Raw genomic sequence first — 112,567 nt, forward strand, 5'->3', positions numbered from 1 at the left:
GGCTACGGCGAGACCGAGCTGCTCGAGAAGTGGGCGCGCGACTCGAAGATCCTCGACATCTTCGAGGGCACCCAGCAGATCCAGCTGCTCATCGTGGCGCGCAACCTGCTGGGCCTGAAGTCCACCGAGCTGCGCTGAAGATGCGGTGGGTGAGGCTGCGCGTGTGGTCTCAGACTGCGCCCTTCTCTGCCGAAGGCCTCCAATTCAGGTGCAGCTTCTTTCGCGAAGTAGCGCAGTCCCGGAGGTAGAGGTTGATGAGAGTCTGGTAGGGGATACCCGACTCTTCGGCCAACGACTGGAAGTATGCGAGCGACTCCTGATCCAGGCGGATCGTGACGGACTTCTTGAGTCGCTTCGCATACGGGTTGGGCCTTGCGTTAGAGAAATCGTACTGCTTCTTCATACTCACCACCTTGCCTTGTACGCCCGGCGCTCGGTTGCGTCGGCCTTGCGCGCCGAGATCACGCGGATGACGTCACCGTGCTCTCGGATGCAGTGACACACGACGAGGAGACGGAGTGGCGCGCTCATCCCGAGGAGGACAAAGCGCTCTTCCGAACTCGAGTGCGCGGGGTCGTCGATGACTAGGCCAAGCTCATCGGCGAACGCGGTCTGAGCTTCCTCGAACGAGACACCATGCTTGCGGCGGTTCGAAGCGTTCTTGCGCTCATCCCACTCGAAGCGGAGGCTGACCATCCGCACATTGTACGTACGTTGTACGCGGATGCAATCCGCTGGCTTCAGGCGTCGTGGATCTGGGTCGACATCTTCGAGCGCGCTCAGCAGATCCAGCTGCTCATCGTGGCGCGCAACCTGCTGGGCCTGAAGTCGACCGAGCTGCGCTGACCCCGCTGCAGGTGAGGTACCCTCTGCGGGTGCCTCACCTTCACGCGACTCATCTCTTCGGTGCCTCCCGTCGTGCCTTCGCAGTGCTCGTGCTGCTGCTCGCGCTCGGCTGTGGGGGGGCGCCTGCGCCCGCTACCGAGGACCCGTCTGCGACAGAGCCCGGCGAGACGGCCCCCGCGGAGACCCCGCCCGACCCGGACTCGGATGGACTGGCCAGCGACGTGGACGCCTGCCCCTGCATGGCCGAAGACGTGGACGGCTTCGACGACGCGGACGGCTGCCCCGAGCTCGACAACGACCAGGACGGCATGCACGACGCCTGCGACGCGTGCCCCAACGAGGCCGAGACGTACCTCCATGCGGACACGCGCGAGGGCTGCCCCGACACGGCAGGCGTGGTGGCGGAGAGCGCCACGCTCGCGCCGGACCACACCATCTACTTCACGGCACAGAGCAGCCGCATCTCCGCGCAGGCGCTGCCCGTGGTGGACGCCGTGGCGCTCGTGCTGGCGGAGAATCCGCGGTTCGTGCGCGTGGCCGTGCAAGGCAACGCAGCCACCAACGAGCGCGGGGCCGAAGCGCTGGCCGTCGCGCGCGCCACCGCCGTGCATGCCGCTCTCGTGGAGCGCGGAGTGGACCCCGGCCGGCTGCTGATCGTGGGGCAGGGCAGCGACCAGCCCCTCGACCCGGGCACCACGCGCGAAGCGCACGCCCGCAACCGGCGCGTCACGTTCGTGGTGGACCAGGTGACCCCCGAGGAGCCTGACCCGAACGCGCGCGCGAGCGTGAGTGACTGCGATGTGCCCGCGCCGGTGGACCACTGCGCTGCCGGAGGGAGCGCTGGCGGCGGCTGACGTGCGCACGCGGCTGGGAACGATGGTAGCTTCGACGTCGTCACGTGACGGTTGTCACACACCGAGGAGGAAGCCAGTGCCCACGCCCCAGCAGTTGAAGGAACTCAGAGGCAGTCCCCGCATGACGGCGTTGGACGTCCCGAACCTGTCGGATGTCGTCGCGGACCTCGTGGAGGCGGCCGGCATCCCCGTGCCCGCATCCACGGGCGCCGTCACCGCTCCAGTCAGCTTGCTCGTCTTCTCTCAGGACGGGGCCACCACGCGGACGTGGCTCATCCCCGACGAGAACCTGGACGCCGTCAACCGGGCTTGGCTCGAACAGCTCCACGGCTCCTATTTCGAGGCCATGTTCGTCAACGACCTGCTGCCGGAGAAGTTCCAGGCCGCGGTGGTCCTCTTGGCGCGCGTCGGCGTCTTCGCGCTGGGTGGTCCCGGGGATGGCCTATACGACGACATCGCCGAGGGCTTGGCTGTCGACGGCATCACCATGCCCGCCGTGGACTTCCCGAGCATCACCGGAAATGTGTGGGGCGCGCACGACGCTTCTATCGTGGGGCTCCGAGGCGTACCGCTCACGCACTTCTACTTCGTTCAGCTCGCCATGTGAGCCCCTGTCGACGCCAGGCCGGGCTCACGGATCGCTGATCGTGCCCGCCTCGTCGAACAGCCGGTGGATGACCTCGTAGTTGGGCTTCGGCCGCGGGAGGCCCCGGCGCTCGAGGTACTTCGCCGCCGACACGCGCGTGCCGCGCAGGAAGTCCATGGGGCTCGCGGGGCGGTAGCTGCTGGCCACGAAGACCCACTGGCCCGCGCGCTGCTCCACGCTGCCCTTGATGCTCATGGTGCGCATGTTCCAGAGCTTCTCGTCGTGGAAGTGGGCCAGCAGCGTGGCGGGGCCGGGCACTGCCCCGAGCGCGCTGGGGATGGCGACAGGCATGGTCCCGGTGGCCACGTCGAGCGCAGGCTTCAGCTGGCGCACGCTCACGCCGCGACCCTCCGCGTCCTTCACGTTGATGACGGCCTCTTGGTAGGTGCCGAGGTCCTTCTTTGCACGCTTCCACATGTCAGAGCTCCAGCTTCTGCGGCTCGGCCGCGAAGTCGCGTGTGGGCCAGTAGAACATGCGCTCGGGCGTCACGTAGATGAGCAGGCGCATGTAGTACCAGTCCATCCACCGCCGCCCGAGCCACGAGCTCATCATCTTCCCGGAGGGCTGGCGCGCGAAGATGGTCTCGCGGAAGTAGAGCGTGAGCTCTGGCATGCTGGACATGTCGGTGACGATGCGGTCCTCACACACCGCGCGCCCCTGCACGAGCACGGCGCCGGGCTTGCTGACGCCGCTGCCGGTGGGCTCCGAGAACGACAGGCTCACCTGCGGGTTGCGCCGAATGTTGAACGCCTTCTGCGGCAAGCCGATGGACGTGGTGAGCAGGAAGCGCCCGTCCGGGAGCCAGCGCGCGCAGAGGGGCCACGTGCTGGGCGCGCCGTCCTTGCCGAAGGTGGTGAACTCGCAGGTGCGGTAGCGCCGCAGGATCGCCTCGGCGTCTGCCGGGATCGAAGTCATGCGCGGACGCTACGCTTCGCCGTCCAGCGGCGTCAACGCTGGCCGAGGCGCCTCCGCCGGGTAGCATGAGCGGGATGGCACCGCCTCAGCGTCGACTCGCGACCTACGCCGACCTCGTGGCGCTTCCCGAGGGCACGCGCGCCGAGGTGCTGGCCGGGGAGGTGCTTGTGTCACCGGCGCCGCTGCCGCGTCACTCGAAGGTGCTGGGGTCGGCCCGTCGCTTCTTGGGTGGTCCCTTCGATGACGACGACGGGCACGGAGGCCCTGGCGGCTGGTGGATCTTCGTCGAGGTGGACGTTGCTCTCGCACCGCACGACATCCTCCGGCCGGACCTTGCGGGCTGGCGACGCGAGCGGCTCCCTCGCCCCGGTGCGGCGCGTCCCATCGAGGTGGTGCCGGACTGGGTCTGCGAGGTGCTCTCGCCTTCCACGGCGGCGCGCGATCGCGTGCAGAAGCGCCACCTCTACGCCCAAGCGGGTGTTGCGCACTACTGGCTGATCGATCCGGACGCCCGTGTACTGGAGGCGCTCGTGCTCAGCAACGGTGCTTGGGTAGAGTTCGGGGTCTACGACGACTCGGCCACGGCGCGCATCGCTCCCTTCGAGGCCATCGAGTTCCCCGTAGGCCGCCTGTTCCTGCCGCGCGAAGCCGACGGGGAGTGATCCGCGCTCTAGCGTGACGTAAGGCTGCTGGCGCTCTGCTGCGCCTCGCGCTCGGCGGCCAGGCGCGCGTCGCGGCGCCAGATGAGGCTGAGCGCGGTTCCGCCCAGGAACACGGCGCTCCCCTGCCACTCGAGCGTGTGAGCGGGGTCGAAGAAGCTGATGAGCGAGAGCGGCGCGAGCGCCACGGTGACCCAAGCGAGTCGGCGCTCCATGGCCATGGTCACGGCCACGAAGAAGAACATGTAGACGCCCGAGCTGAGCGTGATGGCGTGCAGGGGCGCGACGCCCATCACCCAGCAGAGCGTCCACAGCACGGTCACGCCGCCCAGCGAAGCCGCGAGCAAGAGGACCGCGCGGCGGTCGATCTGCGTGGCCAGCAGCGTGTCGCGCACCTTCCACAGCACCCCGGCGTAGAGCGTGAGCGTGACGGCGGAGTTCAGCGCCAAGAGCGAGTGGCTCAGCACCAGTTGACCGCTCCGCACGGCCCACGCCACCGCGGAGAACCAGATGACCCAGCCCGCGCTGATGCCCGCCGCCAGCGGGGCACGGACGCGGGCGTTCCGCAGGATGTCCTGGTTGCTGCCCAGGTCCTGCAGCACCTGACGCTCGCGCTCGCGGTCCTTCGCCTCGTTGCGCAGCGCGCGGATGCGCTGCCACAGCGCGTCGTCTCCACCGGAGAGCCGCGTCATGGTGGCGGCTGCGGCGCGCCAGTCGCCCGCCCGCAGCGCGCGCTCCACCACCAGCCGAGCCAGGTCGGTGAGGGCGGCCTTCGCGCGGCGACTGTCGGGCCATGTGTGCAGCGCCTCCTCGATGCCGAAGCGGCACTCGTTCTCGATGCGCTGCGCTATGCCCGGATCGAGCATGCGCGTCTCGCCTTCGCCGCTCAGGCTGGCGCGCAGCCGCTCGAGGCGCGCGAGCGCCGCGTCCAGGATGGCGCTCGAGTCGCGGTGCTGGAGGAAGCCGGCGAGGGCCACACGCACCTCCTCGGCGCTGCCGTAGCGCTCGTCGGGCGCGCGCGCCATGGCCTTCTGGATCACGGCAGCGAGCTCCGCCGGGACTTCGTCGCCGTACTCGGGCGGGTTCCACAGGTAGGCCGACGCCATGACCACGTCCATGGTCTCGCCGCGGTGCGGAGGGCGACCCATGACGATGCGGTGGATCAGCGCGCCCAGCAGGAACACGTCGGTGCGCGGCCCGATCAACCCGCCGAGGGCCGCCGCTTGCTCGGGCGAGAGGTAGGCCGGCGTACCCATCACGGTGCGGATGTCGACCGTGCGCGGCACCCACGGATCGGCGTCCTCGTGGAAGCTCGCGGCCACGCCCCAGTCCAGCAGGTAGACCTCCCCGTGACGGCCCACCATCACGTTGTCGGGCTTCAGGTCCAGGTGCACGATGCCGCGCGAGTGCGCGAAGTGCACGGCACGGCACACGCGCCCCAGGATTGCCAGGTGGAACGCGAGGCGGTCGCGCATGCCGTGCTCGCTGGCCAGCGCGTCGTCGTCGAGCAGGGCGCGCCAGGCCACGCCCTCCACGCGCTTCATGACCAGCTGCGGATCGCCGCGGTCGCTGCACAGCGCGTGCACGGGGATGATGTTGGGGTGCTCGAGCTTGGCGCTGATCCACGCCTCCCGCAGGAACGCCAAGAAGGCCTCGTCGCCTGCGCCCGCTTCACGGTGCAGCGTGCGCTTCACGGCCACCTGGCGCTGGAGCGCGGTCTGGATGCCGGCGTGCACCACGCCCATCCCGCCCGCGCCCAGCACGTCGCCCGAGATGACGCCGCCTTCGTCGGGGTCACCCAGCCCCGCGAACGGGTCCTCCTGCGAGAGCTCGAACTCGCGCTCGAACACGCTGCGCGTAGCGCCCACGGTGCGCAGCGGCGCTGGCAGTTCGTCCTTCACGCCTTGGCCTCCGCAGCTTCTTCGGCGGTGGCCGGGCGCCACCACAGGTACGCGAGGCCCACGCCGCCGATGGGGCCCAGGCACGCGGTGTAGTAGAAGACGTGCTCGGGGGTGTGCGCCGCGCCGAACGCCGGCAGCAGCATGAGCGCGGCGCCCCACCACGTGCGCGGGTCCAGCACGGCGGCCACGGCCAGCCCCGCCAGCACGTACACCGCAAACGCCAGCACGGCGGTCTGGTGGGCCTCGATGCCCAGCACGGCCCCGCCCAGCCACAAGATGAAGGTCTCGGCGAACGCGGCGAACACGATGGTGAGCGCGCGTCGGTTGACTGCCGTGGAGGTCAAGGCGCGGCGCCCCACCGACGCGAGCACGGCCAGGAACATGGCGAAGGCCATGGTCACGTGCGTGAGCAGCGCGTTGGTGGTGATGGGCAGCGCCCCCGATTGATCGAGGTAGCCCGTGACCGCGTTCCACACCGACCAGCAGCCGCCGCCGGTCAGCGCCAGGCGGATGCGTAGCGCGCGGTCGGTGTCCAGGCTCTCGTCGGCCGAGAGGGCGCGCAGCGCCTCCACGTGCGCCGCGTCGTCGGCTGCCGCCTGCTCGAGCGCGCGCAGCCTCTCGAGGAGCTCCTCGGGCGGCGCCGGGTGGTCGTCCAGCGCCGAGCGCCCCGCCGCGACGTCCAGCGTGGCCTCGGCCTGAGCCATGCGCAGCTCGGCCAGCGCGCCCAGGCCCTTCTGCGCCTCCTCGCACTCCGGCCACGAGCGCAGCGCCTGCTGGTAGGCGAAGCGGCACGCGTCCAGCTGCGCCTCCGTGCTGGCCTCGTCATTGAGCGCCTGCATGGACGAGCGCTCGCTCATGCTGGCGCGCGCGAACGCGATCTCCTCGCGCAGCGCGTCGGCCTTGGTGGTCAGCAGAAGCGCTGGCCGGTGCTCGAGGAACAGCTCGAGCGCATGACGGAACGCGTCCACGTCCGGAAAGCGGTCGGCCGGGGCACGCAAAGCGCACGGCGCGCGATGGCGCGCAGCTCCTCCGGCACGCTCGCGTCGAATACCGGCGGCTCGGCCCGATGCGAGCTGACCAGCGACGCCACCAGCGACGTGTGCGGGCTCAGGTGCGGCGGGTGGCCCGTGATGATCTCGTGCAGGATCGCGCCCAGCAGGTACACGTCGGTCGTGGGGCCGAAGCTCGCGCCGTGCGCGGTGGCCTGCTCGGGCGAGAGGTAGCCGAGCGTGCCGCACACGTGCGTGATGCTGTCCGTCTTCGTGATGAAGTCGGGCGCCAGGCTCGTGTCGAACGCGGCGGCCACGCCCCAGTCCAGCAACACCACCTCGCCGTGCTCGCCCACCATCACGTTGTCGGGCTTGAGGTCCAGGTGCAGCACGCCGCGGCTGTGGGCGAAGTGCACCGCGCGGCAGACCTCCACCAGCACCCCGATGGGCTCCACCCAGCGTGCGTCTCCGGGGGCGAGGCGTTGGTCGCGCAGGAGCTCGGTCCACACGCGGCCGTACACGCGCTTCATCACGATCAGCGGCTCGCTGCCGTCGCGCGAGAGCGTGTGGATGGGCAGGATGTTGGGGTGCTCGAGGGACCCCGCGATCCACGCCTCGCGCAGCATGGCCTGGTGCGTCTCTTCGCTGGCGTCCCCGCGCGCGCGCTTCACGGCCACCTCGCGGCGCAGACGGTGCTGCACGGCGCTGCGCACCTCGCCCATGCCGCCGGTGGCGATCAGGTCGCCGAGCGCCACCAGCCCCTCGGCGGCGTTGGCGATGTCCAGCACCGCGCGGCCCCCGAGCGCGCGCCCCAGCGTCACGCCGGCCCGGCAGTTGATGGTGGCCAGGCCCAGGGTCTGGTAGCGCGCGCCGAGCGGCGCGTCGGCCTGCGCGATCTCGGTCACGGGCACGGGCGTGAGGTCGTCCACCTCGGTGGTCCGGTCGTGCGCGGGGCGGAGCCTCTGGGTCGGGGGGGAGTCCATCGGGCAGCCCGGAGGGTACGCCAAACGGCAGCGCGCGGGGCTGTGCTAGCGTCGCGCCCCGTGAGCATCCCGAAGCGACGCGGCCGGCCGGCCGGCACCGAGGCCCCCGCGCCGAGCGACGAGCACATGCTGCGCGCGGCGCTCGACGAGTTCGCCGAGAACGGCTTCGCGGGCACCAGCGTGCGCAAGCTCGCGCGCGATCTGGGCGTCAGCCACAACCTCATCCCGCAGCGCTTCGGCTCGAAAGAGCGGCTGTGGTACGCGGCCGTGGATCAGGGCTTCGGCGCGCTGGCCACCGACCTCTTCGCCAACCTCGAGGCGCTGCCCACGGACGACGTGGCGCGCCTGCGCGCCATGGTGGTGCGCTTCGTTACGCTGAACGCCAAGCGCCCCGCGCTGCTGCAGATCATCAGCCAGGAGGCCACCACGCCAGGGCCACGCCTCGACTACCTGTACGACCGCTACATCGACCCGGTGCGCGCGCTCAGCCAGACGGCACTCGACGCGCTGCACCGCAAGGGGCTCATCCGCACGCGCTCGGTCTCCCTCATGTACTTCCTCATGACGCACGGCGCGGGAGGGCCGCTGGCGCTGCCGGCGTTGGCGGCACGCTTCGGCGCGCGCGTGGACCCGAGCGACCCGGAGGCGGTGCACCGGCACGCGCTCGAGGCGGCTGACATCATCTTCGACGGCGTGGGCATCCCGCCTCCGAGCCCACCGACGTCGGCGCGCAAGACCAAGACACGCGCGCCTCGGGGTTAAATTGACAACTGTCATGTCAGTTGTCACCATGGGGCCATGAACCGCCGTGAACGCATCGTCGCCGAGGTCCGCACCGCTGTGGGCGTCCACGACCAGCCCGAGATCTACGGCGGGCCCGCCGGCGACCCTGGCCTGATTGGCCCGGGCAGCGTCTCGTGGGAGCTGCACGCCGACGTGGGCAGCGTGGCGGTGGCGGGGCTGGCGGCCATCGTGATGGAGATCCTGCACCCACTGGTCATGGCCGGCGTGCACGACCAGTCCGACTACGCGGTCAACACGGGCCGGCGCGCGCGCAACACGTTCGGCTACGTGATGATCACCACGTTCGGCAGCACGGCCGCGGCCACCCGCACCATCGAGCACGTGCGCCGCATGCACGAGCGCGTGAGCGGCACCGCTCCCGACGGGCGGCCGTATCGCGCCATGGATCCAGAGCTCATCGGGTGGGTCCACACCGCCATCCCGTGGGCCATCATGGAGGCCTTCCACCGCTACCACCGGCCGCTCACGCTCGCCGAGCGCAACCGCTACCTGCGCGAGCAGTCCCTCATCGGGAAGCTGGGGGGCGCGGGCGACATCCCGGTGACCATGGACGAGCTCGACGCGTACGTGACGCGCATGCGCCCGAAGCTGGCCGTCAACGAGCAGACCGTGGCGTTCATCGAGTTCCTCACCTCCTCGGGCAAGCGCCCGGGGGAGGCGGCCCCCGCAACCGAGCAGCTCTTCCGCCGGCTCTCGCTGCGCGGCTCGCTCGGGCTGTTTCCCACCTGGGCGCGCGAGCTGGTGGGCATGCGCCACGACGCCTGGGCGCAGCGCACGTTCTACGACCCGTTCATGCACGCGCAGTCGAAGCAGGTGCGCTGGGCGATGGGCAAGCCGGCCTACGCGCAGCTGGCCGAGGCCCGAGTGCGCGGCGTGAGCACGGAGAGCCCAGTCGCGCTCCACGCGCTGCCCTGAGCGCTACGGCAGCAGCGCTGCCAGCTGCGCCAACGTGACCCCCGTCACGCGCAGCCGCTTGCTGCGGCTGGTGTCGCCCTGCTCGATGACCACGTCGCGCTTCGCCACCCCCAGCGCCTTGGCCAAGAACGCCACCAGCGCCGCGTTGGCAGCGCCATCCACCGGAGGTGCGGTGAGCGCCACCTTGAGCGCGCCCTCGTGTACGCCCAGCACGGCGCTGCGGCTGGCGCGCGGGGCCACGCGCACGCTGAACACCACGGCGCCAGCGTCTTCGCGCGCGTCGAGCCCGCTCATGCGAGCGACGCTTCAAGCGCTGCGCGCATCACGTCTACCGGGGCCTCGCGGCCGGTCCAGCGCGTGAAGGCCAGCGCGCCCTGGTGCACCAGCATGCCCAGCCCGTCCACGCACACCAGGCCCCGTGCCTGCGCGCGCGCCATCACGCTGGTGATGCGCGGCTGATAGACAAGGTCCACCACGCGCGCGTGGTCGGGCAGCAGCTCGAGCGGCAGCGAGTCGGCAAAGGCTTGTGCGTCGGGCCGACCGTGCAGGGTGGCGCTCGTGGCTTGCACCAAGAGCGTGGTGCCGCGGTAGGCGTCGCGCAGAGCAGCCGTGTCGTCGTCCCCCAGCGCACGCAGGTGCCCGCCCACCACGGGGTTCAGCTCGCGCACCAGCACGTCGCACTGCTCCCGGCGGCGGGCCACCACCACCACCTCGGCAGCGCCCCGGCGGCACAGCCCCACGGCGGCTGCCCGCGCCGCGCCACCAGCACCCAACAGCAGCACGCGCGCGTGGTCGAGCGGCACGTTGGCTTCTTCGAGCGAGCGCACCAGCCCGGGGGCATCCGTGTTCTCGCCCAGCAGCGTTCCGTCGGGCTCGTGCACCAGCGTGTTCACCGCGCCGATGGCGCGCGCGTCCGGGTGCACCTGGTCCAGGAACGCCATGACGTGTTCTTTGTGCGGCAGGGTGACGTTCACGCCGCGCAGGCCCAGAGCCCGCACGCCGCGCACCGCGTCGCCCAGCCGCGCTGGGTCCACGGGGAAGGGGATGTAGGCCACGTTCAGGCCCAGCGCCCGCGCCGCCGCGTGGTGCATGACGGGCGAGCGCGAGTGCCGCACGGGCCAGCCGAAGATGCCCAGCAGCGTGGTGTCCGCGTCGATCATGAGTGCTCCTCTGGGCCCACGGGGGGCGCTCCGGCGGCCGCGTCGGAGGTGACCGCGCGCACCTCGGCCGAGATGCGGGCCTGCGCCACGCGCACCTCGATGGCATCCCCCACGCGCACGTCGCTGGCGGCACGCACGGCGCGGCCATCGGCCCGCAGCGCAATGGCGTATCCGCGCCCCAGCACCCGCAGCGGTGACAGCGCGTCCAGCGCGGCCACGTGTTGCCCGAGGGTGGCGCGCGCGTCGCGCAGCGCCCGCTCGGCGGCGGGGGCGAGCGTGTCCGTCACCCGCGCGAGGCTGCGGGTCTCGCTGGCCAAGCGCGCCTGCATGGCTCGCTGCAGCCCGGCCTCGAGCGCCTCGAACCCGCCTCGCTGCCGCGCCAGCATGCGCCGTGGGTCGTGCGGCAGCACGCGCGCTTCGAGCGCCGTGAGCTCGCGGCGCTGCTGCACGAGGGGCCGGCGCATGGCCTCTTCCAGCCGGCGCGTCAGCAGCCGCAGCGCGCGCTCGGCGCTCCCGAGGGCGCTGCGCGGGTCCCGCAGCCGCCGCTCGGCGCGCTCCAGCTTCAGCCGCTCACGGTCGAGCCGCATCTCGAGCGCGCGCGCCAGGCGGCGCTGCCAGGCGTCCACCTCGGCGCGCAGGGCGTCGCGCGCGGGCACCACGATCTCGGCGGCGTTCGAGGGCGTGGCCGCGCGCACGTCGGCCACCAACTCGGCCAGCGTGATGTCCGTCTCGTGCCCCACGCCCACCACGATGGGCACGCGGCACGCGGCCACGGCGCGCACCACCTGCTCGTCGTTGAAGGCCCACAGGTCTTCGGCCGAGCCACCCCCGCGCGTCAGGATGACCACGTCCAGCTCGGGCAGCGCCTGCACCCGCGCCAGCGCCTTGATGATGGAGGCCGGCGCCTCGGCTCCCTGCACGCGGCAGTCGGACAGCACGATGCGCACGGGGCAGCGCTCGCCCGACACGCGCAGCACGTCTTGGTACGCCGCGCTGCTGCCGCTGGTGACCACGCCCACCGTGCGCGGCAGGCGTGGCAGCGCACGCTTGCGGGCCGGGTCCATCAGCCCCTCGGCGGTCAGCTTGCGGCGCAGCAGCTCGAAGCGCGCGCGCAGGTCGCCGTCGCCTGCGGGCACCGCGGCACGCACGGTGAGCTGAAACGTCCCGCGCGGCTCGTAGAGCGTGAGCTGCCCCCGCACCCGCACGCGCTCGCCGTCGCGCAGGGTGGCCCGCGTGCGCTGCGCGTCGCTGCGGAACATCACGCACGCCACCTGCGCTGGGTCACGCTCGTCGCTCAGGTTGAAGTAGAGGTGCCCGGAGGGGGCCCGCTTGGCCTGCGTGATCTCGCCCTCTACCCACACGTCGCGGAAGCCGTCTTCGAGCGCGCCGCGCACCACGCGGTTCAGCTCGCTGACGCGCAGCACGCGAGGCTGTGTTGGGGAGCGGAGCGGCTCGACTGACATGCGCCCGGACTATCGCACGACGCGCCGCCTCGGGTAGCCCGCGCGTGCGTTCGCCCTTACGCTTGCGGAATGGAGTCCCCGACGAGCTGGGCGTTTCTGGCACTGAGCCTGGTGGCTGCCTGGTTCACCTACAACGCGCACCGCCCACCGCGCTGGCCCGCCACCTGGGCCACCATCTGCTTCTTCGCAGGGTGGATCACGGTGGAGCTCGCGGCGCACCACCTGCTCTGGCAGTTCGCGGCGGCCTGTGGGTTCGCGTACGCGGGGGCCCTCGACGCATGGCCCGGCTGGCTCGCGCTCTTGATCTGCATGGCGTCTTGGGCTTCGCTCCTGAGGCTGCACACGCGCGGACAGCTCGCGGCCGACGCCGCGCATGGCGCCGTGCAGGGCACGCTCTCCAAGTACGAGCAGGGGGGCGAGGCGCTGGCCCTCACGCTGGACCCCGAGGCGGGCCTGCCCACGCTCAAGCCGGTGCATCTTCGCCACTACGCGCTGCCGTTCCGCATGAAGCAGCGCCGCGTCACCGTGGTGCGCAACCAGCCCTTCGCCGAGGTGGGTGGGCGCACGCTGCGCGCGGACATCTATCACCGCGAGGACAAGCCCAGCAACGCGCCCGTGCTGGTGTTCGTTCACGGCGGCGGCTGGATCCTGGGCTTCAAGGAGTTCCAGGCGCTGCCCATGCTCAACCGCATGGCGGCCGAGGGCTGGGTCTGCATCAGCATCGACTACCGGCTGAGCCCGAAGGCCACCTTCCCCGACCACATCGCGGACGTGAACCGCGGCATCGTGTGGGCCAAGGCGCACGCGCACCAATGGGGGGGCGACCCCTCGTTCGTGGCCATCAGCGGCAACTCGGCGGGCGGCCACCTGGCCGCGCTGGCTGCCCTCACCTGGGACGAGCCCGGCTTCAAGCCCGGCTTCGAGGGCGCCGACACGCGGGTGCAGGCGGCGGTCACCTTCTACGGTGTCTACGACCTCACCAACCGATACGGGCATTGGCCACACCGCGGTATCGAGGGCCTGGTGGAGCAGCTGGTGATGAAGGTCCGCCGCGTGGACGACCCCGAGCGCTTCGAGGCCGCGTCGCCCATCGCTCGGGTGCGGCGTGACGCCCCGCCCTGGCTGGTGGTGCATGGCACCCACGACTCGCTGGTGCCCGTGGAGGAGGGCCGCCGCTTCAGCACGGCACTGCGTGACGTGTCGTCTCAGCCGGTCTGCTACGCCGAGATCCCGGACGCACAGCACGCCTTCGAGATCTTCCGCTCGGTGCGGGGCCACCACACGCTGCGCGCCGTGCGGGACTTCCTCAACACCATCTACCAGCGGGAGCGCGGCGGGGCGCCCACGGGGGAAGGCGCTCAGCGCACCTTGGGAGAAACGCCGCTCTCGCCGGGCCTGAACGTGGCTTCCATGGTGTCGGCGCGGGCGCGCACCATGGCCGCCGACTCCGCGCTCTGAGACGCCATGCGGCGGATGCGGTCGTAGATGTTGCGCGCGCGCTCGGCGTGCGCCTCCGGGGCTGCCGCAGCATCCAGGTGGGCAAACAGCAACTGCGCGGTCTCGAGCCCGAGGTCCGTCTGAGGGTCCTCGCGCCGGGCGTGCTTGATCTGCGTCGTGTCCTCACGTGACATGCAGTGACAGAGATAGCCCCATCCGGTCGGCCTGTCCAGCTACATTGGAATGTGGACCGGGTTTTGTCCCCAAATACGGATAGTGAGGGCTGCGGCATGCCAGGGAGTCGTCGCGTAGACTCGCCTCCATGGCTCTCCGGACGCTCGTCTGGTTCCGCGGAAAAGACCTCCGCCTCAGTGACCACCTGCCGCTGGCGCGCGCGCTGCAGGGCGACGAGGTAATCCCGCTGTTCGTGCTGGACCCCTTCTTCTTCTCACCCGCGCGCGCGCGGGAGCTGCCTCACCGCATGCAGTTCCTGCTGGAGTCCATCGCCGTGCTGCAGGACGAGCTCGCCGCGCGCGGGTCGCAGCTGCTCGTGGTGCCGGGGAAGAGCGTGGAGGTCATCCCCGAGCTGGTGGCGCGCCTGCGGGTGGACCGCGTGGTGGCGCAGCGCTGGGTGGAGCCCTTCGCCCGCGAGCGTGACCGCCGCGTGCAGCAGGCGCTCGGCGACCGCTTCGAGCTGCTCCCGGGCGAGACGCTGCTGCCGCCCGGCACGCTGCGCACCGGGGCCGGCAAGCCCTACTCGGTGTTCAGCCAGTTCGCGCGGTCGTTCCGCCGCGAGGTGGAGGTGAGCGCACCACTCCGGGCTCCGAAGCAGCTGCCGCCCCTGCCGGACAAAGTATTGACCCAGGTGACTTGCGTGCAGGTGCCCACCCTCGAGCAGTTGGGCATCCGGTACAACGGCGCACTCCAGCCCGGTGGTGAGCGCGCAGCCAACCAGCGTTTGCGCGCGTTTCGACTCGGTGCAGCCCCCAGTTACCACCAGCAACGCGACCGTATGGACATCCCAGGCACCAGCCGACTCTCGGCCGACCTCCCAAGTTCGGCACGCTCTCGCCTCGCCAGGTCTGGTACGAGATCGAGCGCGCTCACCGCGGCACCGAAGCGTGCGACAAGTTCCTCAACGAGCTGATCTGGCGTGAGTTCTCACACAGCACGCTGTGGGACCGCCCGGCGCTCCTGAGCGAGCCCTTCCGCGCAGACTTCGTCGGCTTCCCGTGGCGCGCGCCCGAGCAAGCGCCGGATCTCTGGGAAACGTGGGTGAATGGGAAGACGGGGTACCCCATCGTGGACGCGGCGGCACGACAGCTGTTGCACGAGGGCTTCGTCCACAACCGCGCGCGCATGATCGCAGCGAGCTTCCTGACGAAGCATCTCTTGATCTCGTACCGTGCCGGCGAAGCGCACTACATGAAGTACCTCACGGACGGTGACTGGGCGCAGAACAACGCCGGCTGGCAGTGGTCGGCGGGCTGTGGCTGCGATGCGCAGCCCTACTTCCGTGTGTTCAACCCCACGCTGCAGGGCGAGCGCTTCGACCCCGAGGGCGACTACGTGCGGCGCTACGTGCCCGAGCTGGCCACGCTGCCCGCGCGCTTCATCCACGAGCCCGCAAAGGCGCCAGAGGCCGTGCTGCGCGCAGCGGGCGTGACGCTGGGTGAGACGTACCCGCTGCCCATCGTGGACCACGCGCTGGCGCGGGAGCGCTTCCTCGCGCTCGCCAAGCAGCACATGGCCAGAACGAAGGCGGGCACGCCCGGTGCCGAGGTGAAGGCGTGAGCACGATCGACTCCATGTCCCCCGATGGGCGCAAGCGCGTGCTGAGCGCGCGCGGCGTCACCAAGGTCTACCGCATGGGCGAGGTGGACGTGCACGCGCTCCGTGGCGTGGACTGGGACCTCCACGAGGGCGAGATGACCGTGCTGGTGGGCGCCAGTGGCTCCGGCAAGAGCACGCTGCTCAACATCATGGGCGGGCTCGACACCCCGACGGAGGGCGAGGTGCGCTATCGCGATCAGGACCTCAGCCGCGCCAACGCCAACGAGCTCACCCGCTTTCGCCGCCAGCACGTGGGCTTCGTCTTCCAGTTCTACAACCTGGTGGCCAGCCTGACCGCGCGCGAGAACGTGGAGCTGGTCACCGACTTGGTGGACGGCGCCATGAGCCCCGACGAGGCGCTCGAGCGCGTGGGCCTCAAGGGCCGCTCGGACCACTTCCCCGCGCAGCTCTCCGGCGGCGAGCAGCAGCGCGTGGCCATCGCGCGCGCCATCGCCAAGCGCCCCGACGTGCTGCTGTGCGACGAGCCCACGGGGGCGCTCGACTTTCACACGGGCGTCATGGTTCTCGAGGTGCTCACGCAGATCAACCGCGAGCTCGGCACCACCACCGCCATCATCACGCACAACGCGCCCGTGGCGAGCATCGCGGATCGCCGCATCGTGGTGGCCGACGGTCTGGTGGTGGCCAACGAGACGGGCTTCGAGAAGATGAAGCCGCAGGACCTCACATGGTGAGCGGCCGGTGCTGATCGGACCCCTGCACCGCAAGCTGCTGCGCGACCTGCGTGAGCTCAGCGGGCCCATCACCACCATCGCGGTCGTGGTCGCCTGCGGCGTCAGCGCGTTCCTGAGCCTGTCCGGGACGCATCGCGCTCTGGTGGACGCCCGTGCTCGCTACTACACCGCGCAGCGCATGGGCGACGTGTTCGCCACCGCCGAGCGCGCGCCCGAGAGCCTGGCCGCGCGCATCGCGGCGCTGCCGGGTGTGAGCCGTGTCCAGACCCGTGTGGTCACGGGCGTGCGCATCCCGATGCCCAGCTTGGAGAGCCCTGCCGACGGGCTCTTGGTGTCCATCCCGCGAGATGGCGTGGAGCGCCTGAGCGCCATCCGCATGGTCAGCGGGCGACGTCCGCTCTCGGGCCACGACGACGAGGTGGTGGTGCTGGAGGCGTTCGCCCTCGTTCATGGGCTCGAGCTGGGTGATCCGCTGCGCGTCGTGATCGAGGGCCAGGAGCGCACGCTGCGGGTGGTGGGCTTGGCCATGTCGCCCGAGTGGGTCTTCCCCGTGCAGCCGGGCAGCTTCGCGCCCGACAACGCGCGCTTCGCGGTGGTCTGGATGTCGCGGCCGGCGCTGGCAGCGCTGACGGACCAAGAGGGGGCCTTCAACGAGGTGGTGCTGGAGCTCCAGGCGCACGCGCAGGCGCCGGTGGTGATCGAGGCGCTCGACCAGATGCTCGAGCCCTATGGGGGCTGGGTGCCTACGGCCTCGACCGGCAGATCTCGGACTACTTCCTGTCCCAAGACCTCCAGCAGCTCGAGGGCATCGCCACCTTCGCGCCCGTGCTCTTCCTGGCGGTCGCCGCCTTCCTGCTCAACGTGGTGCTCGCGCGCATCGTGTCGTTGCAGCGCGGCGTGGTGGCCACGCTGAAGGCGCTGGGCTACACGGACGTCAGCATCGCGCTCCACTATCTCGAGCTGGTGGTGGTGATCGTCACGCTCGGCGCGACGCTCGGCCTGATCCTCGGCAAGTGGCTCGGGAACATGGTCACCAGCCTCTACCTCGGCTTCTATCACCTGCCCCACGTGGTCTTCAGTGTGCCCCTCGACACGGCCGCCGCGGCCATCGTCACCGCGCTGATCGCCGGTGTGGTGGGCGGCCTCGGCGCCGTGCGCAGCATCCTGAGCATGACCCCGGCCGAGGCGATGCGGCCGCCCACCCCCCCCGCGTACCATGGCGGGCGGCAGATGCCCCAGTGGCTGCGTCTGGTCATTTCCCCGTCGTTCCGCATGGTGACGCGCGAGCTCGTGCGGCAGCCCATCCGCACGCTATTGAGCGTCGTCGGCATCGCGATGTCCGTGGGGCTGCTGGTGCTCGGAGCGTCCATCACCGACTCGATGGAGGTCCTCATGGGCCAGCTGCTCCCCTCCACGCAGCGCGACGACCTCTCGGTCTCGCTGCGGTCGCCCGTGCCGCTCGCGTCGCTCTCGACCTTTCGCGCCATGGAAGGTGTCCAACGCGCCGAGGGGCTACGCGTCGTGCCTGCGCGCTTCGAGATGGGGGCGCGTCAGCGTACGGCGACGATCACCGGGTATGCCGAGGATCACGACCTGCGCGCGCTGCGCGACCTCACGGGACATCGCGAGTCCATCCCGGCGCAGGGCATGGTGCTGACCCAGATCCTGGGCGAGCGCCTGGGTGTCCGCGTGGGGGAGCACGTGCGCGTCGTCGTCCTCGACGGCGAGCGGCGCACCCTCTCCATCCCCGTCGCTGGCTTCGTCAATGAGCCCATGGGCATGGCGGGGCACATGGAGCTCTCTGCGCTGCATCGCCTGCTCGCGGAGCCGGAGAGCATCAATACGGTGTTGCTGGCAGTGGACCCGTTGGCTGCTGGCGAGGTGCAGGCGCGTGTGGACGACATGCCGATGGTGGGGTCGTCAGGCAACGTCAAGCGCTCCATCGCGCAGTTCGCCGAGCAGAGCGGGAAGTCGATGGACATCTTCGCTACCGTCATCTCGCTCTTCGCGGCGGCCATCACCATCGGCGTCGTCTACAACAACGCGCGCATCGCGCTGAACACCCGCCAGCGGGACCTCGCCTCCATGCGCATCCTGGGCTTCACGCAGCCCGAGATCAGCGCCGTGCTGCTGAGCGAGCTGACGTTGCAGGTGGTGCTCGCGCTGCCCTTCGGACTCTGGCTAGGGCGCCAGATGCTGCGCGGTATGATGGCGGGCATCGACCCCGAGGTGTACCGCATGCCCATCGTCATCCACTCGTCCAGCTACACCACGGCCGCGGTGGTCACGGTGCTCGCCTCGCTGGTGGCCGGATACATCGTTCGTCGCCGGCTCGACTCGCTCGATCTGATCGGCACGCTCAAGACAAGGGACTGAAGTATGAGTGAACGCGCAACGCTTCGACGCACCCTGCGCAACGGTGCTTACGTACTCCTGGTGGTGGTCGCCGGCGGCGCGCTCTATCTGGGCTCCCAGCCGAAACCCGAGCCCGTGGACACGGTGCGGATCGCGCGCGGGAGGTTGGCGGTGACCGTGGAGGACGACGGCCGCACGCGCGTCAGCGACCGCTACTCGCTCTCGGCGCCCATCTCCGGTTCGCTCGCGCGCATCACGCTCGAGCCCGGAGATCCCGTCACGGTGGAGACCGTGGTGGCCCACATCGGCGCCATGGAGGTGATGCTGATGGACCCGCGCACGCGGGCGCAGGCCGAAGCGAGCTTGGCAGCGGCGGTGGCCAGCCAGTCGCGCGTCCACGCCGAGGTCACGCGGGCCGAGACCGCGGCACAGTTCGCGCAGCAAGAGCAAGCGCGCCAAGAGGGACTGGCCACTGGCGGAGGGGCCCCGCGAGCGGTCGCCGATCGTGCGCGCTACGAGGCGCAGAGCGCGGCCGAGGCTCTTGCGAGCGCGCGCTTCGCCGCTCGCGTGGCCGATCACGAGGTGCGCGTGGTGCGCGCGTCGCTGAGCCGCGAGGGGAGCGAGACCGAGGTGCTGCCGCTGCTCGCGCCGGTGGATGGCGTGGTGCTGCGCGTCTTCGCGGAGAGCGCTGGCGTGGTGCAAGCCGGTCAGCCGCTCCTCGAGATCGGCGACCCGGCCAGCCTCGAGGTGGTGGTGGAGGTGTTGACGACCGAAGCCGTGGCCATCGAGGTGGGCGACCCGGTGGAGCTGGTGCGCTGGGGTGGCGGCGAGAGCCTGCACGGGCGCGTGCGCGTGAAGGAGCCCTCGGCGTTCACCACGCGCAGCGCGCTCGGCGTGGAAGAGCAGCGCGTCCGTGTGGTCATCGAGCTGCAGGACCCGCCCGAAGAGCGCGCGGGCCTGGCCGATGGCTATCGCGTGGAGGCGCGCATCGAGGTGGACGCCGTGGACGACGTGCTGCTCGTGCCGTCCAGTGCGCTGTTCCGTGATGGCGATGGCTGGGCCGTGTACGTCATGCGCGAGGGCGCCGCTCACAAGGTGGCGGTCGAGCTGGGCCTAGAGAACCCCGACCACGCCGAGGTACGCTCGGGCCTCAGCGAGGGCGACGACGTCATCGTGCATCCCGGCGACACCATTCGGGAGGGCGTGCTGGTGACGCCCCGCGAGTGAGTGGGTGAGCCCACGGGCCGCCGCACCTCAGGCGAAGAGCGCGTCGTAGCGCCGTTGCATCTCGGCCGGCGTCACCTCTTCGATGGAGTGGCCAATCATCCACTCGTGTCCGAAGGGGCACCGCACCGTGCCGGAGCGCTCGCCGTAGAACGCGTCCGTGGGCTCGCGCAGGAGCGTGGCACCGGCTTCCACGGCCTTCGCGATCATGGCGTCCGCGTCGTCCACGTGGAGGTGGATGGAGACCGTGGCACGCGCTGCGCCCGGGCTCTGGTCCGGGGCCAGATAGCCCATCTCCGGGAATGGGTCGCACAGCATCAGCACGGTGCCGCCGAAGTTCAGCTCGGCGTGGCCCACGCGGCCGCTGGGCTCCACCAGGCGGAAGTCCTCGCGGGCGGCGAAGACGCGGGTGTAGAAGGAGATCGCGTCGCTCGCGTTGCTGACGCGCATGTAGGGGTAGAGCGCTTGAGTGGACATGACGACCACTCTGCCGCGCCTGCGCTCAGGCGTCTTGAAGGAAATTGAACTCGGTGCGGCACGGTCATTGCTCCACACCGACGACATGCCCACCAACACGCATGGCCCCGTGCCACTCTGTGCCAGAGGTCGCTCGTGAACGCTTTTCGCTTTCCCTCCCGTACGTATGCCGCCCTGCTCGCCGCCCTGGGGCTCGGTGCTACGGGCTGCAGCTGCTTCGCCGCGGGAACGCGGGTCCGGGTCCCCGGAGGCACGCGGACCATCGAATCGCTGCGCGTCGGTGACGCCGTGCTCGCCTTCGACCCGGAACGCGGGGTCGTGGCCGAGCGCGTCCTCCAGACCTTTCATCACCGCGACCGGCCCCTGCTGCGTCTCGTCTCCGACCGAGGCGTGACGCATACGACCTCGGAGCACCCCTACTTCACGGAGCGCGCTGGCTTCGTGCCGGCCCTCGCCCTGTCCGAAGGCGCTCGCCTCCACGGCTTCGATGCCGGGCCGGTCGCGGTGGGAGAGGAGACGCGCGTCATCGCCATCGCTCCTCTCCTGTGGACAGCAGACGTCTGGAACCTCTCGATCAGCGGCCCGCAGACGTACTTCGCCGACGACCTCTTGGTCCACAACAAGAGCCCTCCTTGTCCGGATTGCAGCGACTACCCGGCACCCTGTGAGGGACACGACCGCGACGGTGACGGGGTCCCCTGGGAGCGCGACTGCGATGACTCGACGGTCATCGTCGGCGAGTGTGCGCCTACGCAAGAGCGCGCGTACGCGTGCATCTGGGACTATCAATCACTCTCGCGAGACGCAGGGACACACGATGTCGGAACCAGCGCGGCAGACGCCGGCGACGGCGGCACCACGGACGGCGGGCCTGACGATGGCGGCCCCGGTCACCCTGGACACGACGCTGGCGCTGATGGTGGATGAACCCCTGGGTGGTAGGGCGACTACCGTGAGTCGATCGGCACCCCAGTGAACTCGGGCGCCTCGCTCAACGGCAGGTGGAAGACCTGCTCGGGCTGCACCTTCTGGTACCGCGCAGGGGTGATGCCCGCGTGCTCGCGGAACTCGCGCGTGAGGTGCGCCTGGTCAGCGTAGCCCAGCGCGGCGGCCAGCGCGCCCAGGCCCTCGCGGCCGACTTCGCCCCGCTGGAACGCCTCGAGCGTGCGGCGAAAGCGGAGCACGCGGGTGAAGCGCTTGGGCGCGATGCCGGTGGCCTCCTCGAAGAGCGTGAGGAAGCGCCGGTGGCTGTAGCCGGACTCGGCCACCACCTCGCTCACGCTGGCCGCGTGGGGCGCCGAGAACCGCGCAAGGGCGTGGCGCACCGCCGGGTGCAGGGCCCGCTCGCGCAGCCGGCTCATTAGCAGCGCCTCGAACCGCTGCAGGCGCTGGGCCGCGCTCGGCAGCGCGCGTAGCTCGTCGCACCACGCCTGGGTGACACCTCCCAGCAGGTCATCGAGGGGCGTGTGCGTCTCGGCCAGCTGGCGCCCCGGTACGCCCAGCAGGGCCAGCGTGGCGCCGGCGCAGAGCTCCGCGCCCACCGTCTCTGCGTCGGCCACCTGCTTGATGTAGGCGCCCGAGCGCGGGCCCCCCACCACGCCGCTGCGGATGAGCTGCACCCCGGAAGCGCTCGTGGCGGGCAGCAGCTGCAGCGGAGGGCCCGACAGCCGCAGCACCACGTGCGCGAGGCCGCTCGGCAGCATGCGCTCCCAGCAGAGCGGACCGCTCTCGGCGCCGGCTGCCTCCCCGGGCTCGCTCGCCCACAGCAGGCGAACGAAGGGCCGGAGCACAGCGCCGGGCCCGCGGATGATCACGCGGCCAGGTGCTTCGCGTGGAAGGCCAGGTGCTCGCCGATGAACGTGGCGATGAAGTAGTAGCTGTGGTCGTAGCTCGCCTGCATGCGCAGCGTCAGCGGGTAGCCCGCGCGGTCACACGCGGCCTGCAGCCGCTCGGGCTGCAGCTGCGCGTCCAAGAACGAGTCGGCCGTGCCCTGGTCCACCAGCATGGGCAGCTGCTCGGTGGCGTTCTGCACCAGCTCGCACGTGTCCCACGCACGCCAGACCTCGCGGTCCGGTCCCAGGTAGGCGCCGAAAGCCTTGTGGCCCCAGGGCACCTGGGTGGGCGCCACGATGGGCGCAAAGGCCGACACGCTGCGGTACATGCCCGGGTTCTTGAGCGCCGCGATCAGCGCCCCGTGACCGCCCATGGAGTGCCCCATGATCGCCCGCCGTGGCGCCGTGGGGAAGTGCGCGTCCACCAGCGCGGGCAGCTCCAACGTCACGTAGTCGAACATGCGAAAGTGCTTCTGCCAGGGCTCCTGCGTGGCGTTCAGGTAGAAGCCCGCGCCCTGGCCGAGATCGTACGCCTCGTCGTCTGGCACCCCAGCACCCCGCGGGCTCGTGTCCGGCGTGACCAGGATGAGCCCCAGCTCCGCCGCGTAGCGCTGCGCGCCTGCTTTGGTGATGACGTTCTGCTCGGTGCAGGTGAGCCCGCTCAGGAAGTACACCACCGGGCACGGCCCCGCTGTGGCCTGCGGCGGCAAGTACACGCCCACGCGCGCGTCACCCCCGAGCGTGGTGGACGCGTGCTGCCAGACCTCTTGGGTGCCGCCGAAGTGGGCGTGTGTCTCGGTGCGTTCCATGCGCGTTCCTGCCTTCAGAAGTGGATGACCGTGCGGATGGACTTGCCTTCGTGCATCAGGTCGAAGGCTTCGTTGATCTTCTCGAGCGGCAACGTGTGGGTGATGAACGGGTCGAGGTCCAACTCGCCGCTCATGGCCTGCTCCACCATGCCGGGCAGCTCCGTGCGGCCGCGCACGCCGCCGAACGCCGTGCCGCGCCAGACGCGCCCCGTGACCAGCTGGAAGGGCCGCGTCTTGATCTCCTGGCCCGCGCCCGCCACGCCGATGATGACGCTCTCGCCCCAGCCCTTGTGGCAGCACTCGAGCGCGGCGCGCATGACGTCCACGTTGCCGATGCACTCGAAGCTGAAGTCCACGCCGCCGTCGGTCAGCTCCACGATGACCTCCTGGATGGGCTTGCTGTGGTCCTTCGGGTTGATGCAGTCGGTGGCGCCCAGCTGCTTGGCCAGCTCGAACTTCCCGGGGTTGGTGTCCACGGCCACGATGCGCCCCGCGTTCGCCTGCTTGGCACCCACCACCACCGCGAGCCCGATGCCGCCCAGGCCGAACACCGCCACGCTGTCGCCGGCCTTCACCTTCGCGGTGTTGTGCACCGCGCCGATGCCCGTGGTCACGCCACAGCCCAGGAGGCACACCTTCTCGAGCGGCGCGTTGTCGTGGATCTTGGCCAGCGAGACCTCGGCCACCACCGTGTACTCGCTGAACGTGCTGCAGCCCATGTAGTGGAAGATGGGCTTGCCCTGGTAGGAGAAGCGCGACGTGCCGTCCGGCATGAGGCCCTTGCCCTGTGTGGCGCGCACGGCCTGGCACAGGTTGGTCTTGCCCGACTTGCAGAACTTGCACTCGCGGCACTCGGCTGTGTAGAGCGGGATGACACGGTCGCCCTTCGCCAGGCTCGTGACGCCTTCGCCCACCTCCACCACGATGCCGCCGCCTTCGTGGCCCAGGATGGCGGGGAACAGGCCCTCCGGGTCGTCGCCGCTCAGCGTGAACGCGTCGGTGTGGCACACGCCGGTGTGGGTGATCTTGACCAGCACCTCCCCGCGCTGTGGCGGGGCCACGTCGATCTCGACGATCTCGAGGGGTTTTCCAGCGGCAAAGGCAACAGCGGCGCGACTCTTCATGCGGTCCTCGTGGGGGCGTTCAGGGGGGGTGGAGCGAGCCGCGAGGGTACTGCGTCGGGGCCTGGAAGGCACGCGTTGGTGCGTGCGCTCGAAACCGCCGATCGCGCGGATCCCGACCCATCAATTTGACGTGGCCGCGCCACGTTGCGCTACAGGGCCAGGACTTCGACGCGCTGGGGCAGGCGTCCGCCGAGGTGGCTCGCTTATTGCTCGAGGGCTCACGCAGGTGTGTGTGATGACCCTGGCCAACAACGAACCGACCTCCCCTCTGCCCGGTGTGCTCCTGTTGGGCGTGCTGCTCGCGCTCGCCGTGCCGGCGACGGCCCACGCGCAGCGCCGCGATGACGAGGCCCGGGCGCTCTACTCGGCCGGAGAGATCGCGTTCAGCGAGGGGCGCTACGAGTATGCGCTCGTGCACTTCCAGCGCGCCTACGAGCTGAGCCCGCGGCCGATCCTGCTCTTCAACATCGGCGCCTCGGCCGAGAGGCTCAGCCGCGACACGCTCGCGCTCGAGGCCTACGAGCAGTACCTGCAGGAGCTCCCGGACGCGCCGAACCGCCGGGTGGTGGCCGCGCGCATCGTGCTTCTGCGACAGGCGCTCTACGGGCAGCCTGAGCCCTCTCTCGAGACGGATGAGCCGACGGGCGCCGGGCCGTGGATCGTCGTGGGCGTGGGCGCCGCGGCCGTGGCGCTCGGCGCCGTGTTCACGGGGCTGGGCTTCGCCGACGCGGCGACGGTGCGCGACCTGCCGGACGGCACCCCTTGGGCCGCCGTGGCCGACGAATACGAGCGCGCTCCACGCCGGCAGATGGCGGGCTTCGCGCTGCTCGGGGTGGGCACCGTGGCGGTGGTCACGGGCGTGGTGCTCGCCATCAGGGGCAGCCGCAACTCACCGTCCGAGGCCCCCGCCTCGGACGCCACCCAGGTCACGGGCTGGGTCGACCAACACTCGGCAGGCGTCGTGGCCTCGGGGAGCTTCTGATGACTTTCGAAAACCTGATGCGTTCGGGTGCGCTCTTCGGGCTGCTTCCGCTCCTGCTGCCGCTCACGGCATGCCTGCCAGAGATCCCCGAGGGGCGCATCGCCTGTGCCGTGGACGACGACTGCCCGCGGGCGCTCACCTGCCGCTCGTCCCGCTGCTACTCGAGCTCCTCGACGCTGGATGCGGACGTCGTCGACACGGGGACGGCGGACATCGGTGTGTCGGACACGGGGGTGCTGGACACGGGGCTCGTCGACACGGGGACGTTGGACATGGGAGCGCTGGACACGGGGACGCTGGACACGGGGGTCGTTGGTCCCACCTTTCCGTGGACGAGCCAGTTCGGGACGAACGCCGATGACACCGTGTGTGCCGTCGTGTCGAGCGCGTCGGGCGACGTGGTCGTGGTGGGGTTGGTGGCCGACCGGCTCGCGGATGCCAGCCAGGGCTACGGTGACGCGGACGTCTACGTCCGCCGCTACACCAGCTCGGGCGCCATCTCCTGGACGCGTCAGTACGGCGGCTCCGGGCAGGATCACGCCACGGGCGCGGGGCTGGACGCGGCCGGCAACGTGTACGTCGCGTATCGCTCACCGCATGGGTCGGGAAACCCCACCGAGCATCTCGTGAAGCTCGGTCCCACGGGGGCCGAACTCTGGAGCCGGACGCTCGCCTTCGGTGACGACGAGGTCGTGATCAACGCCATCGCCGTGGACCCGAGTGGCAATGTGTACCTCGCGGGTGAGCTCAGCGGGGACAGCGCCACCGGTACTTCCGACGCCTTTGTGCGGAAGTACAGCACCTCGGGCACGGAGCTGTGGACTCGGCAGGTCACCACGAACTCCGACGGAGGCAGCCCCGAAGACTCGCGCGAGTACGCGAGCGCCGTCGCAGCGGACGCGAGCGGGAACGTCTACCTCGGCGGCAGCGCGGGCAAGTCGTTCGGCGGTGGACCCAGCACTGGTAGCGGTCCGCTCTTCCTCCGCATGCTCGACGCGAGCGGCGACGTCTCGTGGACGCGGCAGTTCGGGCCTTCATCGACCGACGAGTTCGAGGATACGCTGAGCGCGCTGGTGGTGAGCGCCGACGGCGCCACGCTGTACGCGGCAGGAACCGTCCGCGGCGCGTTGCCCTCGAACACCCACGCCGGTGGCGCCGACGGGTTCGTCCAGGCCTACCGCACGAATGGCGCGCGCTCGTGGGCACACCAATTCGGCGAGAACGACGATGACTTCGCGACGGGCGTCGCCCTCGGTGCGAACGGCGACGTGTACGTGGTCGGATTCACGAAGGCCGCGCTCCCGCCTGCCACGCACTTGGGCGGCACCGACGCGTTCGTGCGGCGCCTCACCCCGGCCTCCGGGGCGGCCATCTGGACACGCAGCTACGGCACCTCGGACGACGACACGGGGATGGGCGTGCACATCTCGGCGCTCGGGGCCCTGCTGCTCGGGGGGACCACCAAGGGGACGCTCCCGACGGAGACGAGCGCTGGCAACCAGGACGCGTTCGTGATGGCCCTGCCTCTCTGAGCGCGGTCGTCGCGTGCTCCCGGGCTCTATCAGGTTGATGGGTTGGCCACGCGCGCGCCTTGGCGGGTGGTACAGGCAAGCACCGCGGTGGTGGCTCGCAACTTGCTTCGGTGTGGCTCCATGAAGAACGCCGTCATGTGTATCGTTCCGAGCTGGGCCCAGGCCGAGCTCATCGTGGGCCAGCTGGCGAGCGCCGGCTTCGCTCGCCAAGACATCTCGGTGCTCTTCCCCGAGCCATCGGCCACCACCGAGTTCGCCGACGAGAACAGCACCAAGGCGCCCGAGGGCGCGCTGGCGGGCGCGAGCGCGGGCGGCATCGTGGGCGGGGCCTTCGGCTTCTTGGTGGGCCTGGGCGCGCTCTTCATCCCAGGCGCGGGGCCCTTCCTCGCCGCGGGGCCCATCTTGTCGGCGCTCAGCGGGGGTGCGGCCGGCGCCGCGGTGCTCGGCGTCGCGGGCGCGCTCATCGGCATGGGCGTCCCCGAGGACCAAGCCCAGAGCTACGAACAGCGGGTCGCCAGCGGACACCTGCTCATCTCGGTGCACACGGCGAACCGTGAAGAGCAGAAGCGCGCGGAGCGCATCTACGAGGCCGCCAGCGCCGAGCACATCGGCTCCAACGTGGATTCGCGCGTTTCGTCCCCCGATCAAGTCACGCGTATTGCCTCACAGTCTTGACGTCAGCTCGTTCTACCGCCATCGTAATCCTCTTGTGATCCCGTGCTGGGATCCGCTTGGTGGCGCGACTTTGGGGCTCAGACGAGAGGTACGGACTGTGACGCATGCGGTGGCTCCCGGTAGGGTGGCTTGGTGGGGTGGTCTGGTCTTCGCGGTGCTGGTGATGGCGGCTCTCGGGCTCGCCCCGGCCGCGAGTGCGCAGGGAAGTGATGACGAGGCGCGGGCGCTCTACTCGGCGGGCGAGATCGCCTACAACGAGGGCCGCTTCCAGTCCGCCCTAGAGTACTTTCAGCGCGCCTACGAGCTCAGCTCGCGTCCCGCGCTGCTCTACAACATCGGCAGCGCCGCCGAGCGCGTCCGTCAGGACGACGTGGCCCTCGCCGCGTTCGAACAGTACCTGCAGGAGGTGCCCGAGGCGCCCAACCGCGCGGCCGTCCAGGCGCGCATCGAGATCCTCCAAGCCGCCATTGCGGAGCGCGCCGCGCGCCCGGAAACGACGCCAGACGAGGAGCCCGACGCCGAGCCAGAACAAGATGAGGCGGGGTCAGCCTCGGGCGCGTCCGACGACTCGGGCGCCTCGGTGGTGCCTTGGGTCATGGTGGGCGCCGGCGGCGGCGTGGCGGTTCTGGGGGCCGTCTTCGTGGGGCTGGGGTTCAAGGATGCCGGCACCGTGACGGACGCGCCGCAGGGCTCCGACTGGTCCAGCGTGTCGGGCGCGTACGACCGTGCCCCGCGACGGCAGGCCATCGGCTTCGCGCTGGTGGGCGTGGGCGTCGCCGCCGCCGTCACCGGCGTGGTGCTGGCCGTGACGGGCGGCTCGGACGACGACGCGAGCGCGGACGGCGACTCGGGTGTGTCGGCCTGGGTAGATCGTGGTACGGCCGGCGTGGTCGGTTGGGGGACGTTCTGATGCAGTTCGATCGCTTTTCACTCATCGCGGCCGCTGGGTTGCTCACGCTGTTCCACGCAGGCTGCTCGCCCAGCATCCCCGAGGGGCGCTTCAGCTGCACGTCCGCCACGGTCGCGGCCGACTGCCCACCCAACTGGGCATGCCGCGCCGACGGCCTCTGCTACCGCACTCCGGGCAATGTCCCTGATGGGGGGACTGACCAAGGTGGTGGTGGCGACGCCGACGTCACCGGCGACGGCAGCCTGTGCACTGCGGCCGACCCGGCCGACCTCGCCGCGGTCGACGCGAACTGCGACGGTGTGGACGGTGTGCTCGGGTCCACGGGCTTCGTCTACGTGCGCCACGACGGGCTGATGACGGGCAACGGCGACTCGCCCGCGGCGGCCGTGGACCTGGCGCGCGCGTTCGTCGTGGCCAACTCACGCATCGCCACCAGCATCGACGTGACCCTGCTCCTCGCCGAGGGGGCTTACGCGACGAGCTCGGCATACCAGGTCGAGGCCGGCGACGGTCTCCTCACGCTCGTGGGTGGCTACACCACTGACTTCACCGCGCGTGGGACGTCTCGCAGCGTCGTGACGTCGACCGAGGAGAGCGCGCTGCTCATCGATGCGGCCGAGGTGACCGTCGACTCGGTGGACTTTGCGACGGCCGCCAACCGGACCACGCGCACCGTGACTGTGGTGGGCTCGCCGGCGACCACGCTGCGGAACCTCACCATCACGGCGGGCCGAGGTGGCGACGGGGTGGCGGGCTCGCCAGGCACCCCGAACACCACGACGGGCGCGGTCGGCGACGACGGCGGGGACGGCTCCTCACGGTATGTCCGCGGCTCGGGCGGCGGTGGCGGGGCCAGCGCAGGCGGAAACGGCTCGGCACCCGACCAGACCGCCGATCCCCAGAACGGGGCCCCTTCCGACGTGACGGGGACGAGCTGCGGGGGCGGGGGAGACGCGGGCGGCCGCCCGGTCTTCACCTGCTCATGCGACATCATCAACTCGACGAGCAGCGCTGACGGCGACAACGGTGAGCCCGGTTGTGCTGGCGCCCCTGGTGCACACGGGGCAGGCGGGGTGGCCGCCGCAGGCACGCTCTCCGTAGACGGCGCGTGGGTGCCCGCCGCGGGAGCAGGGCCTGGAGACATGGGCAGGCCTGGCCACCAGGGCGGCGGCGGCGGTGGTGGCGGCAACTCGCAGTGCAACAACATCAACGAGTTGGGCAATGACATCAGCAGCTCGGGTGGCGGCGGCGGCGAAGGGGGCTTGCCGGGCGGCGGCGGCGGTGGCGGGGAGCCCGGGGGCCCGGGGGGCGCTTCCATCGCGCTCACGTCCGTGAACTCGACGGTGACGCTGCGGTCGGTGACGCTGGTGACTGAAGGTGGTGGGGCCGGCGGCCGAGGCGAAGTGGGCGGCACCGGGAGTGGCGGCGGCCCGGGCGGCGACGGGGGGTCAGGCTTCACCTACGCAGGGCTCGACGCGGCTTGCGGCACGGCCGCCCTGGACAGAGTCCGTGGCGGCCGTGGCGGCGACGGCGGCCCCGGCGGGGCAGGCGGGCAGGGCGGTTGCGGCGGCGGCGGCGCAGGAGGTCCCTCGCTGGGCATCCTCTCGAGTGGCAGCGTCGTTGGGATCGACGGCACTGTGATGTTCACCATCGGAGCCGGGGGCAGCGCCGGACCCTCGTGCACCGGTGGGAATCCGGGCGGTGTTGGCGTGCAGCAGAACCAGGTCTCCCTGTAGTCCTGGCCCGAAACGACCAGAACTTGGCCGGCACGGACCTGGGCCTGCGCGCCGGCCGAGGGCATCCTCGTGGGGTAGCTCGAAAGGAACCCCCATGACCAGCGAACACGTGGACGTCCTCATCATCGGCGCCGGCCTCTCGGGCGTGGGGGCCGCGTGGCACCTGCGCGACAAGTGCCCGAGCAAGACGTTTGCGTTGCTGGAGGGTCGCGAGCGCATGGGCGGCACGTGGGACCTGTTCCGCTACCCGGGCGTGCGCTCGGACACGGACATGTACACGCTGGGGTACAAGTTCAAGCCCTGGAAGAACACGCAGACCATCGCCGACGGCACGCTCATCCGCGAGTACATCGAAGAGACCGCGCGCGAGAACGGCATCACCGACCACATCCGCTTCGGGCACAAGGTCACGCACGCCTCGTGGTCCAGCGAAGAGGCCCGCTGGACGGTGACGGCCACGCGCAGCGACGGCCAGACGGCCACGCTCACCTGCAGCTTTCTGATGATGTGTTCGGGCTACTACAGCTACGACGGCGGCTACACGCCCGAGTTCAAGGGGCGCGAGAGCTTCAAGGGGCAGATCATCCACCCGCAGGCCTGGCCCGAGGACCTCCACTACACCGGCAAGCGCGTGGTGGTCATCGGCTCGGGCGCCACCGCCGTCACGCTGGTGCCCTCCATGGCCGACAAGGCCGCGCACATCACCATGCTGCAGCGCTCGCCCACGTATGTGCTGACCATGCCGCGCGAGGACCGCGTGTCGCCCCTGCTGCGCCGCTTCTTGCCCGACAAGGTGGTGCACCACGCGGCGCGTGCAGCGTTCTTCGGCGCGCAGGCGGCCGTGTACCAGATCAGCAAGCGTAGCCCCGAGCTGTCGCGGCGCCTCTTGCTGGCCGGCGTGCGCCACCAGCTGGACGGCAAGCTGGACATGAAGCACTTCACGCCGCGCTACATGCCGTGGGACGAGCGCCTGTGTGCCGTGCCCAACGGCGACATGTTCAAGTGCATCCGCGAGGGCAAGGTCTCGGTGGTCACCGACCACATCGAGCGCTTCACCGAGCAGGGTGTGTTGCTGAAGTCGGGGCAGACCCTCGAGGCCGACATCATCATCACGGCCACCGGGCTCGAGATGCGCCTCTTCGGCGGCATGGGCATCGACGTGGACGGCGTGCCGAAGGCCATGAACGAAGCCCTTACTTACAAGGGCGTCATGTTCGCGGACGTGCCCAACCTGTCGCTGACGGTGGGCTACACCAACGCGTCGTGGACCCTGCGCGCCGACCTGGTGGCCGAGTACGTGTGCCGCCTGCTGAACGCCATGGACGAGCGCGGCGCGCAGCAGGTGATGGCGCGCAACCCGGGCGCTCACGTGGGCGTGCGGCCCATGCTGGAGATGGCCTCGGGCTACGTGGCGCGCGCCAAGGACAAGCTGCCGCGCCAGGGCGTGGACTCACCCTGGCAGCTGCCGCAGAGCTACCGGACCGACTTGAAGGCGCTGCGCTTCGACCGCCTGGACGACCAGCACCTGCGCTTCTCGAAGCGGTCGAAGAAGACGGCCACGGCCACGACCGAGTCTGCGCCGCGCGCCAAGAGCCGCCCACTGACCGTGAACTGAGCGCGCAGCACGTCAGCTGGGGTACCCTCACGGCAATGCTCGCCAAGGGTTCCAACATGCACCACATGCGCACCTTCGTCGTGCGCCATCACGGCGACGCAGGCTGGGAGCGAGTGCTGGGCGCGTTGGGCCCCGAAGAAGCCGCCTCCGTGCGCGCGGTGCTCCCGGTGGCCTGGTATCCGCTGGCCACGCAGCACCTCCTGCTGCGCACCATCGACCGCACGTTGGGGGCGGGGGACGGCGAGCTGGCGCGGGTGATCGGACGCTACGAGGCCGACCAGGACCTCACGCTCGTGCACCGGCTCTTCCTGCGGATGGCCAACCCGGCGTTCGTGCTGGAGAAGGCCGGCGACTACTGGAGCCGCTTCTACGAGGCAGGCACGTGGACCGTCACGCGCGGCGAGGGCGGCACCTCGGCGCGTGGTGAGCTGCGTGAGGTCGAGCCCACCGACGAGCTCTTCTGCCTGTACCTCGAGGCCTACGTCATGCGCATGTTCGAGCTGGTGGGGGCCAAGGACGTACGCGGCTCCCACAGCCGCTGTCGGTGCCGTGGCGCCGAAGCCTGCGTGTTCGAGGGCCGCTGGTCCTGAGCGCAGTGTGCCGTCAGGGCGCGCTGGGACGCGAGCTGCTGGTCGGGGTCGTCGTCGCGGGCGGCGTTGCGCCACTGGGAGCGCCGTCGACCACCCGGACGACCAGCGTCATCTCGGTGCCGCGCCGGTTGATGCTGAGCGCCCACGAGCTTGCGCCACGCAGCCCCGAGTAGGCGGCGAGCACCTCCTGGGGCGTGGTGGTGGGCCTGCCGTTGATGCTCTTCAGCAGGTCGCCGTTCCGGAGCCCGAGGGCAGCCAGCACGCTGCTGGGGCGGATGCCGTGCAGCCGGAAGCCGATGGCGCCGTTGTCGTTCGCCGGCACGGCGCGAGCAGAGCGCGCGAGGATGGCCAGGTTCGACAGGATCAGGTCGCGGGACTCGCGGCTCATGGTGGCGACGCCCGGGCCCACACGTGAGATGCCGGCGAGGATGCGCGCGATGATGGACTCGTTGCGCGTGGCCGCGGCGGGATCAGGGTCTGCGGCCGGGGCGGTGCTGGTGGACGGCCCCGCAGGGGGGCTCTGGCGGCCGGGCGGCGAGCCCGCCGGCACATCCGCCAGCGCGACCGCGGGCGCCGTCGCGAGCAACAGCGCGCACACCAGCAGGAGGCCACGTGAAGAGAACATCCGGGAGAGCATGGCGCTCAAGATACACCGCCGCCCGGCAGAGCGCCCGGCCGCTCCCGCTTCAGAAGGGGCCCACGCTGCGCGTCTGCTGCTGACCGGCGGAGTCGGCCTGGTCGGCCGCGATGCAGCCGCTGCCGATCAACGTCATGGTGAAGATGCTGAAGATCTCACCGAAGACCCACGCGAAGGGCATGACGTAGACCACGGTCATGGGCCCGAAGCGCGAGGTGAGCATGCCCGAGAACCCGCAGTTGCAGCAGCCCAGCACCAAGATGATGGCGAGCACGATGCCGATGGTCCCGAGGAGGGCACCGGTGTGCCGTTGGATCCACTCCACGCTCATGGAGAACGAGCCCGTGAAGTCGCGCTCGGTGGCCACCAGGTAGGTGGCTGGGTAGAGCATGACGGCGGCCGCGAGGCCCGGCAGGAAGCAGCACATGGTGCCCGCGGCGACCGCGATGAAGTAGACGATGGTGACCGCGAGGTTGGGGCCGAAGCGGGCGAGCGCGATGCGCAGGGCGTCGCCCACGCCGTTCACGGAGCCCGGGCCCTCGAGGATGACCATGCGCATGGCCCGCACCAGGCCGAGGCGCGCCGCGAACACCAGGAGCATGAGGCCACCCCCCAACAACCCGAGGGCGCTGGCCAACATGTTGCCTTGGGCGACCTCGCCGTACGCGCCGGTGCCGAGCTGCTGGAGCGCGTTGATGCGCAGGTACTGCGACACCCACAGCGGGATGTTGGCGACCAGCGCGCCCAACGACATGACCAGGAACCCGCCCAGGATGCCGGAGGGCACCAGGCGCCCCATCAGCGTCTTGAACACGTCCATGGCCGCGTTGAAGTCCGCCACCGCCAAGCGCCCGCCGCCGCCCTGCGGAGGGGGTGCGCCGAAGCCGCCGCCCTGCGGAGGGGGTGCGCCGAAGCCGCCGCCCTGCGGAGGTGCGCCGAAGCCACCACCTGCGCCGAAGCCTTGCCCCGAACCCCCGCTGGGGGGCCCACCGAAATTGCCGTTGGTCACGCCGCGAGCCTATCAGTGTCAGGCGCCGCTGTCGTCGCGCAGCTGCCGCATCTCCTTGAGCGGCGCGAACTTCTCGGGGTCCACCGGGTGCACCGTCACATGGCCCACCGCGAAGGCGTGCTCGAAGCGGGCGTCCAGCAGCGCCACGCGCACGCGCACGGTGCCCCAGCGCTGGCCCTTGATCTCGACCGAAGGCGTGGTGGAGTGCGTGTCCACCTCGATGGTGGTGCGGTCCGACACGAACACGAAGGCCGTCTCCTTCGGCACGCTGGCTTGCGCGTAAGACAGCTCGATGCGCTTCGTGAAGTGCGGGTGGCGCATGCGCGTGCCCTGCGCCACGGCGCCCACGGCGTCGAGCTGGGCGGCGATCAGCGCGGGCCCGAAGGCGCCGTCATCGTCGGTCAGGTCGGCCAGCTGGCTGCCCGGCTGGGTGCGCCGCGGGTCCTGTCCCGCCACCATCACCAGCTGGGCGCCCAGCTGCACGCTCACGCCGAACATCTTGAACGTGCTGTCGGGGGGGTGCGACGCCGCATGGAGCGACCGATAGCGCGCGAGCTCGTCCTCGGTGAGCAGCGGTCCGCTCGGCAGCGAGCGCAGCGTGGCGCGCAGGCGCTCACTCCCGTCGAAGCGCGTGCGCAGCTCCCAGCCCGCCTCGGTGCTGTGGTAGGTGGCGTCGAAGGGCACGTCCTGCTCGAGCGGCAGCGCCTGCCGGATGTCCACGTCGAGGGCGCACGGGAAGGTGCGCGCAGGGTCGTGTGCGCTGCAGCGCGACACGATGGGCAGCGTGCGCACGTGCGCGTGGTAGCCGCCGTGCAGGCGCCCGGGTGGGCCCTCGAGGGCCTTCGCAAAACGCATGGCGCCGGTGAGTGCGCAGCCGCCGTCGTCGCTCGGTTGCTCGCGGAGCTCCACGATCAGGTCGTCCAGCGCTCTCTGCGGGCTGCTCATGTCCCAAGTAGAACGTGTTCTACTGAGCGGGGCAAGCCGGCGCCGCCGCCGCCTCTCGCAGCAGCTCGCGCAAGAACGTGTGCGCCGGGTCTCCGTCGAAGCGCGGGTGCCACCAGATGCAGTGCTCCACCTTTGGCAGCTCACGCGGGGCGTCGATGACCACCACGCCGTCGAACGACACGGGCGCCTCGAGCAGTTGGCGCGGCGCCGTGGCCACCAGGTCCGTGCTGCGCACGATGGCGGGCAGCGCCAGCAGATACGGCAGCGACGCGCGGATGCCCTCGCGCGCCCCGAAGCCATAGCGGCTGTCGGCCATGGTGCGCGGCACGAAGCTCACCGGCGTGTTGGAGAGGTGCTGGTGCTCCCCGTAGTCCGCGAGCGTGAGCCGCTTGCGACGCGCCAGCTTGTGTCCGCGCCGCACCAGGCAGACGTACTCGTCCACGAACAGCGTCTCGCTGCGGATGCGCTCGGGCGGGCTCAACAGGAAGCCGAGCGCGAGGTCGATCTCGCCGTCGGTGATGCGCTCGGTCAGGTCCGGCAGCGAGATGGGCTCGGCCTGCAGGCGCACGCCCGGCGCGTGACGCTCGAGGGCACGCAGCAACGGAGGCAGCGTCAGCACGCTGTGCAGGTCGGTCATGGCCACGCGGAACACCCGGCGCGACGTCTCGGGCTCGAAGCGCAGGCCCAGCTGCACGGCGCGCTCCACCGCCTGCAACGCTTCACCGAGCGGCACCAGCATGGCGTCCGCGCGCGGCGTGCGCTTCATGACGCGGCCGCTCTGCACCAGCAGCGGGTCGTCGAACAGCTCCCGCAGGCGGCCCAGCGTCTGGCTCATGGCCGGCTGGGTCACGCCCGTGCGGCGCGCTGCGCGGGTGACGCTGCGCTCGCTCAAGAGGGCGTCGAGGGCCACCAGCGCGTTCAGCTGGAGGCCGTGCAGGAGCGACTGGGGCATCCCCGAGTATAAGCACAGCTTATGGCCGCAGGACGAATGCGGATGAGCGACCGCCGCACGCGCACCCTAAGGTCGTCCCCATGAGCACATCACCCTACGCGCGGGGTTGGTATCTGGTGGCCTGGAGCGCAGAGCTCGTGCCGGGTCAGGTGAAGCCCGTGCAGGCCTTCGGCAAGGCCTTCGTGCTCTACCGCGCCGAGGACGGCACACCCGTGCTGCTGGACGGACACTGCCCGCACCTGGGCGCGCACCTCGGGCACGGCGGCCGTGTGCAGGGCGACAGCATCGTGTGTCCCTTCCACGCGTGGCGCTTCGGCGCGCACGGGCGCTGCGTGGAGGTGCCCTACGCCACGCGCATCCCACCGCGGGCTGCCGTGGGGGCCTACCGCGTGGCCGAGCACAGCGGCATGATCTTGACGTTCCACGCGCCCGACGGGGTGGCGCCCAACTACGAGGTGCCCGTGCTGCCCGAAGTGAACGACCCGGCCTGGACGCCGCTCCAAGTGGCGGAGATCGAGGTGCGCACGCAGCCCCGCGAGGTCATCGAGAACATCGCCGACGTGGCGCACTTCCGCCCGGTGCACAACACCAAGATCGACGACTTCGAGGTCATCTTCGATGGGCCGCGGGCCACGCAGCGCAGCCTCGGGAAGGGGCGCAACCTGAAGGGCGAGAAGATCGACGTGCTGAGCATCGCCACCTACCACGGCCCCGCGGTGCAGTTCACGGAGCTGGCCTGGGCGTACCCCATGCGGCTGATCAACGCGCACCTGCCCATCGACCAGGACCGCCTGCTGCTGCGCTTCGGGGTGACGCTGCGCGCGGGCGAGGGGGTCACGCTGCCGCCCGCCATCTTGGAGGCGCACGTGGCCGCGGCGCGCAACGGGTACTTCGAGGACGTGGCCATCTGGGAGCACAAGCGCTGGCGCGACAAGCCCATCTTGGCCGACGGCGACGGGCCCATCGGCAAGGTGCGTGCGTGGTACGCTGCGTTCTTCACGGAGGCTTCGGCGTGATGTCCGCAACCAACCCCGCCGCGAACGAGCGCTACCTGGTGGTGTCCACCGACGGGCACGCCGGGCTCCTGCCCGAGAAGTACCGCGACTACCTGGACCCGCAGCACCGCGAGCGCTTCGACCGCGAGATCGGCGCCGAGGTCGCCGCCCGTGTGGCGCGCGAGAAGGACTTCCTGATCGACGAGTTCAACGAGAAGTGGCGCGCGGGCAACGGCGCGAAGCTGGCTGCGGCGTGGGACTCCGACATGCGCCTCGAGGTCATCGACGCCGACGGCGTGACGGCCGAGGTGCTGTTCCCGGACGGCATCACCGAGCGCAACGCGCCGCCCTTCGGCGCCGGCTTGGGCCTGCGCCCCTATGGCGTGGACCCCGAGCTGCAGTGGGCCGGGGCGCGCGCGCACAACCGCTGGATCGCCGAGTTCTGCGCGGCGGCGCCCGTTCGCCGCATCGGGCTCGCCATCGTGCCCATGCTGTACGACGTGGACGCCGCGGTGCGCGAGGTGGTGTGGGCGCACGAGCACGGGCTGCAGGGCATCTTGATCCCGGCGCTCACCGGGGATCATGCCCCGTACAACCACCCCAAGTACTACCCGGTGTGGCGGGCGTGCGAGGAGCGCGGGATGGTGGTGCACAACCACTCGGGGCCGGCGCCGGACTACGACTTCTCGCTGCCGGGCGCCATGGGCGTGTTCCTGGTGGAGTTCGCGTGGTGGGCCGCGCGCCCCATGTGGCACCTGATCTTCGGCGGCGTCTTCGAGCTGTTCCCGAAGCTCAAGTACTGCCTCACCGAGGTGAGCGAGTTCTGGGTGCCCCACACGCTCGAGCTCATGGACGTGCGCGCGTCGGTGAAGCACACCAGCGGCAAGCTCGGTGACTTTCGCTCGAACCTGACCATGAAGCCAAGCGACTACTTCCGGCGCAACTGCTGGCTCAGCGCGTCGGCGCTGTTCGACGAGGGCAGCACGGCCGTGCGCCACGACATCGGCATGAGCCGCATCATGTGGGGCACCGACTTCCCGCACCCCGAGGGCAGCTGGCCGCGCACGCGCGAGAAGATGAAGCAGTACCTGACCGGCATCCCCGAGGCGGAGCTCACGCAGCTGCTGGGGAGCAACGCCGTCACCTGTTACGACCTCGACGTCGGCAAGCTCGCGACCATCGCGGCGCGCATCGGCCCCGAGAAGTCCCTCTTCGTGAGCGAGGGCTGAGAGACCACCATGGCACGACTCCGCTACGTCCATTCCCCCGCGCCGGCTGCCCCGGTCACGCCTGCCGCAGGCAGCACCCAACACACGGTGCGCTCCCTGCGGGCGCTCTACACCACGCACCCCGAGATCGTGGCCGCGCTCTTGCCGCGGCCGCTGGTGGCGGGCGTGCGCCCGCAGATCTTCGTCCAGTTCGCGCACGTGGCCATGCACATCACGCCGGAGCGCACCGTCACCATCGGCGCCGCCACGGTGGGCGTGAGCTGCCAGCACGAGGGCCAGCCGGGCTACTACGTGCTGGCCATGCCCATGGAGGGCGAGTTCGTGGTCATCGGCGGGCGCGAGAAGTTCGGCGAGCCCAAGAAGATCGCGGAGACGTGCTTCGAGCTGGATGACGAGTTGGACGGACGGCGCCGTGTGAACGCGCAGGTCACTCGCCAGGGCGTCACCTTCCTCGAGCTGGGCGGCCTGGTCGGTGAGCCGGTGGACAGCCCCAAGCAGTTCACCGAGCACTTCTTCTGCTTCAAGGGCATGCCCACCTGCGAGCCGACCAAGAACAACAACGGCGGCTTCGACGGCGAGGTGTTCCTCACGCGCCTGGTGTGGGAGCGCGACTACAGCAGCGTGCGGCGCGTGCACGACGCCTCGCTCACGCTGCGCGAGTCACGCTTCGACCCTTTGGTGGACGTGCCGGTGCTCAGCCTCGACAGCATGGAGTTCGCCGAGGGGCGCACGCAGACGCGCGGTGAAGTGCTGCGCGCGGTGCCCGGCGAGTGGCTCGCGCCCTTCTGGGGGCAGCGCTACGACACGCCGCAAGCAGGAGTGGAGGTCGCGCTCGCGTCCGAAGCGAGCGGGTCTACGGACGCGGAGAAGGAGGGCGCTCGTGCAGGCGTTTGAAGGCAAGGTGGCGGTGGTCACGGGCGGTGCCAGCGGCGTGGGCCGCGCCATCGTCACGCAGCTCGGCGAGCAGGGCGCGCGCGTGGTCATGGCCGACATCGACGCGGACGCGCTGGGGCGCGAGGGGGCTGCGCTGCGCGAGCGCGGCCTCGACGTGGTGGAGGCGGTGGTGGACGTCACCACGGCGGCTTCCGTGGATGCGCTCGCGGCGCGGGTGTTCGAGACGCACGGCAACGTGCACCTGCTCTTCAACAACGCCGGCGTGGGCGTGCGCGAGGCGGCACGGCCGCTGTGGACCATCCCCGAGGCCGACTGGCAGTGGGCCTACGCGGTGAACGTGATGGGCGTGGTGCACGGGCTGCGTGCCTTCGTGCCCACCATGCTGGAGAAGGGCGAGGCGGGTCACGTGATCAACACCTCGTCGGGCAACGGCGGCATCACCAGCCTGCCCACCACGCCGGTGTACGCGTCGTCCAAGGCCGCGCTCACCAGCCTCACCGAGGTGCTGCACCAACAGCTCATGAAGGCCGGCGGAAAGCTGCAGGCACACCTGCTGTTCCCGGGGCCGCACCTGGTGGACACCAACATCCTCAACTCGGACCGCGCCCGCACCGAGCGCTTCAAGGCCGAGGGTGAGGCGCCGCCGCCCTACACGGACATGCAGGAGCTGGCGCGCCGCGCGGGAGTGGGCTTCCAGCTGACCTCGCCGGAGGAGGTGGCCACCATGGCGCTCGAGGGCGTGCGGGCAGGGCGCTTCTGGATCCTGTCGGAGCTGGGCACCAGCAACGCGCGCCTCGAGCAGCGCACGGCCGACATCCTCGCGCGCCGCAACCCGGGGCCCACCTGACGTGACCGATGCGAGCGCCATGCAGCGCATCCTGGACGCGCAGCAAGCGGACTTCCTCGCGCACCTGCCCGTCAGCGCGGCCACGCGGGTGGGCCGCATCGATCGCGTCATCGCGCTCTTGCTCGCGAACCAGGGCGCCATCGTTGCGGCCATCGGCGCCGACTTCGGCGGGCGCTCGTCGCACCAGACGCGCATGGGGGACCTCTACGCCACGCTCGAGACGCTGAAGTACGCGCGCGAGCACGTGGAAGCGTTCATGAAGCCCGAGAAGCGCCGCGTGAACACCCCGCTCGCGCTCTTCGGGGCCCGCGCGCGCATAGAGTATCAGCCCAAGGGCGTGGTGGGTATCCTCGGCACCTGGAACTTCCCTGTGAACACGGTGCTCTCGCCGCTGGCGAGCGTGTTGGCCGCCGGCAACCGCGCGCTGCTGAAGTTCTCGGAGCTCACGCCGCGCACCGCCACCCTCATGGGCGAGCTCATCGCTCAGCGCTTCAGCGAGACCGAGCTGGCCTGTGTGGAGGGGGGCCCCGACGTGGGCGCGGCGTTCGCGGCGCTGCCCCTCGATCACTTGGTGTTCACGGGCTCGGGCGCCACCGGAAGGCTGGTCATGCGGGCGGCGGCCACGCACCTCACGCCCCTCACGCTCGAGCTGGGGGGGAAGTCGCCGGTCATCGTGGCCCCCGACGCCGACATCGCGGGCGCCGCGCAGCGCATCATGGAGGGCAAGGCGCTGAACTCTGGCCAGGCGTGCCTGGCGCCCGACGTGGTGTTCGTGCCCCGGGGCCAGCGCGAGATGTTCGTGGCTCACGCGAAGCGAACGGTGGAGCACATGTTCCCCACGCTTCACGGCAACCCGGATCTCACCGCCATCGTGAACCCGCGGCACGCCGAGCGCCTGCGTGGCTACGTGGCTGCGGCGCGCGCGGCCGGCGCCGACGTGGTGGAGGTGAACCCGTCCGGAGAGCGGCCTCCTGCGTCAGCGGCCGAGCGCAGGCTGCCCTACACGTTCGTCCTGGATCCCGATCCTGGGCTGGCCGTCATGCAGGAAGAGCTGTTCGGGCCGCTGCTGGTGGTCCGCACCTACCGCACGCTCAGCGACTGCTGGCGCGCCATACAGGCCGGGCCGCGCCCGCTGGGGCTCTATGTGTTCACGCACAACGCCGAGACGCAGCGCGCGGCGCTCGACCAGACCCACTCGGGCGGCGTGACGTTCAACGACGTCCTCACCCACGCGAGCCAGGACGACCTGCCGTTCGGTGGCATCGGCCCGTCCGGCATGGGGCGCTACCGAGGCATCGAGGGTTTCCGCGAGTTCAGCCACCCGCGCGCCGTTTTCCACGCCAGCCGGGTGCCGTTGCAGCGGCTGTCGGGGTTGGTGCCGCCGTTCGGGGCGCGGGCGGAGCAGACGCTGGCGCGCATCCTACGCGGACGCTGACCCCCGCTCTCCAGCCGCATACGCTGACTCCCTTGCGTGCTTTCGCGGTGGCGATCCTTTGTGGCCGGGTGCCCTGGGAGCGTCGTCTTGCGCCTGATACGATGGAGGTTCGCCTTCTCCAGCGAGACATGAGTGTCTGGCTGGGTGCGCGCAGCTCCTGGAGTCAACATGACGTCTCAGCTTGCCTTCTCCGCTCTCTGTCGTGTTCGCGCCCTGTGTTCTCTGCCCCGTGCGTGCACGTTGATGCTGTTCGCAGGGCTCGCGCTCTCGGGCTGTGGCAGCGACGGCGACCCCATGCGAGGGGATGGCGGCATGGACGATGGCTCCATGATGATGATGGACGACATGAGCGTCCGCGACCTGGGGCCCGACACGGGACCCAACCTCTGCGGCAACGGGGTGCTGGACACGGGCGAGGTCTGCGACGACCGAAACTCGCTCAACGGCGATGGCTGCTCGGGCGACTGCACCACCATCGGCGCGAACTTCACGTGCGTCGTGGGCATGCTCTGCGCGCGCTGCGGCGACGGCGAGGTCGGGGCGGGTGAAGCGTGCGACGACGGCATGACGCCCGCCGGGAACGACGGCTGCGCGGCGGACTGCCGGAGCATCGAGGCGGAGTTCAACTGCCCCATGGAGGGCGAGGCCTGCGAGCGCTGCGGCAACGGCATGCGCGAGGCCTTCGAGGGCTGTGACGACGGAAACTACATGGACGAAGACGGCTGCGGGCTCGACTGTCAGGTGGAGCCCGGGTTCTCGTGTCCCGTCGTGGACGCCGAGTGCGAGGAGTGCGGCGACAGCGTCATCGACACATTCGAGGCTTGTGACGACGGGGGCTTCGTGGCCGGTGACGGGTGCTCCGACGTGTGTCAGGTCGAGCCGGGCTGGGACTGCTCGTTCGACGTGTGCGTGGCGGCCGAGTGTGGCGACGGCATCCGCGCCGGCGCCGAGACCTGCGATGACGGCGGGCGCATCTCGGGTGACGGTTGCAGCTTCCTGTGCCGCACCGAGCCGGGCTTCGTGTGCATCACCGCGGGCACGCCCTGCCGCGCCACGGTGTGCGGTGACTCTGCCGTCGAGGCGCAAGAACAGTGCGACGACGGCGACGCGCTGCCTCTCGACGGCTGTGACGAGGACTGCCAGATCGAGCCGAACTTCCAGTGTCCTACGCCGGGCGCGGACTGCGTGGTCGCCGTGTGCGGCAACGGTGTGATCGAGGGCATCGAGTCGTGCGATGACATGAACAACGCGGCCCCCGGCTGCAGCGCGGCCTGCCAACTGGAGCCCGGCTTCAACTGCCCGACTGCGGGTGCGGCCTGCGTGGCCACGGACTGCGGCGACGGCGTCCTCGAGGGCACCGAGGAGTGCGACGACTGCAACGAAGACGACAACGACGGCTGCAGCAGCGCGTGCGCGCTCGAGCCCTTCTTCGAGTGCGCGGCGGTCGCGAACAGCTGCTCCATGTCCGGGCTGTGCGCGCCCATCACGCGCTACGTGCGCATCGCGGAGTTCCCTGCTCCGATGGCCCAGCCGCAGGCGGTCCACTACGACCCCCTCACGCGCTCGTTCATCGCGTACGGGTTCGCGCCCGCCCAGGGCTATCAAGAGGTGTGCCTGGACGGAACGCTCGTGCCCCCCATGACGCGTAACCGTCCGCGCGCGCTCATTGGCGGCAGCCTCGACGGCTCCACCTACGATCCCTTCAATGATCGCTGGCTCTTCATTCAGCAGAGCGGCGAGCTGAACGAGGTGGAGCGGGTGGTGAACGGCGAGAACCCCGACTGCGTGGTGCAGCCTCCGGTCGGGGAGTTCTGCCTCGTGGCGGCGCCGCGCACGCTACCGGGCCTCGGCACGGCGGGCGGCATCGCCGTGGGAGACGACGGCCGGCTCTACGCGTGCAACCACTTCACCGAGACCATCCAGGTGTTCGAGCGGTTCGGGAGCACCGTGGTGCAGAGCATCCCGGCGCCCACCGATGGCCCCTACCTCGACAACCTCTACACGCTGCCCGGCGAGGGCCTCATTGGCTACTACAACCGCCCGCCTGGCGCAGGCGCCGGGGACCAACGCTTCTCGTTCCATCGCTACGACGGCACGCTGGTGGGGCGCTCCGCCATCCCAGGGACGCTTTTCCTGAATGGGCGGCCTTTCCCAGCGAACTCCGACGGCGGCGAAGCGGCCCCGGACGGAGGCTTCTTCCTGGTGTGCAGCGAGTACCTCACCAACGGCGGCATGAGCAACGGCATCTGCCAGCTGTTCTCGCGCGCGTGCACGGCGGACGTGGAGTGCGCCTCTCGCGTCCCCGGCACCGCGTGCAAGCTGGACGCGATGGAGACCGAGGGCGTCCCGCCCTACTGCTTTGCGCCCACGTCCGCGCGCGACGACGCCTACTCGGTGGCCATCAACAGCGCCAACCACGACCTCGACGTGCTCCGCAACGACACGCGGAGCGCCTCGGTGTGCACGGGTTCGCCGGTGTCCATCCTGAGCGTCACACCCCCGAGCCTGGGCGGCAGCGTGATGATCGCGGTGGGCGACGGCTCGCTCATCTACACGCCGCTCGCCGGCGCCTGCGGCGGCGTGGAGACGTTCGAGTACACCGCCGACCTGGGCGGCGAGACCGACACCGCCGTGGTGCGCGTGCTGATCGAGTGCGTGTGCGGCGACGACATCACTCAGGCCAACGAGCAGTGCGACGATGGCGGGAACGAGCCCGGCGACGGCTGCAGCCCCACGTGCCGGTTCGAGCCCGCCTGTGGCAATGACCGCCTGGACGTGGGCGAGCAGTGTGATGACGGCAACGTGGTGCCCGACGACGGCTGTAGCCCCACGTGCACGCTGGAGTTCGGGTGAAGCTGGCGCGCGGGACGCGACGTCTCCCGCTCCGGATGCCGCTCTCCGCGCTCGCGCTCGTGGGCGCGGTGCTGAGCGGCTGCGGGGACGACGGCGGCAACCCGGCTGCGGCGTTGGGTGAGCCAGACCTCGCGGGATGGGAGGGCAGCGCCGCGCTCGCGCTCACTCCTGCCACGCTGCCCGCCGGGCTTTCGCAGCTGGACGCCAGCTTCTACCCCGGTGTCCCGTGTGGGGCCTACCCGGAAGACCTGGTGGACCTGGTCGTGCCGAACGGTCTCACCGGCCCCGCGCCGCTGTTCCTGTTCTTCCACGGCGGGGGGTTCACGGGCGGCACGCGCACACAGGTGTACGGCGGGAGCGACGCGGAGGACCTGCGGGCCCTGGTGGAGGCAGGCGTGGTGTACGCCACCGCCGACTACCGCCTGCTCTCGGAGCCCGACGCCGAGGGGGTGATCAAGCCCATGCAAGACGGCCAGGTGTGCCTGCAGTACCTGCGGTTGCACGCGGCCGAGCTGGGCATCGACCCCACCCGGGTGGTGGTGGCCGGCAACTCGGCCGGTGCCGGCCTGAGCCTGTGGCTGGCCACCGCCAGCGAGATGGGAGTGAGCAACCACGAGCACCCGGTGCTGCGGCAGTCCACACGCGTGAGCGGCGTGGTCGCGCTCGAGACCCAAGCCACCTACGACCTCGCGCGTTGGGACACCGACGTGTTCCTCGTCTACAACTTCGACCTGCTGACGCTGGCCGCTGCCATCGGACTCGATGGCCGTCTGCTGGCGTTCTTCGCCATCACCGACCTGGCAGACTTCGACTCCCCGGAGACACAGACCTACCGCCGCGCGGTGGACATGCTGGGCCTGCTGAGCCACGACGACCCTCCCATCTTCGTGCGCAACGAGAACACGCCCGTATCACGGCCGCTGACCCCGGACGTGGCGTTCCACCACCCCGACCACGCGCGCGCCGTGTACGACCGGGCGCTCGCGGTCGGAGTCCCGGTGGTGGCTTACGCGTCGGGCCGCGACATCGTGGACCCGAGCGGTGAGGACGTGGTGGACTTCGCGCTGCGTGTCCTGGACGTCACGGCGCCGTGAGCCTTGCGTTGCGCAGGGCGGGTGCAGTCACCTGCGCGTGAGGAACGCACGCATGCGCGGCAGGGCCGCGAGCACCTCCACGCTGCGCCCGTGTCCGCTCGGGCCCGGCGCAAACGCGGGCGGCAGCGGGGCGCTCGACTTGGTGGCCCAGAACAGGAGCGGGCCAGCCGCGCCGGTGCGGGCAAGATCCAGGAAGGCCGCGCCGCTCTTGCCGCTGTAGCCCGTGTCGAGCGGTGGGCCGCCAGCCAGGGTGAAGCGCGCGATGGCGTCGAGCCCACCGCTGGTGACGCGCCCGTAGCCGAGTCCCAGGTAGCCGCCGTCCACGTGGAGGTTGGCGGCGAGCTCGCCGCGCGACGGCGCGCGGGCGTGCCCGTGGGAGTCGGTCTCGAGCGCCCCATGCTGGCCCATCAACGCCGCCGTGCGCTCGGCCAGTGACACGATCCGCGCGTGGCTGGTGACGGGCCAGGGCGTGACGCGCACCGCGACCAGCTTCGGAACCTCGCGGAAGCCGAGGCCGCGCCGGGCGGCGAGGGCGAAGCCCAGCAGCAGCCCAGCCGAGGTGCAGGTGCTGCCCACGGCCACCATCACCGTGCGCGGAGCGGGCAGCTCACCACGGGCCACCTGCTCGGCCAGCTCGAGCGCGGCCGACACGTAGCCGAGCGCGCCGAGCGGCGTGGCTCCGCCCGGCACCATCACGTACGAGCGCCGCCCCTGCTGGCGGTCGCGCAGGTGCGTGCGCGCAAGGCCATACGGGAGGTACGACCAGTGCGGCAGCTCCTCCACCTGGGCGTGCGTCAGCGTGACCTCGAGGTTCTCGTGGGCGGCCTCGGTGTCGGGCTGCGGGAAGAGCAGGGCACAGGGCTCGAGGCCCACCCGACGCGCATGCAACGCCGTGGCGGCGGCGTGGTTGCTGCCGAAGGCCCCCGTCGAGACGATGTGCGTGGCGCCTTGCGCGAGCGCGTCCGCGAAGAGCACCTCGAGGGTTCGGATCTTGTTGCCGCCGTAGGCCACCGCGCTCAGGTCGTCACGCTTGACCCACAGCTCGGGCGTGCCCTGTCCCAGGCGCCCACGCAGCGCGGTCAGCGCCTGGACAGGCGTGGGCAGGTCGCCCAGGTCCGCGAAGGGCACCGCCGACGTCAGGCTGGGGAAGTGGGTGTGCAGGGCCCGCTGGCTCATCCGGCGGTCAGACTACCATGGGCGGCGCGGCGAGAATTCATGGGCACCACGCGCGCGGGTGGTTCAAGCTGCGGCCCCCATGGGACTCCTCGGCGGCAGCGTTTCTTACACTCGGTTCTACGTGCGCGGTGATGCGCCCAGCGGCAACTTTCGCTCGCGCTTCGAGAAGGCGGTCGCCCACGACGCGTTCCGGCCGCTGGCGGCGGAGGAAGAAGAGGACGAGCGCGTGGGCTGGTGCTCCATCCGCGACCCGTTCGTCATCGAGCTAGAGCGCGACGACTTCCTTTATGCGGACCACGTGCACCTCGGGCTGCGCATCGACCGCTGGCGCGTGCCGCGCAACCTCTTCAAGGCGCACTACGCCATCGCCGAGCGCGAGCTGATGGACACACAGGGCATCCACCGTCTGAGCCGCTCACAGAAAGAAGACCTGCAGGTCTTCGTCATGCGCCGCCTCCGCAAGCAGACCATCCCGGCCATGCGCCACGTGGAGCTCTCGTGGGAGCTGGGCACCGGGCTCGTGCGCATCGCCAGCACCAGCAAGCCGGTGTTGGCCCACGCCGTCATCCAGTTCGAGAAGACGTTCAAGCTGCAGATCGCCGAGCACGGCGTGCTCACGGGCATGGAGCGCGCAGGCTTCGACGAGGCGCGCCTCACCAAGCTGGTGGCGCTCCAGCCGGCGCGCTTGCACGCCGAGGACGAGCCCGCGAAGCGCGGCGCAAAGGCGGAGGGCTGAGGCATGGACTTGCTCGATCAGATCGATGGCGTACGGTTCCTGGGCCGTGAGTGGCTGCTGTACCTGTGGTACGAGAGCGAGCGCATGGGCGCCGACGACCGGGACGCCCTGCGCGCCGACGCCACCGTCCCGCTGGTGCGCCCGCCGCAAGAGCTGTTCACGCCGCCGGGCGTGGACCCGTTCGCGCTCTACGTGACCAGCCCGCTGGTGCTCGAGGCGCGCTTCGACGTGGTGGAGCGCGTGAGCATCACCGGCACCGAGCCGAGTGAGTCGAACGAGGCGCGCGCGGCGCTGCGCGAAGGCAAGCTGCCCGCCAAGCTCAAGCTCGAGATCGTGCGCGGTGAGCGCGAATGGGCCTGCACCATGGACGGCGACACGCTGTCCTTGTCCGCCGTGCGCCTGCCGGCGGAGCTGAAGAAGGAGGAAGAGGCCGCGCTCGAGGAGCGCCTGTACCTCATGGCCGAGCTCGAGGGCATGCTGGACGCGCTGCTGCAACAGTACGTGGACCTGCGGCTGACCAAGCGCTTTGCCAGCACGGTGCGGCCCGCCATGCGCGCGTGGATCCTCTCCGACATCGAGTGAGCAAACCGGCCGGAACCCTCAGCGGTGCCGCGCCAAGAACGCCTCGATCGCGTTGTACTCGCGCAGCAGCTCGCGTGGGTCGTGCGGCTCATTGTGATACGCGTCCACCGCCACCAGCGTGGCCTGCGGCATCAGCTCCGCCAAGGCTACCGAGTCCTCGGGAGGCGCGATCTCGTCGCGCGTGTGCTGCAGGATCAGCGTGGGCGCGCGGAACGACGCGAGGGCCAGGTCGTTGCGGAAGGGGTTCGTCACCAGGAATGGCGGCGCGAAGTGACGCAGCGCCATCATGTCAGTGCGCAAGAATGGCGTCCGCAGGATGAGCGCACGCGGTGGCCGGCGCGCGGCCAGTTGCCCTGCGAAGCACGTCCCGAGCGAGGTGCCGAAGTACACCACGCGGGCGGCGTCCACGTCGGCGCGGGCAGCGAGCTGCGCCATCACGCGCGCCAGGTCGGCGGTCACGGCCACCTCCGAGGGTTCGCCCCCCGAGCGGCCGTAACCACGGTACTCGGGGAGAGCCACCGCGAAGCCGAGACGGTTCAGCCAGTCGAAGGCATCCGCGGCGCCGCGGTCGATGCGGTCGCCGTTGCCGTGCAACACGACCACGAGCGGGAAAGGTCCTGCCCCATCAGGGGGCCGGAACCACACATCGGTCGCCACTCCGTCCGGGTGCGTGATGCGCAGCTCGTGCGTGCCCGGTGGTGCGGCGTTCACCTGGGCAGGGCCAGCGCCAGGGAAGAACAACAAGGACTGCGCTCGGTAGAGCACCACGCAGTACGCCGTGTAGAGCGCGAACAGTACGCCGAGGCAGCCGATGGTGCGACGCTTCGAGGAGGTCACCCTCACGCGCCGCGATCCACGTCGGACCGCGCGCGGATGAACAGCGCGTCCCGATCTGTGCGTGAGACGAAGGTGCCCGCCGCTCCACTCTTGCTCAAGGCGTCGTGGAGGCGCGCCGCGTCCCTCTCGAAGAAGTGCTTGAGCAGGACGAGCTTCTCCTGGACGTCACCCGCTTCACGGCGGGCTCGCGGCCTCTCGAGCAGTGCGCGCGCGAGCTCCCCCAGGAAGGCGCCCTCTTCGCCCGCGAGGAACCGAGGCAGGCTTTCGACGATGCCCGCGGGGAGCTGCCTCACCCCGACCAAGCGCGATCCCCGAAGAGAGACGTGCGCGGGGAGCGCTGCGCGCTTCTCCGGGTGGCCGACCAAGCCGAGGAGTTCTACGAGAGCGTCGAAGGCGAGTTTCGCGCGGAGCCGAGAGCGGAACGTCCCGTACCACTCTAGCCCTTGCGTCCCGTACTCCTCCGACTGGGTGGTGAAGCACAAGAGCACGTGCCGCTCGGTCCGCCCGAAGCCGATGGCCGGGTAGAGGAACGTGAAGGCGCCCTCCACGTTGAGGACCGGCCTCAGCTCCCGAATCAGCGCGTTCTCGGCGAGCAATGCGGCCTCCTCTGAGGCGACCTCTTCGTAGCTGAGGCTGCTCGCCGCCTTCACGATGCGATGCATCTTGCGGTGGGCCTTCTTGCGCCCCGCATTGCGATAGCTGGCCAAGCGACGACGCAGGTTCTTGGCCTTGCCGACATAGATGACGACGCCCTCGGCGTCTGCGTAGCGATATACGCCGGGACCCGTGCCGACCCGGGCGAGGAACCCTTCGCCGAACTTGAGGTCGAACGCGAGCAGAGGCACGGTGGCCTTCTTACCATGGAGCGGGCAGTTGGGATTCCGCCCGAGCCCTTGCGAGGCTTCGCGCTACCATGCGGGCATGTCTGCTGCCCCTCTGTTTGCATTCGACAACACCTACGCCAACGAGCTCGAGGGGTTCTACTCACGCTTCGATCCGCCCGGGTTCCCAAGCCCGCGGCTGGTGCTGCTGAACGAAGCGCTCGCCACGGAGCTGGGCCTCGACGTGGCCGCGCTGCGCGGGCAGGCCGCCGACGTGCTCAGTGCCACGCGCATCCCCGAAGGCGCAGTGCCGCTGGCGCAGGCCTACGCGGGCCACCAGTTCGGCGGGCTCTCGCCTCAGCTGGGCGACGGGCGCGCGCTCCTGCTGGGCGAGCTGATCGACACGCACGGGAAGCGTCGTGACCTGCACCTGAAGGGCTCGGGGCGCACCCCCTTCTCGCGTGGCGGCGATGGCTTCGCCACGCTCGGGCCCGTGCTGCGCGAGTACGTGATGGGAGAGGCCATGCACCACTTGGGCATCCCCACCACGCGCGCGCTCGCCGCGGTGACCACGGGTGCGCAGGTGCGCCGTGAGGGGCTCCTGCCGGGCGCTGTGCTGGCGCGCGTGGCCCAGAGCCACATTCGCGTGGGCACCTTCCAGTTCTTCGCCATCCGCGACGACGTGCCGAAGCTGCAGCAGCTGGTGCGCTACACGCTGGCCCGCCACTACCCCGAGCACGTGGACGCGGCGAACCCGGCGCTGGCGCTGCTGCGTGAGGCGATCACGGCGCAGGCCTCGCTCATCGCGCAGTGGATGCTGGTGGGCTTCATCCACGGCGTCATGAACACCGACAACATGACGCTCTCGGGCGAGACCATCGACTACGGGCCTTGCGCGTTCATGGACGTCTACCACCCCGGCACGGTGTTCAGCTCCATCGACCGGCAGGGCCGCTACGCCTACGGCAACCAGCCGGGCATTGGTCAGTGGAACCTGGCGCGCCTGGCCGAGGCGCTGCTGCCGCTCTTGGACCCCGACGAGAAGCGCGCCATCGACCTCGCGCAGGACGCGCTCGGTGTCTATCCCGTCACCTACATGGCGTGCTGGCTCCGCGGCATGCGCGCGAAGCTGGGCCTGACCACGCAGGTCACCGACGGCAGCGCGAGCGCGATGAAGAGGACGGCACGCTGGCCGAGGAACTGCTCGGGCTCATGGACGCGCAGAAGGTGGACTTCACCAGCACGTTCCGCGTCCTGTCCCAGGTGGTGCGCGGCGATGCGGCCCCAGCCCGCGTGCGCTTCGCTGACCCCACGGCGTTCGACGCGTGGACCCACGCTTGGCAGGACCGCCTCGCGCGGCAGGGCGAGCCCGCGGATGCCGTCGCGCAGCGCATGGACCGGACCAACCCCGTGTACATCCCGCGCAACCACAAGGTGGAAGAGGCGCTCAGCGCCGCCGTGGCCGGAGACCTCACCCCGTTCATGACGCTGCTCGACGTGCTGGCCCGCCCGTTCGAAGAGCGCGCGGGACTAGAGGCCTACGCCGAGCCGGCTCCGCCGGCGTTCGAAGAGACCTTCCAGACCTTCTGCGGGACGTGAGCGCCGCGCGACGAGGGGGGTCTGCACATCTCCGACGGGGCCGACTCGCTCGCCTTGCAGCAAGGCGGGCAATTGGCCTCAACGAGGTCTCAACGAATCGAGATGCCCAACTCCCGCGACAGCGCATCATCGGCGCGCCGGCAGAAGTCCGCGAACGCCGCGTAGTCGCTCGGCGCGATGCGGGCGAGGGGAACCCGCACGCTCGTGGTCACGGTGGTGTCGCCGGCTCCCACGGCGCCGGTCACGCGCACCTCGGCGCCGCCCGGGCCACGCAGGGCAGCGTCTGCGCCCGGCACCGCCATGGGTGCGCCACGCGGCGGGATCACCCGCATGCGCACGTCCTGGGCGATGGCTCCCACGATCTGCGTGGTGCGGCGCGTGGGCGTCTCGGCGAAGCGCGGGGCGAGCCGCACGCCGAAGAGCGGTGGGATCATCCAGCGGTCTCCCTGGACGCGGCCGATGGCCGGCACCTGGAAGGAGTACTCGAGCACCAGCGGGGCCTCGGGGTCGCCCCGGCCCAGGATGCGCAGGCTGGTGACGTGTGCGCCGGGCACCACGTGCGCCACATAGCCCTCTTCGAAGCGCTGCTGCAGCTCGGCCTCGGCGACGGCGCGCAGGTTCTCGCGCCAGCTCGATGCGGCGGCACCCACGTAGGTCTCGCGCACCGACACCGTGGCGGCGCCGGTGGCATCGAGCTGCACCACCACGTCCACCACGCTCAGGTCCTGGTTCGCCGGGGCCGCGGGGATGGTCACACGCTCCGCCTCGGCCGACAGCACCACGCCGTCCTGGCCCGCCAGGTGCTCCGGGATGTAGCCGAAGGACAGCCCGCGCGCGGCGGTGGTGGTGTAGATGGCGTCGCTGCCGCGGCCGATGCGCAGCAGCACGTCGTCATACGTGTCGGTATCCGGCAGCGGGGAGCGCGTCTGATCGCCCCCGAAGCCACGCACCAGCACCAGGTCGGCCGGCACGTCGGCCAGCCCCAGCAGGTAGCGCATGACGCGCGCGCGGTTGCCGCGGCGACCGGCCAGCATCAGGCCAGCCGAGTCGAACAGGCCACCGTCCGTGCTCTCGATGTTCTCGGTCACCCACCCGTAGACGGCCAGGGCGCGGCCACGCAGCGTCTCCTGCCCCTGCACGAGGCGCCGGGCCAAGCGACGGGCGGCGGGGTCCACCACGTCTTGGTCCTGAAGCTGATCGCTCAGCATGGCGAACAGCTCGTCCCAATTCGCGCCCACGCCCCAGTTGATGGAGGGCAGGTACTCGAGGGCCGAGATCGAGCCGCTCTCCGCCACCAGTGGCCGGCTCTCGTTGACGCGCCAGCGGTAGACCTCGAGCGGCCCACGCGTCTCGCGCACCACCTCCGGTGCCGGACCGCGCGGGTCCACCACCAGGGCGCCCATGCTGGTGGGCACCACCACCACGAGCTCGCTGCGGTCGTAGGGCTTCTCGAAGCCCTGGAACATGAAGCGGCCACCCACCACACCAGCCGCGTAGGACGACGTGGGCGGCACGTACTGCACGTACTCGTACTCCACGTAGTCGCCGATCTGCAGGTTGGGCATGGAGATGGTGTCCTTGCCCTCGATCATGTCGGGCTCGAGGCGGGTTCCGTCGGCCTTCACCGTGTGCAGCCGGAACAGGTAGGCATTGCCGGGTGCGGCGAACTCACCATGCTCGTCCACGGCCTCCTCGCTCTGCATCTTCCAGATGTTGTGCGTGAGCACGAGGCGCGAGCCGTCCTCGAAGACGCGCACCACGGTGTAGTCCAGCACCAGCACGGCCGGCTCGCTGTAGGTGCGCCCGCTGGCCTCGAAGTCGCGCAGCACCTGGGCCCCGTCGAGGCGGTGCTCGGACAGCTCGTCCCGCGCGAACAGGGCCCGGCGCGGGTAGATCAGGCTGATCATGGCAGGGCGGTCGTGCTCGAGCGCGCGCTCCATGGTGGCCAGCGCCTCGTCCCGGCGACCGCGCGCCAGCTGCCGGTCGGCCTGCTCCGCCACCACGTCCACGTCGCGCGGGGTCAGCGTGCTCAGCTCGGTGAGGATCTCGTTCACGCGCCGGTCGTCGCTGACCGAGCGCGCCACCTCGAGGTGCCAGCCGAGCAAGAGGGCGCGCGCCTGCGGCGGCTCGAACGCGGTGAGGCGGTCGATCTCGGCCCGCGCCCCGTCCCAGTTGCGCTGCGCCATGCGGCGCTCGTAGCGTGCGCTGGACGTGGCGTCGCAGGCCACGATGGCCTCCACGGCCGCGTCGATCTCGCGGGCCACGCCGCGCCGCTGCGCGCCCGAGAGCGTGCTGTAGAGCGGGGTGCAGGCGCCGGGAATGGCGGCGGTGGCTTCGGCGATCAGGCCGTCGGCCTCACCGTCCCAGCCGCGCGCCACCAGCAGCTCCACCAGGAACAACGTGACCGGTGCCAGCGTGGGCCACTGCGTATGCATCTGCCGCGCGAGCGCGAGCGCCTCTTGGTCGCGGCCCTCGCCCGACGCCTGCCGCGCGTCTTGCAGCGCGGCGTTCCACATCAGCGGGTCCCGCGCGCGCAGCGAGCGAACCAGGCTGAGCACGCGCGTCTGACGCTGCTGGTCCTCGAGGAATGGGTCGTTCTGCGCCACCTGGATGGCCAGCGCCTGCATGGCGGCACCGGGCCGCTCCCCCATGCGCGTGGCGTACTCGCGCGCCAGCACGCCGTTGCCGCGGTCGAGCGCTTGCCGCACGGCCACCCACAGGTCGAGGCCGCTCAGCCCTGCGCCCTCGGCTGGCAAGCTGCCGTCATAGGTGGTGGAGGGGGCCTCGGCGCGGGGCCGCAGCCCGTCATCGGCCATGAGCGCCACCATGATCGCCGGGTTGCCGGCGCGTGCGGTGGTGCGGACCTCCAGCTCGTGACGACCTGCCTCGAGCGTGACCCGATGGAACGTGAGGCGCGGGCTCACGTCGCGGCGGCGATCGGCGCGCACCACGCGGCGGCCGTCGAGCGACAGCTCGTACGCCACGCCGATGTCCACCAAGAGCCAGAAGTCACCGCTGCGGGGCACCTCCACGAAGGCCTCCGCGTAGCTGGTACCCGGGCCGCTGCGCGCGGCGCTCTCGGCGATGGACACCACGCACCCGCGCGCCTCGAGCGCCCGCGTGGGCTGCTGACCGCGATGAGGCCCGAGGTCGTAGGTGGCGGCCAGCGGGCCAACGCCCGCCGCGGGGTAGGAGCGGTCGAAGCCCGTCATGACTTCCGGGCCAAAGGGGCCGGCCACACGGTAGGACGTGATGCAGCCCATGCCGTCCGCCAGCGCTCGCACACGCGCCAGGTCTCCAGCGCGATAGGCGAAGCTGATGAGCATGCCGGACAGCGACGACACCGTGGCACCGCCGATGTGCCCGGGGTTCGCGAGGATGGCGGCGACGCGCGCGGCCACCGTCGTGGGCATGTTGGGGGCCAGCGTGCCCATGTCACCGAGGCTACTGGCGGCGACCTCCGCGATGGCGGCGGACCCCGCTGTCACGGCGGCGCTCTCGATGGCGCGCAGGTAGTGCTCGGCGGAGCGCTCGGGCTCGCCGTGCAGGTAGGCCACGCGGGCGATCATGAGGTGCGCGCGCGGGTTACCGGGGGCCAGGCGCTCCACGCGCTCGGCGACCACGGCCCAGCGCGTGGGGTCTCCGCCTTCGTCGTGCAGCTCGGCGTCCAGCAGGGCCAGCTGGCGCGTGGGGTCTTCGGGGGCCGCCTCGGCCGCGGCGCGCACGGCCTCGATGGGCAGCGGCGGCGCGGGCTGGGACTCGGGCAGCGTGCTGCCACCTCCGCCCGAGCCACCGCAGCCGGCGACGAGGGTGAGCGCGACGAGAGCGAGGGAGAGCAGGGAGTGGTGACGCATGGAAGGAGAAGCGAGGGTGGTGCGATGGACGAGAGCACGCGGACGAAGCGCGGCGGCGAGGGCGTTGCGGCTCACGGCGCACCCCCTTCCACCAGCAGGCGCTGCTCGAAGAGCTGGTCGGCCCGCTCCATCCAAGCGCGGAACGCCTCGTACTCGGTGGCCGGGACGCGGTCGCGCGTGAGCTCGAACTCGGTGTCGATGGTGATGGTGCTGCCCGCGGTGGTCACCCGCATGCGCGCCATGCCGTAGGCGCTGCGCACCTCGCCCGCGGCGGGCATGGTGGTGGCCCGTGCGCCGGCCGGCAGCGTGATCACGCGGCGCTCCGAGTAGCGGGTGGTGGACCCGAGGTCCAGCGTGTGGCGGCGCGTCTGCGTGCGCGCCAGCGCGCGGCTCAGGCTGCCGATGGTGCTGGGCATGACGCGCAGCTGGTTGCCGTCGCGCAACGCGAACTGCGGCGCGCGGCCCGTGTAGTTGAAGCGCACGGCCTGCTCCACGTCGGTGAGGTCTCCGAAGCGCTGCGTCGCGAGCTCGAGGCCCGGGAAGAGGTCACGCAGCTGGCGCTCCACGCGCTCCTGGCGGGTGCCCTCGGCGCGGTAGCGCGCGCGGTAGCCGGCGGCCTCCACGCCCTGCACGGTCTCCTCCACGGAGAGGTTCGCGCTCGCGTCCGCGTTGAGCTGCACGTAGAGCGTGCGCTGGTGGACGTTGCGCCCCGCCGGGTGGACGGGGGTGCGGCGCAGCGAAGCGCCCTCGGGCCACACGTGCAGCACGGTCACGCCCTGGTCCATCTGCGGCAGCTCGTTCACGCCGCTGTACTCGGCCGTTCCGTCGATGTAGGTGTCGATGGCGGGCACGTACGCGATGGCGTGGTCGAACACGGCGAGCGACGCCGGCAGGTCGCGGATGTCACCGTTCTGGCGCGTGCGCGTCAGCACGATGTGCGCGTCGATGCCGGCTTCGCGGAACATGGCGTAGAGCAGCGAGGCCTTGTCCTTGCAGTCGCCGAAGCCGCGCCGGACGATCTGCGTGACGCGGTAGGGCTTGAAGCCGTGGATGCCGAACTCGAGCCCCACGTAGCGCGTGTTGTCGATGACCCAGTCGTGGATGCGGCGCACCTTGGTGGCCAGGTCGGGCGCGCCCGCCACCAGCTCGCGCACCGTCTGGCGCAGCGAGTCGTCCATGGTGAGCTGGTCCTGGATGAGGCCCCAGTACCAGCGGCCCACGTCTTCCCAGGTGCGGTACGTGGACACGTGCAGGTAAGGGCGCACCTCGGTGGCGCCGGGCATCATGGGCTCGCTGTAGAGCGGCGCGATGTTCTCGGCGTAGAAGTGGTCCACCCGCACGTCGCCTTCGACGGTGCGCTCGTGCTGCAGCGTGGGCATGTGCGGCTCGTTGAAGAAGAACTCGCGAGAGGCCGGCGTGCGCAGGATGTAGTCCATGCGCCGCGTGGGCGAGCCGCCCACCAGGAAGTGCATGTCACCGTAGTAGTCCGCGAACAGGTTGCGGTGCGCCACGTCGTCCACGCGGTAGCGCAGCTCCACCACGTCGCCGGGCTCGAGGGTGGGGAACACCACCACCAGCGCGCGTGTATCGTAGTAGATGCGGTACCAGGGCTCACCCAGCGACTGCTGGTAGAGGCGCGTGGCCTCCAGCACCTCTCCGTTGGCGCGGTACACGCGCGCTAGGCGCACGTCCACGCGCTGGCTGCTGGGGTCGAACTGGATGCCGTACTCACGGAAGTTGTCGGCGCCGTCGCGCGTGTGCAGCTGCGCCGCGATCTGCGTGAAGCTCGACCCGAGACCGTTCTCGTACACGGTGTTGACCGTGAGCTCTTGCAGCATGGTCAGCGGGTAACCGTCGCCCCGCGCGCGACGCGCCAGCAGTGTCTCGGCGTTCACGGCGTAGGCTTCGTCGGCGCGCTCCTCCGGCTGGATCTGCTCGATGAGCTCGCGCGTGGCGGCGTCCTGCGGGCGGAGCGCCATGGCGTCTCGCAGCGCGGCCACGGCAGCGTCGCGCTGGTTCTGGCGCAGCAAGAGGCGCCCGTGCGCCACGGTGGAGTCCGCGTCCTCGGGGCACAGCGCGCGCGCGGCCAGCAGCGCCTCGATGGCGGCGTCAGCATCACCGAGCGACTCGTGCACCGCCGACACGTACTGGAGGCCCGTGCCCGAGTCGTCGGTCAGGGAGCGCACCACGTCGAGGTGGGCGGACACCTCCGCGCGCTCGCCGCGGCGCAGCGCGTCACCAATCAGCGAGCGTCGCGCGTCGAGGTTGTCGTAGCGCAGCTGCACGGCCGCTCGCTCGTGGGCCACCATCTCGTCGGTGCGCGCCGTGGCCATGGCCAGGGCGGCTTGCTCGGTCTCGAAGCTGGGCGACCCACGCAACGCGCGGCTCATGGACAGCAGCAGCTCGCGCGAGCTCTCCGCCATGTCGAGGTGCAGCAGCACGGCGGCGCGCAGCATCTTGGACTGGATGACGGGCAGTCCACGCGGGCGCGAGGCGTCGAGGCGGTCCAGGATGGGCAGCGCGTCTTCGGGCGTGAGACCGGTGCGGCGCACCACCGCCTGAAGCAGCAGGGACTCCGGGTCGTTGGGGAACAGCTCCGCGGCACGCTGCGTGAAGCGCATGGCCTCACCGCGCTGGTCCGTGAGCTCGGCCGCCAGACGCAGGCGCGCCACCGTGGGCGCCAGCTCGGCCGCACGGGCCGCCAGCTGACGGGCCGTGTGCTCGGCCGGGTCGTCGGCGTTGGACATGGTCAGGAAGTGGGCCGCGTCGTACAGGGCCGCGGCGCGCGTCTCGCGCTCCTCCTCGCTGAGCGCGGCGTCGGCCGCAGCGGACGCCTCGGTGGCGCGCGCGGGCAGGGCGCCCATCAGCGCCTCGAGCGGCCCCTGCAGGGTGGGCAGCGTGATCCCGGGCGCGTGCCCCGCGGTGACCACCGGCAGCTCGCTCGCGTCCACGCGCAGGCCGGTGGTGACGCCACCCTCGCCGTCGCCGAGGCGCATGAGGAAGCCCCAGCTCTGCTCGGTGATGCACACCTTCACCAGCAGCCGGTTGGCGCCCGCGTGCGCGCCCACGGTCACCGCGCTGCGCTCCGGGTAGGGGCTGCGCGTGACGGCGTCCGAGTACACCTCTTGTCCGTTCCAGTAGACCTTGATGGCCCCGCCCGCGCCGAAGTTCAGCGAGATGGCGCGCGCGCGGTCTGCGTGCACGGTGGTGGTGGCGAACCCGCAGGTGTTCTGGAAGGGCCGGAAGACGGCGTCGAAGTTCACGTAGCCCAGCTCGCTGACGTGCGGATAGCTGCGCCAGCCCACCTCACGCTCCCGGCCGCGGTAGCGCGCGCTCGCGTCGAAGGCTGCCATGCGCTCGGTCTCGGGTGGCATCTCCGTGTTGAAGCCAGCGCGCCCCTCGTTGTCGAAGGGGCCGATGACCTGCCAGTCGGTCACGAAGCCCAGCGCTGCCATGGCCCGCTCGGCCTCCGCGGGGCGGCCCAGCCGCAGCTGCCCGCGCGCGGCCAGGTAGCCCACGTAGGCGCGCCGTGCGGGCGAGAGCGTGCGGTCACGGGCCAGCGTGTCCAGCAGGCTCTGGGTGCGCGCGGGGGTGGTGTCGTCCCAGTTGCCCATCAGCTCCAGCAGCGGGTTCATGCCCCGTGCCTCACGCCCGAAGGTCTTCGCCACCCGGGCGAGGTCGCGCTGCGCGGTGTCGTAGGGGTTTTGAGCCGCGGCCGACGTGACCCAGAGGGCCGGCGTGAGCGACAGAGCGAGGAGCGCCAGCGGCGCGAGGAGCAGTCGATGCATGAACAACGCGGAGACCTCCAGCAGGAACCGAGACGGTACCCGCACAAGAACACCAGCGACAAGCGAAGCGGGCAAGATGTTCCGCCGTTTCGCAGATTTCGGTGCTCGGGGTGCGAATACGAGTGGGGCCCGGTGGCGTATGCCCCCCGAGCTACCGATGGCCCCGGTCCTGAACGCCTGATCCCCTGGTTGGCCTCAGACGAAGCGTGCGCTGCCGGCCGTTCCGTCGCTGCAGCGGTTGTCCGTGAATCGGTAGGGCTCGTCCACCAGCTCGTCGATGCGCTCCATGACCTCGTCCACGACGGTCTGGAAGGCGCTGCGGTGCTGCGTCTCTGCGGCGTGCGAGAAGGGAACGAACGGCTCCTTGGGGCCGATGGCGGCCCAGTGCGCGGCGCGGATCGGCTTCCCCACCCGGTAGGTGATGGCCCCTGGCTTCGCGATGACCGAGCGCGAGTCGTAGACCTCGTCGCTGCCGCTGCACCCCACGGGCACGATGGTGGCCCCCAAGTGCAGCGCCACCTGCGCGAGGCCGATGTGCCCGCGCGACAGCCGCCGCGAGCGCGAGCCCTGCGGGAAGACCAGCACGTCCAGCCCGAGGCGCTCGATGGCGTGGTGATTCAACGCCACGAAGCGCGCCATCAGCTCGCTCATGAGCCCCGTGACGGCCTCCGGGTAGGTCTCGCGCGACGCGTCGAACCAGCGCCCCAGCATGTCGCGCCCGCGCGTGAGCAGCACCTTCGGCACGCTGCCCTCGATGGGTCCCGCACCGTCCACAGCGCTCCGCAGCACGCGGTACTCGTCGGCGCTCGGCAGCCGCCCCACGGTGCTCACGAAGTCGCGCGTGATCACATAGCCGCGCGACGCGAGCGGGATGTTGTTGGTCCAGCGCATGAAGCGCGACGCCACGAAGCCATCGTAGTTCTTGCCCTTCACCCACGCCGCCGTGTAGCGCTCGGCCGCCCGGTGCAGCGCATACTGGAAGGGCCAGTAGTTGAACGCGTCGGTGTGGTTCATCGCGTAGATGACCGGACCCTCGGGGATGCGCTCGAGCCCCACCACGCGCAGGGCCACCTTTCGGCGGTACTCGTGGCGCAAGAAGCCGTCCGCGATGGCGCGGTGGGCGAGCGGGCGCGGCTGCAGCCGCGTCTGTTGATAGAGGGCGAGGTTCAGCATGCGGGTAGGCTCACGCCCCGCCGCGCTGCACTCCTCGTGCCAGGGTGGCGGACCGCTGAAACCAAGCCCTTTTGATGGACCTCGGCGAAGAGCACCCCGTCAGAATGACGCTGCACCCCTCTGCCTGCGGTGGGCCGCTACTTCTTCTTGGGCTTTGCGGCGCTCGCGCCCTTCGCCCCGCCCGCGCCCTTCGCGCCGCCCGCCCCCTTGGTGCCCGCGTCCACGTCTGCGCTGGCCGAAGCCTCGGCCGCCTTCTTCGGGCGGTGCTCCAGAAGCCACTCGTCGGAGCGCGCGCTGTCCGGGATGGTGGCCTCGCCGTGCAAGGCCACCTGACGGCGCGTGTGGATCCACGCGAGCACCACCACGGGGATGATGGCCATCGAGAGCAGCTGGCTGGTGCTGAAGCCGAAGTACTCGCCGCGCTCGGGGTCGTCGCGCACGAACTCGATGCCGAAGCGCCAGATGGCATAGGCGATGGCCGACACGAAGAAGACCTGACCCTTGAAGGTGCGGTGACGCAGCGTGTAGTAGCCGATGCCGAAGATGATCAGGCCGGCCAGCGACTCGTAGAGCTGCGTGGGGTGCACGGGCAGCGAGTGGTCGAGGCCCACCATCTGCTCCGGGTACTCGGTGAGGTGGTGGTTGTACGCCGGCGAGCCGTTCAGGTTGGAGCCCCACACGTAGTGCGCGTCGCTGTAGTCCCAGTGCGGGAACGTGCCGAGGCGCGCCAGCAGCGGCGGTGGGTTCTCGGGCAGCGGCCCGCCGAAGTCACAGCCGTAGAGCCAGCAGCCCATACGGGTGAACACCAAGCCCGTACCCAGGGTGGGCGCGATGATGTCGGCCCATGGCAAGAGCGGGATGCCCTTGCTGCGGCAGTAGCCCCAGCAGGCCAGGAAGCCGCCGATGAAGCCGCCGTAGGCCACGAGCCCGCCCTTCTGGAAGGAGATGAGGTCTTGCAGCGTGTGGTACGAGTCGAGGTTCGTGAGGATGTAGAGCACGCGCGACGCAGCGATGGCGCACACCGCCGTGATGATGAAGCTGTGCGCCATGATGTCGGGGTGCAGGCCCTCGAGCTTCTGGCCGTGGTGCATCACGAAGTACCAGGCGACGATCAGGCTGAAGCCGAGCATCATCCCGTAGGAGTAGATCGGCAGGGAGCCCCAAGGGGTGGGGATCTCGAACAGGATGGGATGCATGGGCGGGTATCTTCGCGGTGTGGGCGCGCACGTCAAGGGTGGCGACCGCGCGGCCGCCGCCGTGCGCTAGCCGAAGTAGAGGATGGCCGTGACCGCCGCGGCCCAGAGGCCGAGGTTCACGAGGAAGGGGATGTCGCGCAGCATCTGCTCGGTGGGGCTGTCGGCGTCCCCGCGGTTGCGGACCAGGCGCAGGAAGCGCAGCACGCCGAAGAGCGTGAAGGGCACACTCAGGCCGAGGCGCGCGGTGCCAAAGGCCTCGGCCGTGGCCGGGTCCAGCGTGTACATGGCGTAGACCGCCACCGTGGACAGCGCCGTGATGTAGAGGAGGGCCACCAGCAGCCGCGGCTGGTAGCTCTGCAGCACGGCGCGCTGCTTCACCGCCCCGTCGCCTTGCGCCAGCTCGTGCATACGCTTGCCGAAGCCCAGAAAGGCGGCGAGCAGGAACGTGACCACCAGCAGGTAGGTGGTGGGCGGCACCTGCGCCGCGAGCGTGCCGGCGATGACGCGCAGCTCGAAGCCGCTGGCGATGCAGAGCACGTCTAGGTAGGCCACGCGCTTGAGCTTGAACGTGTAGGCGATGTTCAGGACCAGGTAGCCCACCAGCGTGGCCGCGAACGGCAGGCTGATCAGCACCGCGCCCAACAGGCCCAGCACCAGTAGGCCCACCCCCGTGATACGCGCGGCGTTCGTGGAGACGCGGCCGCTGGCGAGCGGGCGCTTGCACTTCACCGGGTGCGCGCGGTCGGACTCGAGGTCGGCCAGGTCGTTGAGCACGTAGACGCTGCTCGAGATCATGCAGAACAGCGCGAACGCGGCGACCGTCAGCTGCACGCGTGAGGTGTCGAAGACCTCACGGGCGAAGAAGAGCGGCGCCACCACGAAGAGGTTCTTGACCCACTGGTGTGGGCGCATGGTTCGCAGTAGCCCGAGCAACACGGCGCGCACCATAGCAGCACGTTCCACATGCCGCATTTTCGAAGCAAGACTTCTGCGTGCCGGTAACGTGACCGGCTGGACGCGACCTCCGGGTGCGCCTCAGCGCCGGCGCTCGCGCTCGCGCCGGGCCAGCTCTTCGCGGGCCGACTTGGCGCCCAGCCGAAAGCCCAGCGCCAGCCCCACCAGCAGAACGCCGGGGATGTAGAGCATGTGCTCCACCGGCATGTCCGCGAAGTTCATGGCCGGTCGTGCTCCGCGCGCTTCTTGTCGATCTCGCTGCGCAGTGCGTCGATGCGGGCGCTGAGGGCCCCGAGCTGGGACTGCTGACGAAAGAGGAAGAGCAGCAACAGGATGGCGATGGCCCCGTAGGCGCCCACCAGCATGAGGCCGCCGGGGACGTCCTCGACCTGAGCGCCATCCACGGCGCGGAAGCCGGTGGCGCGGCTGTCGGCGATCTCATCGGCGTCCGCTTCTTCGGCGCTCTGCGCGGCGGGCGTGGGGGCACCGTCTTGCGCGTGCGCCAGCGAGGCTCCGGCCAGGGGCAGCGCCAGCGCCAGCAGCAGGGTGAGGGAGAGCGTCTTGATGGAGGTCATCGGTCGTCCTCGGTGAGGCCCAGGCGCGCGGCCTCCACGTGCAGGTCGCGCAGCTCTTCGCGCAGCCGCTCGAGGCGTGCGCGCGTCAGGATCAGCAGCGCCACCAGCGCCGTGAACAGCACGAAGCCCAGCACCAGCGCGGGCTGCATGTCCGGGTGCAAGCCCGCCCCGCGGCCCGTGATGACGGTGGGGTGCACGCCGCGCCAGCGCTGCACGCTGAAGTGGATGATGGGCAGGAGCGGCAGGGCCAGCAGCGACAGGCCCGAGGCGAAGCGCTTCTCGGCATCACCCGCCTCGCCGAAGCTGCGCAGCGCGAGGTACGCGGAGAACACCATGGCGGCCAGCATCACGGTGGTGAGGCGCGGGTCCCAGGTCCAGTACACGCCCCAGGCCTTGCGCGCCCAGAGCGGGCCGCTGGTCAGCACCATGGTGGCGAAGAGCATGCCGACTTCGGCCCCGGCCACCGAGAGCGCGTCGAAGCGCAGGCTGCGGCGCAGCAGGTAGCCCACGCTGCCGAGCGCGGCGGTGGCGAAGCCCACGTACATGGCGTAGGCGGCCGGCACGTGGAAGTAGAAGATCTTCTGGGCGATGCCCATGCGCGCTTCGACCGGCGCGTGCACGAAGATGGCGTACAAACTCGCAGGAATGAGCAACACCGTGAGCAGCCAGAGCGGCAGCCAGAGGCGCTGGGCGAGGGGCACGTGCTGCGTGGGGGCGGTGGCGTTCACGTCGGCCGGGAGCATTCAGGTTCGCGCGCGCGCCCGCAAGTGGAAGCTGCGCCCATGCTGACCCGCGAGGACGCCGTCATGCGCGCGCTCGCGGCGCTGGTGGAGCAGACCGAGCCGCCGACGCCCGCAGGTAGGGGAGCTCGCGAGGACACGCGCGAGCTGGTGGCGGCGGTTCAGGCCGTGAGCCAGGCCTACACGCGGGAGCGTCACGCCATCGACCAGGGGGCCACGGGTGAAGCGGCCTACCGTGCGCGGCGGCACTTCTACCTGCCGCGCGACGGCGCCAAAGTGGTGAAGCCGCTGGTGGAGCTGCACGGCGCTGGGGCGCTCCCCGCTGGGCCCCGCTGGCGCGTGCTGGACCTCGGTGCGGGCCTCGGCAGCACGTCGCTCGGGGCGGCGGCGACGCTCGGGCAGCTCTCCGGCGTGAGCGTGCGCGAGCTGGTGGTGGACGCCGTGGAGCGTGACCCGGGCGCGCTGCGGCACTTCGCGCGCATGGCGGCGGGCTGCGAGGCGGCGGGCCTCCCGCGCGTCACCGTTCGCCCGCTTCCGGTGGACCTGCGCAAGCACTTGGCGCAGGGGCCCTATGACCTGATCCTGCTCGGCCTGGTGCTGAACGAGCTGCTGGCCGAGGCGCCCGAGCAGGCCGCGCTGCGCTTGGCCGGGCTGGTGGGGCAGCTGGCGCCCGGAGGCAGCCTGATCGTGCTGGAGCCCGCGCTGCGCGAGCCCACGCGCGCGCTGCACCAGACCCGCGACGCGCTGCGTGCCCATGCCGGCGTGGCGGTGTTCGGGCCCTGCGTGCACCAGGCGGCGTGCCCCATGCTGGCCGGCCCGAAGGACTGGTGTCACGAGGACGTGGAGGCCACCTTGCCCGACACGCTCGGGCGCGTGGCGCGCGAGGCGGGGCTGCGCTTCGAGCGCCTGACCTATGCCTACCTCACGCTGCGCCGCAGCGGAGACGGCGTGGCCAGCGTGGCCGCGCTGCTGCCGCCCCACGGAGGGGAGGGCCCGACCCAGCCCCACCGTGTGGTCAGCCAGACGCTCGCATCCAAGGGCAAGCGCGAGTGGTTCGCGTGCGGAGCCAGTGGGCGCGTGCGTGTGACGCGCCTCGACCGCCACGCGAGCGACGTGAACGTGGGCTTCGGTGCTGCCCAGCGCGGTGACGTGGTGCGCCTGCCCGTGCTCGCCCCAGGTGTGCACGATGTGCGCGTGGGCGCCGACAGCGAGCTCAGCGGGTGGTTCTACGCAAGGCCCGCCCGTGATGGAGGTCCATCGTTCTGAGGGCTCGGCTCCCCGAAATGGACGAGATGTCATCGGAATTCGGCGCGTTTTCGCACGGCTCGTTCATTGCAGGTATCCGCGCGTCCCAGTCATGCGTACGGCCGTCCGGCCGCCGCGAACATGACGGCGGAGTGCGAAAAACATGGCCTCTTGTGCAATCGATAGCGTCGCCTTCCTCGGAAACCACACCCCGAGGCAGTGCGGGATCGCCACGTTCACGGCCGACCTGGCCAGCGCAGTCCAGGCGCTGAGCGCCTCGCGGCAGTGCTCGGTCGTGGCGATGAACGACACCGGGAACCACTACGCCTATCCAGAGCGGGTGGCGCATCAGATCCTGGAAGAGAACTTGGCCTCTTATCGGCGCGCGGCGGAGTACCTCAATCAGCAGGACTTCCGGGTGCTCTCGCTGCAGCACGAGTACGGCATCTTCGGTGGGGCGTCGGGGGTGCACGTGCTCACGCTGCTGCGAGACGTGAGCCTGCCCATCGTCACTACGCTGCACACCATCCTGGCCGAGCCTTCCGCCACCCAGCGCGCGGTGATGGACGAGCTGTGCGAGCTCTCCGAGCGGCTGGTCGTCATGAGCAAGCGTGGTGCCGAGTTGCTCTCCCGCGTGCATGGCGTGCCAGCGTCCAAGATCGACCTGATTCCGCACGGCATCCCCACGCTGCCCGATGCATCCGCCAGCAAAGCGGAGCTGGGTCTCACAGGAAAGCGCGTGCTCCTGACGTTCGGGCTGCTCTCGCCCGACAAGGGCATCGAGTACGTCATCGACAGCCTCGTCGAGATCGTGAAGGAGCACCCCGACGTGCTCTACATCGTGCTGGGCGCCACGCATCCGCACGTGAAGGCCAGGCAGGGCGAGGCGTACCGCGAGATGCTCACCTTGCGCAGTCAGCGCTTGGGGCTGAGCGAGAACGTGGTCTTCCGCGACTGCTTCGTGAGCCACGATGAGCTGGTGCAGTACCTGGCGGCGGCCGACATCTACGTCACGCCCTACCTGAACGCCGAGCAAATCACCTCTGGCACGCTGGCGTATGCGGTGGGGTGCGGAAAGGCCGTGGTCAGCAGCCCGTACCGCTACGCGGAGGAGCTCTTGGCGGAAGAGCGTGGGGTGTTGGTGCCCGCGAAGGACCCTGCGGCGCTCGCCCGCGCCATCAACGGACTGCTCGGCGACGCGCAGCGCAAGGCCGACATGGAGCAGCGGGCCGCCACGCTGGGTGAGGGGATGCGCTGGCCCGTGGTCGCAGCGGCCTACCTCGACAGCTTTGCGCGCGCGTCCACCAACTACGCAGGGTCGCAGCCGAACGCGAATCTCCGACAATGCACCGGCGCCGACGCGTGCTGCCCTGCCCGCCACCAACCTCAGCCACCTGGCTGCGCTGACGGATGACACGGGCCTGCTCCAACACGCCTGCTACGCCGTGCCGCGCTACGACGAAGGGTACTGCGTGGACGACAACGCGCGGGCCTTGTTGACCCTCACGCACATCGCCGCGAGCCGCACGGACGGGCCTCCGTTCGTGCGCCGCCTGGGCATGCGGTACCTCGCGTTCGTGCGGCACGCGCTCGACGTGGAGACGGGGCGCTTTCGCAACTTCATGACCTACGAGCGCACCTGGACGGAGCGCTTCGGCTCGGAGGACAGCCACGCGCGCTGCCTCTGGGCGCTGGGCACCGTCATCGCACGCACGCCAGGCCTCGGAGAGCGAGCCCTCGCGACCGAGTTGTTCGACGCGGCGCTGCCCGTCGTCTCGGAGTTCTCGAGTCCGCGCGCCTGGGCCTACACCATCCTCGGGATCGTCGAGCGGGCCAACTCGAAGCGACCGCACGTCGGAAGCGAGGAGCTGGGCGCGGTCCTCGCGCTGCGCCTGTTGGACCTCTACCAGCGCTCTCACCATGGCGACTGGCTTTGGTTCGAGGACAGCGTCACGTACTGCAACGCGCGCATGCCGCAGGCCCTGATCGTGGCGGGGAAGTGGCTGGGCCACGAAGAGATGCTGGCCACGGGGCTGCGCTCCCTCGAGTGGCTGGCCGACGCGCAGACGACCGAGGACGGCCTCTTCGCCCCGGTCGGTTCGAATGGCTTTCACGTCCGCGGTGGCACCAAGGCCGTCTTCGACCAGCAGCCGGTAGAGGCTTGTGGCATGGTCGCCGCGTGCCTCGAGGCCTATCGGGCCACCGGAGATCGGCAGTGGCTGCGTCGTGGCCGGCAAGCCTTCGCGTGGTTCATGGGCAAGAACCAGCTGGACCAACCGCTCTACGACCTGAGCACCGGTGGCTGCCGGGACGGCTTGCACGAAGACCGCCCCAACGAGAACCAGGGCGCCGAGTCCACGCTCTCCTTCATCATGGCCTTGCTGGACATGAAGCACGCCGAGCGCTCGAATGGCTTGGCTGCTACTCGACTGACCCTGGTGTCGGCGCGGGCCGCCGCCGAGGTGCGCGTGTGACCAAGTCCAACGCCTTCCCGACGCTGCTGCGGCGCCACGAAAAGAACCCCATCCTGACGGCGGCGGACTGGGGCTACCCGGTGCACACCGTGTTCAACCCGGCCGCCACGCGCCTGGCCGACGGCACCACGCTGCTGCTCTGCCGCGTAGAGGACCGCCGTGGCCTCTCACACTTCTGCGCGGCGCGCTCCGCCAATGGCGTCGATGGCTGGGTGATCGACGCCGAGCCCACGCTGCTGCCCGACGCGCTGCACCACCCGGAGGAGCTGTGGGGCATCGAGGACCCGCGCATCACCTACGTGCCCGAGCTGGCCAAGTACGTGATCGCCTACACGGCGTTCAGCAAGGGTGGGCCTGGCGTGGCGCTGTGCCACACCGAGGACTTTCGCACCTTCGTGCGCTGTGGTCTGGTCATGCAGCCGGACGACAAGGACGCCGCGCTCCTGCCCCGCCGGATTCGGAACGAGTTCGCGCTCGTGCATCGGCCGGCCACGGAGAGCAGCGCGCACATCTGGATCTCCTACTCGCCGGACATGCTCAACTGGGGCCACCACCAGCTCATGCTCCCGGCGCGCAAGGGCGCATGGTGGGATGCCAACAAGATCGGGCTGTCGCCGCCGCTGATCGAGACCCCCGAGGGCTGGCTCATGATCTACCACGGGGTGCGTCGCACCGCGGCGGGCGCGCTCTATCGGCTCGGGCTCGCGCTCTTCGACCTCGAGAACCCCGAGGTCTGCGTCAAGCGCGGTGACCCTTGGATGTTCGGCCCAGAAACCGACTACGAGCGCCAGGGCGACGTGGGCAACGTGACGTTCCCTTGCGGCTACACCATCGGCGATGACGGGGACACCCTGCGCATCTACTACGGCGCAGCGGACACCTGCATCGGCCTTGCCACAGGGAGCATCCGCGAGATGCTCGCGTGGTTGGACGCCAACTCCACTCAGGGCGGGGCGACGCTCCCGCCACCTGCAGGGTAGGATATCGGGTGGCGTGGTTCGTGCTTCGGTAGACAGCATGAACAGCAGACTCGAATCCATCCCCGAGCGAATGCTCGCGGCCGTGCGACGCTTCTTCGGTCGCCCCGCGCAGCCATCGACCATCATGCAGCGGAAGCAGAAGGCCCTCGCGGTCGCGCAAGCGGAGGGCTCGCGCGCCGTCCAGAAGCGTGACGACGGCCGCTGGGAGAACGAGGGCGGCTCCGCCACCAACAGCGCGGGCGTCGTGCCTTCGCCGCTCGACAAGCCATGAAACGAAGAGGGCGCGTCCGACTCGCGGACGCGCCCTGCTCCTGGTGCATCCCGTCGTGCGCCTCAGCTCGCGTCGAGCTCTGCCATCACGGCGTCGAGCTGCGCGCGATAGTTCTCGGGCGTCACGGAGTCCGCCATCTCGGCCTCGAAGTCCTCGGGGATCGGGAGGGATTCAGCCGTCGGCGCCACGAGCGGCGCTTCCTCCGGCGTGGTGTCGATGAGCACGGCGTTGTTGCCGGTGTTCTCGCGCGCCACCTCTTCACGTGGGGCGTTCGCCTCGTCGCCACAGGCAGCGCCCAAGAGCGCGAACGCCACAAGACCCACACGCATCGTTCGGTTCATCACTGGGCACCTCGTTCGGTGGGGACCACCTTGTTGGCGTTGTTCTGTGCGTTCTGGCGAGCAGCGGCCATCAGCGCGGTGAGCGCCACGTCGTGGCGGCGAGCTTCGCGCTCGAGGGCTGCGTCAGCGCGCGTGACGATCTCTTCGTCGTTGGCCACCACCGCGCGGTTGCGGATGACGCGCAGGCGAGCCTCCCGACGAGCGTGGGTGCGCAGCTCGTCGAGGGCCTGTGAGGACAGTTGATCCGGGTTGCGAAGCCCGCTCTGGTCGCGGATGCCCTGCCAACGCTCGGTGCGCGCCGTGTCACGACGCTCAGCGCGATCTTCGGTGTTCTCGTCGACGGCCTCGCGCTCGTCTACCCGCGCTTCACGCGAGTCTTCGCGCTCGTCGGCGCGGTCCTCGAGGCGGTCGGCGCGGTTCTCTTCGGTGTTCTCCTCCTGCGCTGCCACGGGAGCCACTACCAGCACCGCCAGCGCCACCGCCACATAGCCTGCCGTTGCCCGCATGGCGGCCATCAGCGCCATGCCAGCGCCACGGGGGCTCGCTTCCTGATGGGTCAGGCTGCGCGCCAGCCGCTCGCAGGCCTGCTCGATGCGCTCGTGCTCGGCCTCTTCTCCGAGCCGCTCGCGCCTCTCGTCGTGTTCTTGCTTGTTCGACATGATGCTTCCTTGGGTAGCGCTCGCCACCCTCGCGGAGACCGCGGGTGGCGAGCAGCGCAGCCCTCTGCAAGTGCAGGGCCACCCCTCGAAAGCCTACAGACCCGTACATGCGGGCCCGCACGCTCGCTCACTATGATGGGGCCACTCCATCAAGCAGGAGCTTCCACACCAACCCGAGGGCAGCGCTCATCCCCAGCGTCTTTGGCAGGCTCAGCTTGAAGCGCAACATCGACAGCATGGCGAGGCCGGTCAGCGCGGCGGCGGCCACGTCGATGCTGGTGAGGTTGGGCACGAACAAGCGCAGCGGGCCGGTGTGCTGCTCGCTCACCTCGTGGAAGACCACGTGCAGCCCGAACCACAGGGACAGGTTCAAGATGACACCCACGACGGCGGCTGTGATGGCCGACAGCGCGGCGCTCAGCGAGCGGTTGCCGCGCAGCGCCTCGATGTACGGCGCGCCCAAGAAGATCCACAAGAAGCAGGGCACGAACGTGACCCACACCGTCACGAGTGAACCCAGCACGCCTGCGAGCATGGGCGGCAGCGCGCCAGGATGCCGGAACGCCCCCATGAACCCCACGAACTGCACCACCATGATGAGCGGCCCAGGCGTGGTCTCGGCCAGCCCGAGCCCATCCAGCATCTCGCCGGGCTCGAGCCAGCCGTAGGTCTCCACGGCGCGCTGCGCGATGTAGGCCAGCACTGCGTAGGCGCCGCCGAAGGTGACCACGGCGGCCTTCGAGAAGAACACGCCCTCTTGTACGAAGACCGACTCGCTCCCGAGCGCCAGCGTGAGCGCGAGGATCGGAGCAGCCCACAGCGCGGCGCACACCAGCACCACCCGTGCCGCGCGCCCGCGTGAGGTCTTGGTGTGCTCGAGCTCGCCGTTGGCGGCCATGGCGTCGATCACGGTCTGGTGCTCACCGTCCACGGCCAGCGTCACGGGGGCGGGGAACGCGGCGGGACGAACGCGGCTGCCCACCAACCCGAACGTGCCGGCGCCGAGCACCACCAGGGGGAAGGGTACGTCGAAGAAGAAGATGGCCACGAACGCCACGGCCGCGACCAGCACCATCAGGCGGCTCTTGAGCGCACGCTTGCCGATGCGCAGCACGGCCTCCACCACCACCGCCAGCACGGCGGCCTTCAGCCCGAAGAACACGGCCTCGATGGCGGGCAGCTCACGGAAGCCCGCGTACAGCATGCTCAGGCCCAGGATGGCGACGAACCCGGGCAGCACGAACAACAGCCCAGCGGCCAGGCCGCCGCGCGTCTTGTGCATGAGCCAGCCGATGTACGTGGCCAACTGCTGCGCTTCGGGACCCGGCAGCAACATGCAGTAGTTGAGCGCGTGCAGGAAGCGCTCCTCGTCCACCCACTTGCGCCGCTCCACCAGCTCCTTGTGCATGGTGGCCACCTGCCCCGCCGGGCCGCCGAAGCTCAGCAGGCCGATCTTGGTCCACACACGCAGCGCCTCCCCGAAGGAGACGCGGCGTGGCGTGGTGTCGCTCGGCTCGGGCGTGGGCACGGTGCCTGGTAGCACGCGGCCCATCCCACGCTATTACGGGCAGAAGTGCGACGGGTCGGAGAACGAGGCATCGAGCGCCGCGTCCTGCTCGCCGGGCTGGAGCGCCAGGTCCCAGTCGTCGTGGTCGGGCGCCGCGTCCCCATAGGACCATGACCCGTCGATGGTGGTGGTGCCGTCGGGCTGAACGCTGAATATGAAGCGCACGTAGCCCGCGTCGGAGTCATCGGTGCGGGACGGGTCCTCGCACCAGCGGCCGGTGAACACGTCGCCCGAGAGTGTGCCGCGCACGGCGCCACCTTCGTGCGCGTAGGAGCCCCACACCTCGTCGCCGACTTGGCGCAGGACCATGGTGCCCCAGTCGCCGCGGTAGAGGCCCATGTAGGTGGCACCAGCGGCTTCGCTCGTGGTGGTGCCGCCGGTGGTGGTGGCGCCGCCCCCGCAGCCGAAGAGGAGGAGGGAGAGCACGGACAGAGTGAGGATGCGATGCGTCATGCGGCGAGCGTAGTGGCACCTGGGACCGTGGGTACAGCAAGAAGCGCCGTCATCCTGGCAGTGCCTCGAGCTGCACCGGCACGTGCTTGTGGAAGGGCGTCCGCGTGAACGGCTCGCAGTGCTCCGCCGACGTGAGCTGGTTGAGCGCCGGGCCCAGGGGCTCGCTGTCGCCGTAGCGGGTGCCGTGCCCGTGCGGCAGCGTGACCATGCCGCGCCGCACGCTCTCGTCGCGCTTCACGCTCACCTCGATGACGCCGCGCGCGGAGCGCACGCGCGCGCGCTTCCCGTCGGACAGGCCGAGCGCGTCGGCGTCGGCCGGGTGGATGCGCAGGGCCCCGTCCTTGTCTTGCTTGCGCCAGGCCGGGTCGCGGAAGATCGCGTTGGCGTTGTACATGCGGCGCTCTCCGGCCAGCAGCACGAAGGGGAACTCCGCGTTGGCCGTGTTGGGAGGCACCTCACGCGCGAGCTCGCCGAGGGCGCTCAGCATCTCGGGCACCTCCAGGTGGGCGCGCTGGTCCTCATGGGCTAGCAGCGACCACACCTCGCTGTACTCATGGCGGCTGAGCACCACGCCCGAGCGCTGCTTCAGGATGGCGCGAAAGAGGCTCACCCCCAGCGTGGCGCGGTTGCCCGTGTAGCCGGCACGCTTCACCGCCCGCGCGTGCTTGCCGGCGTACATCATGGCCAGCGGCAGCAGGAACGCCGTGGACGCCGCGCCTTCGGGCAAGGCCTTGCCCAGCGTCCGGTAGAGCACCGAAGCCGCGTATGGCTGCCACTTCGGGCGCGTCACCAGCGTGGCGCCCAGCGCCCCCAAGAACGCGAGGTGCTGCGCCTGCTCGGGCTCGCTGCGCGCGATGCGCTCGAGCAGCGGGAAGCGCTTCGGCAGCTCGCCCATGGCTTCGAGCAGGCGCGTGTAGATCTCAGCCTCCGGCAGCGACTCGCCCAGCGGTTCGAAGAGCGGCTTCCTCAGCTGGAAGGCGTTCACGGGGAACTCGAGGTTGAAGCCCGTGCACTCCCACTTCTCGAACTGCGAGGCGGCGGGCAGCACGTAGTCCGCCAGGCGCGCCGTCTCGGTGAAGGCCACGTCCACCACCACCAACAGCTCCAGCTTGCCGAGCGCTCGCGCGTAGGCCTGGCTGTCGGCTGCGGTCACGGCGGGGTTGGCGCTGTCCACGAAGAGCGCGCGCACGCGGTCGTCGCCCGGGTGTTCGATCTCGGCCGGCAGGATGTTGGGCGGGTAGATGCCCGAGATGGCGTGCATGCCCTGGTTCGCGGTGCGCCAGTACTTGGGGCTGCGCTCGTCGGTGTGGCCGATCACGGGCAGCAAGAAGGTGTGCAGGTTGTTGCCGCCGCGCTTGCCAAAGTTGCCCGTCACCAGGAACAGCAGCTTCTCGAGGTAGCCGTTGAGCGTGGTGCGCGGGCTCTGCTGAATGCCCAGGTCCACGCGCACGCAGGCGCTCTCGGCCTGCGCGAAGCCCCGCGCCACGCGCTGCACGTCGGCCAGCGGCACATCGGCGCGGGCCACGTAGTCCTCGACGGGCACGGCGCGCAGCACGCGCTCGAGCGCAGCAAAGCCGGTGGTGTGCTGCGTCAGGAACGCCCGGTCGTGCAGCCCCTCCTGCACGATGATGCCCAGCATGGCCGCCATCAGGAACGCGTCGGTGCCGGGCCGCAGCTGCAGGTGCACGTCGGCGTCCTTCGCGGTCTCCGTGCGCCGCGGGTCGATGACCACCAGCGTGCGCTTCGGGTCCTGCTTGATGTCGCGCAGCGTGTCGCGCGCGTTGGGGATGCCGTGCGCCTGCCACGGGTTCGCGCCAATCACCAGCACGAAGTCGGCGTGCTCGACGTCCTCGGTGGTGTGGCAGGTCTGCTTGCCGAAGAGGCGCCCGTTGGCCCAGAAGTCGCCGGTCTTCTCCTGAGCCAGCGAGTTGTAGAGGTAGCGGCTCTTCATGGCTTTCTGCAGCTGCCGCCCGTAGGCGCCGCCCAGGTGGTTGCCCTGCCCGCCGCCGCCGTAGAACGCGAACGCGCGCCCGCCATGGCTCGCGCGGATCTTCAGCAGGCGTGCCGCGATGTCGCCGAGCGCCTGCTCCCAGGTGGTGCGCTCATAGCTGCCGTCGGGCATGCGCCGCAGCGGGTGCGTGAGCCGGTCGGCGTTGTCCTGATAGAAGCCCAGCCGCGCGCCCTTCTGGCACATGTAGCCCTTCGACACGGGGTGCTGCTCGTCGCCGCGGATGCGCACGAACTGACGTTCGGCGGTCTCCACCTCGAGGCCACAGTTGCGCGAACACAGGATGCAGGCGGTCTTCTCGGTGCTCATGCTCGGTGCTTCTCCGCGTGCTCGCGCGCGCTCTCGTCCACGTCCACTTCGGCCGCGGCCAGACGCCGGCATGCCCGCAAGATCTCGTTCGACAGCTGCGGGTCCGCGACGGCGCGCGAGAGCAACAGCCCTCCCACCGACAGCGACGTCACCGCCAGGGCAAGCTGCTTCGGGCTCAGCCCTCCCCGCGAGGGTGCGCCGCGCTCTTCCAGCAGGCTGGTCATCATGCGCAGGTAGCCCGTGAGCTCCTCGCGCGGGGCGTCACCCAGGCGGCCGGCCTCCACGCTCAGCGACGGCAGCGGACAGCCCTCGGCCACGGCGTCCCGGTGAGTCGTGCTCAGGTAGCGGCGCGTCAGCTCACGCACCAGCTCAGCCCCGCTGGCGTCCTCCAGCCCCGCGAACAGCGAGCCCTCGGTGCGCGTCTGCGCGCTGGCCAGCACCTCGGCGAGCAGCTGCTCCTTCGAGTCGAAGTGCGCGTAGAAGCCGCCGACCGTGCGCTCGGCCCGGGCCATGACGTCCGCCACGCTCGTGTTGGCGTAGCCCCGCTCGCGGAAGAGCGCACCGGCGGCGCTCAGGATCTGCTGCCGCGTGGCTTCCTTCTGGCCTTCTTTCCAGCGCATTCCATAGTATGATGCATATAATACAAAGTGACGCAAGCTGCCGGTCGCGTTTCGACCCGAGACCGAGCGCACGCGGGATGCCCGAACGGCGGTCAGCCCATTTTGCGGTCGAGTCCGCGGCCGCCTATGCTGTGGCCATGAAGGTACGGGGAGTGAGCACTCGGGCGTCAGCGCACAGCGCAGATGTCACCACCTTGGTCGTTGCGTTCGCGGTGCTTGGAGCGGTCGGTGCTCCGGGGTGCTCCACGAACTCTGTTGATCCGGGTGACGCGGGAGCGCCTGCCCAAGACATCGGACCCTACGTCGTGGACATCCGCCCTGTGCCGTATCCGACATACTGTGGAGACGATGGCCCCTGTCCGGCAGGAACGGAGTGCCGCGAAGAGGGCTTCTGTTCCTACTCTTGGTACGACGTGTGTGCCTTCGATGATGCGGGGCGAGCGGTGCAAGTGACGCTCAACGGGGACCCGTGCGCGATCACGGATGTGAGCCCGAGCGGCAGAGCCTGGGGCATCGGAATGCCCGCTGCGTTCTGTACAGCACTCGCCGACCCACAGTCCTACGAGGCGCTGCACTACGGTGAGGTCTTCCCAACGGGCTGTCGCTGGAGCGATGGCTCGGTCTTGGCCACGCCATCCGAAGACGCTTGCCATGGAATTCCGTTCTCGCCCGGCCCTCTCGTGGATGCGCCGTGGTCCTTCTGCGGAGGACCATGTGGCAACGTCGACTGTGGAGAGACGGGCGACGCGAACGCACTGCTCGATGTCTTGGGCTCGGGCGCAGGCGACTACGCACACGTGTGTGCCGGTGCCAACGACGAGCGCGCCTTCGGTGCGTGTACCGTGACCTCACGCCAGTGCTCGCGCGAACACCTCTCTGATGTCGCGGGGTGCGTCCACTGGCTGACCGAGTCTTGGGGCGGGGAGCAGTTCTGCGCGTGCATGTTCACCGATCAAGACGGCAGCGAGCCCGAGGCGCAGGGTTGGGTGGTGCCGCGCAGTGTTTGTCGGCGCTACCGCGAGCTCTACCCAGACAGCGTGAACTGCCGCGACGACGAGTTCGCGCTGATGCCGTGAGGCGGTCCACTGCGTGCACGACCATGGACCACGGCGCGCCCATCGGTCGCGTCAGTGCACCGCTCGCGCCCGCTCGCCGCTCGCGTCGGGTGGGATCGCGATCAGCTGCGCCGCTGCCAGCGCGCTCACGCGCCGCGCCGCGGGAGGCTCGGTGCCCCAGCCGCGGATCTGCGTGACGTCGGCCTCGAGCAGGTCCTCGCCCATGGGCCCGCCGCGGTAGAACGCGCGGATGCGCCCGCCCTCGGCCACCAGGTGCACGTCCGCCACGATGCCCGCCGCGCTGGCCCAGTCCGGGTGCTGCTGCGGCCGCCCGGTCGTGTCGAGGCTCACCATGCTCAGGCGCATGCCGTCGCCAGGATAGATGAGCGCCAAGTGATAGCCCGCGCCGTTCCACACCGCGGCGGCCACGCCCCAGGGCACGGGGATCTCGACGGCCGGCCCGCGCGGGGTTCCGTCGGGAGCCACCTGCGCGAGGTACGTGCGCGCCAGCGTGGGGTCCTGCGCGTCCAGCTCCTGGAAGAACACGGCGAAGCCATCGGGCGTGGCGGTCGCGGCCACCCCGAACGGTGAAGCCGGTGGCGGGTTCTGGCGCGTCACGGCGCGCGGCTCGCCCACGGTGGCTGCTCCGCCCACGCCGCCGCGCCACGCCACGTGCCGCACCTCGAAGCGCGAAGCGGCGCCGCCGTGGTCCACCGCCAGCGCGATCAGGTAGCCGCCGTGTCCCGGCACCACCGTGGCGCTCACGGGCGACCCCTGGTGCAGCGGCACCACCACGTCGTCGGGCAGCTCGAAGCGTGCGCCCGTGCGTTCTGCGGTGGACGCGAGGGCCGTGCGTAGGCGCGCCACGCGGCCGTCGGGCAGCAAGACCGCGCGCCGCACCACGTACTCGGGCTCCGGGTCTGGACGGCGTCGTCCCTGCGCTAGGGCGGCCGGAGCCATGCCGGCCAGGCTAGCAGCCATCAGGATGGCCATGGAAAGCAGGCTGGTTGTTCGCGGGCGGAGTGTCGACACGGGGTACCTCAGAAGGAGGTAGCCACGAGGCCGCGTTTCGTGACCAACCGACGACACATTTGTTCTTCCGTCGGCGACCTCGGGCGCCGAGCCCGCGCCGCGATACACTGCCACCCATGTCCCAGCCCGATGACCCGAGCCGCAAGGAAGCCCGCATCGTCGAGGCGCGCATGCGCCTGCGTGAGCGCTTCGAGGCCCGCCAGGCCGCTACGCCGGCGCGCGCCGACACGGCCCCGGAGGGCACGGGCCCGGCCAACCGCCACGGCATGCCGCGCCTCCCGCCCGGCCAGTACGAGGTGACGGGCTGGCCCGTGCTGGACCTCGGGACCAAGCCAGTGGTGTCGAAGGACGTGTTCCGCCTGCAGCTCTTCGGCGCGTGCGAGCACCCGCAGGTGCTGGACTGGGCCGCGCTGATGGCGCTGCCCGTCGTGGACGACACCAGCGACTTTCACTGCGTCACCACCTGGTCGCGCTACGACATGCGCTGGCGCGGCGTGCGCTTCGCCGAGCTGGCCGCGCTGGCAGGCGTGCACGACAACGCTGAGCACGTGCTGTGTCATGCCTACGACGGCTACACCACCAACCTGCCGCTGGTGGAGGCTCTCAAAGACGACGTGCTGATCGCCTTCGAGGTGGACGGGCAGCCGCTGCAGCGCGAGCACGGCGGGCCGGCGCGCATGATCACGCCGCAGCTCTATGCGTGGAAGGGCGCCAAGTGGATCTCCAAGATCGAGTTCCGCGTGGACGACCGCCCTGGCTTCTGGGAGGAGCGGGGCTACTCCAACAGCGCGCACCCCTGGCGCGAGGACCGCTACAGCTGATGGCCGCCCAGCGAGCGGTGGAGCTGCTTCTGGCCGCACCGGCTTGCGCGGGGCGAGTTCGCGCCACGCTGCGGCTCGGCTGCGGGTGCATCGTCACCCGCGAGATGGCCGCGGACCGCATCCAGCAGACGATGGACGGGGCCACGCTGGTCGTGGGCAAGTTTCCCTGCCCCGACCACGCGCAGCCGTCCTAGTACCTCACTCGTCGTCGTCTTCCTCCTCTTCGTCCTCGTCGTCTTCATCCTCGTCTTCGTCTTCGTCCTCTTCGGTCTCCCACGAGAGCACCAGCGTGTGGCCCCAGGTGATCCCGTCCCAGTCGAACTCCTCGGTGATCAGGTCCACGTACTGCTGCTCGCCGTAGAGCTGCGGGTCACCGTTCTCGTCCTCGAAGGCGATGACCACCGGAAGGTTTCGCGACTGCACGAAGTCGTGCGCCTCGATGGAGGTCTGCCACTCGTCGAGGGTGTACTCCTCCGAGAACGTCTCGATGTCCTCGTTGTCGATCCAGACGAGGATGAAGTTCCATCCGTTCTCTTCCTGAAAAACTGCAACCTCGTGCTCGGTCGTCGTCACATGGGCCTCATTGGCAAAGGGGGACGCCGAGAGTAGCGGTCTCTGCGCACCGCTCAGCGAAGAATCGCGTGCCTACGAGGTGTTCTTTCTGTGACGGAATCAGCTCACTCGGGGCGACCCTCTGCATATGACCGACACCAACACCGTGGGCGCGCTGATCACCACCTACCCGTACGACCCCGAGCAGCGCAAAGTCACGCTGTGGGTGGGGCTCGGCTTCCTGGGTCTCTCGGTGGCCTTCCCCATCTTGTACGCGCTCGACGCCGACGCCGTGGGCCAGACCGTGTGGCTGTCTCCCGTCTTGTTCGTGGGCGGGCTGCTCACGCTCGCGCACTGGGTGTACACCGGCCGCATCTCACTGCGCATCCACCAGGGGGGCTTCGTGCATCGCGGGCGCTTCGTGCCCTTCGCCAGCATCCGCGGGCTCCGCTACAAGCTGGTGCAGGTCATCGGCGAGTCGGGCGGGTACAACCGCGGGTTCTGCGAGGTGCGCGTCGCCGACGGAAGCAAGGTCAAGGTGCACATGCAGCTCGAGGGCATGGAGAAGGTCATCGGCGACTTGGTGGGGCGCAGCATGCCGCTCATCTGCGAGGGCATCCTCAACGCGGTGAAGAGCGGCCAGTCCGTCACCTGCGGCCCCTTCGAGCTGCACCCCCAGGGCATGGTGTGCAAGGGCAAGTCCATCCCGTGGGCGCGCGTGGCCATCTCCCAGAGCGGCGTGGACGCCACCATGCAGCTGCTCGACGTGGACCCCGACTCCGGTGACTACAAGAAGGTCCACGAGGCGAAGATCGCCGACGTGGAGAACGCCGACGCGGTCGAGGCCGTGGCCGAGCAGCTGCGCAAGGAAGCCATCCGGGCCAGGCCGCGCTGACTATCCACGCGTGATGCGGAACGCGTGATGCGGGCTGCGCTTGAAGTCCTGCGGGACGGTGGCCTCGTGGATGTCCTTCACCACCAGGCCGGGCAGCTTGGCCGGGTCCAGCTGGAAGCCGCGCGCGTGGGTCACGAAGTAGAGCACCCCACCGGCAGCCAGGCGTGCGGCCGCGTCTTGGATCAACGCCGGGTAGTCGCGCGTGACGTCGAAGTCGCCCGTCATGGACTTGCTGCGCGAGTAGCTGGGCGGGTTCAACAGGATGCGGTCGAAGCGGCCGCGCGACCCGCTCAGCCACCGCAGGCAGTCGGCGCGCTCGAAGAGGTGCCCGCGCGAGGGGATGCGGTTCAGCTCGAAGTTGCGCACGCCCCAGTCGAGGTAGTTGGTGTTGAGGTCCACGCTCACCACCTCGCGCGCCATGCCGGCGGCGGCGTACACGCTGGCGGTGCAGGTGTAGGCGAAGAGGTTCAGCACGAAGAGGCCACGGCACTCGTCACGCAGGGTGTTGCGCAGCGTGCGCATGTCCATGAAGAGCCCGCAGTCCAGGTACTGCCCGAAGTTCACCTCGAAGCGCAGGCCCTGCTCCTCCACCACCTCGATGACCTCACGCGCGGGCGCGCGCCGCTCGTACTGCCCGGGGGCGCCGCGGCGGGCGAGGTCGGCTCGGCTGCGCTGCCGCACGCGCAGGTGCACGCGCTCGGGGTCGATGTCGAGCTCCTTCGGCACCACCAGCATGGCGTCGCGCAAGCGCCGCTCGGCGTCCACCTCCGACACCGAGCGCGGCGCGCCGTACTCGTGCACGAGAGCAGCGGGGCCGTTCTCGGTGCGGAACACGTCCACGGCCACGTTGTACTCGGGGATGTCCGCGTCGTAGAGGCGGTAGCAGCCGAGTCCCTGCTTCTCGGCCCACTTGGGCACCGTGCGGAGGTTCTTGCGCAGCCGGTTCTCGAACATGACCGCTTCGCTGCTGGGCCGGCGCCACGCGGGCCCCTCGTGGGCCGCACAGGCTGGAGTCGAGACGGCGCTTGGGCAGCGCCACCCTGGAGCTTGCCGCGGCGCTGTCATCCTCGGTCACCGGCGCATCGCTCACGGCGGGGGCCTCCGTCCGCCGCGGCACCAGCGGGTACTGCAAGAAGCGGCACTCGATGGGCCCGTTCCACACCGGGATGCGGCGCTTGGCCTTGAGGCCGATGCGCTTCACCAGCGTGGAGTTGCCCGCCAGCACCCACGCGTCGAAGCCACCGAAGTGCTGCTTGAACGTGTCGCCCAGCGTCTCGTACAGCTGGTAGAGCGCCACGCCCTCACCCAGACGCTCGCCATAGGGCGGGTTCACGATCAAGAGCCCGCGCGCGCCCTCGGCGTGGTCTTCCCACACCTTCGGCGGCCGTGCGTCGGCCAGCCCGCGGCGCTCGAAGCGCACCATGCGCTCTACGCCAGCCAGTGAAGCGCCCTTGCGTGCCAGCGTGATGGCGTCTTCATCCACGTCGCTGCCCAGGATGGTCACCGCGCGCTGCCCATCGGACTCGCGGCCCCGTCGTGCGCGCGCCTGCGCCTCGGCCAGCACGCGCCGGAAGACATCTTCCTGGTGCCCACGCCAGCCCGTGAACCCGAAGCGCGGCCGGTCGAGCGCCGGAGCCACGTCGGCCACCATGCGCGCCGCCTCGATGAGCCACGTGCCGCTGCCACACATGGGGTCCAGCAGCACCTCACGCTCGCGCGTCCAGCCCGCCATCAGCAGCAGCGCCGCGGCCAGGTTCTCTTTCAGCGGGGCGCGCGCGCCGCGGGGCCGGTAGTGGCGCCGGTGCAGCGGCTCGCCCGCCAGGTCGATGGCCACCGACGCGATGCCGTCGCCGAGGTGCACATGGATGCGCACGTCCGGTGACTCGGTGTCCACGTTCGGCCGCGAGCCGGTGCGCTCGCGCAGCTGGTCCACCACGGCGTCCTTCGTGCGCAGAGCCAGGTAGCGCGTGTGCGCGGCGCGGTCGCCCGACACCACGCAGTCGACAGCCAGCGTCTGCTCGGGGCCCAGGTGCTCGGACCACTCGATGCCGAAGACGCCCTCGTACAGCGCGTCTCCGTCGGCGTCGCGCACCGGAAACTCGGCGATGGGCAGGAGCACCTTGCTGGCCACGCGCGACCACACGCACGCCGTGTACGCGTCTTCGAGCGTGCCGCTGAAGCGCACCACCCCGATGCCGGGAGTCACGCCACGCACCCGCTCGGCGCGGAGCTCTTGCGCCAGCACCTCTTCGGTGCCCCGCGCGCACGTGGCGATGAAGTCCATGGCGAGAGCTTGTAGCCCCCCCTATTGCGTTTGCCAGGCGACGAGTCCACCCTCTATTTCCATGAGGTTCAGGAGCGTGTGGGTCGCCCTGGGGTGGTCGGGGTGGATCATGGCGAAAACAGTTGGCCACCAGCTGGCATGGGCTGCATGCGTAGCGTCGATGGTGCTCGCGACGGCGAGCGTTGTGCAGGCGCAGGACGGGGACGCTCAGGCGGACGCGCGCCGGCAATTCACGCAGGGCGAGCAGGCCTATCGCGTGGGGAACTACGACGAAGCCGTCGAGCTGTGGCAGCGCGCCTACAGTATGGATCCGCGGCCGCGCATCCAATACAACCTCTCGCAGGCCTTCGAGCGTCTCGGTCGACTCGAGGAGGCCGTGTCGGCGTTGGACGCGTACCTGCGTGACACGCCCCCCGATGATCCGCTCTATGGTGAAGCGAACGCGCGGCTCGCGGCTCTTCGGCAGCGCGTCGCCCTCACGGGCATCCGCATCGTCGGCGGAGGCGCGGGCGGCCAGATCTTCGTCAACGATCAGGCATGGGGCGCCACCCCACGGCCCGATCGCATCCCCGTCGCTCCCGGGAGCCATCGCATCACGATCGTGGATCCGGACGGCACGCGCCACGAGCTCGTGGTGGCCGTGCCCGTCGGGCAGGTCGTGGACGTCACGGTGCCCACGGACTCCAACCCGGTCCCCGTGGTGGCAGACGGAGAAGAGACGGTGCCCATGCTGGGCTCCACTGCCGACGCGGACTCGAACCGCCACATTCTGTTGTGGGCCGGCGCGGGCGGTGCTGCCGTGGGCCTCGGGGTGCTGTTCTACGGCATCGAACGCCAGCGCGAACTCTCGGGCTGCTCGGACGCCGGCTTCGTCTGCCTCGAGGAGTCCACCGTAAAGCGTCAGCGCACCCTCGGCATGGTGCTGGGCGGCGTGCTCGTCGCGGCCGGTGCCACGCTCATCGTCCTCGACTTGCTCAGCAGCCGTCAGCGCCAGTCCTACACGGACGTGGAGCTCGGCATCGGTTTCGCCTCTCTCTCGCTCACGGTGCGCCGATGAAGCCGCTCGTTCTCCGGTTCTTGGCCATCGTGGGCCTCGCCTTCTTCGCAGCGTCGTGCACCGACGCGGGGCGCTGCCAGCTCGGTGCGAGGCGCCGGCCCGTGGGCTGCTCGTGTGAGGGAACTCCTGAGCAGGGCGCGAGCTGCGTCGCCGGGCGCTGCGAGGTGTGCCCGCTCGGCGCCGAGGGGTGTCGCTGCTCCAGCGGGGGCTGCAACGCCGGCCTCGCGTGCGTCACGTCGGAAGACCTCTGTGTGGCAGAGGACGAGACCGTCTGTGAGGAGAGCTGCTTCGACGGCTGGCACGGCGACGGTTACTGCGACGACGGCGGGCCTGACTCGAGCTACTCGTCGTGCAACCTCGGGACGGACTGCACCGACTGCGGCGCGCGTCGCAACACATGCGTCAACCCGGAGTACCCCACGTTCTGCCCCGAGGCGCCCGACACGCCGTGCTGGACTCCGTTCACGGACTGCGACTCCATCGCGTTCTGCGGTGACGACACCACCGCACACGCCTGCAACACGGGCTTCCGCTACGACTGCGCCACCGAGACATGCGTCGCGAACACCTGCGCTGACCCCGAGTTCCCCGTGTTCTGCGACTACGACCCGAGCTGCGCGACGTCGGGGCTCTGCTGCTTTCGGACGAACACGGACTGCCGCACCGCAACCCAGTGCCACGGAAACTGGTACGCCTGTCGGGGCCGGAGGGCGATCTCTCCGCTCACGATCGCCTGCGGCGCTGCGGTTGCCGATGTGGCGTGCGTCCTGCCGCCGCCCTGAGGTGTCGCCCGGCGTCTTGCTGGCCAGACCGCGGATGCGAAGAAGCCCCACCCAGCAGATGCAGGGAGGGGCTTCGTGCGTTGCGCAGGCCAGCCGCGATGGCTGGCCAGGCTGCTACAGGCGCTTCGAGTAGTACTCGATGACCAGGTTGACCTCGACGGGGAAGGGCACGGAGTCGGCCTTCGGCATCTCCTTGATGGAGGCCGTCTTCTTGTCGTCCTGGTACTCGAGCCACTCGGGGCGGGTGAGGCGCAGGTCGCCGAGGGCGGCCGCCACGGTCACGAGGTCCTGGCTGCGCGCGCGGAGCGAGATGACCTCGCCCGGCTTCACGCGGTAGCTCGCGATGTCCACGCGCTTCCCGTTGATCTGGAAGTGACCGTGGTTGATGAGCTGACGGGCCGCCGGGATGGTCGGCGCGAAGCCGGCGCGGAAGACCACGTTGTCGAGGCGACGCTCCAAGAACTCGAGCAGCTTGTCACCGCTCGGGTCACGGCTCGCGACGGCCTCCTTGTAGAGGCGACGGAACTGACGCTCGGTCAGACCGTAGTTCAGGCGGAGCTTCTGCTTCTCGAGCAGCTGCTTCTTGTAGTCGCTCATCTTGCGGCGACGAACGTTCTTCGCACCGTGCACGCCGGGCGGGAACGGGCGGTCCCACATGCTCTTGCGAGTGAGACCGGGAAGGTCGAGGTTCAGGGCGCGCATCTTCTTTACGCGCGGTCCGGTGTAGCGGGACATTCTTCCTCCAAAGCCCGCATCACGTGCGGGGGAGCGGCTTATTACTGAGCGACCGGCATGAGATCAAGGCGAAACGCGTAGAAAAAACGTGCCGCCCACCTAGCTCGGGGGGCGGAACTGTGACCGCGATCGGCATCGGCCGCCAGCAAAAACACGATCCGCCCGCCTCATGGACCAGCGCGAATCGGCCTTTCTCACAAAATTTCAATGGTTTGAGTCTCCGGATCAGTCTTGCTTCCCCTTTGCCCGCGTTTCGGGCGAAGGTACCGCCATGCACTCGCGCACAGGCATCGTGCTCTCCGGCGGCGGCGCGCGCGGCGCCTACGAGGTGGGCGTCGTGGCAGGGATCATGGACGTCCTGCGGCCTTCGAAGCTCGAGCGGGCCCCCTTCGAGATCTTCACCGGCACGTCCGTGGGCGCCATCAACAGCGCTTGGCTCGCGTCGCACGCGCACCGCCCGGACATGGACATCAGCGGCCTGGTGGCCGAGTGGGAGGGGCTGCGTCTGCGGAAGCACCTGCGCCTGGACCCCATGGGCATCTTGGCCGGGCGGCGCCTGCGTCCCTGGCTGTCCAAGCTGCGTGGCGACGAGGTGGGCCGCGTGGGCCGCTCGCTGCTGGACCCGCGTGCGCTCGAAGAGCTGGTGGCGCGCGCCATCCCCTACAAGCAGCTGCACCAGAACGTGGACACCGGTGTGGTGCGCGCGCTGGTGGTCGCGTCGCTCGGTGTGGAAGACGGCATCACCACCATGTTCGCGGAGGTGGCCCCTGGAGCGCACTTCGCCACCTCGAAGGACCCGCGGCGGCGCGCTCGCCCCACGCGCATCGACTCGCGCCACGTGCTGGCCAGCTCGGCCATCCCGCTCATCTTCCCGGCGCGCGAGATCGACGGCCGCTACTTCTGCGACGGAGGCCTGCGCTTCAACACGCCCATCGCGCCGGCCATCCGCTGCGGCGCCGAGCGCTTGGTCATCATCTCGCTGCGCAGCGAGACCAAGCCCGACGCCGAGTCGCGCGAGCTGGCGCTGCAGGCCTACCCGAACCCGGTCTTCCTGATCGGCAAGATCCTCGACGCGCTCCTGCTGGACCCGGTGAACTACGACTTGCAGGTGCTCGACCGCTTCAACCGCATGATCGACACGCTCGAAGAGGTGCTCGGCGAGGGCGAGATGGAGCGCGTCCAGAACGTCATCCAGGAGTCGCGCGGGGCGCCCTACAAGAAGGTGGAGCGCCTGGTGTTCCACCCCTCCGAGGACATCGGCCGCATGGCCGCGGCGCGGGCGCACGAGCTGCGCATGACGCACATCTCACCGCACCTCTTCTCGGGCGACCTCGCGCTCGAGCCGGGCTTCCAGGCCGACCTGCTGTCGTTCGTGCTCTTCGATGGGGAGTTCGCGACCCGCCTCGTGGCGCTAGGGCGCAACGACGCGCACGCCAGGGCGGAGGACATCCACAGGTTCTTCGACGTGTAACCGAGCTGCTTTTGGCACCCACGGCTTTCAGCCGTGGGTGCCATTGTGGTTTGCTGAAAAGCGAATTGGCCCCCTGGCGAGATGTGTCGGATCATCAGCCCGTCGCCCACACGCTGGCTTCGAGCAGCGTGTTCGCGGGCGCCAGCTCGAGCACGCCCGAGACCGTGGTTTCCAGGTCTCCCGCCAGGTCCATCACCTTCACCGTGGTGGCCAACGTCTGGTTCGGGGCGCTGCCCTGGAACGAATACATGTAGTCGACGATGCCGAAGTGCTCCGCGTCTGCGGGGGCCAGGCCGCCGCGTCCCAGGAAGCGCGACGTGCCGGCGTGCTCGAGGCGCAGGGTGACGCCGTAGAAGCTCCCTGGAGAGACCGACTGTCCACGCGCCGGTGGCACCGTGAGGGTGAGCTTGTAGCGAATCCACAGCTCGCGCCGCTTGGGGGACGCCGGGACCGTGAGCACGAACGGCGTGCCGGCCTGCACCGCCGCGCTGGCGATGGTGGGCTTGCCCAGGACCACCTTCCACAGGACCAGCAGCGCCAGCGCGGCCACCACGAGTGCGGAGAGCACCGGCACGACGATCCAGAAGGTCGACATCCCTCGACCTTACATCACGTGCCGCTCAGGGGAAGCGACGCGGCGCCATGGTGGTGATGAACGCGGCGAGCGCGGGCCACGGCATGTTCGGCGGCAGGTTGATGATGGGCAGGTCTTGCCCGAAGTCGCGCCGCCGGCGCAGCTCGCGGATGCAGTGCAGCGGGTTGCCGCTGACCGTGAGCGCGTCCACCAGCTCGGGCGTGACGGCGTCCTTGGCCTGCGAGCGCGTGGCGGGGTCCTTGTAGAGCCGGTCGATGCGCTCGCACTCCTCGGCGTAGCCCATGCCGGTGAGCATCTCCTTGTAGTACTCGCCCATGCCGCCGATGTAGAACGAGATGATGTCGCGCGCCTTCTCGGAGGCCATGCGGCCCGTGAGCGGGATGGCGGTGGTGAACGGCGCCGTTATGATCTCGCTCGGGTTGCGGCCGGCCTTGAGCGCGCCCTGCGCGATCCACTCGTGCCCGCGCGACAGCTCGGTGTAGGGCCAGAAGATGGGCATCCAGCCGTCCGCCATCTCGCCGATGCTGCGGATGGCCTGCTCCTTGAGGGCCGCCACGTAGATGGGCACCTTCCGCCGCACGGGCTTGTTGTCCAACGTGAACTTGCGGTACTCGCCAATCTTGGCGCCCGCCTGGTCGAGCGGGGTGCCGTCCAGCAGCGCGCGCGTGACGCGGATGACGTCGCGGGTCTGCGTGAGCGGCGCCTTGAACTCTCGGGCGGAAGCCCTCGATGACGCGCTTGCCGCTGGTGCCGATGCCCAGGATGACGCGACCGTTACTGATCTCGTCGAGCGTGGCCACGCTCATGGCGATGAGCGCGGGGGAGCGGCTGAACACGTTGATGATGCCCGTGCCCAGCTTGATGCGCTTGGTGTGGATGGCGATCTCGGCGAGCAGCTGGAAGCTCTCGTAGCCCCACACCTCGGGCAGCCAGAAGGAGTCGTACCCGAGGCGGTCGGCCAGGATGGCGGCCTTCAGGTAGAGCTTGCGGTCGTAGCCTTTCCAGAAGGCGATCAGGCCGGTGCGGTTCTGCATGGTTTCTCTCTCGGGCGCGGGTAACGGGGGGCTCGCGACGTATAGGATCGAATCGCGCGCGAGCAAAGCGGGCTGGACTTGAGCCCCGAGTGTGGGACACTGCGGGCCATGCTGACGCTGCATCCAAGGCTCCGCGGCTGCCGCTACGCGCGCGAGGTGCCCCTTGCTGTCCTGGTTGCGCTGGCTGGGGTCCTGACGGGCTGCGGCTCCAGCGGCGCCGAGGCGGGTGGTAGCGAGAGCGCGGAGACCAGCGGCGCCGAGGCGCTCCCCGAGGCGCCGCGCGTCACGGGCGCCGAGGCGCGCGCCATGGTCGCGGCCGGCGCCGTGTTGCTGGACGTGACGCCGCACGCGCGGGCCGAGCGCTCGCTCATCGAGGGCCGCACGCACATCCCGCTCAGTGAGCTGGCTGCGCGCATGGGTGAGCTGCCGCGCGACCGCGACATCGTCGTCTACTGCCTGGGCGGTGGGGCCAGCCCGCGCGCCGGCGCCCGGCTGCGCGCCGCGGGCTATCGTGCGTTCGTCATGGGCGCCAAGACCAACTGGGACCTCTGAGGACATCACCATGGCGCGTCGAATGCATTCCACCGATCCCGAGGCGCCGGACCCCTACGAGGGGGTTCCGTCTCGGGGCGCACGCCGCAAGGAGCAGCACGAGGTCACGTCCGAGATGGCGGACATCGGCCTCGCGCTAGCGGCGCTGTCCCCTGCGGTGCGCGCCAAGCTGGAGCTGCCGGACCTGCTCGAGCAGGCCATTCGCGAGCTGGCCGACACCACCAAGGGGGCGCGCGTTCGGCAGCGGCGCTTCGTGGCGCGGCAGCTGCGGTCGTATGACGGCAAGGCCCTGGCGCACGCCGTGGCGTTGCTGGATCCGTCGAGCCCCGTGTCCCTGGCGCGCGCGCAGCTCATCGAGCTGGCGCGACCGCTTGATGGACGCGCGCCGCGCGGACGAGGGCAGCGAGGAGTTCCTGGCCACGTACCCCACCGCCGAGCGTCAGACGCTGCGGCAGCTGGTTCGCGGGGCGTCCAAGGAGGCGGGCGACACCGAGGACCAGGCGGCACGAGGCAAGAGCGCATCGGCCAAGCGGCGGGCGCTCTACCAGTACCTCCGCGAGCGCATCGCCGAGGCGGACCCGCGCCCCACGGCGCTGCGGCCGCTGGCAAACGACGACGCGAGCGGCGCGGACGACGACGACGGCGACGACGAGTCGGACTGACCCACGCGCCAAAGTGGCCGGTCGTTTTGACCCGCGCGACCCGTCCGCCTGACCGCCGAATGAGCCCAGAATCAGGGTTCGTCGTGGCTGGTCCGGGGCTTGCTTTGGGGGCTCGCCCACATGCTCTCCGCCTCGTCTCCGCTGCGCCGTGCGTGGCTCTTGCTCATCCTCCTGGTCACGCTCACCGCGGCGCCGCTCGCCGCCCAGGCGACCGCGACAGACGCCGAGGTCGACACCTCCGGCGTGCCCGAACCCGCTGCCGACGAGGCCACCACGCCGCGCGTCGAGTTTCGCGACGGCCTGCGCATCACGGCGGGGCCCCACTCGGTCGCGTTCCGCGTGCTCAGCCAGTTTCGCTTCGTGCACACGCGTGAGGACGCCCAGCACGCGTCGACCTTCCAGCTGACCATGCTGCGCCCCAGCGTGCGCGGCAGCTTCTTCGATGGCTTGGTGGGCGTGTTCATCCAGCCCGAGCTGGCGGGTGACCACGGCCGCATCCTGGACGCGGAGCTCACGCTGAACCTGCACCCAGCGTTCTCCGTGACCGTGGGCCAGTTCATCACACCGGCCTCGCGCGCGTTCATGACGCCTGTGCCGGTGCTGATGTTTCCGGACTTCTCCGTCGTGTCGGTGGCCTTCCGCGAAGGACGTGACGTGGGCGGCATGGTGCGCGGTAGTTTCGCAGGCGGGCGCCTCGCCTACTACGTCGCGCTCGTGAACGGCAACGGCATCAACGTGCCCGCCAACAGCGGCGCGGGGCTCACCCTGGTGAGCCGCGTGGAGGTCATGCCCCTCGGCGCCGTGCCCTACGACACGACGCAGACCCTCTCGGGCCACGCCCCCGTGCGCTTCTCGCTCGCCGCGGGCTCGTACGTGGACCTCGTGCCGGATGGAGACGCGGTGGTGGGCGGCGACGCCACCTTCGTGGCAGGTCCCTTCATCCTGCTGGCAGAGGCCTACCTCGGGTGGCAGGAGGGGCGCAGCACGCAGCGCCGTGGTGCGTACGCCCAGGTGGGCGTGACCATCGTCCCGGACCGCCTGCAGCTCGGCTTGCGCGCGTCGGTGCTGGACCCCAACGCGGACCTTGGCAACGACTACCAGCGCTCCATCGAGGGTCTGGTGGCGCTCTACGCGCTGGGCAACCACGCCAAGCTGAACCTGCGCTACACGTTCACCGACCTCGGCTCGGCGTCCACACTCGCGCCGGCCCCCAGCTCGCACGCGCTGACCGCGCAGATCCAGGGCTGGATCTAGCGGGTCACTTCTCGAATCCTCCGCAACCTAACGCGCATCCGCTATGCTGAGGTATGCAGGAGGCAACATGAAGCGGCGAGTCGTGAACAGCGTGCAGCGCGCGCGCGTCGTCCTGCTGGTTGGCGCGGCGGCTGTGCTTGGCGCCTGCACGGAGGCCCACTCGGCGTCGCCTCTCGATGGCGGCACCAGCGTCGATGGCGGCACCAGTGTCGATGGCGGCACCGTCATCGCGACCTGCACGCAGGAGCCAGACCCCGCTGTTGGTGCTGCTTGCTCGTTCTCGTGGCGCTGCCCTGTCGTGTTCACGGACTTCGTCGATGGGATGTGCGGCGACGAGGGCTTCGAGTGTGTGGACGGGCGCATCGCCGAGTACGAGAACCTCTGGACTTGCCTGAATCCCATGGACGAGTCCCCGTGTTCCGATCCTACGTGCAGCCAGCCGCCTTCTCGCTCGTCGCGCCGGGTCGGGCGAGACGACCTCGGCGTCACCCGCGTCTGGACGACCTTCAACGGCTGGGGCGACTGCTACGGGGCACCATCGGACCTGGAGTTGTTGGACGCAGATGGGGTCGTGCTCGCCCGCCTCGAACTGACGTTCGAGGACGACGGCGACACCCCGCTCCCCCGCGCGTGCGTCTTCCACAGGGCGGGCGACCCCGGCACGACGGTCCCGTGTGCCTTCTCGGGTGAGTTCCTCTCCGGCGGAGGCGCGTGCGGCGGTACGTCGAGCCACCCCCGCTTGTGTGGCGACCTCGAGGTGGAACTGGATGGGGATGTGTTCCAGGTGCCCATCGCGCTCGACGCGTGGGTCGGGTTGATCTGCTTCTAGACCAGCTCCGACACCGCGCGGTGGGCCTGCTCGAAGGCCGAGTGCGCGTACGGATCCCAGCCGGCGTCCGAGCCAGCGATGGTGACGTGCCCCTGCGGCGAGCGCGCGCGCTCCATGCTGCGCTGACCCACGTCTTCGGGCTCCATCAGGGTGTTTGGCCCGTACGAGTAGCCGTGCGACCAACGGTTGACCGTGATGGCGGCGATGTCGCGCTCGGCGTCGAAGCCACCGGGCCCGAGCATGCGCGTGAGGTCGTCGCGGATGTGGCGCTCGTAGTCCTCGATCTTCAGGCCGAAGAGCTTCTTGCGGGCAGCTCGCAACCCGGCGCGCGGGTCGCTCGCGTCGGGCACGGTCGGCACGTAGACCATGTGAACCAGGATGGGCTCCGACGGGTCGAACGCGCAGCGATAGCCGCCCATGGCCACGGGGTAGTCGAGCTTCACGCGCGAGTGGAAGGTGTCCACGCCGAAGATCTCGTGCACGCCGAGGGCCACCCATGGGCGCCAGTGGCGCAGCGCCACGTTGGTGTAGATCAGCGGCGCCTTCACGTTGCTGGACAGTGACGTGGCTTGCTCGGGCGGCAGGCCGTCCAGCAAGTACGGGATGCTCATGTTGAAGCACGCGAGGGTGCTGTGTTTGGCGCTCACCCGCGTGGGGTGCCCGTCGGCGTTGCGCAGCAGGCCCACGTCCACGCTGCCGTCGTCGGCGTTGCGTGCCCACGCCACGGTGCTGCCAAGCCGGATGCGCACGGGGCTGTCCGGGGAGTCGAGCTGGGCGTAGTCGAAGGGCGCCAGCACGATGTCTTCCATCGTGTTCCCGGGCGCCACCGCTGGGATCAGCTTGCGCACCATCAAGCGCGCGATCGACGCGTTCCCGTCCGGGAAGTGGTGCACGTAGGGCTCGTCCAGCCGGCCGGGTGCGCTCTCGTCGTGGTCGCCGTGGGGCAGCGCGATGCCCTGCAGGCCCGGCAGGCCATAGTGCCCCGCCTCGAGCGCGGGGATGTGCGTGGGGGCCATGCCGAAGAAGTCCGCCGTGCGCTGCGTGAAGTAGCGCAGCGCTTCGTCGCCCAGGCCCCAGTCGTCACGAAGGAAGTCGGCGTAGCTCTTGGTGCGCAGGTACGCGGCGCGAGCCTCGGCGGAGGGCGTGGATGCGAGCGTGATGCGCTCGCTCGTGTACAACGCCAGCAGCTGCGCGCGTGCGTCGGGGGACATGGGAAACAGCCCGAAGAACTCCTCGAAGGAGCGCGCGTTGAGGCGCCCCTTGGGCACGTCATCCGACATCCACGCGGTGGGGTCGCCCGTCACGAGCGTGTCGCGCCCGAAGTGCTCGGCCCCGAAGAAGGTGCCGCGCGACAGACCGAGATCCGAGTAGAGCGCGTGGTGGAAGTAGCTGCTCTCGAACTTGGCGATGTCCACGCCCAGCATGGCCATGAGCTGCTTGGTGGCGGGGCCAAAGTTCTGGAGCGGCGACTGCAGGCTCTCGGAGCCGCCGTAGCCGATGAGCTTGCTGCCATCCACGTCGAACTCGTTGCGCGCCGCGTGGCCACCGAAGTCGGCCATGGGGTCCACGATCAGGATCTTGGACTCGGGCCCGAAGCGCTCGCGGTAGAAGAGCGCCGTGGCGAGACCGCTCAGGCCAGGCCCGCCACCACCAGGTCGTAGTGCTCTGAGGTAAGCACCTCCCCGAACGTGGCGCGCGTGCCCTTGAACGCGGCGCGATGCATGACGCTGGCCGCGTCGAGCGAGAGCCCGCGCAGCCCGTGCTGCGTGGCCGGGATGCCGTCGTGGATGTCGGTGATGGGGCCGCTGGTCATGACTACGCGCCGAGGATACCCGCTACGGCGACGATCACGACAGCGATGAACGGCTCAGGCGCTGAGCGCGACAGCCGCGGCAGGACGCGGCGCCATGTCGGACACGGTGGCAGGTCCAGCGGCGGGCTCTAGCTGGCTCAGCTCGGCCAGCGCGCCCTCCAGCTCCACCGCCACTGCGTTTACTTCGCTCGGAGTGAGGCCCCCGGCGGGGTAGATGATGCCCATGCGCAGCTCGTCGCGGAAGCTCACGCTGGTGACGAACAGCCCGGTGTTGGGGGCATACCCCGAGAACTCGCACAGCCCTGCGTCATGCCGCGCGAAGAAGTCCACGCTCCCCACGGTGGAGTAGTGCGCGCTCATGGGGGCGAGCTTGCCACGTGTCTTCAGCCGGCGCGCCGCGAGCGAGTAGAGGCGCAGCCCAATCCAGGTGCCGATCTCATCGAGCAGGAGCCCGAAGCCACGCTCGTGGTCTTTGAAGCGGCGCACGCCTTCCTTCAGCTGAGCGCCCACGTCCGCCAGCAGCGCGGCCGCGTCGGAGAAGCGCGTGGAGCGCACCATGAAGCTGGCCACGAAGTTGCCGAACGCGTTGGGGCGCGGCGGGTCGAAGTAGGGCCGGACGTCCACGGAGATACGCACGGCGACCTCCCGTGTACCCACGGTCGCGGCCGCCCCCGCCCGGCGCGCCAGCACCAGGGTGACGGCCGCGAGCGTTAGCGCGTTCAGGCTGGTGTCCTGGGCCTTCGCCGCCGCGACCAGCTTCTTCACGGAGAGCTTTGGCGTATACCGCAGCACGCGCGGCGCCGTGAACGCCGACAGCGGGGCAAGCGGGTCGATCAGCGAGACGCCACGCGCGGCGGCCTTCTGCGCCCGCATGCGACGCCAGTCGATGAGCGCGGCGCGGAAGCGCGCCATCAGACCCCGCGGCCAAAGCGCTGCGCGCATGAACGGCACGTCGATGGCCACGGGCTCGATGGGCTTTCCGGCCAGCGCGCCGAGCAGCGCGTCGATCATCTGGATCATGCCGCGCCCGTCACACACCAGGTGGTGCACGATCATGAAGAGCGTGGGGCGCGTGGGGTGGTCGGCGAAGCGAAAGCGCACGGGCAGACTGCGCCCCAACGAGAAGGGCTCGGCCAGGAGCGCGTTGCGGTACTCGTGCAGCCGCTCGTCGTTGGCGGCCACGCCCTGAACCACGCGCCAAACCTCGTCGAACAGGGGCTCGATCAGCGGGTCGGTGTCGTCCAGCACCTCGAGGCTCGTGCTGAACACACCCACGGCGAGGCGTGTGCGGGTGCGCGGGTAGGCGGACACCAACGCGCGCACGCAGCTGCGCACCAGCGCCGGGTCGAGCGCCCGCTCGAAGGTCATCTCGTACACCTGCGAGACGGATCCGGCCACGCCCTCGAGCGCGGCATACGCGCGCTCGGAGCGGTTGAGTGGGATCAGGTGAGGCACATCTCGTGTCCTGCATGCACCCGGAGGTGCGCCTCGTTCACGGGCTCGTGCGTCCCGGGCGTGGTCATCGCGTAGAGCAGGGTGGGCGTCTTCTGGGTGAAGAAGGCCGGCTCGATCACGTCGAGCATGCTCTCGCGGTCGTAGTCGGTCATGGCCACCATGTGGTAGTCGGCCACGCGTGGGTCGGCGTAGAGCGCCTCCAGCAGGGCCGCGAACACGGCGCGTCGCCCGCTGGTCTGCAGCGTGTGGTCGATCTCCTGTGTGGTCAGGTAGAGGATGCGCAGCTCCTCGCCGGGCTGCGGAACGCTCTTGCCGAGCCCACGCGCCAGGCCCGCGGCCACGCGCATGGCGGTGGGGAAGTCGTCCACCACGATGCGCCGACCGGGCGACAGGTCCCAGGGCGCGAGGCATCCCACCAGCTTCCCGTTGGCGTCGCTCGCCAGGTAGAAGCTCTCGACGGAGAAGTCGTCCCAGCTCTGCAGACGCCGGTTCAGCTCGTCGTGCTCGCCCTCGTACACGTAGCCGAGCGCGCGCTCACGGTTCTGCGTGTTCAAGAACGCGCGGAGGCGGCCGATGTCCTCCGTGCGCGCCACGCGCACGCTCACGTCCGGCATGCCCTGCTTCAGCTGCCGCAGCTTGCCGCGCCCGAAGGGGCGGTGCGCCAGAAGGTTGATCATCTGATAGGACGCCACGGGCGTGAGGTCGAACGGCGTCTCCTGGGCGGTGAACGCCGCGCGAGCGCGGTCGTTGGCCATGACGAACGACCCGAGCCAGTGCTTGCAGCCGTGCCAGCCCTCGATCTCGTGGCCGTGGTCGCAGATGGCGGCCATGAAGACCTTCCAGTCGAACTTGGAGCGGCGGTCGCGGCCGCGGATGAAGCGCAGATCCGACCAGTGGCCCACCCACTCGACCTGGTCACCCACGTAGCTCGGACGCATCACCAGCGTGGCCATGCCCTCGGCGACGCCGTCGCTATTCTCGACGAGCAGCACGTGGTGCTCCGGGGCCCTCGTAGCGCAGGAAGCGGAAGTAGTCCGGGTCCTTCACGAACGTGATGTTGAACGCGCCGCCCTGCATGCTCAGCCGTCGGTAGAGCTCCAGGATGGTGGCGTTGTCGTTGGGCGTCGCCCAGCGCGCGTCGGGGAACTGCGCAAGAAAACTCGTTACGTCCATGACTGATCTCCTGTGGCTACGGGGCGCGCCACCTGGCGCAGGTGCAGGGCGGCGGCGCCCTCGATGCAGGCCGAGAGGGGCTCGACCTTGATGTTTCCCTTGACCATGCCGCGCAGGACGCCGAGCTCTTCGTAGACGGGCGCGCGTGCGGCGTGGTGACCACCTCGGCCTGGGCCAGCTGCCCCGAGGTCGCGAGCGAGGTCGTAGTGGAAGAACTCGCGCAGGCCGCGCTCCAGCGTCTCCGACCGCGCCTGGTCACGCTCGGGGTTGGGCGCGCCCTCGCACAGCGCCACGTAGCAGGGGCGCTCGGACGTGGGGTGCAGGCCACTCGGCAGCGGGATCAGCGACAGGGGCTGGCAGTCGCCCATCGGCTCGAGTGAGCTCAGCGCGCGCGCGGCCGCGTCCGGGCTCAGCTTCTCGCCCACCATGTCGGTGTCGTCCATGCGTCCCTGGAACTCGAGGCACGGCGTGCTGCCCACGAAGCCACGCACCTTCAGGCGGTCGCGCAGCCCGTAGCGCAGGAGTCCCGCGCCGGTGGTGAGCAGTGGGCGCACCTCTTGGCCTTCGCGCAGCTCCCACGCGAAGTGCGAGCGCTCGGTGGCGAGGTCCACGAACTCGTAGAAGTGGCTGCGCGACGCCAGCACGTGCTTACCCCGGTAGGGGATGGTGACCACGCCCTCGGTGGCCCACAGACCCTTGCCCTGGAAGTGCGCGTGGGGGGCGAGCGCCTGCAGCCTGCGGGCCCAGCTCGCCGACGACGAGGTGTCCCACGCGCTGATCAGCGAGAGCGACGGCCAGAGCGCGCGCAGCAGCTCGGGCGATGCGGGGCCGGGGTAGCTCCGCAGGATGGCAGCCACCTCGGGGGCACGCGGCGCGCCTCCCGGCAGCCCGCTGCGCTGCCAGCGCCCCTGCGCGAGCGTGTCGCACAGCTCCGTGCGGTGGCGCTCGAGCCCCTCGAAGAGGTTCAGCGCGAACGTGGGGCTCCACACCGAGATCAACGACAGGTCACGCGCGGCGAGCAGCCAGGCGAGCGTGGCGAACAGCGAGTCGTCCGAAGACTCGGCGAAGGCCACCCAGCGCGGCACGGGGGCCATGAGCGCCGCGGCCGCGCGCTTCTCCCACGAGAGCAGCTGCGTGTCGTCGTTCACGTTGCCCGGCGTATCGGCGCGCAGCTCGGTGGGATCCACGAGAGCGACCAGTAGTGCCGCCCGGCGCGCACACCCGGCACGCTGCGGTAGAGGTCCGCCACCCAGGGCGTGACGGCGGCGTCGAGGTCGGCCAGGAAGCCGGGCGTGTAGGGCACCCACTTCACACGCGAGCTCGACCCGCTGGTGGGCTGGTAGCGCTCGCAGTGCTCACGCGTGAGCATGCGCTCTTCGCCGGCGCGCTGACGCGTGACCAGCGCCTCCACGTCGGACCACGAGTGCTCGGCGACACGGTCGCGGAACGCCTCGGCGCTCATGCTGCGCGTGAGCCCGAGACGCTTGGCCTGGAGCGAGCCGTCGAAGTGCTCCAGCTGGCGGGCCAGCGTCGCGCGCTGCGTGCGCTCGACGTCGTGGAGAGCGTCGTCGAAGCGCCGCGCGCCCCACGCACAGACGGCGCGCGCCGCCTGATGCGCGAAGGGTCGCAGCTGGTCCTTCATGCGCGGTCCTCCAGCGTGAACGGCGTGTCGTCGGTGCGCCCGCGGAGCTGCCGCGCGAGGTCAGCCAGCGAGGGCATGCGCTCGCCCAGCTCGGTGGCCAAGGCTCCGGGGGGCGGCGCCGAGCTGCGCATGCGCGACGACTCCTTCGCCAGGTAGGGCCACAGCAGGTTCAGCGAGACCTCGCCCACACAGGGCAGCTCCACGCCGCGGTGCCACTCGGGGTTGCGGTCTTCGAAGAACGCGATGGCCGGGTTCTCGGCGCGCAGCTCCTCGGTGATGGGCGCCACCGGGTCACGCAGGCACTGCGAACCCTCGCCGAAGTCCAAGATGCCCTTGGTGGGGTTGTAGGCGCGCGGGAACAGCTGCCGGCAGTACTGGTCCACGATGCCGCGCAGGCGCGGGTCCGAGGGCTTGTCCGCCCGCGGGTAGTACGTGACGAAGTTGTTCGCCAGCAGCAGGTAGGTCTTGTAGCCCTTCGAGATCAGCAGCCAGTAGATGGGCGTGCGGGGCATGCGGGCCTTCACGCCCAGCATGTACCGAACGAAGCCGTCCTTGAGCGCGCGGTCACCCCCAGTAGTCGGGGTGCAGGATGGTGTCGCCGCTGAAGACGCCGATGGCCGGGCGTCCGTCGTCGTCGAGCTCGACCTGCTTGATGGTGCTGAAGCCGCGGATGGTCGCGGCCTCGTTCTTCTCACGCACCATGATCACGCCCGACTTCTCGGAGAGGTCCTTGATGAACGTCGCGAGGTCCGCGTTTTCGTAGAAGCGCGAGAAGAGCGCATGCATCTGCGTCAGCTCGATGGGGGAGATGGATTCCACGCGCCGGAAGCGCGCGGTGAGGGGGGCGAGGGGGGATTCGTGGTTCACGGGGGGCACCTGATTCCTTCCAATCTGGCAACCGTGTACAACAGCAAGTTTCGAATTGCGATTGGATTATTTGCGAAAACTTTCTACAAACATCTTGTCAATAAACTCAAGTTACTTGTCGGTAAGTTTTCGACGGCCGTCTACAACGTTCAGCTACTACCGCGTCATAACTATGTAATTGACCGTAGAAGCCACGGCGCCCCGTGACGGGGAGAGACACCCATGGCCGTGTTACAGCATTTGAGTCTGCGTGTGCACCCTTCGCACATCGCAAAAATGACGGGGTTCATGGGCCAAACCGAGCGAGAAACCACCGTTTTGACACTGGGTGTCAGGTGTTGCGGCGGATGCGGCGGAAGGCGAGCGCGGCCAAGACAGTGACCGCAGCGGCCACGACCCAACCCTCTGGGGGGACGCGCTGAGTCAGCGCGGCGGCCTCAGGACCCCAGTACACCATGAGCCAGAGGCCGGGAATGCAGCCGATCAACGCCCCGAGCAGGCACGGAAAAAAACGCGCGCGGGACAGCCCCATGACGTAGGCGGGGCCCGGCGCGAGGAACAGGACCGACCGCATGGCGAGGGAGACGAGGAACGCGTTCTCGCTGACGCGCGACTCCCACTTTTGGAAGCGCTCGGGCACGCGCGCGCTCACCCAGTCACGCGCGAGATAGCGCGCCAAGCAGAAGCCGAAGGCCATGCCGCCCGCGCTGCCCAGCACACACACCACCAGCGCGATGGGCTTGCTGAAGAGCACCATCGCGGCGATCACGATGAACGTGGCCGGCACGCCCAAGCCCTCGAGCGTGGCGTGCACCAGCACCCACGCGATGGGCGCGAGCGGGCCGAGCGCCGTGACGTCCGTGCGCACGATCGGTGTCGCGCAGGTAGTCGAACGCGCCCGTCACCCACAGCACCCCGGGGACGACGAGCAGCAGAATCACCCACTTGATCGACTGGCTTTTGGGGGCGCTCTTCGCGTCCGTGCTGGCAGTGGTCTCGTCGCTCATCGGCTCACCTCGCGGGGTGCTCGCTGACAGCGTGGGCAGATGTGCGTGCCCCGCTGACCCACCACGAACTTCTGCACGGTGGCAGCGCAGCGGCGGCACGCGCGCCCGTCACGGCCGTAGACGCGGAACTGGTCTTGGTAGCTGCCCGGCTGACCCTCGGGCGTCCGGTAGAACGTGTCGAAGCTGGATCCCTCGCGCGCGATGGCCTCGCTCAGGATCATGCGTATGGCGGTGACCAGCTTGGCCGCCTGCGCCTTGGTCACGCGGTCAGCGGGCAGGAGCGGGTGAAGCTTCGCCTCGTGCAGGGCCTCGTCCACGTAGATGTTGCCGAGGCCCGCCACGAACTCTTGGTCCAACAGCAGGGGCTTCAGCTGACGCTGTCTCCCGGCCAGCGCCTGGGACAGCCACGCCGCCGTGAAGTCGTCTTCCAAGGGCTCCGGTCCCAGGTGCGCGAGCGTCACGCGGGGGTCCTCCGTGAAGGTGAAGCGCCCGAACTTGCGCACGTCGTCGAAGCGCAGCGTGTGCTCGTCGCTGAGGCCCAGGGCCACGCGCGTGTAGGGCCCGAGCGGCGTGGCGTTGGGCTCCACGTACAGGCGCCCGCTCATGCGCAGGTGCACCAGCAGCGCGCCGGCAGGCTTCACCACGCCATGCGTCTCCGTGCGCGTGGCTCGAGCACGATGTACTTGGCCCGGCGACCCACGCGCGTGATGGTGGCTCCGCGCACGCTGCGGTCGAAGTCCCGCAGGCTCGGCCCGCCCAGGGAGCGCAGCCAGCCCGCCTCGGCAGAGACGATGGTGCGGCCCGTCACACGCGGGGCGATCAGGCGCGCGACGGTCTCGACTTCGGGGAGCTCGGGCATGACGCCCGAGAGACTACGCCATCACTAGACCATCACTACGCCATCATTTTTCCGAACTTGGCGGTCAACACGGGGTCGGACGCCAGCTTCACGCCCCAGGCCTGCGCCACGCCGCCGTACGAGCCCATGTTCAGGCCGTACATCTTGAGAGCGCCGTTCATGTCACCCGTCTGCATCTTCTTCATCATCTTCACGTAGTCGGACAGCTTCGCGACCGGCTGACCGGGGAAGACCACCGGGTCGGGGTCGCCCATGTCTTCGCCAGCCGCCATCTGCTGAGCCACGGCCTGCGCGTTGACGCGCGCGCCCTCCACGTCGAAGTGCCCGCCGCGGATCTGCTCGGCGATGCGCCCCTCGTGGCTGTTCGGGTCGATGCCCTCCACCTTGAGCCGAGTCAGGTTCACCTGCTGCTCGAAGAAGGCGCGCAGGCGCTGGTCGCTGCGCAGGCGGATCTCCCAGGCCTCGATGCGCCCGCTCGCGGCGGCGTTGTCGGCCTTGAGCCCGTACTCGCGGCACAGGGCCTCGAGCGCCTTCCACTGCTCGTTGCCGAACGCGTTCGCCACGGCTGCGAGCCGACCGCCGGTGTGCTGCGCGTGCTTCGCCGTGATCGCGTCGCGTCGCGCCGACAGCTCGGCGTACTGCGCGATGGTGAGGCCCTCGTGCTTCTCTTCCTGCTGCTGCGTGCTGTTGCGCGCGTCCATGTCGCGCAGCCACGCGTCGAAGCCGTCGAGCTTGGCTTTGTCGTGCCCGCCCATGGCCAGCCAGGCCAGCGCCAGCGGCCGCTCGAAGCAGGTGAACCCATCCTTCGGGATGCTGGCGCGCAGCTCACCGAAGAGCGCCTCCACCTCGGGCCGCAGCGCCGGCTGTTCCCGCGTGAGCCAGGCCAGCACGATGATGGCCGCGTCGGTCGTCCAGTCCACCGGCCCGCGCGCCAGGTTGAACAGCGCGAACTTGCGGGCCCGCCGTGTCGCTCCAGCTGTTGTCCGTGCGCGCGATGACCAACGCGGCGGCCACCTGCATGCGCTGCACCCACGCGAACGGGTCCATGCCCTCGGGCGGCGGCGGCGGGTGCACCATGCCGGAGAGCAGCTGCTCCACCCAGGCCACCCCCATCTGCGCGCCGAGCGGCTTCGCGGCGGCGTCCCAGCGCTCCAGCACGAAGGTCTGCCGGGCGATGGTGGCCACGGCCTCGGTGGCGCGCGGATCGGGCGCCGGCACGTTGGGATAGCCACGCTGCGCGTCGAAGCGCCACAGCGAGAACGACACGGGCCCACGTGATGCGCGCGGGTCGGGCTGCTGCACCTTCTCGTAAGAGAGGCCCACGCCGATCTGCAGGCCTCGCGCGGCGGCCCAGCGCTCGAACGCCAGCAACACGCTGGGCGACTCGGGGTGCGTGACCTTCATGTCCAGCTTGCCGCCCTGGCCACGCTCGGGGTGCTGGGTGAGGTCACGCACGATGTTGCGCAGCGCGTTGGCGCTGGCGTCACCCGGCCCCGGCAGGAAGTGCACGTAGTCACGCTGCGGCTCCATGTCGCACAGCAGCTGCCACGCGCGCCCCGAGTGCTCGGCCTGGTCGTAGAGCGCGAACTTGAAGGCCGGGTTGCCCGTCTTCTTGAACTCCGCGTAGGTGATGGACGACTCGGCGTGGCGGTGCTTGGGGTTCTGCGCGAGCACCTCGCGGTAGGCTGCGATGGCCTCGTCCCAGCGCTGCGCGCTCAGCAGCGTGTCGCCGATGTCGAGCTGGGTGGAGATGGGGTCGGCGCCCTCGAGCGAGAGCGAGTAGCGGTACCACTCGATGGCGCGATCGGCGCCGCCGCCGTCGCGGTGCGCGGTGGCCACCATGATCGCGGTGCTCCAGCGCTTGTCCAGCTGGTGGCACTGCTCGGCCAGCTGGATGGCGGGCGCGAAGTCTCCCGCGCGCCGCAGCGCGGACGAGCCGGCCATGAGCACCATGGGCTCCTGCGCGTGCTGCTGGCGCAGGATGGTCATGACGCGCACGGCGGCCAGCACGTTGGGGCGCCGGTAGTCGTCGTCGGCTACGGGGGCCGGGCACTCCGAGAGCCAGCGCAGCGTGGGGATGACCACCAGCTTCACCGCGTCTTCGGTGCTCATGCCGTTGAGCCGGCCTTCGGCGGCCCACTCGGCGCCCCACTGGAAGTAGGGCACGTCGGGCCGCAGGTTCACCACGAAGCACAGCTCGCGGAAGGCCTCCACGTTGTTGTTGAGGCGCGCCTGCACGTATGCGCGGGTGGCCACGGTGATGTAGTCGAACTTGGCCTGGTCGTTGCGCACCAGCGTGAGCGTCTCGGCGCCCGCGCGCGCCACGATCTGGTCGAGGATGCTGCGCATGGCCGCGTTCTGCGGGTCCACCGACAGCACCGAGCTCGCGTGGAAGAGCGCGCTGCTGAGGTCGCTGACCTGAAATGCCTTGGTCGCGCTCTCGATGTTGGTGCGCGTCCCCTGCTCCGTGAAGTCGACGTTCATGCTGAATACCCCCGTGGTGGTGCGCGACACGCTACCAGGGGCGGCGCCTCGGCGTACGCGGATTCTTCGACTTCAATCCCCATGCAAGTCTTCAGCGGCGGCGGCCCGCTCTGCTAGCATCCGAGCACATGTCCCAGCCCACCGTCACTCCTCCCCGCCGCATCGCCGTGCTCACCTCGGGGGGCGACTCACCCGGCATGAATGCCTGCGTGCGCGCCATCGGTCGCGTGGCCGAGACGGCCGGCGCAGAGCTCCTGGCCGTCATGGACGGCTATGCGGGTCTCCTCGACAACCGCATCTTCCCGCTCGAGCGCGCGGACCTCGACGCGCGAGCCTCGCACGGCGGGACCCGCCTCGGAACGGCACGTTGTGCGGCCTTCATGCAGCCCGAGGGACGCGCGCGCGCGGCGGAGCACCTGCGCGCGGCGGGGGCGGACGCGCTGGTGGTCATCGGCGGCGACGGCAGCATGCGCGGAGCGCTCGCGCTCATGAACGAGCAAGGCATCGCGGTGGGCGGCGTGCCCGGGACCATCGACTGCGACGTGCTCGGCACGGACGAGACCATCGGCTTCGACACGGCGGTGGGGCGCGGCGTCGAGGCCATCGACCGCCTGCGTGACACCGCCGAGAGCCACCACCGCGTGTTCCTCGTGGAGGTCATGGGCCGGCACTCGGGCGCCATCGCCATGGCGGTGGGCGTGGCCGGCGGGGCGGAGGCCATCGTCACGCCCGAGTGGCCCACCGACGTGCCGGTCCTGGCAGCACACTTGATCGCCGAGTGGGCGAAGCGGAACTCGAGCGTGGTGGTGGTGGCCGAGGGTGACGACCAAGGCGGCGCGGCAGCGCTCGCCGCGGCGTTGCTGCCGCTCATGCCCGGCGCCGACATGCGCGTCACGGTGCTGGGCCACGTGCAGCGCGGTGGTGCGCCCAGCCCACGCGACCGCATCCTGGCGGCACGTCTGGGTGCCGACGTGGCCAGCGGGCTCTTGGCCGGGGAGCGCGGCTTCATGTCCGGCATGTGGCACGGTGACGTGCGGCGCGTGCCCATCGCCGAGGTGGCGTGCGGCAACCAGGAGCCCGCCACGCGGCTCGCGGACCTGGCGCGCGCGCTGTCGTTGCTCAGCTGAGCGCGCGGTCCAACCTGAGAGCTTTCTCATGTTCGTCTCAGGGGCGGCTCGTGTCGGCGCCGTAGAGCGATGTCATGCTCTGCCACCCGTTCGTTGCCCGCTCGCGCGCGCGGCACCTCCTCGCGCTCCCGGTGTTGCTGCTCGTTTCCGCCCCGGCGGCCCCCGCCGGCGCGCAGGCCACGACGCTCGACCACCCGAGCACGCCGCACGCCGACGTGCTGGAGCTCACCTTCGAAGAGGCCATCGACCTCGCCCTGGTGCGGCCCGAGGCACGCGTGGCCGAGCAGGTGCGCGCCCGCCGCGCCGACGCGGACGCCGACGTCGGCCGTTGGGTGGGCAACCCCCAGGTGCAGGTGCAGGTGGGCCGGCGCCGTCGCCCGCAGCCTGATGTGGGGGTCGAAGCGCAGATCACGCTGCTGCAGGGGTTCGCGCTCGGGCGCGTGGGTGCGGCGCGGCTCGAGGGCCTGGCCGCCGAGCTCGGCGCGCTCGACGTGGAAGAGCGGGCCGAGCGCATGCTCGCCGCGCTTTCGAGGCGGGGGAGGCCTGGCTGGTGCTGCACCTCGCCGAGCGGCGCGTGGTGGCTGCGGTCGCGCGCGTGGAGGTTGGCTAGCAGAATCTCGAGGTGGTGACACGCGCGCGCACGCTCTCCGCGGCGACGGAGGACGACGGCGCCGAGGCCGCTCGTCTGCTGGGTGAGCTCCACATGGCGCGCCTCGCGGCCGAGGCGCACGTGCGCGCGGCTTCGCTCGAGCTGGCGCACGCCACGGCGCAGCACGGCCCCTTCCGCTTGGCCACCACCGGGCCCGCGCCCGAGGTGACGCTGCCCGACCTCGCCCACCTCCGCGCGGACGAGGGCTACCTTGACGGCCTGCCCACGCTCCGGCTGCGCACAGCGCTCCTGCGTGTGGCCGAGGCGCGGCAGCGCGAGGCTGAGCGCGACGCGCGCGGCACGGGTGCGCTGGGCGTGTACGTGGAGCGTGACTCCCCGCGCGGCATCGTGGTGGCGGGCGTGGCGCAGTTCACCCTTGGCGTGGTGGACCGAGGCGGACCCGCGCGCGCGGCGGCGGCCGAGGCGGTGGCCCGCGCCGAGGCGGAGATCGTCCGTGCCAGCCACGAGTCGCACGCCATCTTCCACGCCGCTATCGATGCGGTGGAGGTGACGCGCGCCACGCGCGAACGGCACGGCGCCGAGGTGCTCGTCGCCTACCGTGCGCGCGTGAGCGCCATCGAGCGCAGGCTCGAGTTGGGAGCGGCCACGCGCGCCGAGCTGCTGCGGGCCTCGCTGGACCTGGCGTTGGCCGAGATGGACCACGAGGAGCTGGCGGGGACGCCGCGCGCGCCCAGCTGCGCCTGCGCCTGCTGCTGGATGCCACCGTGAGCGCGGAGGCGCGGCCACGAACCGTCTCTTCCACGAAGGTCTCCGCGCTCCCCCTGCTGCTGCTCCTGGCGCTCGGAGCGTGCGGCGGGGAGCCCCGAGACGAAGGGGCGGGCTCCACCGCCGAGTCTGCCGCGCCGCCGGCCGTCGAGGGCGCGCGCGCCGAGGAGCCGAGCGGGGCGCCCGGCACCACAGCGGCCACGGACGCGCGCGACGACGAAGCGACCGCCGACGCCGACCTCGACGGGGAAGAGACCCTCGGGCGTGTGGTGACGCGCGGTGGCGTGGTGGAGGTGGGGCTATCCTTCGAGGGCGCGTGCGTCGCCTGTTGGTCAGCGTGGGCCAACCCGTCGAGGAGGGCAGCGTGCTGGCCGAGGTGGAGGTGCCCGGACTAGCGGTGGCCGCGGCGGAGGTGGCGGGTCTGGGCCACGAGGCGCGACGTGCTGGGCACGCGCCGCGAGCGCGTGGTGCAGCTGGTGAACGAGGGGCCTCGCGCCGCGAGCAGCTGGAGGGTGTGGACGGCACACTGGCCGAGCTCGGGACGCGCGCGCGACGTGGCGCTCGCCAAGCTGCGCGCGGCGCACGTGGACCGTGCGGACCAGGCGCACCTCGCGCCACGGCGTCCTGCGGGTGCGGGCGCCGCGCGCCGGCGTGCTGGTGGAGCTGCTGCTCGCCGAGGGCGGTGTGGTGGGTCCGGGTGCGCCGCTCGCACGCTTGGTGGGACCCAGCGAGGCGGTGGTTCAGGTGACCACGGCACGGCGTCCTCCGACCGGCCCCGTCACCGTGGTGACGGACGACGGAACGCTGAGCAGCAGCGCGCTGCACGAGCCCGTGCTCGATCCCGAGACCGGCCTCTTCCACACGTTCTATCCGCTCACGGAGGCGCTGCCCCACGGCACGCGTGTCACCGTGCGCTTCCAACCGAGGCACCCATGATCAGGCGCCTGCTGCTCGCCTCCATCGAGAAGCGCGGGTTCGTGCTCGCCGTGGTCGCGGCGCTCGCGGCGGCGTCCCTCCTGTCGGCGCGCAACCTGCGGTTGGATGCGCTGCCCGACGTGACCGGTCAGCAGGTGCAGCTGCTCACGCAGGCGCCCGGCTACACCCCCGAGGAGGTGGAGCGTCTGGTCACGCGGCCCATCGAGATCGCGCTCGGCGGCCTGCCGGGCCTAGCCACGCAGCGCTCCCTCTCGCGCTACGGGTTGAGCGTGGTCACGGCCGTGTTCCAAGACGACGTGGACCTCGTGCGCGCACGGCAGCTGGTGGCCGAGCGCCTGGTGGGCACCAGCTGGCTGCCCGCCGGCGTCGAGACCCCTGAGCTCGGGCCGTTGACCGGGGCCTCGGCGAGATCTTCCACTTCGCCGTGGAGGGCGAGGGGCTACGACGCCACGCAGATCCTGGAGCTGGTGGAGCTGCGCATCGCCCGATCCTGCGCTCGGTCCCGGGCGTGGTGGAGTCAACACCTGGCGGCACGCGGCGCACCATGGACGTGATCGGCGACCCCATCGCCATGGCCGCGCACGGCGTCTCGCTGGCGGAGCTGCGCGCGGCCGTCTCGACCTCGAGCGGCGCCGTGCCGGGGGACGCCCTCTCGGCGGGCGAGGGGCGCGTGCTCATGCGCGGCCGTGCACTCCCCACGCAGCCACGGGACCTCGAGCGTGCTGTGCTGCCGTGCCGCTCCGGCGGCGAGACGCTGCGCATCGGCGACGTGGCCAGCGTGCGCCCCGGGGCCGAGCCACGCCTCGGGACGGCCACCGCCGAGGGCCGCGGCGAGGGCGTCTACGTCATGGTCCAGATGCTGCGTGGGGAGAACGCGCTCGAGGTGCTGGAGGGCATCCACGCGCGCATGCCAGAGGTGCGCTCCGTCCTCCCGCGCGGTGTCGACATCGAGCCCATCTACGACCGCAGCGACCTGGTGAACGCCACGCTCCGCACGGTGGGCAAGAACCTGCTCGAGGGCGGGCTACTGGTCGCCATCATCCTGTTCCTCATGTTGGGCAGCCTGCGCGCCGCGCTGGTGGTGGCCCTGACGATCCCGCTGGCCATGCTGGGGGCGGTCGTGGGCATGGTGGCCCTCGAGGTGCCCGGCAACCTCATGAGCCTCGGCGCCATCGACTTCGGTCTCTTGGTGGACGGCGCGGTGGTGCTGGTGGAGGCCATCTTCCACCGCTGGTCGGAGCACCCGGAGGAGGACCCCGCGGCGGCCATGCGCCGCGCCGTGACCGAGGTCGCGCGCCCCGTGGCCTACTCGGTGGCTGTCATCCTGATGGTGTACGTGCCCATCTTGGCGCTTCAGGGGCGTGGACGGGAAGATGTTCAAGCCCATGGCCATCACGGTGGTGCTCGCGCTCGCGGCGGCGCTGGCGCTGACCTTCACGTTCATCCCCGCGGCCACGGCCCGCTTCGTGCGCCGTGAGCACATGCCCGCCACACCGCCGCGCCTGGTGCGCGTGCTGGAGCGCGTGCACACGCCCGTGCTGCGCTGGGTGAGCGGGCGGCCCGGCCTGCTGGCGCTGCTGGCGCTGCTGAGCCTGGTGGGGGGCGGCATGCTCTTCGCGCGCGCGGGCACGGCGTTCGTCCCGCAGCTGGACGAGGGCGACCTGGTCATCCAGGGCACACGGCGGCCCGACATCTCCATCCACGAGGCCGCGCGGCTCGGCACTGCGCTCGAGCAGGCCGCGCTCGATGTGCCCGAGGTGGCCTCCATCCACAGCCGCATCGGCAGCCCTGCCGTGGCCACCGACGTCATGGGCCTCGAGCAGTCGGACGTGTTCGTGCGGCTCCATCCTGCGTCGCGGTGGCGGGCGGGCATGACCCGTGAGCGGCTACTGGCCGAGCTGGCCGAGCGCATCGAGGCTACGGCGCCGGGCGACGAGATCGCGTTCACGCAGCCCATCCAGATGCGCTTCAACGAGCTGGTGGGCGGCGACGTCACGGACGTGAGCGTGAGCGTGTACGGCCCCGAGCTGCGCACAGCCCGTCTTCTCGCGGAGGAGGTGGAGCGGCGCATCCAGGGGCTCCCCGGTGCCGAGGACGTGCGCATCCTCGCGCCCCCCGATGTGCCCCTACTGGACGTCGTCCCCGACGCGCTGCGTGCGGCCCGCCACGAGCTGCGCGTGGCCGACGTGCTGGACGCGGTCCAGGCCTATCAGGTGGGACTCGAGGCGGGCGCCACCTACGACGACGTGCTGCGCATCCCCATCCGCGTGCGGCTCACGCCCCCCACCAGCGCAGGGCTCGGGCAGACGCCCATCCCCACCGCGCGCGGGCTCGTGCCGCTCGACGCGGTGGCGGCCGTGCGCACCCTCGAGACGCCCAGCGCCATCTACCACGACCGCTCGGAGCGCCGCATCGCGGTGGGCTTCAACGTGCGCGGGCGCGACCTGGGCAGCGTGGCCAGCGACGCGCGCGTGCGGCTCGCGGGGCTGAGCATGCCGGACGGCTTCCGCCTGGTTTGGGGTGGCCAGTACGAGGCCTTCGAGGCGGCCAAGCGGCGCCTCATGTGGGTCATCCCGCTGGTGCTGCTGGGCATCGGGGCCACGCTGCTGCTGCTGTTCCGGCGGCTCGCGCCCGTGTTGATCATCACGCTGCATCCCCTTCGCGGCGGTGGGCGGCATCGTTCTGCTCTCGCTGCGCGGGCTGCCCGCATCCATCTCGGGCGGCCATCGGGTTCATCGCGCTGTCGGGCATCGCGGTGCTCAACGGCGTGGTGCTGGTGGCGCGCATCGAAGAGGAGATGCGGGCCGGAAGCCCCACGCGAGGCCGCCCTCGACGCCGCCCCCGCGCGCGGCTCAGGCCAGTGTCCACCACCGCGCTGGTCGCCTCGCTCAGGGTCCGTGCCCATGATGCTGGCCACCGGCGTGGGCGCCGAGGTGCAGCGCCCGCTGGCCACGGTGGTGCGGCCTCGTGACCTCCACCACCGTCAGTCTCTTGCTGCTGCCGTGCTCTACCCCTACCTGGCCCGCTTGCTCGGGGTCCGCGAAGGTGCCCCGGCGGAGGACGTGGCTTCCTGATAGAACCATGGCCTGCATGCGCATCCTGTTGGTGGAAGACGAGGCCCGCCTGGCCGAGAAGGTGGCGCGCGGCCTGCGTGAAGAGGGCCACGTGGTGGACGTCTGCGGCACCGCGGCCGATGCGCGCCGGCAGGTGCTGGACGTGGTCTACGACGTGGTGGTGCTGGACTGGATGCTGCCGGACGTGGACGGCCCGAGCCTGCTGCGAGCGTGGCGCGCGGAGGGGCTGCGGCTGCCGGTCCTCATGCTGACGGCCCGCGGCGAGGTGGGCGAGCGCGTGACGGGCCTGCGGGCCGGCGCCGACGACTACCTGGTGAAGCCCTTCGCGTTCGCGGAGCTGGTGGCGCGGCTCGAGGCGCTGCAGCGGCGCGCCGTCGGCGCCAGCGTGGCGCTGGCAGTGGGCGGGGTGGAGCTCGACGCGCGGCGCCACCATCTGCGGCGCGGCGAGCTCGAGGTCTCGCTTTCGCCGCGCGAGCTGTCGCTGGCCCACGAGCTCTTCACGCACGCCGGCGACGTGATGACGCGCAGCCACCTGCTCACCGCCGTGTGGGGCTGGGGCTTCGAGGGCGACCCCAACATCCTCGACGTGTACGTGGGCTACCTGCGCCGCAAGCTGGACGCCCTCGGCCCCGAAGGTCCGCGCATCGTGGCGGTACGGGGCGTGGGCTTTCGCCTGTCCCCTGCGGAGCCAGAACGATGAGGCTCGACCGGCGCCTCCTGGCGTACGGCGTCGCGCTGCCGCTCTCGCTCATGAGCATCGCGGGGGTCGGCGTGGGCCTGCTCTTCCAGCGCTCGCTGCTCGCGGCGCTCGATCAGTCGCTCAGCGCCCAGGCGGCCTCCGAGTCGGTGAGCCTCTTCGACCGCACGGATGGCCTCCCGCACTTGCACGCCGACGACTCACCGGTGCGTGCTGCGCTGCTGTCGAGCGGGTCGCTCGAGTCCGCGGCCGCCGCCATCTATGGGCCCGACGGAACGCGCCAGATGGTGGGGCGCGCCAACCCGCTCATGCCCGAGCGCCTGCTGCCTCCCGAGGGCGGAGAGCCGGTGTTCCGCACGCAGGTCGGGAGCCGCATCCTGACGCTGCGCGTGCCCAGCCCGGATGGCCGCCCGCACGCGCTGTGGCTTGCCAGCAGCCTCGACGGAGTGGACCGCACCATGGGCGCCTACTGGCGCTCGAGCGCGCTCGGGTTGCTGCTGGTGGCGCTGGCGCTCTTCGTGGCGCAGCGCCGGCACGCGCGCTGGCTGGCTCGCCGGCTCGAGGGGATCGCCGCGCACGTGCAGGCCCTGGGCGAGGGGCGCTTGGACCGCGAGCCGCCCGTGGACGAGCTGCCCGACGTGGTGGGGGAGCTGCGGGCCGCCGTGAGCCGCGCCACCGTGCGCATGCGCGAAGACCGCAGCGCGCGTGAGCGGCTCTTGGCCGGGGCGGCGCACGAGCTGCGCACGCCGCTGGCCACGCTGCGCGCCACGGTGGACGTGAGCCTGCGCCGCCCGCGCGAAGACGCTGAACTGCGCGAGGCGCTCGAGGAGGTGGGCGCCGAGGTGACCCGGCTCGAGACCATGGCGCAGGAGCTGCTGGGCCTCGGGCAAGCGCGCGCTGCGCCGCGGGAAGAGCGCCTCGCGGACGTCCGAGAGATCGTGCGCGACTCCATCCGCCGCTTCACGGACGCCGCCACGCTCGCCGACGTCACGCTCGTGCTGCGCGCGTCGGAGGCCACCCGTGCCTTGGTGGAGCCCGAGCTGCTGGGACGCGCGCTCGACAATCTGCTGCGCAACGCGCTCCAGCACGCGCCCCGCGAGAGCCGCGTGGAGGTCGCTCTCACCACGGCCGGCGGCGAGCTGCTCATCCGCGTGCGCGACGAGGGCGAGGGCATCCCACCGGGCGCCGAGGAGCGCATCTTCGTGCCTTTTCACCGTGAGCGACGGGCCGGGCAGGGGGGTGCGGGCCTGGGCCTCGCGCTGGTGCGCGAGGTGGCCGAGCGCCACGGAGGCCGCGCCCGCGCGCTCCCGTCCACGCGCGGCGCCTGGCTCGAGATCGCCCTGCCGCTCAGCGGCGCGTCACTCTGTGACCGTGAACGGGATGCGCCCTAGCTCGTCGGTGCCCTGCCGCACCACGCAGTAGTAGGTGCCGGGCCGGCGCCAGCTCACCGACGTGTAGCGGTAGTTCACGAAGCGACGGTTGGCGGCCACCTGGATCTCCGTGGGAGCGCCACGGCTGCCACCGTTGATGTCCTCCCAGGCGAGCGTCACGGTGTTCGCCGTGCGGTCGGGGTTGGTCAGCTCGAAGTAGCAGAACACCTGGTCGTCCACGGACTTCGAGTACGTGGTACGCGGACCGAGCGGCGTGCGCCCGTCCATCTCGGGGGCCAGCTCGAGGCGCGTGATCTGCAGGCCGGCGGCGCGCTGCGCAATGATGGGCGCGGCGTTGGCCGCTTCGCCGCCTTCGAGGTCCTCTTCGTCGTCGCCTTCTTCGAGGCCCTCTTCGTCACCCTCGAGCAGGTCGTCGCCTTCGGTCCCCGCCGCCACGGCAGCGGCCACCACGGCGCCCGGCAGCACGCCCAGCAGCGGCGTCGGGGCCGCAGCCCGCGGCGCGCTCGCCTCGGCCACGCCCATCACGCGGATCTCGGAGATACAGAGCTCGCGCCACGTGGGCCGCGTGCCCTGCACCCACTCCAGGATCTCGATTTCGTAGTCGCCCGCCTCACCCGTCACGGGGATGCGCTGTAGCCGCTGCTCTTCGGAGTTCAGCGTGGCCAGCACCTCGCCGCCCGGGTGCCGCACGCGCACGCGGCGCAGCCGGCGGTTCCCCGCGAAGAGATCGCTCGTGCCCTGCACCTTGGTGAAGCCCACCGTGAGGTCGATGGCGTGCACGCGCGCGCCCGCGGGGATGCGCACGTGGATGCTGCGCGAGGAGGTGTCGCCCTCGGGCATGGTGGCGGAGTTCCAGGCGGTCTGCATGTCACCGTCGAAGAGGAAGCCGATCTGGCGCAGCTCGTCACGGTACGCGCTGGTGGTGGCCACGGTGGTCTGCACGGTGTGCAGCAGGTCCACCCAGCCCATCTGGCCTTCCGTGGCCACGGCGGCGTTCAGCTCCACGATGGTGGGCCCCGGAGCCGGTTCCTCGAGGGCTCGCGGTGCCTCGGGGACCGGCGCAGGGGCCGCCCCGCTGCCCGCGCTCGCAGGCTCGGCCGTGGCGTTCGGCGTTTCGCCAGCCCCCGCTTCGTCTCCTCCCGAGCAACCCACCAGCGGCGTCAGCATCAGCCAAGCGCTCGCGACCACCCTCAAACCCACACCCGACGAGATATTCATGGCGCGCATTGTCTCCTAACCCTTTGCGCCGCTCAACCCGCGGCGCGTTGTTCGGCATTCCTGTCCGGCGTCAGTGACGCAGGGCCATCAATCGATCACACGCTGACTGCTTTATCACTGGCGCGGGCTGGGGCGGCCGTCACAATGCGCGCATGCGGCGCTCCCCCCTCGCGTATTTGCTCGTGTTTTTGGGCCTCCTGCCGCTGGGCTGCGGCGACGACGGGTTCGTGCGCCGCCCGCCTGCGCCGGCCTACGAGAACCTCTACGCGTTCAACGAAGGCTGCTTCGTCATGGACGCCACGGCGCCCGGCAGCCGGAACACGCGCTACTTGGTGCGCGCGGTCGAGGGCATCGGCTACGAGTTCAGCGGACGCGACCCGGAGACCGCGCTGCGGCTCACGCTGAAGGCGTCGGACCTCGGGACCTATCTGATCTACGACCAGGACCGGAACTACCTGGTGTCCGAGGTGGACGAGCTAGGCAGCGCGGCCACGCTCGAGAACGAGGTGCAGCTGCTGGACGACACCTTCGTGTCGCCGGCCGAGTGGGAAGTCAGCGTGTCGGCTCACGACCCGGAGCGCCTCGCGCTTCGCAGCCGCCGCACAGGGCGCTTCATCAGCGCTCTCGGAACCACTGCGGACCCCGAGCAGGCTGGCGTGCTCACGCTCTATCCAGCCGAGGGCTGCACGGCGTTTCCGGAGATGACGCTGGACGCCACGGGCGAGTCTACGCGCGGCACCTTCGATGATGGAGACCTGTTCGGCTTCGTCGACGCGCACTCGCACCTGCTCACCAACTTCGGCTTCGGGGGCGGGGGCATATTCCACGGCGCGCCCTTCCACCGCCTGGGCGTCGAGGCCGCGCTACCCGACTGCGAGCGCTTCCACGGGCTCGAGGGGCGCCGCGATCTGGTGGGCTACTTCTTCGACGGGGGCGGCAACACCGACGTGGGCACCCTCGGGACGGCCCTGGTGCTGGGGCGCACGCCCGAGGCCAACCACGACACGAGCGGCTACCCGGACTTCGTGGACTGGCCCAACGCGCGCGAGAGCTCCACGCACCAAGTGCAGTACTACAAGTGGCTGGAGCGCGCGTACCTGAGCGGCCTGCGCCTGGTGGTGCAGCACGCCACGGGCAACCAGGTGCTGTGTGACCTGGTGACCGGCTCGCGCGCGCAGTCGGTGCGCTACTCGTGCAACGACATGGTGGGCGTGGACCGCGAGCTCGACGAGGCCTACGCCATGGAGCGCTACATCGACGCGCAGTCGGGTGGCCCCGGCGAGGGCTGGTTCCGCATCGTGACCAGCCCGGCCGAGGCCCGCGAGGTCATCGCGTCCGGCAAGCTGGCCGTCATCCTGGGCATCGAGATCTCGAACCTGTTCGACTGCTTTTCGGTTCCGCGCGAGGGCTTCCCCACGTGCGACGCGGCGTTCGTGCGCCAGCAGCTGGCCCACTACCACGACCGCGGCGTGCGTGCGCTGTTCCCCGTGCACAAGTACGACAATGCCTTCTCGGCGGGCGATGGCAGCCGCGGCTTCATCGAGCTGGGCAACGTCATCAACAGCGGGCACTACTCGAACTTCACGCTGGACTGCAACACGGGCGTGTCCGCCTCGTTCGACGGCGGCAACGTCTACTACGGGGGCTTCAACCAGCCGCGCGCGGAGTACTTCTCCGAGCCGCCGCTCGACGTGACCGGCTTCGCAGCGGCGCCCAGCGGCACGGTGCTTCCGTATATCGAGCAGATCCAGATGCCGGCGCTCGAAGGTCCCTACTGCCAGGCCGCCGGGCTCCAGCCGCTGGGCGAGCTGCTCATGATGGAGATGATGCTGCGCGGCATGATCCTCGAGGTGGACCACTTCCCGCAGCGTTCGTTCGCGCGCGCCTACGAGATCCTGGTGGAGAACGACTACCCGGCCGCCGGCACGCACGGCAACACCAACGCCGGCCGCATCTACGACATCGGTGGCATCTCCACCACGGGCCTCGGCCGCTGCCGCGCAGCCGACCGCACGGGCGCCATGGGCGA

Annotated in this window: 107 protein-coding genes and 7 pseudogenes (2 of these 114 cut by a window edge); 56 read left to right on the top strand and 58 right to left on the bottom strand. The window is 70.5% G+C overall.

From position 1 onward, the window contains the following. Positions 1-138, top strand: partial view of an acyl-CoA dehydrogenase family protein gene (locus tag IPI43_04515; GenBank protein MBK7773389.1) — the final stretch only. The gene continues 1,071 nt to the left of window position 1, outside the view; only the last 138 of its 1,209 coding nucleotides appear in the window; the start codon falls outside the window, past its left edge; its stop codon occupies positions 136-138. Between the two features lie 31 nt (positions 139-169). On the opposite strand, the gene IPI43_04520 is transcribed toward IPI43_04515, so the two are convergent. Continuing rightward, positions 170-403 (bottom strand): BrnA antitoxin family protein, encoded by a 234-nt coding sequence (locus IPI43_04520; GenBank protein MBK7773390.1) that lies wholly within the window; start codon positions 401-403, stop codon positions 170-172. Between the two features lie 2 nt (positions 404-405). Continuing rightward, positions 406-696 carry a BrnT family toxin gene (locus tag IPI43_04525; GenBank protein ID MBK7773391.1) on the bottom strand — a complete coding sequence of 97 codons (291 nt, stop codon included), beginning with the start codon at positions 694-696 and terminating at the stop codon, positions 406-408. A gap of 179 nt (positions 697-875) precedes the next feature. On the opposite strand from IPI43_04525, the gene IPI43_04530 reads away from it, so the two are divergent. Together IPI43_04530 and IPI43_04535 are read left to right on the top strand one after the other, a co-directional pair. Continuing rightward, positions 876-1,700 (top strand): OmpA family protein, encoded by an 825-nt coding sequence (locus tag IPI43_04530; protein MBK7773392.1) that lies wholly within the window; start codon positions 876-878, stop codon positions 1,698-1,700. Between the two features lie 121 nt (positions 1,701-1,821). Beyond that, positions 1,822-2,307, top strand: coding sequence for a hypothetical protein (locus IPI43_04535; GenBank protein ID MBK7773393.1), 486 nt, complete (start codon positions 1,822-1,824; stop codon positions 2,305-2,307). Between the two features lie 24 nt (positions 2,308-2,331). Here the strand turns inward: IPI43_04535 and IPI43_04540 are convergent, their stop codons facing one another. Further along, a complete protein-coding gene (locus IPI43_04540) occupies positions 2,332-2,763 on the bottom strand; it encodes a hypothetical protein (GenBank protein ID MBK7773394.1) in 432 nt (143 codons plus the stop codon). Position 2,764: 1 nt separating this feature from the next. Beyond that, positions 2,765-3,262, bottom strand: coding sequence for a pyridoxamine 5'-phosphate oxidase family protein (locus IPI43_04545; GenBank protein ID MBK7773395.1), 498 nt, complete (start codon positions 3,260-3,262; stop codon positions 2,765-2,767). 74 nt (positions 3,263-3,336) lie between these two features. Here IPI43_04545 and IPI43_04550 point away from each other — a divergent pair, with 74 nt between their 5' ends. Continuing rightward, positions 3,337-3,924, top strand: a complete 588-nt coding sequence (locus IPI43_04550; GenBank protein MBK7773396.1) for a Uma2 family endonuclease — start codon at positions 3,337-3,339, stop codon at positions 3,922-3,924. A gap of 8 nt (positions 3,925-3,932) precedes the next feature. Here IPI43_04550 and IPI43_04555 read toward each other — a convergent pair whose 3' ends face one another. Genes IPI43_04555 through IPI43_04565 form a run of 3 tightly spaced genes read right to left on the bottom strand, consistent with a single transcriptional unit; the run spans position 3,933 to position 7,794 of the window. Beyond that, complete coding sequence (locus IPI43_04555; protein ID MBK7773397.1) at positions 3,933-5,822, bottom strand: serine/threonine protein kinase; 1,890 nt, start codon at positions 5,820-5,822, stop codon at positions 3,933-3,935. Beyond that, positions 5,819-6,790 (bottom strand): hypothetical protein, encoded by a 972-nt coding sequence (locus IPI43_04560; GenBank protein ID MBK7773398.1) that lies wholly within the window; start codon positions 6,788-6,790, stop codon positions 5,819-5,821. The genes IPI43_04555 and IPI43_04560 overlap by 4 nt, the downstream gene beginning before the upstream one ends. Next, positions 6,730-7,794 (bottom strand): serine/threonine protein kinase, encoded by a 1,065-nt coding sequence (locus IPI43_04565; GenBank protein MBK7773399.1) that lies wholly within the window; start codon positions 7,792-7,794, stop codon positions 6,730-6,732. Before IPI43_04565 ends, IPI43_04560 begins: the two co-directional genes overlap by 61 nt. A gap of 60 nt (positions 7,795-7,854) precedes the next feature. On the opposite strand from IPI43_04565, the gene IPI43_04570 reads away from it, so the two are divergent. After that, positions 7,855-8,556, top strand: coding sequence for a TetR/AcrR family transcriptional regulator (locus IPI43_04570; GenBank protein ID MBK7773400.1), 702 nt, complete (start codon positions 7,855-7,857; stop codon positions 8,554-8,556). A gap of 36 nt (positions 8,557-8,592) precedes the next feature. Beyond that, a complete protein-coding gene (locus IPI43_04575; GenBank protein ID MBK7773401.1) occupies positions 8,593-9,513 on the top strand; it encodes a DUF2236 domain-containing protein in 921 nt (306 codons plus the stop codon). A 3-nt stretch (positions 9,514-9,516) separates the two neighbouring features. Here IPI43_04575 and IPI43_04580 read toward each other — a convergent pair whose 3' ends face one another. Genes IPI43_04580 through xseA form a run of 3 tightly spaced genes read right to left on the bottom strand, consistent with a single transcriptional unit; the run spans position 9,517 to position 12,097 of the window. Then, positions 9,517-9,807 carry a YggU family protein gene (locus IPI43_04580; protein MBK7773402.1) on the bottom strand — a complete coding sequence of 97 codons (291 nt, stop codon included), beginning with the start codon at positions 9,805-9,807 and terminating at the stop codon, positions 9,517-9,519. Continuing rightward, on the bottom strand, positions 9,804-10,673 hold the full coding sequence (locus tag IPI43_04585; protein ID MBK7773403.1) for a shikimate dehydrogenase: 870 nt from the start codon (positions 10,671-10,673) through the stop codon (positions 9,804-9,806). Before IPI43_04585 ends, IPI43_04580 begins: the two co-directional genes overlap by 4 nt. Beyond that, complete coding sequence (gene xseA / locus IPI43_04590; GenBank protein MBK7773404.1) at positions 10,670-12,097, bottom strand: exodeoxyribonuclease VII large subunit; 1,428 nt, start codon at positions 12,095-12,097, stop codon at positions 10,670-10,672. The genes IPI43_04585 and xseA overlap by 4 nt, the downstream gene beginning before the upstream one ends. 108 nt (positions 12,098-12,205) lie before the next feature. On the opposite strand from xseA, the gene IPI43_04595 reads away from it, so the two are divergent. Beyond that, positions 12,206-13,594: an alpha/beta hydrolase gene (locus IPI43_04595; protein MBK7773405.1), complete on the top strand. Its 1,389-nt coding sequence runs from the start codon at positions 12,206-12,208 to the stop codon at positions 13,592-13,594. On the opposite strand, the gene IPI43_04600 is transcribed toward IPI43_04595, so the two are convergent. Next, a complete protein-coding gene (locus tag IPI43_04600) occupies positions 13,495-13,767 on the bottom strand; it encodes a hypothetical protein (GenBank protein MBK7773406.1) in 273 nt (90 codons plus the stop codon). The genes IPI43_04595 and IPI43_04600 overlap by 100 nt on opposite strands. A gap of 128 nt (positions 13,768-13,895) precedes the next feature. Here IPI43_04600 and IPI43_04605 point away from each other — a divergent pair, with 128 nt between their 5' ends. Genes IPI43_04605 through IPI43_04630 form a run of 6 tightly spaced genes read left to right on the top strand, consistent with a single transcriptional unit; the run spans position 13,896 to position 19,683 of the window. Beyond that, on the top strand, positions 13,896-14,720 hold the full coding sequence (locus IPI43_04605) for a deoxyribodipyrimidine photo-lyase (protein ID MBK7773407.1): 825 nt from the start codon (positions 13,896-13,898) through the stop codon (positions 14,718-14,720). Next, a complete protein-coding gene (locus tag IPI43_04610) occupies positions 14,666-15,367 on the top strand; it encodes an FAD-binding domain-containing protein (GenBank protein MBK7773408.1) in 702 nt (233 codons plus the stop codon). The genes IPI43_04605 and IPI43_04610 overlap by 55 nt, the downstream gene beginning before the upstream one ends. 14 nt (positions 15,368-15,381) lie before the next feature. Further along, the gene (locus IPI43_04615) at positions 15,382-16,101 is read left to right on the top strand and encodes an ABC transporter ATP-binding protein (protein ID MBK7773409.1); all 720 of its coding nucleotides are present in this window, start codon (positions 15,382-15,384) and stop codon (positions 16,099-16,101) included. A 7-nt stretch (positions 16,102-16,108) separates the two neighbouring features. Then, positions 16,109-17,014 carry a hypothetical protein gene (locus IPI43_04620; protein ID MBK7773410.1) on the top strand — a complete coding sequence of 302 codons (906 nt, stop codon included), beginning with the start codon at positions 16,109-16,111 and terminating at the stop codon, positions 17,012-17,014. Then, positions 16,927-18,477, top strand: a complete 1,551-nt coding sequence (locus tag IPI43_04625) for an FtsX-like permease family protein (GenBank protein MBK7773411.1) — start codon at positions 16,927-16,929, stop codon at positions 18,475-18,477. The genes IPI43_04620 and IPI43_04625 overlap by 88 nt, the downstream gene beginning before the upstream one ends. Before the next feature lie 3 nt (positions 18,478-18,480). Further along, positions 18,481-19,683: an efflux RND transporter periplasmic adaptor subunit gene (locus IPI43_04630; protein ID MBK7773412.1), complete on the top strand. Its 1,203-nt coding sequence runs from the start codon at positions 18,481-18,483 to the stop codon at positions 19,681-19,683. A gap of 27 nt (positions 19,684-19,710) precedes the next feature. Here IPI43_04630 and IPI43_04635 read toward each other — a convergent pair whose 3' ends face one another. Further along, complete coding sequence (locus IPI43_04635) at positions 19,711-20,157, bottom strand: VOC family protein (GenBank protein MBK7773413.1); 447 nt, start codon at positions 20,155-20,157, stop codon at positions 19,711-19,713. 135 nt (positions 20,158-20,292) lie between these two features. Between IPI43_04635 and IPI43_04640 the strand changes: the two genes are divergently transcribed. Then, entirely contained in the window at positions 20,293-21,084 is a 792-nt protein-coding gene (locus IPI43_04640; GenBank protein MBK7773414.1) for a Hint domain-containing protein, read from the top strand. A 20-nt stretch (positions 21,085-21,104) separates the two neighbouring features. Here the strand turns inward: IPI43_04640 and IPI43_04645 are convergent, their stop codons facing one another. The 3 genes from IPI43_04645 to IPI43_04655 are packed head-to-tail and all read right to left on the bottom strand — an operon-like array spanning position 21,105 to position 23,922. Next, positions 21,105-21,971 (bottom strand): helix-turn-helix transcriptional regulator, encoded by an 867-nt coding sequence (locus IPI43_04645; protein MBK7773415.1) that lies wholly within the window; start codon positions 21,969-21,971, stop codon positions 21,105-21,107. Beyond that, positions 21,968-22,798, bottom strand: coding sequence for an S-formylglutathione hydrolase (gene fghA / locus IPI43_04650; protein ID MBK7773416.1), 831 nt, complete (start codon positions 22,796-22,798; stop codon positions 21,968-21,970). The genes IPI43_04645 and fghA overlap by 4 nt, the downstream gene beginning before the upstream one ends. 14 nt (positions 22,799-22,812) lie before the next feature. After that, on the bottom strand, positions 22,813-23,922 hold the full coding sequence (locus tag IPI43_04655) for an S-(hydroxymethyl)glutathione dehydrogenase/class III alcohol dehydrogenase (GenBank protein ID MBK7773417.1): 1,110 nt from the start codon (positions 23,920-23,922) through the stop codon (positions 22,813-22,815). Positions 23,923-24,157: 235 nt separating this feature from the next. Between IPI43_04655 and IPI43_04660 the strand changes: the two genes are divergently transcribed. The 7 genes from IPI43_04660 to IPI43_04690 all read left to right on the top strand — a co-directional run bounded on the left by IPI43_04660 (position 24,158) and on the right by IPI43_04690 (position 31,962). Continuing rightward, the gene (locus IPI43_04660; GenBank protein MBK7773418.1) at positions 24,158-24,904 is read left to right on the top strand and encodes a tetratricopeptide repeat protein; all 747 of its coding nucleotides are present in this window, start codon (positions 24,158-24,160) and stop codon (positions 24,902-24,904) included. Next, positions 24,904-26,436 (top strand): SBBP repeat-containing protein, encoded by a 1,533-nt coding sequence (locus IPI43_04665; protein ID MBK7773419.1) that lies wholly within the window; start codon positions 24,904-24,906, stop codon positions 26,434-26,436. Before IPI43_04660 ends, IPI43_04665 begins: the two co-directional genes overlap by 1 nt. Positions 26,437-26,556: 120 nt before the next feature. Then, the gene (locus IPI43_04670; GenBank protein MBK7773420.1) at positions 26,557-27,111 is read left to right on the top strand and encodes a DUF3341 domain-containing protein; all 555 of its coding nucleotides are present in this window, start codon (positions 26,557-26,559) and stop codon (positions 27,109-27,111) included. 97 nt (positions 27,112-27,208) lie between these two features. Further along, positions 27,209-28,021 (top strand): tetratricopeptide repeat protein, encoded by an 813-nt coding sequence (locus tag IPI43_04675; GenBank protein MBK7773421.1) that lies wholly within the window; start codon positions 27,209-27,211, stop codon positions 28,019-28,021. Beyond that, positions 28,021-29,757 carry a hypothetical protein gene (locus IPI43_04680; protein MBK7773422.1) on the top strand — a complete coding sequence of 579 codons (1,737 nt, stop codon included), beginning with the start codon at positions 28,021-28,023 and terminating at the stop codon, positions 29,755-29,757. Before IPI43_04675 ends, IPI43_04680 begins: the two co-directional genes overlap by 1 nt. A gap of 94 nt (positions 29,758-29,851) precedes the next feature. After that, on the top strand, positions 29,852-31,372 hold the full coding sequence (locus IPI43_04685; GenBank protein ID MBK7773423.1) for an NAD(P)/FAD-dependent oxidoreductase: 1,521 nt from the start codon (positions 29,852-29,854) through the stop codon (positions 31,370-31,372). Between the two features lie 65 nt (positions 31,373-31,437). Further along, positions 31,438-31,962, top strand: coding sequence for a hypothetical protein (locus tag IPI43_04690; GenBank protein ID MBK7773424.1), 525 nt, complete (start codon positions 31,438-31,440; stop codon positions 31,960-31,962). Positions 31,963-31,975: 13 nt separating this feature from the next. On the opposite strand, the gene IPI43_04695 is transcribed toward IPI43_04690, so the two are convergent. The 4 genes from IPI43_04695 to IPI43_04710 all read right to left on the bottom strand — a co-directional run bounded on the left by IPI43_04695 (position 31,976) and on the right by IPI43_04710 (position 35,505). Then, positions 31,976-32,587 (bottom strand): hypothetical protein, encoded by a 612-nt coding sequence (locus IPI43_04695; protein MBK7773425.1) that lies wholly within the window; start codon positions 32,585-32,587, stop codon positions 31,976-31,978. A 61-nt stretch (positions 32,588-32,648) separates the two neighbouring features. After that, positions 32,649-33,608, bottom strand: coding sequence for a hypothetical protein (locus IPI43_04700; GenBank protein ID MBK7773426.1), 960 nt, complete (start codon positions 33,606-33,608; stop codon positions 32,649-32,651). Positions 33,609-33,626: 18 nt separating this feature from the next. After that, entirely contained in the window at positions 33,627-34,553 is a 927-nt protein-coding gene (locus tag IPI43_04705; GenBank protein MBK7773427.1) for a hypothetical protein, read from the bottom strand. A gap of 19 nt (positions 34,554-34,572) precedes the next feature. Continuing rightward, positions 34,573-35,505, bottom strand: a complete 933-nt coding sequence (locus tag IPI43_04710) for a LysR family transcriptional regulator (GenBank protein ID MBK7773428.1) — start codon at positions 35,503-35,505, stop codon at positions 34,573-34,575. Between the two features lie 80 nt (positions 35,506-35,585). On the opposite strand from IPI43_04710, the gene IPI43_04715 reads away from it, so the two are divergent. The 7 genes and pseudogenes from IPI43_04715 (at position 35,586) to IPI43_04745 (ending at position 44,852) form a co-directional block, all read left to right on the top strand. Then, on the top strand, positions 35,586-36,521 hold the full coding sequence (locus IPI43_04715) for a Rieske 2Fe-2S domain-containing protein (protein ID MBK7773429.1): 936 nt from the start codon (positions 35,586-35,588) through the stop codon (positions 36,519-36,521). Beyond that, entirely contained in the window at positions 36,521-37,729 is a 1,209-nt protein-coding gene (locus tag IPI43_04720) for an amidohydrolase (protein ID MBK7773430.1), read from the top strand. Before IPI43_04715 ends, IPI43_04720 begins: the two co-directional genes overlap by 1 nt. An 81-nt stretch (positions 37,730-37,810) precedes the next feature. Then, positions 37,811-38,623, top strand: a pseudogene (locus tag IPI43_04725) (acetoacetate decarboxylase family protein). Next, positions 38,610-39,470, top strand: a complete 861-nt coding sequence (locus IPI43_04730; protein MBK7773431.1) for an SDR family NAD(P)-dependent oxidoreductase — start codon at positions 38,610-38,612, stop codon at positions 39,468-39,470. Before IPI43_04725 ends, IPI43_04730 begins: the two are co-directional and overlap by 14 nt. A gap of 19 nt (positions 39,471-39,489) precedes the next feature. Further along, positions 39,490-40,905 carry a coniferyl aldehyde dehydrogenase gene (locus tag IPI43_04735; protein MBK7773432.1) on the top strand — a complete coding sequence of 472 codons (1,416 nt, stop codon included), beginning with the start codon at positions 39,490-39,492 and terminating at the stop codon, positions 40,903-40,905. 168 nt (positions 40,906-41,073) lie between these two features. Next, positions 41,074-43,758 carry a DUF4215 domain-containing protein gene (locus IPI43_04740; protein MBK7773433.1) on the top strand — a complete coding sequence of 895 codons (2,685 nt, stop codon included), beginning with the start codon at positions 41,074-41,076 and terminating at the stop codon, positions 43,756-43,758. A 35-nt stretch (positions 43,759-43,793) separates the two neighbouring features. Then, positions 43,794-44,852, top strand: a complete 1,059-nt coding sequence (locus IPI43_04745; protein ID MBK7773434.1) for an alpha/beta hydrolase fold domain-containing protein — start codon at positions 43,794-43,796, stop codon at positions 44,850-44,852. Between the two features lie 27 nt (positions 44,853-44,879). Here the strand turns inward: IPI43_04745 and IPI43_04750 are convergent, their stop codons facing one another. Next, positions 44,880-46,028, bottom strand: a complete 1,149-nt coding sequence (locus IPI43_04750; protein MBK7773435.1) for a pyridoxal-phosphate dependent enzyme — start codon at positions 46,026-46,028, stop codon at positions 44,880-44,882. Positions 46,029-46,107: 79 nt separating this feature from the next. Here IPI43_04750 and IPI43_04755 point away from each other — a divergent pair, with 79 nt between their 5' ends. Then, on the top strand, positions 46,108-46,764 hold the full coding sequence (locus tag IPI43_04755; protein MBK7773436.1) for a hypothetical protein: 657 nt from the start codon (positions 46,108-46,110) through the stop codon (positions 46,762-46,764). Between the two features lie 3 nt (positions 46,765-46,767). After that, positions 46,768-47,346 (top strand): hypothetical protein, encoded by a 579-nt coding sequence (locus tag IPI43_04760; protein ID MBK7773437.1) that lies wholly within the window; start codon positions 46,768-46,770, stop codon positions 47,344-47,346. 18 nt (positions 47,347-47,364) lie between these two features. Here IPI43_04760 and IPI43_04765 read toward each other — a convergent pair whose 3' ends face one another. After that, complete coding sequence (locus IPI43_04765) at positions 47,365-48,189, bottom strand: alpha/beta fold hydrolase (GenBank protein ID MBK7773438.1); 825 nt, start codon at positions 48,187-48,189, stop codon at positions 47,365-47,367. Next, on the bottom strand, positions 48,186-49,028 hold the full coding sequence (locus IPI43_04770) for a GIY-YIG nuclease family protein (protein ID MBK7773439.1): 843 nt from the start codon (positions 49,026-49,028) through the stop codon (positions 48,186-48,188). Before IPI43_04770 ends, IPI43_04765 begins: the two co-directional genes overlap by 4 nt. 76 nt (positions 49,029-49,104) lie before the next feature. Here IPI43_04770 and IPI43_04775 point away from each other — a divergent pair. Further along, positions 49,105-50,603, top strand: a pseudogene (locus IPI43_04775) (YdiU family protein). Between the two features lie 89 nt (positions 50,604-50,692). Here IPI43_04775 and IPI43_04780 read toward each other — a convergent pair. The 8 genes from IPI43_04780 to ccsA form a co-directional block, all read right to left on the bottom strand. Next, the gene (locus IPI43_04780) at positions 50,693-54,532 is read right to left on the bottom strand and encodes a DUF3857 domain-containing protein (protein MBK7773440.1); all 3,840 of its coding nucleotides are present in this window, start codon (positions 54,530-54,532) and stop codon (positions 50,693-50,695) included. After that, the gene (locus tag IPI43_04785) at positions 54,529-58,245 is read right to left on the bottom strand and encodes a DUF3857 domain-containing protein (protein MBK7773441.1); all 3,717 of its coding nucleotides are present in this window, start codon (positions 58,243-58,245) and stop codon (positions 54,529-54,531) included. The genes IPI43_04780 and IPI43_04785 overlap by 4 nt, the downstream gene beginning before the upstream one ends. A 195-nt stretch (positions 58,246-58,440) precedes the next feature. Next, the gene (locus tag IPI43_04790; GenBank protein MBK7773442.1) at positions 58,441-59,418 is read right to left on the bottom strand and encodes a 1-acyl-sn-glycerol-3-phosphate acyltransferase; all 978 of its coding nucleotides are present in this window, start codon (positions 59,416-59,418) and stop codon (positions 58,441-58,443) included. Positions 59,419-59,555: 137 nt separating this feature from the next. Further along, positions 59,556-60,614 carry a prolipoprotein diacylglyceryl transferase gene (locus tag IPI43_04795; protein MBK7773443.1) on the bottom strand — a complete coding sequence of 353 codons (1,059 nt, stop codon included), beginning with the start codon at positions 60,612-60,614 and terminating at the stop codon, positions 59,556-59,558. Between the two features lie 66 nt (positions 60,615-60,680). After that, positions 60,681-61,550, bottom strand: a complete 870-nt coding sequence (locus tag IPI43_04800; protein ID MBK7773444.1) for a decaprenyl-phosphate phosphoribosyltransferase — start codon at positions 61,548-61,550, stop codon at positions 60,681-60,683. Positions 61,551-61,649: 99 nt separating this feature from the next. Further along, positions 61,650-61,790: a hypothetical protein gene (locus tag IPI43_04805; protein ID MBK7773445.1), complete on the bottom strand. Its 141-nt coding sequence runs from the start codon at positions 61,788-61,790 to the stop codon at positions 61,650-61,652. After that, positions 61,787-62,143 carry a hypothetical protein gene (locus IPI43_04810; GenBank protein ID MBK7773446.1) on the bottom strand — a complete coding sequence of 119 codons (357 nt, stop codon included), beginning with the start codon at positions 62,141-62,143 and terminating at the stop codon, positions 61,787-61,789. The genes IPI43_04805 and IPI43_04810 overlap by 4 nt, the downstream gene beginning before the upstream one ends. Further along, positions 62,140-62,871, bottom strand: coding sequence for a cytochrome c biogenesis protein CcsA (gene ccsA / locus IPI43_04815; GenBank protein MBK7773447.1), 732 nt, complete (start codon positions 62,869-62,871; stop codon positions 62,140-62,142). Before ccsA ends, IPI43_04810 begins: the two co-directional genes overlap by 4 nt. 54 nt (positions 62,872-62,925) lie before the next feature. Between ccsA and IPI43_04820 the strand changes: the two genes are divergently transcribed. The 4 genes and pseudogenes from IPI43_04820 (at position 62,926) to IPI43_04835 (ending at position 67,853) form a co-directional block, all read left to right on the top strand. Then, a complete protein-coding gene (locus IPI43_04820; GenBank protein MBK7773448.1) occupies positions 62,926-64,149 on the top strand; it encodes a hypothetical protein in 1,224 nt (407 codons plus the stop codon). A 142-nt stretch (positions 64,150-64,291) separates the two neighbouring features. Beyond that, positions 64,292-66,602 (top strand): annotated as a pseudogene (locus IPI43_04825) (glycosyltransferase family 4 protein). Further along, positions 66,599-67,582 (top strand): glycosidase, encoded by a 984-nt coding sequence (locus tag IPI43_04830; GenBank protein ID MBK7773449.1) that lies wholly within the window; start codon positions 66,599-66,601, stop codon positions 67,580-67,582. The pseudogene IPI43_04825 and the gene IPI43_04830 overlap by 4 nt, the downstream one beginning before the upstream one ends. A 37-nt stretch (positions 67,583-67,619) precedes the next feature. Then, complete coding sequence (locus IPI43_04835; GenBank protein MBK7773450.1) at positions 67,620-67,853, top strand: hypothetical protein; 234 nt, start codon at positions 67,620-67,622, stop codon at positions 67,851-67,853. 62 nt (positions 67,854-67,915) lie between these two features. On the opposite strand, the gene IPI43_04840 is transcribed toward IPI43_04835, so the two are convergent. The 6 genes from IPI43_04840 to IPI43_04865 all read right to left on the bottom strand — a co-directional run bounded on the left by IPI43_04840 (position 67,916) and on the right by IPI43_04865 (position 73,810). Then, positions 67,916-68,194, bottom strand: a complete 279-nt coding sequence (locus tag IPI43_04840) for a hypothetical protein (protein ID MBK7773451.1) — start codon at positions 68,192-68,194, stop codon at positions 67,916-67,918. Continuing rightward, complete coding sequence (locus IPI43_04845) at positions 68,194-68,853, bottom strand: hypothetical protein (GenBank protein MBK7773452.1); 660 nt, start codon at positions 68,851-68,853, stop codon at positions 68,194-68,196. Before IPI43_04845 ends, IPI43_04840 begins: the two co-directional genes overlap by 1 nt. A 130-nt stretch (positions 68,854-68,983) precedes the next feature. Then, positions 68,984-70,405, bottom strand: coding sequence for a chromate efflux transporter (gene chrA, locus IPI43_04850; protein MBK7773453.1), 1,422 nt, complete (start codon positions 70,403-70,405; stop codon positions 68,984-68,986). Positions 70,406-70,414: 9 nt separating this feature from the next. After that, complete coding sequence (locus IPI43_04855; protein MBK7773454.1) at positions 70,415-70,873, bottom strand: hypothetical protein; 459 nt, start codon at positions 70,871-70,873, stop codon at positions 70,415-70,417. A gap of 49 nt (positions 70,874-70,922) precedes the next feature. Next, entirely contained in the window at positions 70,923-73,190 is a 2,268-nt protein-coding gene (locus IPI43_04860) for a molybdopterin-dependent oxidoreductase (GenBank protein ID MBK7773455.1), read from the bottom strand. Next, complete coding sequence (locus IPI43_04865; protein MBK7773456.1) at positions 73,187-73,810, bottom strand: TetR/AcrR family transcriptional regulator; 624 nt, start codon at positions 73,808-73,810, stop codon at positions 73,187-73,189. Before IPI43_04865 ends, IPI43_04860 begins: the two co-directional genes overlap by 4 nt. A gap of 518 nt (positions 73,811-74,328) precedes the next feature. On the opposite strand from IPI43_04865, the gene IPI43_04870 reads away from it, so the two are divergent. Next, complete coding sequence (locus IPI43_04870) at positions 74,329-74,886, top strand: hypothetical protein (protein ID MBK7773457.1); 558 nt, start codon at positions 74,329-74,331, stop codon at positions 74,884-74,886. A 51-nt stretch (positions 74,887-74,937) separates the two neighbouring features. Here IPI43_04870 and IPI43_04875 read toward each other — a convergent pair whose 3' ends face one another. Next, positions 74,938-75,825 (bottom strand): hypothetical protein, encoded by an 888-nt coding sequence (locus IPI43_04875; GenBank protein ID MBK7773458.1) that lies wholly within the window; start codon positions 75,823-75,825, stop codon positions 74,938-74,940. Between the two features lie 188 nt (positions 75,826-76,013). On the opposite strand from IPI43_04875, the gene IPI43_04880 reads away from it, so the two are divergent. Both IPI43_04880 and IPI43_04885 read left to right on the top strand, forming a co-directional pair. After that, positions 76,014-76,718, top strand: a complete 705-nt coding sequence (locus IPI43_04880; protein MBK7773459.1) for a sulfite oxidase-like oxidoreductase — start codon at positions 76,014-76,016, stop codon at positions 76,716-76,718. Then, complete coding sequence (locus IPI43_04885) at positions 76,718-76,912, top strand: hypothetical protein (protein MBK7773460.1); 195 nt, start codon at positions 76,718-76,720, stop codon at positions 76,910-76,912. Before IPI43_04880 ends, IPI43_04885 begins: the two co-directional genes overlap by 1 nt. Positions 76,913-76,916: 4 nt before the next feature. On the opposite strand, the gene IPI43_04890 is transcribed toward IPI43_04885, so the two are convergent. Then, positions 76,917-77,291: a hypothetical protein gene (locus IPI43_04890; protein ID MBK7773461.1), complete on the bottom strand. Its 375-nt coding sequence runs from the start codon at positions 77,289-77,291 to the stop codon at positions 76,917-76,919. Positions 77,292-77,418: 127 nt separating this feature from the next. On the opposite strand from IPI43_04890, the gene IPI43_04895 reads away from it, so the two are divergent. Next, complete coding sequence (locus IPI43_04895; GenBank protein MBK7773462.1) at positions 77,419-78,165, top strand: hypothetical protein; 747 nt, start codon at positions 77,419-77,421, stop codon at positions 78,163-78,165. 604 nt (positions 78,166-78,769) lie between these two features. Here the strand turns inward: IPI43_04895 and IPI43_04900 are convergent. Beyond that, the gene (locus IPI43_04900; protein MBK7773463.1) at positions 78,770-80,449 is read right to left on the bottom strand and encodes a hypothetical protein; all 1,680 of its coding nucleotides are present in this window, start codon (positions 80,447-80,449) and stop codon (positions 78,770-78,772) included. Positions 80,450-80,609: 160 nt separating this feature from the next. Here IPI43_04900 and IPI43_04905 point away from each other — a divergent pair, with 160 nt between their 5' ends. Both IPI43_04905 and IPI43_04910 read left to right on the top strand, forming a co-directional pair. Further along, entirely contained in the window at positions 80,610-81,506 is an 897-nt protein-coding gene (locus IPI43_04905) for a tetratricopeptide repeat protein (GenBank protein ID MBK7773464.1), read from the top strand. Then, entirely contained in the window at positions 81,503-82,288 is a 786-nt protein-coding gene (locus IPI43_04910; protein ID MBK7773465.1) for a hypothetical protein, read from the top strand. The genes IPI43_04905 and IPI43_04910 overlap by 4 nt, the downstream gene beginning before the upstream one ends. A 114-nt stretch (positions 82,289-82,402) precedes the next feature. On the opposite strand, the gene rpsD is transcribed toward IPI43_04910, so the two are convergent. Next, positions 82,403-83,023 carry a 30S ribosomal protein S4 gene (gene rpsD / locus IPI43_04915; protein ID MBK7773466.1) on the bottom strand — a complete coding sequence of 207 codons (621 nt, stop codon included), beginning with the start codon at positions 83,021-83,023 and terminating at the stop codon, positions 82,403-82,405. 271 nt (positions 83,024-83,294) lie between these two features. On the opposite strand from rpsD, the gene IPI43_04920 reads away from it, so the two are divergent. Further along, positions 83,295-84,494 (top strand): patatin-like phospholipase family protein, encoded by a 1,200-nt coding sequence (locus IPI43_04920; GenBank protein ID MBK7773467.1) that lies wholly within the window; start codon positions 83,295-83,297, stop codon positions 84,492-84,494. A gap of 94 nt (positions 84,495-84,588) precedes the next feature. On the opposite strand, the gene IPI43_04925 is transcribed toward IPI43_04920, so the two are convergent. The 3 genes and pseudogenes from IPI43_04925 to IPI43_04935 all read right to left on the bottom strand — a co-directional run bounded on the left by IPI43_04925 (position 84,589) and on the right by IPI43_04935 (position 86,246). Continuing rightward, positions 84,589-85,089, bottom strand: a complete 501-nt coding sequence (locus IPI43_04925; GenBank protein ID MBK7773468.1) for a hypothetical protein — start codon at positions 85,087-85,089, stop codon at positions 84,589-84,591. A 25-nt stretch (positions 85,090-85,114) separates the two neighbouring features. Then, positions 85,115-85,813, bottom strand: a pseudogene (locus IPI43_04930) (LLM class flavin-dependent oxidoreductase). After that, positions 85,770-86,246, bottom strand: a pseudogene (locus tag IPI43_04935) (LLM class flavin-dependent oxidoreductase). The pseudogenes IPI43_04930 and IPI43_04935 overlap by 44 nt, the downstream one beginning before the upstream one ends. On the opposite strand from IPI43_04935, the gene IPI43_04940 reads away from it, so the two are divergent. The 5 genes and pseudogenes from IPI43_04940 to IPI43_04960 all read left to right on the top strand — a co-directional run bounded on the left by IPI43_04940 (position 86,232) and on the right by IPI43_04960 (position 89,420). Next, positions 86,232-86,675 carry a rhodanese-like domain-containing protein gene (locus IPI43_04940; GenBank protein MBK7773469.1) on the top strand — a complete coding sequence of 148 codons (444 nt, stop codon included), beginning with the start codon at positions 86,232-86,234 and terminating at the stop codon, positions 86,673-86,675. The pseudogene IPI43_04935 and the gene IPI43_04940 sit on opposite strands and share 15 nt — an antisense overlap. Before the next feature lie 10 nt (positions 86,676-86,685). Next, a pseudogene (locus IPI43_04945) lies at positions 86,686-87,009 on the top strand (DUF615 domain-containing protein). Between the two features lie 40 nt (positions 87,010-87,049). After that, positions 87,050-87,337, top strand: coding sequence for a DUF615 domain-containing protein (locus IPI43_04950; GenBank protein MBK7773470.1), 288 nt, complete (start codon positions 87,050-87,052; stop codon positions 87,335-87,337). 120 nt (positions 87,338-87,457) lie between these two features. Beyond that, a complete protein-coding gene (locus IPI43_04955) occupies positions 87,458-88,591 on the top strand; it encodes a hypothetical protein (GenBank protein ID MBK7773471.1) in 1,134 nt (377 codons plus the stop codon). Between the two features lie 67 nt (positions 88,592-88,658). Beyond that, the gene (locus tag IPI43_04960; protein MBK7773472.1) at positions 88,659-89,420 is read left to right on the top strand and encodes a hypothetical protein; all 762 of its coding nucleotides are present in this window, start codon (positions 88,659-88,661) and stop codon (positions 89,418-89,420) included. Here IPI43_04960 and IPI43_04965 read toward each other — a convergent pair. The 14 genes from IPI43_04965 to IPI43_05030 all read right to left on the bottom strand — a co-directional run bounded on the left by IPI43_04965 (position 89,417) and on the right by IPI43_05030 (position 100,720). Beyond that, complete coding sequence (locus IPI43_04965) at positions 89,417-90,988, bottom strand: spermidine dehydrogenase (GenBank protein ID MBK7773473.1); 1,572 nt, start codon at positions 90,986-90,988, stop codon at positions 89,417-89,419. The two genes, IPI43_04960 and IPI43_04965, sit on opposite strands and share 4 nt — an antisense overlap. A 62-nt stretch (positions 90,989-91,050) precedes the next feature. Beyond that, complete coding sequence (locus tag IPI43_04970; protein MBK7773474.1) at positions 91,051-91,233, bottom strand: hypothetical protein; 183 nt, start codon at positions 91,231-91,233, stop codon at positions 91,051-91,053. 54 nt (positions 91,234-91,287) lie between these two features. Further along, positions 91,288-92,688 (bottom strand): hypothetical protein, encoded by a 1,401-nt coding sequence (locus tag IPI43_04975; GenBank protein ID MBK7773475.1) that lies wholly within the window; start codon positions 92,686-92,688, stop codon positions 91,288-91,290. Further along, a complete protein-coding gene (locus tag IPI43_04980) occupies positions 92,676-93,680 on the bottom strand; it encodes a hypothetical protein (GenBank protein MBK7773476.1) in 1,005 nt (334 codons plus the stop codon). The genes IPI43_04975 and IPI43_04980 overlap by 13 nt, the downstream gene beginning before the upstream one ends. After that, complete coding sequence (locus tag IPI43_04985; protein MBK7773477.1) at positions 93,661-93,861, bottom strand: hypothetical protein; 201 nt, start codon at positions 93,859-93,861, stop codon at positions 93,661-93,663. Before IPI43_04985 ends, IPI43_04980 begins: the two co-directional genes overlap by 20 nt. Beyond that, on the bottom strand, positions 93,852-95,048 hold the full coding sequence (locus IPI43_04990; GenBank protein ID MBK7773478.1) for a GH3 auxin-responsive promoter family protein: 1,197 nt from the start codon (positions 95,046-95,048) through the stop codon (positions 93,852-93,854). The genes IPI43_04985 and IPI43_04990 overlap by 10 nt, the downstream gene beginning before the upstream one ends. After that, positions 95,006-95,503 (bottom strand): GH3 auxin-responsive promoter family protein, encoded by a 498-nt coding sequence (locus tag IPI43_04995; protein ID MBK7773479.1) that lies wholly within the window; start codon positions 95,501-95,503, stop codon positions 95,006-95,008. Before IPI43_04995 ends, IPI43_04990 begins: the two co-directional genes overlap by 43 nt. Next, on the bottom strand, positions 95,500-96,027 hold the full coding sequence (locus IPI43_05000; GenBank protein ID MBK7773480.1) for a hypothetical protein: 528 nt from the start codon (positions 96,025-96,027) through the stop codon (positions 95,500-95,502). The genes IPI43_04995 and IPI43_05000 overlap by 4 nt, the downstream gene beginning before the upstream one ends. A 40-nt stretch (positions 96,028-96,067) precedes the next feature. Further along, complete coding sequence (locus tag IPI43_05005) at positions 96,068-96,370, bottom strand: hypothetical protein (GenBank protein ID MBK7773481.1); 303 nt, start codon at positions 96,368-96,370, stop codon at positions 96,068-96,070. A 331-nt stretch (positions 96,371-96,701) separates the two neighbouring features. Beyond that, positions 96,702-97,238, bottom strand: a complete 537-nt coding sequence (locus tag IPI43_05010; GenBank protein MBK7773482.1) for a VTT domain-containing protein — start codon at positions 97,236-97,238, stop codon at positions 96,702-96,704. 135 nt (positions 97,239-97,373) lie between these two features. Further along, positions 97,374-98,021 carry a bifunctional DNA-formamidopyrimidine glycosylase/DNA-(apurinic or apyrimidinic site) lyase gene (gene mutM, locus IPI43_05015; GenBank protein MBK7773483.1) on the bottom strand — a complete coding sequence of 216 codons (648 nt, stop codon included), beginning with the start codon at positions 98,019-98,021 and terminating at the stop codon, positions 97,374-97,376. After that, positions 98,015-98,236, bottom strand: coding sequence for a hypothetical protein (locus tag IPI43_05020; GenBank protein MBK7773484.1), 222 nt, complete (start codon positions 98,234-98,236; stop codon positions 98,015-98,017). The genes mutM and IPI43_05020 overlap by 7 nt, the downstream gene beginning before the upstream one ends. 35 nt (positions 98,237-98,271) lie before the next feature. Continuing rightward, on the bottom strand, positions 98,272-99,156 hold the full coding sequence (locus tag IPI43_05025; protein MBK7773485.1) for a hypothetical protein: 885 nt from the start codon (positions 99,154-99,156) through the stop codon (positions 98,272-98,274). Then, entirely contained in the window at positions 99,062-100,720 is a 1,659-nt protein-coding gene (locus tag IPI43_05030) for a tetratricopeptide repeat protein (GenBank protein ID MBK7773486.1), read from the bottom strand. Before IPI43_05030 ends, IPI43_05025 begins: the two co-directional genes overlap by 95 nt. Before the next feature lie 128 nt (positions 100,721-100,848). On the opposite strand from IPI43_05030, the gene IPI43_05035 reads away from it, so the two are divergent. From IPI43_05035 to IPI43_05070, 8 genes and pseudogenes are all read left to right on the top strand, one after another. After that, the gene (locus IPI43_05035) at positions 100,849-101,847 is read left to right on the top strand and encodes an ATP-dependent 6-phosphofructokinase (GenBank protein ID MBK7773487.1); all 999 of its coding nucleotides are present in this window, start codon (positions 100,849-100,851) and stop codon (positions 101,845-101,847) included. 74 nt (positions 101,848-101,921) lie between these two features. Next, positions 101,922-102,476: a hypothetical protein gene (locus IPI43_05040; protein ID MBK7773488.1), complete on the top strand. Its 555-nt coding sequence runs from the start codon at positions 101,922-101,924 to the stop codon at positions 102,474-102,476. Further along, positions 102,470-103,225 carry a hypothetical protein gene (locus IPI43_05045; protein ID MBK7773489.1) on the top strand — a complete coding sequence of 252 codons (756 nt, stop codon included), beginning with the start codon at positions 102,470-102,472 and terminating at the stop codon, positions 103,223-103,225. Before IPI43_05040 ends, IPI43_05045 begins: the two co-directional genes overlap by 7 nt. Then, positions 103,222-103,617 (top strand): hypothetical protein, encoded by a 396-nt coding sequence (locus IPI43_05050; protein MBK7773490.1) that lies wholly within the window; start codon positions 103,222-103,224, stop codon positions 103,615-103,617. Before IPI43_05045 ends, IPI43_05050 begins: the two co-directional genes overlap by 4 nt. A gap of 196 nt (positions 103,618-103,813) precedes the next feature. Beyond that, positions 103,814-104,158 carry an HlyD family efflux transporter periplasmic adaptor subunit gene (locus IPI43_05055; protein MBK7773491.1) on the top strand — a complete coding sequence of 115 codons (345 nt, stop codon included), beginning with the start codon at positions 103,814-103,816 and terminating at the stop codon, positions 104,156-104,158. Next, positions 104,155-107,161 (top strand): annotated as a pseudogene (locus IPI43_05060) (efflux RND transporter permease subunit). The gene IPI43_05055 and the pseudogene IPI43_05060 overlap by 4 nt, the downstream one beginning before the upstream one ends. Positions 107,162-107,248: 87 nt before the next feature. Beyond that, positions 107,249-107,932 carry a response regulator transcription factor gene (locus IPI43_05065; protein ID MBK7773492.1) on the top strand — a complete coding sequence of 228 codons (684 nt, stop codon included), beginning with the start codon at positions 107,249-107,251 and terminating at the stop codon, positions 107,930-107,932. Continuing rightward, on the top strand, positions 107,929-109,320 hold the full coding sequence (locus tag IPI43_05070) for a HAMP domain-containing histidine kinase (protein ID MBK7773493.1): 1,392 nt from the start codon (positions 107,929-107,931) through the stop codon (positions 109,318-109,320). Before IPI43_05065 ends, IPI43_05070 begins: the two co-directional genes overlap by 4 nt. Here the strand turns inward: IPI43_05070 and IPI43_05075 are convergent. After that, positions 109,288-110,538, bottom strand: a complete 1,251-nt coding sequence (locus IPI43_05075; protein ID MBK7773494.1) for a hypothetical protein — start codon at positions 110,536-110,538, stop codon at positions 109,288-109,290. The genes IPI43_05070 and IPI43_05075 overlap by 33 nt on opposite strands. Before the next feature lie 152 nt (positions 110,539-110,690). Between IPI43_05075 and IPI43_05080 the strand changes: the two genes are divergently transcribed. Further along, positions 110,691-112,567, top strand: partial view of a hypothetical protein gene (locus tag IPI43_05080; protein ID MBK7773495.1) — the 5' portion only. Its footprint extends 397 nt past the window's final position; 1,877 of the gene's 2,274 nt are visible here — the first part of the coding sequence; the start codon lies at positions 110,691-110,693; the stop codon falls past the right edge of the window.

This window comes from Sandaracinaceae bacterium, from assembly GCA_016706685.1.
In the GTDB taxonomy this organism is placed as follows: domain Bacteria; phylum Myxococcota_A; class Polyangia; order Polyangiales; family Houyiibacteriaceae; genus JADJJE01.

Bases quoted from the DNA above. Each gene is read 5' to 3' on its own strand.
- IPI43_04855 (MBK7773454.1), bottom strand. From the start codon at position 70,873: ATGACGCATCGCATCCTCACTCTGTCCGTGCTCTCCCTCCTCCTCTTC.
- IPI43_04970 (MBK7773474.1), bottom strand. From the start codon at position 91,233: ATGACCAGCGGCCCCATCACCGACATCCACGACGGCATCCCGGCCACG.
- IPI43_04940 (MBK7773469.1), top strand. From the start codon at position 86,232: ATGCTGACGCTGCATCCAAGGCTCCGCGGCTGCCGCTACGCGCGCGAG.
- IPI43_04550 (MBK7773396.1), top strand. From the start codon at position 3,337: ATGGCACCGCCTCAGCGTCGACTCGCGACCTACGCCGACCTCGTGGCG.
- IPI43_04910 (MBK7773465.1), top strand. From the start codon at position 81,503: ATGAAGCCGCTCGTTCTCCGGTTCTTGGCCATCGTGGGCCTCGCCTTC.
- IPI43_04665 (MBK7773419.1), top strand. From the start codon at position 24,904: ATGACTTTCGAAAACCTGATGCGTTCGGGTGCGCTCTTCGGGCTGCTT.
- IPI43_04585 (MBK7773403.1), bottom strand. From the start codon at position 10,673: ATGATCGACGCGGACACCACGCTGCTGGGCATCTTCGGCTGGCCCGTG.
- IPI43_05030 (MBK7773486.1), bottom strand. From the start codon at position 100,720: ATGAACGTCGACTTCACGGAGCAGGGGACGCGCACCAACATCGAGAGC.
- IPI43_05075 (MBK7773494.1), bottom strand. From the start codon at position 110,538: ATGAATATCTCGTCGGGTGTGGGTTTGAGGGTGGTCGCGAGCGCTTGG.
- IPI43_04760 (MBK7773437.1), top strand. From the start codon at position 46,768: ATGGACTTGCTCGATCAGATCGATGGCGTACGGTTCCTGGGCCGTGAG.
- IPI43_04615 (MBK7773409.1), top strand. From the start codon at position 15,382: ATGTCCCCCGATGGGCGCAAGCGCGTGCTGAGCGCGCGCGGCGTCACC.
- IPI43_04710 (MBK7773428.1), bottom strand. From the start codon at position 35,505: ATGCCCCAGTCGCTCCTGCACGGCCTCCAGCTGAACGCGCTGGTGGCC.
- IPI43_04950 (MBK7773470.1), top strand. From the start codon at position 87,050: ATGGACGCGCGCCGCGCGGACGAGGGCAGCGAGGAGTTCCTGGCCACG.
- IPI43_04895 (MBK7773462.1), top strand. From the start codon at position 77,419: ATGACCGACACCAACACCGTGGGCGCGCTGATCACCACCTACCCGTAC.
- IPI43_04920 (MBK7773467.1), top strand. From the start codon at position 83,295: ATGCACTCGCGCACAGGCATCGTGCTCTCCGGCGGCGGCGCGCGCGGC.
- IPI43_05020 (MBK7773484.1), bottom strand. From the start codon at position 98,236: ATGCCCGAGCTCCCCGAAGTCGAGACCGTCGCGCGCCTGATCGCCCCG.
- IPI43_04580 (MBK7773402.1), bottom strand. From the start codon at position 9,807: ATGAGCGGGCTCGACGCGCGCGAAGACGCTGGCGCCGTGGTGTTCAGC.
- chrA (MBK7773453.1), bottom strand. From the start codon at position 70,405: ATGGGCCGCGTGCTACCAGGCACCGTGCCCACGCCCGAGCCGAGCGAC.
- IPI43_05070 (MBK7773493.1), top strand. From the start codon at position 107,929: ATGAGGCTCGACCGGCGCCTCCTGGCGTACGGCGTCGCGCTGCCGCTC.
- IPI43_04865 (MBK7773456.1), bottom strand. From the start codon at position 73,810: ATGCGCTGGAAAGAAGGCCAGAAGGAAGCCACGCGGCAGCAGATCCTG.
- IPI43_04655 (MBK7773417.1), bottom strand. From the start codon at position 23,922: ATGAAGAGTCGCGCCGCTGTTGCCTTTGCCGCTGGAAAACCCCTCGAG.
- IPI43_04660 (MBK7773418.1), top strand. From the start codon at position 24,158: ATGACCCTGGCCAACAACGAACCGACCTCCCCTCTGCCCGGTGTGCTC.
- IPI43_04690 (MBK7773424.1), top strand. From the start codon at position 31,438: ATGCGCACCTTCGTCGTGCGCCATCACGGCGACGCAGGCTGGGAGCGA.
- IPI43_04925 (MBK7773468.1), bottom strand. From the start codon at position 85,089: ATGTCGACCTTCTGGATCGTCGTGCCGGTGCTCTCCGCACTCGTGGTG.
- IPI43_04540 (MBK7773394.1), bottom strand. From the start codon at position 2,763: ATGTGGAAGCGTGCAAAGAAGGACCTCGGCACCTACCAAGAGGCCGTC.
- IPI43_04860 (MBK7773455.1), bottom strand. From the start codon at position 73,190: ATGAGCACCGAGAAGACCGCCTGCATCCTGTGTTCGCGCAACTGTGGC.
- IPI43_04535 (MBK7773393.1), top strand. From the start codon at position 1,822: ATGACGGCGTTGGACGTCCCGAACCTGTCGGATGTCGTCGCGGACCTC.
- IPI43_04740 (MBK7773433.1), top strand. From the start codon at position 41,074: ATGACGTCTCAGCTTGCCTTCTCCGCTCTCTGTCGTGTTCGCGCCCTG.
- IPI43_04735 (MBK7773432.1), top strand. From the start codon at position 39,490: ATGCAGCGCATCCTGGACGCGCAGCAAGCGGACTTCCTCGCGCACCTG.
- IPI43_04955 (MBK7773471.1), top strand. From the start codon at position 87,458: ATGCTCTCCGCCTCGTCTCCGCTGCGCCGTGCGTGGCTCTTGCTCATC.
- IPI43_04520 (MBK7773390.1), bottom strand. From the start codon at position 403: ATGAAGAAGCAGTACGATTTCTCTAACGCAAGGCCCAACCCGTATGCG.
- IPI43_04795 (MBK7773443.1), bottom strand. From the start codon at position 60,614: ATGCATCCCATCCTGTTCGAGATCCCCACCCCTTGGGGCTCCCTGCCG.
- IPI43_04705 (MBK7773427.1), bottom strand. From the start codon at position 34,553: ATGAGCAGCCCGCAGAGAGCGCTGGACGACCTGATCGTGGAGCTCCGC.
- IPI43_05035 (MBK7773487.1), top strand. From the start codon at position 100,849: ATGTCCCAGCCCACCGTCACTCCTCCCCGCCGCATCGCCGTGCTCACC.
- IPI43_04575 (MBK7773401.1), top strand. From the start codon at position 8,593: ATGAACCGCCGTGAACGCATCGTCGCCGAGGTCCGCACCGCTGTGGGC.
- IPI43_04995 (MBK7773479.1), bottom strand. From the start codon at position 95,503: ATGAAGGACCAGCTGCGACCCTTCGCGCATCAGGCGGCGCGCGCCGTC.
- IPI43_04525 (MBK7773391.1), bottom strand. From the start codon at position 696: ATGGTCAGCCTCCGCTTCGAGTGGGATGAGCGCAAGAACGCTTCGAAC.
- IPI43_04840 (MBK7773451.1), bottom strand. From the start codon at position 68,194: ATGAACCGAACGATGCGTGTGGGTCTTGTGGCGTTCGCGCTCTTGGGC.
- IPI43_04755 (MBK7773436.1), top strand. From the start codon at position 46,108: ATGGGACTCCTCGGCGGCAGCGTTTCTTACACTCGGTTCTACGTGCGC.
- IPI43_04785 (MBK7773441.1), bottom strand. From the start codon at position 58,245: ATGCATCGACTGCTCCTCGCGCCGCTGGCGCTCCTCGCTCTGTCGCTC.
- IPI43_04565 (MBK7773399.1), bottom strand. From the start codon at position 7,794: ATGGACTCCCCCCCGACCCAGAGGCTCCGCCCCGCGCACGACCGGACC.
- IPI43_04870 (MBK7773457.1), top strand. From the start codon at position 74,329: ATGCCCGCTGCGTTCTGTACAGCACTCGCCGACCCACAGTCCTACGAG.
- IPI43_04670 (MBK7773420.1), top strand. From the start codon at position 26,557: ATGAAGAACGCCGTCATGTGTATCGTTCCGAGCTGGGCCCAGGCCGAG.
- IPI43_04985 (MBK7773477.1), bottom strand. From the start codon at position 93,861: ATGGACGTAACGAGTTTTCTTGCGCAGTTCCCCGACGCGCGCTGGGCG.
- IPI43_05065 (MBK7773492.1), top strand. From the start codon at position 107,249: ATGCGCATCCTGTTGGTGGAAGACGAGGCCCGCCTGGCCGAGAAGGTG.
- IPI43_04720 (MBK7773430.1), top strand. From the start codon at position 36,521: ATGTCCGCAACCAACCCCGCCGCGAACGAGCGCTACCTGGTGGTGTCC.
- IPI43_04695 (MBK7773425.1), bottom strand. From the start codon at position 32,587: ATGTTCTCTTCACGTGGCCTCCTGCTGGTGTGCGCGCTGTTGCTCGCG.
- IPI43_04885 (MBK7773460.1), top strand. From the start codon at position 76,718: ATGGCCGCCCAGCGAGCGGTGGAGCTGCTTCTGGCCGCACCGGCTTGC.
- IPI43_04820 (MBK7773448.1), top strand. From the start codon at position 62,926: ATGCTGACCCGCGAGGACGCCGTCATGCGCGCGCTCGCGGCGCTGGTG.
- IPI43_04715 (MBK7773429.1), top strand. From the start codon at position 35,586: ATGAGCACATCACCCTACGCGCGGGGTTGGTATCTGGTGGCCTGGAGC.
- rpsD (MBK7773466.1), bottom strand. From the start codon at position 83,023: ATGTCCCGCTACACCGGACCGCGCGTAAAGAAGATGCGCGCCCTGAAC.
- IPI43_05040 (MBK7773488.1), top strand. From the start codon at position 101,922: ATGCTCTGCCACCCGTTCGTTGCCCGCTCGCGCGCGCGGCACCTCCTC.
- IPI43_04960 (MBK7773472.1), top strand. From the start codon at position 88,659: ATGAAGCGGCGAGTCGTGAACAGCGTGCAGCGCGCGCGCGTCGTCCTG.
- IPI43_04805 (MBK7773445.1), bottom strand. From the start codon at position 61,790: ATGAACTTCGCGGACATGCCGGTGGAGCACATGCTCTACATCCCCGGC.
- IPI43_04685 (MBK7773423.1), top strand. From the start codon at position 29,852: ATGACCAGCGAACACGTGGACGTCCTCATCATCGGCGCCGGCCTCTCG.
- IPI43_04745 (MBK7773434.1), top strand. From the start codon at position 43,794: ATGCCGCTCTCCGCGCTCGCGCTCGTGGGCGCGGTGCTGAGCGGCTGC.
- IPI43_04750 (MBK7773435.1), bottom strand. From the start codon at position 46,028: ATGAGCCAGCGGGCCCTGCACACCCACTTCCCCAGCCTGACGTCGGCG.
- IPI43_04875 (MBK7773458.1), bottom strand. From the start codon at position 75,825: ATGGCTCCGGCCGCCCTAGCGCAGGGACGACGCCGTCCAGACCCGGAG.
- IPI43_04845 (MBK7773452.1), bottom strand. From the start codon at position 68,853: ATGTCGAACAAGCAAGAACACGACGAGAGGCGCGAGCGGCTCGGAGAA.
- fghA (MBK7773416.1), bottom strand. From the start codon at position 22,798: ATGGAACGCACCGAGACACACGCCCACTTCGGCGGCACCCAAGAGGTC.
- IPI43_04630 (MBK7773412.1), top strand. From the start codon at position 18,481: ATGAGTGAACGCGCAACGCTTCGACGCACCCTGCGCAACGGTGCTTAC.
- IPI43_04595 (MBK7773405.1), top strand. From the start codon at position 12,206: ATGGAGTCCCCGACGAGCTGGGCGTTTCTGGCACTGAGCCTGGTGGCT.
- IPI43_04905 (MBK7773464.1), top strand. From the start codon at position 80,610: ATGGTGCTCGCGACGGCGAGCGTTGTGCAGGCGCAGGACGGGGACGCT.
- IPI43_04790 (MBK7773442.1), bottom strand. From the start codon at position 59,418: ATGCTGAACCTCGCCCTCTATCAACAGACGCGGCTGCAGCCGCGCCCG.
- IPI43_04900 (MBK7773463.1), bottom strand. From the start codon at position 80,449: ATGGACTTCATCGCCACGTGCGCGCGGGGCACCGAAGAGGTGCTGGCG.
- IPI43_04810 (MBK7773446.1), bottom strand. From the start codon at position 62,143: ATGACCTCCATCAAGACGCTCTCCCTCACCCTGCTGCTGGCGCTGGCG.
- IPI43_04880 (MBK7773459.1), top strand. From the start codon at position 76,014: ATGTCCCAGCCCGATGACCCGAGCCGCAAGGAAGCCCGCATCGTCGAG.
- IPI43_04605 (MBK7773407.1), top strand. From the start codon at position 13,896: ATGGCTCTCCGGACGCTCGTCTGGTTCCGCGGAAAAGACCTCCGCCTC.
- IPI43_04600 (MBK7773406.1), bottom strand. From the start codon at position 13,767: ATGTCACGTGAGGACACGACGCAGATCAAGCACGCCCGGCGCGAGGAC.
- IPI43_04680 (MBK7773422.1), top strand. From the start codon at position 28,021: ATGCAGTTCGATCGCTTTTCACTCATCGCGGCCGCTGGGTTGCTCACG.
- IPI43_04545 (MBK7773395.1), bottom strand. From the start codon at position 3,262: ATGACTTCGATCCCGGCAGACGCCGAGGCGATCCTGCGGCGCTACCGC.
- IPI43_04835 (MBK7773450.1), top strand. From the start codon at position 67,620: ATGAACAGCAGACTCGAATCCATCCCCGAGCGAATGCTCGCGGCCGTG.
- IPI43_04635 (MBK7773413.1), bottom strand. From the start codon at position 20,157: ATGTCCACTCAAGCGCTCTACCCCTACATGCGCGTCAGCAACGCGAGC.